General features: G+C 60.1%; 114 protein-coding genes, 1 tRNA gene and 5 pseudogenes (2 of these 120 only partly in view). 47 read left to right on the plus strand and 73 right to left on the minus strand.

The features are described from left to right. From mshL to dnaA, 20 genes are all read right to left on the minus strand, one after another. Positions 1-544: the 5' end (the start) of a pilus (MSHA type) biogenesis protein MshL gene (gene mshL / locus AFERRID_RS07290; RefSeq protein ID WP_319025267.1), read on the minus strand. 731 nt of this gene lie to the left of the window's left edge; only the first 544 of its 1,275 coding nucleotides appear in the window; its start codon is at positions 542-544; the stop codon falls past the left edge of the window. A gap of 19 nt (positions 545-563) precedes the next feature. Continuing rightward, positions 564-2,087, minus strand: coding sequence for a transposase (locus tag AFERRID_RS07295; RefSeq protein ID WP_226833168.1), 1,524 nt, complete (start codon positions 2,085-2,087; stop codon positions 564-566). Between the two features lie 56 nt (positions 2,088-2,143). Continuing rightward, positions 2,144-2,620 (minus strand): STN domain-containing protein, encoded by a 477-nt coding sequence (locus AFERRID_RS07300; protein ID WP_126604713.1) that lies wholly within the window; start codon positions 2,618-2,620, stop codon positions 2,144-2,146. After that, on the minus strand, positions 2,617-2,919 hold the full coding sequence (locus AFERRID_RS07305) for a hypothetical protein (RefSeq protein ID WP_113527356.1): 303 nt from the start codon (positions 2,917-2,919) through the stop codon (positions 2,617-2,619). Before AFERRID_RS07305 ends, AFERRID_RS07300 begins: the two co-directional genes overlap by 4 nt. Then, entirely contained in the window at positions 2,916-3,650 is a 735-nt protein-coding gene (gene gspM / locus AFERRID_RS07310; RefSeq protein ID WP_126604714.1) for a type II secretion system protein GspM, read from the minus strand. The genes AFERRID_RS07305 and gspM overlap by 4 nt, the downstream gene beginning before the upstream one ends. After that, a complete protein-coding gene (locus AFERRID_RS07315) occupies positions 3,647-4,291 on the minus strand; it encodes a PilN domain-containing protein (RefSeq protein ID WP_126604715.1) in 645 nt (214 codons plus the stop codon). The genes gspM and AFERRID_RS07315 overlap by 4 nt, the downstream gene beginning before the upstream one ends. Further along, complete coding sequence (locus tag AFERRID_RS07320) at positions 4,288-5,199, minus strand: type IV pilus biogenesis protein PilM (RefSeq protein WP_126604716.1); 912 nt, start codon at positions 5,197-5,199, stop codon at positions 4,288-4,290. The genes AFERRID_RS07315 and AFERRID_RS07320 overlap by 4 nt, the downstream gene beginning before the upstream one ends. A gap of 55 nt (positions 5,200-5,254) precedes the next feature. Continuing rightward, positions 5,255-5,902 (minus strand): hypothetical protein, encoded by a 648-nt coding sequence (locus AFERRID_RS07325; RefSeq protein WP_126604717.1) that lies wholly within the window; start codon positions 5,900-5,902, stop codon positions 5,255-5,257. A gap of 74 nt (positions 5,903-5,976) precedes the next feature. Beyond that, positions 5,977-6,561, minus strand: coding sequence for a PilW family protein (locus AFERRID_RS15285; RefSeq protein ID WP_197722487.1), 585 nt, complete (start codon positions 6,559-6,561; stop codon positions 5,977-5,979). Between the two features lie 3 nt (positions 6,562-6,564). Next, positions 6,565-7,032: a prepilin-type N-terminal cleavage/methylation domain-containing protein gene (locus AFERRID_RS07335; protein ID WP_126604718.1), complete on the minus strand. Its 468-nt coding sequence runs from the start codon at positions 7,030-7,032 to the stop codon at positions 6,565-6,567. Beyond that, on the minus strand, positions 7,029-7,472 hold the full coding sequence (locus AFERRID_RS07340; RefSeq protein WP_172959351.1) for a pilus assembly FimT family protein: 444 nt from the start codon (positions 7,470-7,472) through the stop codon (positions 7,029-7,031). Before AFERRID_RS07340 ends, AFERRID_RS07335 begins: the two co-directional genes overlap by 4 nt. An 84-nt stretch (positions 7,473-7,556) precedes the next feature. After that, positions 7,557-8,036: a type II secretion system protein gene (locus AFERRID_RS15965; RefSeq protein ID WP_126604720.1), complete on the minus strand. Its 480-nt coding sequence runs from the start codon at positions 8,034-8,036 to the stop codon at positions 7,557-7,559. A gap of 129 nt (positions 8,037-8,165) precedes the next feature. Beyond that, positions 8,166-9,389, minus strand: a complete 1,224-nt coding sequence (locus AFERRID_RS07350) for a type II secretion system F family protein (protein WP_113527347.1) — start codon at positions 9,387-9,389, stop codon at positions 8,166-8,168. Further along, on the minus strand, positions 9,389-11,092 hold the full coding sequence (locus AFERRID_RS07355; RefSeq protein WP_113527346.1) for a GspE/PulE family protein: 1,704 nt from the start codon (positions 11,090-11,092) through the stop codon (positions 9,389-9,391). Before AFERRID_RS07355 ends, AFERRID_RS07350 begins: the two co-directional genes overlap by 1 nt. 110 nt (positions 11,093-11,202) lie before the next feature. After that, entirely contained in the window at positions 11,203-14,718 is a 3,516-nt protein-coding gene (locus tag AFERRID_RS07360; RefSeq protein ID WP_126604721.1) for an FAD-dependent oxidoreductase, read from the minus strand. Between the two features lie 126 nt (positions 14,719-14,844). After that, on the minus strand, positions 14,845-17,538 hold the full coding sequence (locus AFERRID_RS07365; protein WP_226833019.1) for a bifunctional diguanylate cyclase/phosphodiesterase: 2,694 nt from the start codon (positions 17,536-17,538) through the stop codon (positions 14,845-14,847). Between the two features lie 35 nt (positions 17,539-17,573). Continuing rightward, a complete protein-coding gene (gene gyrB, locus AFERRID_RS07370) occupies positions 17,574-19,976 on the minus strand; it encodes a DNA topoisomerase (ATP-hydrolyzing) subunit B (RefSeq protein WP_126604722.1) in 2,403 nt (800 codons plus the stop codon). Further along, a complete protein-coding gene (gene recF / locus AFERRID_RS07375) occupies positions 19,973-21,034 on the minus strand; it encodes a DNA replication/repair protein RecF (protein WP_126604723.1) in 1,062 nt (353 codons plus the stop codon). Before recF ends, gyrB begins: the two co-directional genes overlap by 4 nt. 1 nt (position 21,035) lies before the next feature. Continuing rightward, on the minus strand, positions 21,036-22,133 hold the full coding sequence (gene dnaN, locus AFERRID_RS07380; protein WP_126604724.1) for a DNA polymerase III subunit beta: 1,098 nt from the start codon (positions 22,131-22,133) through the stop codon (positions 21,036-21,038). Positions 22,134-22,416: 283 nt separating this feature from the next. Continuing rightward, the gene (gene dnaA, locus AFERRID_RS07385; protein ID WP_126604725.1) at positions 22,417-23,775 is read right to left on the minus strand and encodes a chromosomal replication initiator protein DnaA; all 1,359 of its coding nucleotides are present in this window, start codon (positions 23,773-23,775) and stop codon (positions 22,417-22,419) included. 487 nt (positions 23,776-24,262) lie between these two features. On the opposite strand from dnaA, the gene AFERRID_RS07390 reads away from it, so the two are divergent. The 10 genes from AFERRID_RS07390 (at position 24,263) to AFERRID_RS07435 (ending at position 32,366) form a co-directional block, all read left to right on the plus strand. After that, the gene (locus tag AFERRID_RS07390; RefSeq protein WP_126604726.1) at positions 24,263-25,048 is read left to right on the plus strand and encodes an SDR family oxidoreductase; all 786 of its coding nucleotides are present in this window, start codon (positions 24,263-24,265) and stop codon (positions 25,046-25,048) included. A gap of 295 nt (positions 25,049-25,343) precedes the next feature. Beyond that, positions 25,344-26,186, plus strand: coding sequence for a bifunctional hydroxymethylpyrimidine kinase/phosphomethylpyrimidine kinase (thiD, locus tag AFERRID_RS07395; protein WP_126604727.1), 843 nt, complete (start codon positions 25,344-25,346; stop codon positions 26,184-26,186). Then, a complete protein-coding gene (thiE, locus tag AFERRID_RS07400) occupies positions 26,165-26,818 on the plus strand; it encodes a thiamine phosphate synthase (RefSeq protein WP_126604728.1) in 654 nt (217 codons plus the stop codon). Before thiD ends, thiE begins: the two co-directional genes overlap by 22 nt. A 2-nt stretch (positions 26,819-26,820) precedes the next feature. Continuing rightward, the gene (hemL, locus tag AFERRID_RS07405; RefSeq protein WP_126605690.1) at positions 26,821-28,113 is read left to right on the plus strand and encodes a glutamate-1-semialdehyde 2,1-aminomutase; all 1,293 of its coding nucleotides are present in this window, start codon (positions 26,821-26,823) and stop codon (positions 28,111-28,113) included. Beyond that, the gene (locus AFERRID_RS07410; RefSeq protein ID WP_113527336.1) at positions 28,110-28,505 is read left to right on the plus strand and encodes an HIT family protein; all 396 of its coding nucleotides are present in this window, start codon (positions 28,110-28,112) and stop codon (positions 28,503-28,505) included. Before hemL ends, AFERRID_RS07410 begins: the two co-directional genes overlap by 4 nt. 36 nt (positions 28,506-28,541) lie before the next feature. Then, positions 28,542-28,847 (plus strand): ComEA family DNA-binding protein, encoded by a 306-nt coding sequence (locus AFERRID_RS07415; RefSeq protein WP_225981873.1) that lies wholly within the window; start codon positions 28,542-28,544, stop codon positions 28,845-28,847. Between the two features lie 92 nt (positions 28,848-28,939). Continuing rightward, complete coding sequence (hemC, locus tag AFERRID_RS07420) at positions 28,940-29,860, plus strand: hydroxymethylbilane synthase (protein WP_126604729.1); 921 nt, start codon at positions 28,940-28,942, stop codon at positions 29,858-29,860. After that, positions 29,857-30,645 (plus strand): uroporphyrinogen-III synthase, encoded by a 789-nt coding sequence (locus AFERRID_RS07425; RefSeq protein WP_126604730.1) that lies wholly within the window; start codon positions 29,857-29,859, stop codon positions 30,643-30,645. Before hemC ends, AFERRID_RS07425 begins: the two co-directional genes overlap by 4 nt. Positions 30,646-30,712: 67 nt before the next feature. Then, positions 30,713-31,705 (plus strand): porphobilinogen synthase, encoded by a 993-nt coding sequence (gene hemB / locus AFERRID_RS07430; RefSeq protein ID WP_126604731.1) that lies wholly within the window; start codon positions 30,713-30,715, stop codon positions 31,703-31,705. A gap of 76 nt (positions 31,706-31,781) precedes the next feature. Continuing rightward, positions 31,782-32,366, plus strand: coding sequence for a TonB family protein (locus tag AFERRID_RS07435; protein WP_226835719.1), 585 nt, complete (start codon positions 31,782-31,784; stop codon positions 32,364-32,366). Between the two features lie 13 nt (positions 32,367-32,379). Here the strand turns inward: AFERRID_RS07435 and AFERRID_RS07440 are convergent, their stop codons facing one another. After that, positions 32,380-33,756, minus strand: a complete 1,377-nt coding sequence (locus AFERRID_RS07440) for an MFS transporter (RefSeq protein WP_126604733.1) — start codon at positions 33,754-33,756, stop codon at positions 32,380-32,382. Between the two features lie 197 nt (positions 33,757-33,953). Here AFERRID_RS07440 and AFERRID_RS16345 point away from each other — a divergent pair. The 3 genes and pseudogenes from AFERRID_RS16345 to rfbC all read left to right on the plus strand — a co-directional run. Then, positions 33,954-34,196, plus strand: a pseudogene (locus tag AFERRID_RS16345) (sugar phosphate nucleotidyltransferase); the annotation flags it as partial. Between the two features lie 74 nt (positions 34,197-34,270). Then, positions 34,271-34,837: a sugar nucleotidyltransferase gene (locus tag AFERRID_RS16350; protein ID WP_456263962.1), complete on the plus strand. Its 567-nt coding sequence runs from the start codon at positions 34,271-34,273 to the stop codon at positions 34,835-34,837. After that, positions 34,834-35,382, plus strand: coding sequence for a dTDP-4-dehydrorhamnose 3,5-epimerase (gene rfbC / locus AFERRID_RS07450; RefSeq protein WP_126604734.1), 549 nt, complete (start codon positions 34,834-34,836; stop codon positions 35,380-35,382). The genes AFERRID_RS16350 and rfbC overlap by 4 nt, the downstream gene beginning before the upstream one ends. 31 nt (positions 35,383-35,413) lie before the next feature. Here the strand turns inward: rfbC and AFERRID_RS07455 are convergent, their stop codons facing one another. The 17 genes from AFERRID_RS07455 to argH all read right to left on the minus strand — a co-directional run bounded on the left by AFERRID_RS07455 (position 35,414) and on the right by argH (position 50,779). After that, entirely contained in the window at positions 35,414-36,853 is a 1,440-nt protein-coding gene (locus AFERRID_RS07455) for a mannose-1-phosphate guanylyltransferase/mannose-6-phosphate isomerase (protein WP_126604735.1), read from the minus strand. After that, positions 36,850-37,881 (minus strand): GDP-mannose 4,6-dehydratase, encoded by a 1,032-nt coding sequence (gmd, locus tag AFERRID_RS07460; protein ID WP_126604736.1) that lies wholly within the window; start codon positions 37,879-37,881, stop codon positions 36,850-36,852. Before gmd ends, AFERRID_RS07455 begins: the two co-directional genes overlap by 4 nt. After that, on the minus strand, positions 37,878-38,762 hold the full coding sequence (locus tag AFERRID_RS07465) for a GDP-mannose 4,6-dehydratase (RefSeq protein ID WP_126604737.1): 885 nt from the start codon (positions 38,760-38,762) through the stop codon (positions 37,878-37,880). Before AFERRID_RS07465 ends, gmd begins: the two co-directional genes overlap by 4 nt. Before the next feature lie 189 nt (positions 38,763-38,951). Continuing rightward, positions 38,952-40,064, minus strand: a complete 1,113-nt coding sequence (hypD, locus tag AFERRID_RS07470) for a hydrogenase formation protein HypD (RefSeq protein WP_126604738.1) — start codon at positions 40,062-40,064, stop codon at positions 38,952-38,954. Further along, complete coding sequence (locus AFERRID_RS07475) at positions 40,061-40,306, minus strand: HypC/HybG/HupF family hydrogenase formation chaperone (RefSeq protein ID WP_113527324.1); 246 nt, start codon at positions 40,304-40,306, stop codon at positions 40,061-40,063. The genes hypD and AFERRID_RS07475 overlap by 4 nt, the downstream gene beginning before the upstream one ends. Positions 40,307-40,320: 14 nt before the next feature. Further along, entirely contained in the window at positions 40,321-41,124 is an 804-nt protein-coding gene (gene hypB / locus AFERRID_RS07480) for a hydrogenase nickel incorporation protein HypB (protein WP_126604739.1), read from the minus strand. Beyond that, entirely contained in the window at positions 41,121-41,462 is a 342-nt protein-coding gene (hypA, locus tag AFERRID_RS07485; protein WP_126604740.1) for a hydrogenase maturation nickel metallochaperone HypA, read from the minus strand. The genes hypB and hypA overlap by 4 nt, the downstream gene beginning before the upstream one ends. 68 nt (positions 41,463-41,530) lie before the next feature. After that, complete coding sequence (locus tag AFERRID_RS07490; protein WP_126604741.1) at positions 41,531-43,288, minus strand: nickel-dependent hydrogenase large subunit; 1,758 nt, start codon at positions 43,286-43,288, stop codon at positions 41,531-41,533. A 3-nt stretch (positions 43,289-43,291) separates the two neighbouring features. Beyond that, positions 43,292-44,653: a (Fe-S)-binding protein gene (locus tag AFERRID_RS07495; RefSeq protein WP_126604742.1), complete on the minus strand. Its 1,362-nt coding sequence runs from the start codon at positions 44,651-44,653 to the stop codon at positions 43,292-43,294. Next, on the minus strand, positions 44,650-45,315 hold the full coding sequence (locus AFERRID_RS07500) for a nitrate reductase (protein ID WP_126604743.1): 666 nt from the start codon (positions 45,313-45,315) through the stop codon (positions 44,650-44,652). Before AFERRID_RS07500 ends, AFERRID_RS07495 begins: the two co-directional genes overlap by 4 nt. Before the next feature lie 102 nt (positions 45,316-45,417). Beyond that, positions 45,418-46,509, minus strand: a complete 1,092-nt coding sequence (locus tag AFERRID_RS07505) for a hydrogenase small subunit (RefSeq protein ID WP_232027905.1) — start codon at positions 46,507-46,509, stop codon at positions 45,418-45,420. Further along, on the minus strand, positions 46,407-46,823 hold the full coding sequence (locus tag AFERRID_RS07510) for a hydrogenase expression/formation protein (RefSeq protein ID WP_126604744.1): 417 nt from the start codon (positions 46,821-46,823) through the stop codon (positions 46,407-46,409). Before AFERRID_RS07510 ends, AFERRID_RS07505 begins: the two co-directional genes overlap by 103 nt. Next, entirely contained in the window at positions 46,810-47,286 is a 477-nt protein-coding gene (locus AFERRID_RS07515; RefSeq protein ID WP_126604745.1) for a HyaD/HybD family hydrogenase maturation endopeptidase, read from the minus strand. Before AFERRID_RS07515 ends, AFERRID_RS07510 begins: the two co-directional genes overlap by 14 nt. Before the next feature lie 31 nt (positions 47,287-47,317). Continuing rightward, complete coding sequence (locus AFERRID_RS07520; protein ID WP_126604746.1) at positions 47,318-47,869, minus strand: YbhB/YbcL family Raf kinase inhibitor-like protein; 552 nt, start codon at positions 47,867-47,869, stop codon at positions 47,318-47,320. 83 nt (positions 47,870-47,952) lie between these two features. Continuing rightward, positions 47,953-49,212, minus strand: a complete 1,260-nt coding sequence (gene lysA, locus AFERRID_RS07525) for a diaminopimelate decarboxylase (protein ID WP_126604747.1) — start codon at positions 49,210-49,212, stop codon at positions 47,953-47,955. After that, complete coding sequence (gene lptM, locus AFERRID_RS07530) at positions 49,209-49,394, minus strand: LPS translocon maturation chaperone LptM (RefSeq protein ID WP_126604748.1); 186 nt, start codon at positions 49,392-49,394, stop codon at positions 49,209-49,211. Before lptM ends, lysA begins: the two co-directional genes overlap by 4 nt. Then, complete coding sequence (gene argH / locus AFERRID_RS07535; protein WP_126604749.1) at positions 49,391-50,779, minus strand: argininosuccinate lyase; 1,389 nt, start codon at positions 50,777-50,779, stop codon at positions 49,391-49,393. Before argH ends, lptM begins: the two co-directional genes overlap by 4 nt. Before the next feature lie 143 nt (positions 50,780-50,922). Here argH and AFERRID_RS07540 point away from each other — a divergent pair, with 143 nt between their 5' ends. Then, positions 50,923-51,249: a hypothetical protein gene (locus AFERRID_RS07540; protein WP_126604750.1), complete on the plus strand. Its 327-nt coding sequence runs from the start codon at positions 50,923-50,925 to the stop codon at positions 51,247-51,249. A 10-nt stretch (positions 51,250-51,259) separates the two neighbouring features. Here the strand turns inward: AFERRID_RS07540 and AFERRID_RS07545 are convergent, their stop codons facing one another. From AFERRID_RS07545 to AFERRID_RS15585, 3 genes and pseudogenes are all read right to left on the minus strand, one after another. Beyond that, a complete protein-coding gene (locus AFERRID_RS07545) occupies positions 51,260-52,522 on the minus strand; it encodes an ATP-binding protein (RefSeq protein WP_126604751.1) in 1,263 nt (420 codons plus the stop codon). Further along, positions 52,519-53,004 carry a winged helix-turn-helix domain-containing protein gene (locus AFERRID_RS07550; protein WP_232027914.1) on the minus strand — a complete coding sequence of 162 codons (486 nt, stop codon included), beginning with the start codon at positions 53,002-53,004 and terminating at the stop codon, positions 52,519-52,521. Before AFERRID_RS07550 ends, AFERRID_RS07545 begins: the two co-directional genes overlap by 4 nt. 50 nt (positions 53,005-53,054) lie before the next feature. Continuing rightward, positions 53,055-53,264, minus strand: a pseudogene (locus AFERRID_RS15585) (response regulator); the annotation flags it as partial. A 1,318-nt stretch (positions 53,265-54,582) separates the two neighbouring features. Between AFERRID_RS15585 and AFERRID_RS16205 the strand changes: the two are divergent. The 3 genes from AFERRID_RS16205 to AFERRID_RS07565 are packed head-to-tail and all read left to right on the plus strand — an operon-like array spanning position 54,583 to position 55,098. Next, the gene (locus tag AFERRID_RS16205; protein ID WP_404813258.1) at positions 54,583-54,708 is read left to right on the plus strand and encodes a hypothetical protein; all 126 of its coding nucleotides are present in this window, start codon (positions 54,583-54,585) and stop codon (positions 54,706-54,708) included. Beyond that, positions 54,662-54,820, plus strand: a complete 159-nt coding sequence (locus AFERRID_RS15295) for a type II toxin-antitoxin system RelE/ParE family toxin (RefSeq protein WP_197722429.1) — start codon at positions 54,662-54,664, stop codon at positions 54,818-54,820. The genes AFERRID_RS16205 and AFERRID_RS15295 overlap by 47 nt, the downstream gene beginning before the upstream one ends. Continuing rightward, positions 54,817-55,098, plus strand: a complete 282-nt coding sequence (locus AFERRID_RS07565) for a helix-turn-helix domain-containing protein (protein WP_113527307.1) — start codon at positions 54,817-54,819, stop codon at positions 55,096-55,098. The genes AFERRID_RS15295 and AFERRID_RS07565 overlap by 4 nt, the downstream gene beginning before the upstream one ends. Before the next feature lie 323 nt (positions 55,099-55,421). Here AFERRID_RS07565 and AFERRID_RS07570 read toward each other — a convergent pair whose 3' ends face one another. The 3 genes from AFERRID_RS07570 to AFERRID_RS07580 all read right to left on the minus strand — a co-directional run bounded on the left by AFERRID_RS07570 (position 55,422) and on the right by AFERRID_RS07580 (position 57,323). Further along, the gene (locus tag AFERRID_RS07570) at positions 55,422-55,934 is read right to left on the minus strand and encodes a GNAT family N-acetyltransferase (protein WP_126604752.1); all 513 of its coding nucleotides are present in this window, start codon (positions 55,932-55,934) and stop codon (positions 55,422-55,424) included. A gap of 13 nt (positions 55,935-55,947) precedes the next feature. After that, positions 55,948-56,673 carry a hypothetical protein gene (locus AFERRID_RS07575; protein ID WP_126604753.1) on the minus strand — a complete coding sequence of 242 codons (726 nt, stop codon included), beginning with the start codon at positions 56,671-56,673 and terminating at the stop codon, positions 55,948-55,950. Between the two features lie 236 nt (positions 56,674-56,909). Then, positions 56,910-57,323 carry a site-specific integrase gene (locus AFERRID_RS07580; protein ID WP_225981872.1) on the minus strand — a complete coding sequence of 138 codons (414 nt, stop codon included), beginning with the start codon at positions 57,321-57,323 and terminating at the stop codon, positions 56,910-56,912. Between the two features lie 159 nt (positions 57,324-57,482). Between AFERRID_RS07580 and AFERRID_RS07585 the strand changes: the two genes are divergently transcribed. After that, positions 57,483-58,328: a thioredoxin fold domain-containing protein gene (locus AFERRID_RS07585; RefSeq protein ID WP_126604755.1), complete on the plus strand. Its 846-nt coding sequence runs from the start codon at positions 57,483-57,485 to the stop codon at positions 58,326-58,328. Between the two features lie 265 nt (positions 58,329-58,593). Here AFERRID_RS07585 and AFERRID_RS07590 read toward each other — a convergent pair whose 3' ends face one another. Continuing rightward, the gene (locus AFERRID_RS07590; RefSeq protein ID WP_126604756.1) at positions 58,594-59,277 is read right to left on the minus strand and encodes a hypothetical protein; all 684 of its coding nucleotides are present in this window, start codon (positions 59,275-59,277) and stop codon (positions 58,594-58,596) included. Between the two features lie 673 nt (positions 59,278-59,950). Continuing rightward, positions 59,951-60,814: a hypothetical protein gene (locus AFERRID_RS07595; protein ID WP_126604757.1), complete on the minus strand. Its 864-nt coding sequence runs from the start codon at positions 60,812-60,814 to the stop codon at positions 59,951-59,953. Between the two features lie 231 nt (positions 60,815-61,045). Between AFERRID_RS07595 and AFERRID_RS07600 the strand changes: the two genes are divergently transcribed. The 6 genes and pseudogenes from AFERRID_RS07600 (at position 61,046) to rmuC (ending at position 69,389) form a co-directional block, all read left to right on the plus strand. Beyond that, positions 61,046-62,476, plus strand: a complete 1,431-nt coding sequence (locus AFERRID_RS07600; RefSeq protein WP_113527160.1) for a TolC family protein — start codon at positions 61,046-61,048, stop codon at positions 62,474-62,476. Further along, positions 62,473-63,603: an efflux RND transporter periplasmic adaptor subunit gene (locus tag AFERRID_RS07605; protein WP_126604758.1), complete on the plus strand. Its 1,131-nt coding sequence runs from the start codon at positions 62,473-62,475 to the stop codon at positions 63,601-63,603. Before AFERRID_RS07600 ends, AFERRID_RS07605 begins: the two co-directional genes overlap by 4 nt. Next, positions 63,600-66,709: pseudogene (locus AFERRID_RS07610) on the plus strand (efflux RND transporter permease subunit). The gene AFERRID_RS07605 and the pseudogene AFERRID_RS07610 overlap by 4 nt, the downstream one beginning before the upstream one ends. Positions 66,710-66,742: 33 nt before the next feature. Next, positions 66,743-67,255, plus strand: a complete 513-nt coding sequence (locus AFERRID_RS07615; protein ID WP_113527157.1) for a hypothetical protein — start codon at positions 66,743-66,745, stop codon at positions 67,253-67,255. Between the two features lie 111 nt (positions 67,256-67,366). Then, positions 67,367-67,822, plus strand: coding sequence for a large conductance mechanosensitive channel protein MscL (gene mscL / locus AFERRID_RS07620; protein ID WP_113527156.1), 456 nt, complete (start codon positions 67,367-67,369; stop codon positions 67,820-67,822). A gap of 28 nt (positions 67,823-67,850) precedes the next feature. Beyond that, positions 67,851-69,389, plus strand: a complete 1,539-nt coding sequence (gene rmuC, locus AFERRID_RS07625; RefSeq protein ID WP_126604759.1) for a DNA recombination protein RmuC — start codon at positions 67,851-67,853, stop codon at positions 69,387-69,389. Between the two features lie 22 nt (positions 69,390-69,411). Here rmuC and ispH read toward each other — a convergent pair whose 3' ends face one another. Together ispH and AFERRID_RS07635 are read right to left on the minus strand one after the other, a co-directional pair. Further along, the gene (gene ispH, locus AFERRID_RS07630) at positions 69,412-70,362 is read right to left on the minus strand and encodes a 4-hydroxy-3-methylbut-2-enyl diphosphate reductase (protein ID WP_113527154.1); all 951 of its coding nucleotides are present in this window, start codon (positions 70,360-70,362) and stop codon (positions 69,412-69,414) included. 88 nt (positions 70,363-70,450) lie between these two features. Further along, a complete protein-coding gene (locus AFERRID_RS07635) occupies positions 70,451-71,176 on the minus strand; it encodes a 16S rRNA (uracil(1498)-N(3))-methyltransferase (protein ID WP_113527153.1) in 726 nt (241 codons plus the stop codon). Positions 71,177-71,243: 67 nt separating this feature from the next. Here AFERRID_RS07635 and AFERRID_RS07640 point away from each other — a divergent pair, with 67 nt between their 5' ends. The 16 genes and pseudogenes from AFERRID_RS07640 (at position 71,244) to AFERRID_RS07715 (ending at position 86,844) form a co-directional block, all read left to right on the plus strand. Then, positions 71,244-71,681: a hypothetical protein gene (locus AFERRID_RS07640; RefSeq protein ID WP_113527152.1), complete on the plus strand. Its 438-nt coding sequence runs from the start codon at positions 71,244-71,246 to the stop codon at positions 71,679-71,681. Positions 71,682-71,703: 22 nt separating this feature from the next. Further along, the gene (locus AFERRID_RS07645) at positions 71,704-72,531 is read left to right on the plus strand and encodes an inositol monophosphatase family protein (protein ID WP_113527151.1); all 828 of its coding nucleotides are present in this window, start codon (positions 71,704-71,706) and stop codon (positions 72,529-72,531) included. Positions 72,532-72,589: 58 nt separating this feature from the next. Next, positions 72,590-73,534 (plus strand): class II fructose-bisphosphatase, encoded by a 945-nt coding sequence (glpX, locus tag AFERRID_RS07650; RefSeq protein WP_012537679.1) that lies wholly within the window; start codon positions 72,590-72,592, stop codon positions 73,532-73,534. 25 nt (positions 73,535-73,559) lie between these two features. Further along, positions 73,560-75,557: a transketolase gene (gene tkt / locus AFERRID_RS07655; RefSeq protein ID WP_113527149.1), complete on the plus strand. Its 1,998-nt coding sequence runs from the start codon at positions 73,560-73,562 to the stop codon at positions 75,555-75,557. 34 nt (positions 75,558-75,591) lie between these two features. Beyond that, complete coding sequence (gene gap / locus AFERRID_RS07660; RefSeq protein WP_126604760.1) at positions 75,592-76,608, plus strand: type I glyceraldehyde-3-phosphate dehydrogenase; 1,017 nt, start codon at positions 75,592-75,594, stop codon at positions 76,606-76,608. 16 nt (positions 76,609-76,624) lie between these two features. Next, a pseudogene (locus tag AFERRID_RS07665) lies at positions 76,625-77,829 on the plus strand (phosphoglycerate kinase). Then, positions 77,826-79,265 carry a pyruvate kinase gene (gene pyk / locus AFERRID_RS07670; RefSeq protein WP_126604761.1) on the plus strand — a complete coding sequence of 480 codons (1,440 nt, stop codon included), beginning with the start codon at positions 77,826-77,828 and terminating at the stop codon, positions 79,263-79,265. Before AFERRID_RS07665 ends, pyk begins: the two are co-directional and overlap by 4 nt. A gap of 107 nt (positions 79,266-79,372) precedes the next feature. Continuing rightward, entirely contained in the window at positions 79,373-80,443 is a 1,071-nt protein-coding gene (gene fba / locus AFERRID_RS07675) for a class II fructose-bisphosphate aldolase (RefSeq protein WP_113527145.1), read from the plus strand. A 64-nt stretch (positions 80,444-80,507) separates the two neighbouring features. Next, complete coding sequence (gene rpe / locus AFERRID_RS07680; protein ID WP_126604762.1) at positions 80,508-81,170, plus strand: ribulose-phosphate 3-epimerase; 663 nt, start codon at positions 80,508-80,510, stop codon at positions 81,168-81,170. Positions 81,171-81,173: 3 nt separating this feature from the next. Next, positions 81,174-81,857: a phosphoglycolate phosphatase gene (locus tag AFERRID_RS07685; RefSeq protein ID WP_126604763.1), complete on the plus strand. Its 684-nt coding sequence runs from the start codon at positions 81,174-81,176 to the stop codon at positions 81,855-81,857. A 110-nt stretch (positions 81,858-81,967) separates the two neighbouring features. Beyond that, positions 81,968-83,485 (plus strand): anthranilate synthase component I, encoded by a 1,518-nt coding sequence (gene trpE, locus AFERRID_RS07690; RefSeq protein WP_126604764.1) that lies wholly within the window; start codon positions 81,968-81,970, stop codon positions 83,483-83,485. Continuing rightward, complete coding sequence (locus AFERRID_RS07695) at positions 83,469-84,041, plus strand: anthranilate synthase component II (protein WP_113527141.1); 573 nt, start codon at positions 83,469-83,471, stop codon at positions 84,039-84,041. Before trpE ends, AFERRID_RS07695 begins: the two co-directional genes overlap by 17 nt. Further along, complete coding sequence (gene trpD, locus AFERRID_RS07700) at positions 84,038-85,054, plus strand: anthranilate phosphoribosyltransferase (protein WP_113527140.1); 1,017 nt, start codon at positions 84,038-84,040, stop codon at positions 85,052-85,054. Before AFERRID_RS07695 ends, trpD begins: the two co-directional genes overlap by 4 nt. A 3-nt stretch (positions 85,055-85,057) precedes the next feature. After that, positions 85,058-85,849: an indole-3-glycerol phosphate synthase TrpC gene (gene trpC, locus AFERRID_RS07705; RefSeq protein ID WP_113527139.1), complete on the plus strand. Its 792-nt coding sequence runs from the start codon at positions 85,058-85,060 to the stop codon at positions 85,847-85,849. A 70-nt stretch (positions 85,850-85,919) separates the two neighbouring features. Continuing rightward, a complete protein-coding gene (locus AFERRID_RS07710; protein WP_009567144.1) occupies positions 85,920-86,345 on the plus strand; it encodes an OsmC family protein in 426 nt (141 codons plus the stop codon). 10 nt (positions 86,346-86,355) lie between these two features. After that, on the plus strand, positions 86,356-86,844 hold the full coding sequence (locus AFERRID_RS07715) for an RrF2 family transcriptional regulator (RefSeq protein ID WP_113527138.1): 489 nt from the start codon (positions 86,356-86,358) through the stop codon (positions 86,842-86,844). Positions 86,845-86,848: 4 nt separating this feature from the next. Here AFERRID_RS07715 and coq7 read toward each other — a convergent pair whose 3' ends face one another. Then, complete coding sequence (coq7, locus tag AFERRID_RS07720) at positions 86,849-87,475, minus strand: 2-polyprenyl-3-methyl-6-methoxy-1,4-benzoquinone monooxygenase (RefSeq protein WP_126604765.1); 627 nt, start codon at positions 87,473-87,475, stop codon at positions 86,849-86,851. Positions 87,476-87,526: 51 nt separating this feature from the next. On the opposite strand from coq7, the gene AFERRID_RS07725 reads away from it, so the two are divergent. The 6 genes from AFERRID_RS07725 (at position 87,527) to AFERRID_RS07750 (ending at position 90,966) form a co-directional block, all read left to right on the plus strand. After that, positions 87,527-87,865, plus strand: coding sequence for a (2Fe-2S) ferredoxin domain-containing protein (locus AFERRID_RS07725; protein WP_225981871.1), 339 nt, complete (start codon positions 87,527-87,529; stop codon positions 87,863-87,865). Beyond that, on the plus strand, positions 87,865-88,593 hold the full coding sequence (locus tag AFERRID_RS07730; protein WP_126604766.1) for an alpha/beta hydrolase: 729 nt from the start codon (positions 87,865-87,867) through the stop codon (positions 88,591-88,593). The genes AFERRID_RS07725 and AFERRID_RS07730 overlap by 1 nt, the downstream gene beginning before the upstream one ends. Further along, the gene (locus AFERRID_RS07735; protein WP_126604767.1) at positions 88,574-89,503 is read left to right on the plus strand and encodes an ATP-binding cassette domain-containing protein; all 930 of its coding nucleotides are present in this window, start codon (positions 88,574-88,576) and stop codon (positions 89,501-89,503) included. The genes AFERRID_RS07730 and AFERRID_RS07735 overlap by 20 nt, the downstream gene beginning before the upstream one ends. After that, a complete protein-coding gene (locus AFERRID_RS07740; protein ID WP_126604768.1) occupies positions 89,503-90,279 on the plus strand; it encodes an ABC transporter permease in 777 nt (258 codons plus the stop codon). Before AFERRID_RS07735 ends, AFERRID_RS07740 begins: the two co-directional genes overlap by 1 nt. Positions 90,280-90,348: 69 nt before the next feature. Continuing rightward, positions 90,349-90,425 (plus strand) — tRNA-Met (locus AFERRID_RS07745). Between the two features lie 187 nt (positions 90,426-90,612). Next, positions 90,613-90,966: a YbjQ family protein gene (locus AFERRID_RS07750; RefSeq protein ID WP_126604769.1), complete on the plus strand. Its 354-nt coding sequence runs from the start codon at positions 90,613-90,615 to the stop codon at positions 90,964-90,966. A gap of 391 nt (positions 90,967-91,357) precedes the next feature. Here AFERRID_RS07750 and AFERRID_RS15165 read toward each other — a convergent pair whose 3' ends face one another. The 24 genes and pseudogenes from AFERRID_RS15165 to AFERRID_RS07870 form a co-directional block, all read right to left on the minus strand. After that, a complete protein-coding gene (locus AFERRID_RS15165) occupies positions 91,358-91,534 on the minus strand; it encodes a hypothetical protein (RefSeq protein ID WP_172959352.1) in 177 nt (58 codons plus the stop codon). 21 nt (positions 91,535-91,555) lie between these two features. Continuing rightward, positions 91,556-91,912: an HVO_A0114 family putative DNA-binding protein gene (locus AFERRID_RS07755; protein WP_126604770.1), complete on the minus strand. Its 357-nt coding sequence runs from the start codon at positions 91,910-91,912 to the stop codon at positions 91,556-91,558. Then, positions 91,894-92,181 (minus strand): toxin-antitoxin system TumE family protein, encoded by a 288-nt coding sequence (locus tag AFERRID_RS07760; protein ID WP_126604771.1) that lies wholly within the window; start codon positions 92,179-92,181, stop codon positions 91,894-91,896. The genes AFERRID_RS07755 and AFERRID_RS07760 overlap by 19 nt, the downstream gene beginning before the upstream one ends. A gap of 591 nt (positions 92,182-92,772) precedes the next feature. Beyond that, positions 92,773-93,654 carry a glutathione-dependent disulfide-bond oxidoreductase gene (gene yghU / locus AFERRID_RS07765; protein ID WP_054609019.1) on the minus strand — a complete coding sequence of 294 codons (882 nt, stop codon included), beginning with the start codon at positions 93,652-93,654 and terminating at the stop codon, positions 92,773-92,775. A 301-nt stretch (positions 93,655-93,955) separates the two neighbouring features. After that, positions 93,956-94,315 (minus strand): HigA family addiction module antitoxin, encoded by a 360-nt coding sequence (locus AFERRID_RS07770; protein WP_010642615.1) that lies wholly within the window; start codon positions 94,313-94,315, stop codon positions 93,956-93,958. 16 nt (positions 94,316-94,331) lie between these two features. Further along, positions 94,332-94,613, minus strand: a complete 282-nt coding sequence (locus AFERRID_RS07775; RefSeq protein ID WP_126604773.1) for a type II toxin-antitoxin system RelE/ParE family toxin — start codon at positions 94,611-94,613, stop codon at positions 94,332-94,334. A 638-nt stretch (positions 94,614-95,251) separates the two neighbouring features. Further along, the gene (locus AFERRID_RS07785) at positions 95,252-96,214 is read right to left on the minus strand and encodes a carbon-nitrogen hydrolase family protein (protein ID WP_172959354.1); all 963 of its coding nucleotides are present in this window, start codon (positions 96,212-96,214) and stop codon (positions 95,252-95,254) included. A 477-nt stretch (positions 96,215-96,691) separates the two neighbouring features. Then, positions 96,692-99,760, minus strand: coding sequence for a type I restriction endonuclease subunit R (locus tag AFERRID_RS07790; protein ID WP_126604776.1), 3,069 nt, complete (start codon positions 99,758-99,760; stop codon positions 96,692-96,694). Continuing rightward, the gene (locus tag AFERRID_RS07795) at positions 99,757-100,545 is read right to left on the minus strand and encodes a hypothetical protein (RefSeq protein WP_126604778.1); all 789 of its coding nucleotides are present in this window, start codon (positions 100,543-100,545) and stop codon (positions 99,757-99,759) included. Before AFERRID_RS07795 ends, AFERRID_RS07790 begins: the two co-directional genes overlap by 4 nt. A 3-nt stretch (positions 100,546-100,548) precedes the next feature. Further along, positions 100,549-101,862 (minus strand): restriction endonuclease subunit S, encoded by a 1,314-nt coding sequence (locus AFERRID_RS07800; protein WP_126604779.1) that lies wholly within the window; start codon positions 101,860-101,862, stop codon positions 100,549-100,551. Further along, positions 101,859-102,068: a DUF4926 domain-containing protein gene (locus AFERRID_RS07805; RefSeq protein WP_225981870.1), complete on the minus strand. Its 210-nt coding sequence runs from the start codon at positions 102,066-102,068 to the stop codon at positions 101,859-101,861. Before AFERRID_RS07805 ends, AFERRID_RS07800 begins: the two co-directional genes overlap by 4 nt. Before the next feature lie 58 nt (positions 102,069-102,126). After that, the gene (locus tag AFERRID_RS07810) at positions 102,127-102,381 is read right to left on the minus strand and encodes a hypothetical protein (protein WP_126604785.1); all 255 of its coding nucleotides are present in this window, start codon (positions 102,379-102,381) and stop codon (positions 102,127-102,129) included. Between the two features lie 92 nt (positions 102,382-102,473). Beyond that, positions 102,474-102,689, minus strand: coding sequence for a hypothetical protein (locus AFERRID_RS07815; RefSeq protein ID WP_126604787.1), 216 nt, complete (start codon positions 102,687-102,689; stop codon positions 102,474-102,476). 42 nt (positions 102,690-102,731) lie between these two features. Next, complete coding sequence (locus tag AFERRID_RS07820) at positions 102,732-103,070, minus strand: BrnA antitoxin family protein (protein WP_126604788.1); 339 nt, start codon at positions 103,068-103,070, stop codon at positions 102,732-102,734. Then, positions 103,027-103,302 carry a BrnT family toxin gene (locus AFERRID_RS07825; protein ID WP_126604790.1) on the minus strand — a complete coding sequence of 92 codons (276 nt, stop codon included), beginning with the start codon at positions 103,300-103,302 and terminating at the stop codon, positions 103,027-103,029. The genes AFERRID_RS07820 and AFERRID_RS07825 overlap by 44 nt, the downstream gene beginning before the upstream one ends. Positions 103,303-103,346: 44 nt before the next feature. Next, the gene (locus AFERRID_RS07830) at positions 103,347-104,924 is read right to left on the minus strand and encodes a class I SAM-dependent DNA methyltransferase (RefSeq protein WP_126604792.1); all 1,578 of its coding nucleotides are present in this window, start codon (positions 104,922-104,924) and stop codon (positions 103,347-103,349) included. A 318-nt stretch (positions 104,925-105,242) separates the two neighbouring features. Then, a complete protein-coding gene (locus AFERRID_RS07835) occupies positions 105,243-107,990 on the minus strand; it encodes a bifunctional YncE family protein/alkaline phosphatase family protein (protein WP_172959355.1) in 2,748 nt (915 codons plus the stop codon). Positions 107,991-108,124: 134 nt separating this feature from the next. Then, complete coding sequence (locus AFERRID_RS07840; RefSeq protein ID WP_225981869.1) at positions 108,125-108,331, minus strand: TonB-dependent receptor; 207 nt, start codon at positions 108,329-108,331, stop codon at positions 108,125-108,127. A 329-nt stretch (positions 108,332-108,660) separates the two neighbouring features. Beyond that, positions 108,661-108,966, minus strand: coding sequence for a helix-turn-helix domain-containing protein (locus AFERRID_RS07845; RefSeq protein WP_113527577.1), 306 nt, complete (start codon positions 108,964-108,966; stop codon positions 108,661-108,663). Then, complete coding sequence (locus AFERRID_RS07850) at positions 108,963-109,325, minus strand: type II toxin-antitoxin system RelE/ParE family toxin (RefSeq protein ID WP_113527578.1); 363 nt, start codon at positions 109,323-109,325, stop codon at positions 108,963-108,965. The genes AFERRID_RS07845 and AFERRID_RS07850 overlap by 4 nt, the downstream gene beginning before the upstream one ends. Before the next feature lie 8 nt (positions 109,326-109,333). Then, a pseudogene (locus tag AFERRID_RS07855) lies at positions 109,334-109,645 on the minus strand (hypothetical protein); the annotation flags it as partial. A 181-nt stretch (positions 109,646-109,826) separates the two neighbouring features. After that, positions 109,827-110,504, minus strand: a complete 678-nt coding sequence (locus tag AFERRID_RS07860) for an SIMPL domain-containing protein (protein WP_126604796.1) — start codon at positions 110,502-110,504, stop codon at positions 109,827-109,829. Between the two features lie 205 nt (positions 110,505-110,709). Next, positions 110,710-111,582, minus strand: a complete 873-nt coding sequence (locus tag AFERRID_RS07865) for a pirin family protein (RefSeq protein ID WP_126604797.1) — start codon at positions 111,580-111,582, stop codon at positions 110,710-110,712. Positions 111,583-111,585: 3 nt separating this feature from the next. Continuing rightward, positions 111,586-111,783, minus strand: coding sequence for a hypothetical protein (locus AFERRID_RS07870; RefSeq protein WP_113527582.1), 198 nt, complete (start codon positions 111,781-111,783; stop codon positions 111,586-111,588). A 323-nt stretch (positions 111,784-112,106) separates the two neighbouring features. On the opposite strand from AFERRID_RS07870, the gene AFERRID_RS07875 reads away from it, so the two are divergent. Further along, positions 112,107-112,897, plus strand: the 5' portion of a protein-coding gene (locus AFERRID_RS07875; RefSeq protein ID WP_126604799.1) for an ADP-ribosylglycohydrolase family protein. 307 nt of this gene lie beyond the right edge of the window; the window shows 791 of its 1,098 coding nt (coding positions 1-791); its start codon is at positions 112,107-112,109; its stop codon lies beyond the right edge, outside the window.

A 112,897-nucleotide genomic window follows, 5' to 3' on the forward strand; every position in this document is an offset into this window, starting at 1 on the left:
CCGTATTCATGATGGGCAACAGACCCGGCGCCAATTGGCCAATGTTGGCCGCTGTCCCGCTACTGGTAACCGTACCCTGGGTGGGAGCATAACCATTGGGATTGAAATTGCCGTTAGAGCTGCTGGGCGCGAGCTGGTTGATCTGGGCATTGCCGGTCACGGCACTCCAGTTGATTCCCGCCTGAAAGCCCTTGGAGAGCTGTACCTCCAGGATCTTTGCCTCCAGGATCACCTGCCGTTCCAGACCGTTGGTGAGGCGATGCAAAAATGCGCGCACCTCTCGTTGGCGGTCAGGCATGGCGCGCACCGCAATCACCCCGGATAAGGGATTGACGATGATCCGGCCGTTCTTGCCGATGATCATCTCCAGAGAGGGTCCCAGAGTTTTCCAGAAGTCGGAACTGCTATCGGTTTTTACCTCGGCCGAAGGTTTGGTCTGGCCGAAGGCCTGGCCTTGCCCGATCATGCCACCATTGCTGCTATTCCCGCTCAGTTCCGTACCCGCAACCGTCAGTTGCGATTTGGCACTGCGGGCGATATCCAGATAATCCTAAAAAAAGCAGTTAAGGTCCGGCAAGTGCCGGAAAAGTCCCCGGCGGTGACCATGGTGATCGCGTAATTTGCGCAACGATGTAGCTCACGAGGAGGTCCCAGGGCTGGTGTTCCAGGAACTGCTCCGCAGTCTCCCGAACTATCCGCAACCCTCTACGGATATTCTCAATTCCGCGCTCCACCTTTTTCTGCGCGGCATGCATGGGTGTCAGAAAAAGATGAATCTGTCCAGCGTGTTTGGTGCTGCGACCTATAGCGGAGAGCAGCAATGGACGACTGGTGATGGCTTCTCTCCGTGACCCCGGAAAAGCCAGTCGGGAATACCAGCTCCACCAGTTGTAGACCAGCCCCACGGCACGCGCGGAGAGCCGACAACGGGCCAGATCACGAGTGGTGTACCCGCCCCATCCCCACTGGTTCTTGAGTTCGTCAAAACCGTTCTCCGCATCGGCCCGGTCGCGGTACAACTGCGCGATACTCAGAATGCCTTCTTGGATATCCGTCACCAGTACGGCGTATTCGTAGACCTTGGTCTGGCGACGGTCCACGAAAGCAAATTCCAGCTGGCCTTGATGTTCCTGGGTGGCGATTAGATGGTCTTTGAGTAGGCGACGGAGAATGACTACCCGGCGGCTCTGCTGCCACCCGGCCAGTTGAATCGTGTCTTCGCGGCCTTCCCAGCCTTGTCCTGCATCCGCCCAGTCACGGCGGGTAAATTCCCGCTGTAACAGGCGCTTGACCCGGGGCGATTGACGCAATTTGAAGAGATAGGACTGCTGCCGCGCTTCCATCTCGCGGATAACCGCATCATTGCCAAAGCCACAGTCGCCACGGACCAGATAAGGACGCTGTTCGGCACTCAGGGTGTCCAGTACGCGGTTCAGCCCCGGTTGGGCATGGTTGGAGGCCGTGGTGTTGCCGGCTGTCACTTCTACATCCAGCAATAGCCGCAGATTACCGACCCAGTACGCATGATAGGCATGGGATGGACGCCCCGGTTTGTGCGGATTGTAGCCTACTTCAGCCCCTTGCTGATGCCCGAATAACGTTTTGATGGTGGTGTCGATATCAAGAATCCAAGGCGTGTCACAGGCTGCCTTTGCGCTTTTGAACAAGTGCTTGCGCATCCATTCGGTGCCTTCGCCTTCGGGGATTTTACCCAGCGCCCGGCGCAGGGCGTCTTCGCTGACGATCTTGCTCATCCCCAGAATCTGCGGACTGACACCATCACTGCGTAATCCAGTGACATGTGCATAGCGTCGGTGACCCGCCAGTATGGAGAGATCCCAAGTGCCCAATACATCGCGCTTCTTGGGTGCGTTGGGGCTGTTATAGATCAAGGGACATTCTTCTACCCAAGCATCAAACAAACCACTGACTTTCTGAAACTCGGCAAAGAACACCAACTGGCCAAAGGGAGTGGCTGCCGATTCCTTATCCCAGGATACCTGAACACGACCGCCCATCGTATCCACAATCATGCTCTGTATAGCCTCAGGAATGGGCTTTTGGGGCCGCTTAGTGCGTTCACCCATTGGGTGAGCCTCCAACACAGGGGAAAAATCAATCCTATCAGAGGAATCCTGCCAAATCAGCAGGGGTAACTGCCGAATTTAGGATAATTGACCTGATAGATGCGGGTTTCCGGTTCGGGAGGAAAAATCACGATCTGTCGGCCTTGCACCTCGTACTGATAGCCGTATGCCGCGCGAATCGCCCGCAGGGCATTTCCCAGGGTAACATGATGCAGGTTAAGGGTGAGACTACCAGCGACCTTAGGGGAAAGAATGACATTCTGGCCCGAGCTCATCCCCAGCCCCATGAATACCTCCCGGGCAGGCGCATTCTGAACCACCAGATCGAAGCGTTTCTGCAGGGGCGGGGATCGACGCGGGATCAGGCTGCCCACCGGTGGCAATAGCGCCTGTTGCACGGCGGCGGGCGGCGGACGTAACGCCGCCTTGGTCGGTTTTGGTAGCAGGGCGCTCGCGGGATTATCGGGTACCGTTTGGCAACCTGCCAGCCAGATGCAACCCATCAGTATTGCCCACTGTTTGCGCATAATCATTTCTCTTCACTCGGGTTGGTAGAACCGCCGATGACCAGCCGCAGCCTTTTGGATCCCTCTCCCAAAATCACCCAACCGGCGCCCACAGCGATAAGGCGATAGGGTCCGATCTGACTTCCCAAGGGGTACAGGCGGCCGTTGAGAATAGCTACGGGCACCTGCCCGCCGGTCAGCGTGCTATCCAGGACCAGGGAGGCGAGGGGCACGCCACTAGCCCCGGCCCGATAGTCATCGGGACGGGTCGGATTGGGCGTTATCTGTATCTGGGCGGCCAACAGCAGTCCAAAGAGCGCGCTCATGAACCGCCTCCCGCCGCCTTGGGCAGGCCACGCAGCGTCCCGAGGGCGCTCCGGATTTGACCCGCCGTCAACACCGCCCCTGGTCGGGGCGCGTCCCGGCCGCTCCAAGCGATAGCGTAGGTACGTACATCAATCCGCAGCTCGGCCTTTGGATACTGTATCACGGTGTAAGTCCACCGACCCCATTGTAAACGCCAGGGCCCTCGCTGCACACTTTGCAGATAGGCAAGCAGGCTGTGAAAATCACCCTGCAGGGTAAGGGAAACCCCGCTTTGATACAGACGCGGACCTGTTTTGGCGCTTTTATCCGACGGTAAAGGATATACCTGGGAAGGCGCCAGGGTGTGGAAGCGTACACACTGTACCCCCGGACGCTCCGTTAACAACGTGCGCAACCAACCATCCAGTTCATCCTGCCGGGGGTAGCGCTGACCGGCCTGGCGCAACTGCTCATCCAGGGTGGCGATGATCCGCTGCTGGGCATCCAGGCGCGACTGCGTCTGCAGGGGCGCATTGTGTAACAAGGCCTGGATTTCGCTTTCCACGGCGGTCGCATGACTTTGCTTCGTCTGCCATTGCTGTTTTTTGGCCTGCAGACGATTTTCCAGGGGTGCCAGCCACAACTGGTAAAACCCGATCAGCAGCACCACGAGCGCGGCGGCCAGTACCAGCACGCGTTCGCGCAGGCTGAGCGCGTCGAAGCGGGTGAACCAGTGCCGGAGGGCGTTCATGGCCACTCCGGCGAACGGGCGGTAGCGCTGATGCGAAAATCCAGCAGCGCAGCGGATGGGGCGCTGCTGTCGGGGGCCGTGATGCCACTGCTGGCGGTGATCCCGGCCAATGTCAGGCCAGCCAGTGCCGGCTGGGCATGAAGCCGTTCCACGTAGCGCGGTATGGTCGCCGCCCGCAGAGTGCGTCCTTCCAACACCAACCCGCTGGTGTCGCCACTCATGCGCGTCAGCCAGATGCCGGGAACGATGCCACGACCAAGGGCATTGAGCACCTCCGAGGGATTCTGGCTGGCTACATGCAGAGAAAGCAGTTGCAGGAGAAAACGCCGCTCGTCGATTTCCGCCTGCAGCGCCTGGTGCCGGGTTTCCCACGCAGACTGGGCGCCCGGACCATAGCGCGCGATAAGTTGATCCCGTTGGCTTTGCAGCGCGCTCAGCCGTTGCTCCTGAGTCGCCAGCAGTTGGGCCTGTTCCTGATTGGCCTGCTGCCAGTACAGGGCCAGTCCGCTGAGGGCCAGAAGCAGGACGCCGAGGAAAATCAGGCTGAAGCGCGCGGAGAAGGGTACTTGCCGCGATACGAAGCGATCACTGTAGAGATTGACGCGGGCCGGATCGGCCGCTGGCGGCAGTCGCAGGCTCATGGGGCAGGCAACTCCGCGGCAAAGGCCTGGGCCAGAAGGCAGCGGCTGTCCGCCGGAGAAAGTAATTCCTCGACATGCGCGCAGCGCCGCCCCAGCAACTCACCCAGCGTCTCCGGCAGCAACTTCGGCGCGCCGCAGAGATAGAGGACGGCGGGCGGCGGGCGGCGGAAACGATTTTCGTAAAAATCCATGGTGCGCTGCATCTCCAGAGCCAGATCCTCGCTGGCGGCGCGGAAACCTGCGGGATCATCATCGCCGGGAAAGTGCTCAGAACCCAGCGCCAGTGGCCGCCCAAAACGATAGCTGCCGCCCTGCACCATGGTCAGATGACAACTGCGGGTTTCCACCAACAACAGTCCGACGCCCCCCGCTGCTTCGGGCAGAAGCCAGCATAAGTCGCGCAATGCGAGATCGATAATGCCCACATAAAAGGGCTGCAGGCCGGCGCCGCGCAAGAGGTCTACCCGCTCCTGGACCACGCTTTCGCGCGCGGCGACAGCGAAAATCTGTTGGCCTTCGGTGTCGGGTACGGGTATGGCGGCGAGCACCGCCTCCGACACGGGGAAATCCAGCAAATCCGCGAGCTGCCAGCGCAGGGCGGCCAGCATCTCCCCCGCCGGCACCTTGGGCGCATCCACGACCTGCAGGTTATAGTCCTCCCGGAACAAGTACGTAGCCGCCGGACTGCCAGCCAGCCCCTGGCTCTGCACGCTGTGGCGTAAGGACTCCAGCAGCAGTTCCCGGTAGCGGCTCGATAACGGATCGATGTCCTGAGCCGTGATCAACTCCGCCTCGCCATTATGCACACGGACCAGGCAATAACCGTCCCGGCGCAACTCCAGCACCACCGGAGGGCGTTCCCGCCAGCGCCGCAGAACGTCCCGCAGGTCGGCATCCCAGAGTTTCATGTCGTTACGCCCATGGCGGGAGTATTAGCCGAAAACGGCAGAAATTGCCAGATGGTCATGGGTTTTCAAGCCAGTAGTTGAGAGTGGTGGATCCTCCACCCCCGCTGCCGGCGCAGGAATTCGCGAGGCACGTCGTCAGGCCGTTTTTGTCGCAGATTAGAAGCCCAAAAAAGTGGAAACATGAATTATCTATACAGTTATTTACGACATTGGGCGCTATGGAGCAAGTTGTTGCGCATTTTTTCAAGCTGTTATCACAGCTACCCAAAAATCCGCCGCAATGGTTAACGACGCAACTCGTCGCGCAGGCAGCGCAAGCATTTCCTTGTGTCGTAACACCGACGATGACATTTCTCATGGCGGATACCGGTAAATTACCGGGGCCAAGATCGCCCGCCGGGCAAATTCCCTGGCTGGTGATCTGGTAAGAGGTGGTGGAAGCCGTGCTGGCCGACGAACAAGCCACCGTTGCCGAACAGCCCCCCAGCCCCGGAATGCTGCCAATGCCCGGACGCGCCGGATTGGGGCTGAAACATTGGCTGGCGGCGCTGCCGGTGGCGGGCGCGATTTGGTATGTCCCCCATTCCGCCCCGCTTTGGGCCGCCCAGTAGGCGCGGGTGGAGGCGATCTGATAGGCCGTGTTCTGATTGCTCTGAGCGGTGATATAGGCCAAGGCCGCCAGCAGCAGGGCCAGCACCACCATGATGAATATCACCAGCACCAGGGCCGAGCCCTTTTCTGCGGGCGGTATGGTGGGGCGATTACCCCGTTTGGCCATCATTGGTTATTGACCACGGAATAGGCGGAACTGAGGACGGCGATGGCCCGGCTCAGACTGAGGTGGACATCCGCTGCGGGATCGCGGAGGGTCAGCGTCACCGACACGCCGCTGGCGGTGCTCGCGCTCGATCCTCCCGGAAGTGCGCTGAAAACGCCGCTGGCATTGACCGCCAGCACCTGCGCCGACGGCCAGTTCGGTGTGCTCTGGGTCAATTGCCCGTTGCTAAAGGCAAAGCCATAGCTACCGGAACAGGCGCTCGCAACGGCGGCACTGGCTGGCGCAACGCAGCGTGTGAAAGAGAGGCTCGCCCCGCCATTAGGGATGTTTAATGTCCCCGGCTGGGCATTATGCAACTCTCGCGTCATGACCGTCAGTGCCATCCCCCCCTGACTGGCCAGTTCGCCAGCGGCACGATTGGTCTGGTAGGTTTGCACCGAGCGCACGATGAGCGCCGTCGCGCCCACGGACAAAATGCCGAGGATGACGATGGCCACAATCAGCTCGATGAGGGTGAGGCCGCCCTGGGCAAACGCTGCGGCAATAACGGGGCCTGCGGATTGCGGCATTTTATCATTACCCATGGGCTAACCTCCCGCCTGCGTACCGTTACCGTTGCCGTTGCCGTTGCCGTTGCCAGGGATCGTGGCACTACCAAAATTATATTTCGTGCGCCACGCCCCCAGGGTGATATCCGCACCGCTGGGGCCGGTCACCCGAACGGTCAGGTATTCTGCCGTGGCCCCGCTTAATGTAGAAGCACTGCAGGCGACGACGACATCATCATCATTTTGGCTATATGCGGTATTGCACGAGTTAGTGCAATTGCAGTTAGAGAAAGGCTGTGCGTACGAGGCCGTCATGGCGGTTTCCAGTGTACCTTGGGCGATGGCCGTGGCCTGCGCCGTCGGCACCGGATTGGTGCCGAAGCGGCCGTACCAGACCACGGGGATGAGGAGTGCAGCCAAAAAGCCCAGCAGGACCATGGCGATCACCAGTTCGATGAGGGTAACGCCCTGATCTTCCGCCTTCGCCCCCAACGCCGCAGTACTCATGCGCACGATCCGGCATAGGCCAATCCGGTGGGAGAGATGCACACCACGCGGCTTTCACCGCCACCGTCGATGAGAGTGATGGGGCTGGTTTGGGTGGCACTGGCCACGCTGCCGGTAGCACTGGTAAAGATAAGGGTAGCGCTGCCCTGGGCGCTGGCCGGGATGGTGATGGGGTAGCCCTTGCCGCCAGGGGCCGGGAGGTTTTGCCCGGCACTGTTTTGCACCGTCACACTACTCCCCTGAACACTCAGGATAATGTTGCCACTGCCCAGCAAGGCTGACTGCCGCGCATATTGTGCCGCGGCAATGACATCTCCCTGCGCAGCATTGGCACTGTAGCCGCCTATCCCCATGAAGCGCGGCAAAATCAGCACCGCCAGGATACCGGCTATGATCAGGACGGCAATGACTTCAATGAGGGTGAAGCCGCGCTCGCTCATTTGCCTGTCCTTGTCCATATAACGGACAAGCCAGGGAACGGAGGCTCCCTGGCTTGCTACCCTCCTGTTGCCGGTGAACGGATATTAGGAGCAGTCGGAGGAGTTCGTCGCTACAGTAGGCGCCGATCCGGCCCCCACAGAACTGGTGGCCGCCGTATACACCACGTTGCAGCTAGCGGAGTTGCCGGCCGAGGTGGGCCAGAACGTCGCTGCCGCCGTGGTGGCACTCACACCGAAATTGGTGGTGTCCTGGAGCATGGTGGAGATGCTGGCACCTGTGGGATAGCCAAATGCCAAGGCCACCGTGCCATTAGTGCCAGCCCCAGGAACGGAAATGGTGCCGCTGGACCCCGTCTGGACAGGCGTGCTGACCAACGCCTTGCTGTAGGCAAGCGCCGCCGCGGCTTGCAGAGAACCGGAAACGCCCTGCAGCACGCTGCGCCGTGCATCGTTCTGCAGATTGACAAAACGCGGAATGGCAAAAGCGGCGAGAATGCCGAGAATGACGATAACCACGATGAGTTCGATCAGGGTGAAACCCTGTTCACTGGAATGCTTTTGCATGACGCCCCCTTGGAGTCTGCGACGTAACATTTTTGTTTACACCCTATAACAGAGTCTCATGGTATCACCCTCCGAAAATAGAGTCCATATGCCATGACCAGTTTTATTTGGGTGTTTTTAACGATCCGGCTACTGCTTGACCATTTTCACCATGTCCCACATCGGCAGGTAAATACCGGCGGCGAGAATGAACACCAGGCCGCCCATGATCACCACCATGATCGGTTCGATACGTGCAGCAAGGCTGTCCACCTTTTTTTCCACCTCACGCTCATAATAGTCCGCCACCTCGCCCATCATCTCGTCCAGCCCGCCCGTTTCCTCGCCGACCTTGAGCATTTGCAGGACCAGGGGCGGGAAAAGCCCGGTGGCGGTGGCGCTGCTGTGCAGACTTTCGCCACGTAGAATGGCTCTGGGGAGCGCATCCAGGCGACTCTCTATGAAGCGGTTGTGAACGGCGCCGACGACTAGTTCCATGCCCTTCAGGATCGGCACGCCGGCGCCGGAAACAAGCTGCAGGGTTCGGCCGAAGCGGGCCATGGCGTCTTCGAGGATCAGCGGGCCGAAAATAGGGGTGCGCAAAAGGAAACGATCCCAGAGCCAGCGACCGTGTGGTTGGCGGAGGAAGAAGCGAAAACCATAAGTGGCGGCGACGGCGACCATGAGGATCAGCCACCACCAGGCGACCGTGAAGTTGCTGAAGGCGATGAGCATACGGGTAAAAATGGGCAGAGTGATATGGGCATTGGCGAACAGCTTGGCAAAAGCGGGAATGACCATGATGTTGAGGATGACCATGGCGACACTCAAAGCGATGGCCACAAAAAGCGGGTAACGAAAAGCCTGGCGAACACGGGCGAGGGTAATGTCCTCCCGTTCAAGATAACCGGACAGTTGCAGCAATACCTTGTCGAGATTACCGGTGGTCTCACCGACTTCTACCAAGCGAAGATACAGGGGCTGGAAGACTTTGGGGTAAGCGGCCAAGGCGACGGAGAGCGGCTGACCGTCGCCGAGGGTACGCCGTACCTGGAGAAGTATTTCGCCGAGGCGGGTCTGTGGACCATGGCTGCTGATCAGGCCTTCTATAGCATTGAGTACCGGAATGCCCGCGTGCAATAGGGCGTAAAGCTGGCGGGAAAAAAGGGCGAGATCGGCGCGACTGATGGGACGTCTGTTGAGTCGACTCCACAACTGTTCGATACGCACACCTTCGCGCAACTCTTCCACGGTGATGGGGATGAGCTGGTTACTGCGCAAGGTCTGTGCGACCATCGCACCTTCTCCAGCATCCATGATGCCCTCGCGGAGCTGTCCGTGGTCATCGCGGGCACGATAGCGGAAACGCGCCATCAGTCCTCCTCCGCGTCGCTGGTCACCCGCACCATTTCTGCCAGGGTGGTAATGCCCTCCCAAACCAGGCGCATGGCCTCTTCACGCAATAAAGTAAACTGTTGTTGCTGGTTGGCGGCATCAAGAAGCGCTGCGCGACTATTGCCGAGAATGGCGGCGCGGAGTAATGGATCCATGCGGATCAGCTCGAAAACCGGTTGCCGACCGCGATATCCGGTGAAGTTGCAGGTATTGCAGCCCTTGCCGCAAAAGAAGGTGACAAAGTCGGGAGGCACGCCGAGCCGGGCGGCAAAAACCGCACGTTCTGCGGGGCTGACATCCTTGTCCTCGGTCTTGCAGGACGGGCAGATACGACGCACCAGGCGTTGCGCCATGACCCCGAGCACCGCCGACCCGATCAGAAAGGGTTCCACCTCGAGTTCCTGTAGTCGTGGAAAGGCGCCCACGGCGTCATTGGTATGGAGTGTAGCCAGTACCAGATGGCCGGTCAGGGCGGCGCGCGCGGCGATTTCTGCGGTTTCGTGGTCTCGGATCTCGCCCACCATGATGACATCCGGGTCCTGGCGCAGGATAGTGCGCAGCACCCGCGCAAAATCAAGCCCGATACGGGGATGCACCTGTACCTGGCTGATGCCCTGAAGACGATATTCCACGGGATCTTCCACGGTGAAAATCTTGCGCTCTACGGTATTGATCTCATTCAGTGCCGCGTATAGCGTCGTCGACTTACCCGATCCGGTGGGTCCGGTTACCAAAAACAACCCATGGGGACGGTGCATGATGTTCTGCAGGCTGACCTCGACGTTGCCGGGCATCCCGAGCTCATTAAAATGCAGCAGTGCCGTTTGCTGATCCAGCAGGCGCAAAACCACACTTTCCCCGTCCTGGACGGGCATGGTGGCCATGCGTACGTCATAGGCCTTGCCTTCCAGCGCGAGATGCATGCGTCCATCCTGAGGAAGGCGACGTTCAGCGATATCCAGATTCGTCATAACCTTGAGTTTGGAAACAATCAACGGCGTCAAGCGGCTGTCCAGACGCAGGTGCTCACGCAGGACCCCGTCCACGCGCAGGCGCACCCGCAAGCCTGATTCTTCCGGCTCAAAATGGATATCAGAGGCTTGCAGACGGGCGGCATCCGTAAAGACGGCATTGAGCAGGCGTACCACGGGCGCATCTTCGGCGCTGCTTTCCAGCAAGGGCGGTGGGGCTGAAGTATTTACCGTGTCACCCAGCGCGTCCCGCAGTTCAGCGCTTTTGCTGACCGCGCCGTACAACTGAGGTAGAACGCGCAGCAACTCCGTTTCGGAAATCAGCGCCAGCTTCACGGGTTTGCCCATGGCACGGGAAATGGCGTCCAAAGCCGGTAAATCGGTGGGGTCGGCCATACCCACCACGTAGCGCTCACCCTGGTCCCGCAGTGGTATGGCCCGATAGCGCCGCGCCAAAGATTCGGGAAGTCGCGACACCAACTGCGGATCCAATGCCTGCCGGGATAAATCGATGCGCTCCAGATGCAGTTGTCTGGCGAGAAAGTTCAACAGGTCTTCTTCGGTCACCAAGTGTTGGGCGATGAGTTCCTGCCCGAGCTTGCGTCCGCTTCCCCGCTGCTGGGTGAGCGCCATATCCAGTTGCGCGGCGGTGATGATGCCGTTCTGAACCAGAAGATCACCCAAACGAATTTTTTGTAAACGAGATGCCATAGTCGGATGGTCCTCCAAACACTATATTTGGCCAACATGATGGATCGGCCTTCGTCAAAACGGACGTCGTCGTTGCCATTTGCGCAACACCCGTGTCCGTCGGACGCATTCTATGAACCTTCGTTTCCCCCGCTCATGACATGATCCAGCCACTGGCTGGAAATCCTTTCCAGCAGGCGATTCTGACTCTGGCGGGCGGTGAGGTTGTCCAGATCCACCCAGGCCAGGGGCTGATCCTGCTGGGCGCAGGAAAATACCGCCTTGGTGCGCTGTCCCGTTTCCGGATCGATCTGCCATTGCAGACACTGGGCGCAGACGCCTTTGAGCATGCACTGCATGGGACTGCCCACCGTCGCCGTAGCCTCCAGATCGGCCCGGAAATAGGGCTGTAGCTCCCCCTGGAGGGCCTGCTGAAAGGCCTTGAGCAGGCCGGTGGAGCCCATGACCATCAGGCGATCCACGCTGTTCAGGGCGATCTCCGTCGCATAGGCCTTTTGCCCCGGCAACTCCCCGGCCCCATAGGCGCGCAGCAAGGCCACCATGTCACTGGCCTCGACACTGAGGTCCTGCTGGCGGTGGGCTTCGATCAACGGGCCGCTGCCCGTACACCAGATGATCTGATCTGCGGCTTCTTCCAGCTCCGCCTGGTTATCCAGTTCGCTGGCTTTGCCCAACGCCGCCACATAGAGCACGCGGTTGCCCGCCGCCCGCAAGGCCGGGCCGATATCCAGCATCACCGCCGCACCCCAGCGTCCGGCGACCACCAGAATCGTTTTACCCGTGGGGATGTCGGTGGGTGCGCCGGTCGGTCCCATGAGAATCAGGGGATCACCCGGCTGTAAACGTCCCACCAGACGCGGTCCGGTGCCCCACTGCAGGATCAGGAGGCGCACCGCGTCGCCTTCCACCCCCGCGCCGCTGACCGTCAGCACCGGTATCTGTAAGCGGGTGCCGTCCACGATCGGGCTGTGACTCTCATAGGTCTGCAAGCGGAAAAACTGTCCCGGCCGGAAATTGCGAGCCGCCAGCGGGGCTTCCACCCACATCTCGGTGACGGCGGGGTTGCTGCGATCCATGCGCAGTACCCGCATGCTCAACAGATGCTGCAACCGTTGCTGAAAGCCTTGCACATCCGGATCGACGGTGGTATCCAGTGTCCCCAGGCTCTGCATGACCTGAGGGTAGGTCGCCTTGGCCGAGGCGATGGCCTTGACCACGCTGCCATGAAACACCGGATGGGTGTCCCCGATAAAGCTGATCCGATGTCCTTGCGCATCACCGTAGGAAGTAAAGGGACCGGCCTCGGGGGCCTTGCAGTGCTCGGCCACCTGCACCGCTTGCAACGGCCCGTTGTCGTGGGCCACATGGGTCAGGAAGTGATCCCCATCCAGTTGGAAAGTCCCCGGATATTCCCTTTCATAGATGGTGTTGGGGACGGTGCCGGCGGCAATGAAGACGGCTCGCGCGGGAAGCCGCACCTCCTGATCGCTGGCCAGCCAGCGCCCTTCCACCTCGCGCATCCGGCGGAAGACCATGTGCGCGATATGTCCATAGCTATCCAGTTCTGCCCGGAGAGGATCGAGACCCTCACCATAATAGATCCCTTCTTCCATGGCCTTGATAAGTTCTTCATGGTTGCGGGTATAGGCGGGTGCCTGCTGCATCCCCTTCCGGTATGCCAGGGTGACGCCGCCCCAGGACTGGATCAGCGGCACGAAATTGGGCGATTCGTTCTCTGCTGCGGCGCGCTCGCGCTCGGCACGCACGGCGCGCCCGTGGGTCAGGAACTCGTCGAGAATCCCGGCATCCTCGGCGGAGAGTCCGGCGCGAAGTTTTTCTTCTCCGGAATGCGTCACCATCGCTTCGTAGCGCGCCAGCACCTTCTCTACCTGCCGCACATAATAGGCCTGTACCTCGGTGGCGGTATCCACCGCCGTGAGGCCACCGCCAATCACCACCGCCGGCAGGCGCACCTGCAGATTGGCGAGACTGGACCGCTTGCCCGCTCCGGTGAGCTGCAGGGCCATGAGGAAGTCGCTGGCCTGCCGCATACCCCGCGCCAGACTCTCGCCCATGGGCACCACCCGCGGCAGCCCCGCGCCGGTAGCGATGCAGACATGATCAAAACCCAGTTCCCAGGCGTTTTCGAGGGTGATGGTACCGCCCAGCCGCACGCCGCCGAAAATCTGGAAATTCGAGCGCCGTGCCAGGGTCAGGTAGATCAGCTTGAGAAAATTCTTGTCCCAGCGCACGGTAATGCCATATTCGGCCACGCCGCCAAACCCGAGCAGAATGCGTTCGTCGAGGTCCTCCTGGAGACGGCTCCAGTCGCGGATGGGCTGCTCCAACCACTGCCGGGGCAGGGGTTCGACTTTCAGACCATCGATACCGACCACCGCACAGCCTTCCTGCAGGAGATGATGGGCCATGGTGAAGCCTGCCGGGCCCATGCCCGCCACCAGTACCTTGCGCCCGTTGTAGGGCTGCGCCAGATATTGCACGGCGCGCAATGGGTTCCAGCGGGTCAGCAGATCGTAGAGCTCCACTCCCCAGGGAAGATTCAGCACATCCGTGAGGATCCGCGTTTCAATCTGCGGGATGTTCACCGGATCCTGCTTCTGGTAGACGCAGGCCTTCATACAGTCATTGCAGATGCGGTGTCCCGTGGCGGGAACCATGGGATTGTCCACCATCGCCATGGCCAGGGCGGCGATATGGAATCCGTCCCGCTTCAGCACCTGCATCTCGGAGATTTTTTCTTCCAGGGGACAGCCCGTCAGGGTGACGCCCAAGGGGTCCACCTTGAGACCTAGTTCGGGCACGCCCTTTTTCTCCGGAAAGCCCTTGGAACAAAAATCACCTTCGTGATCATGGCAGTATAAACAATAATGGACTTCATTTTGGACGCTGCGGGCGTCCATGCGCAGGTCGGTCAGATGAAAGCTGTCGCGGCGCCGCAGGGTGCCGTCCGGGGCCACGAAGGGCGCACCGGGAAGATCCTCCCGGCGTTTCAAGGGTACCAGTGCCTCGTGGTCCACTCGTTGGGGCAGGCGGAAACTGGACCAGCCCCGCACCGCCAGGGCGGCCTGCGGATCACTCAGGATGCGGGCACACCACCGGGTCAGACGGTCGATGGCCGCGGCATGAGCCGCTTCATCCCCGAGCCATGCTTCACCCAGGCGGGCGATGGCCCATTCGCGATCTTCCAGCGGCCAGCCGCGCTGCTGGATTTCGCTGTCCAGCCACTGATCCAGATCGGCAAAGGATTCCGGGAATTCACCCCGGTAACGGCGCGCGCGGCGCAACACGAAATGCTTTTTGAACTCCATGACGACATCATGGCTGCGGGTCCGGGCCTGCAACACCGCCACTTCCGGCTCCAGGTGGAAGAGTTGCGCGACAAATAATTCCAGGTGCGGCGCAAGCCGCAGCAAAAACTCGCTCTGGGCTTTATCCGCAGGCTGCGCTCCGGCGGCACGATATACCCGCAGGCCTTCCACCAGGGTCTGGTCTTTTTCCGCCAGGACACGAAGAAATTTCCCATCCAGCCGCGCGAGCCCTTCAGAAGTAAAAAGTTCTTTATATTCGAAGTTTAGTAAATTAAGCACTATAATCTCCCGAGTCATACCAGCGACTGCGCTGCGACAGTATTCATGAAACGGTCATATTCTGCTGGCAATATGGGATTCTGTCATCTTTTCAGGATGGCCGCATGGAAATATCATCCGCTGGCCCATATCCCTGCGCTTTGGTCAGGAGGCCGCCACGTTATCCCGCATGGCCCTCACCGCCCGCCCCAGATCCTCCTGAAATCGGTGGCTATACTCATGCAGTTGCCCGAGTAGCCGATGCAGTTCCTCGCGCGTTCCGCTTTGCCGTACCCGAAGGATTTCCTGCCCCAGGGCATGCACCGCTTCGTGCTCGGCCAGCAAGGCCTCTACTCCGGGCAGTTCCGGCGCGTGGGCGTGCAGCCAGGCGGTGATCGGACAGGCAGCCAGATCCGTATGCTCGTAACCCCCATGATTCATCGCGGACTCTTCTGCCATATGCACCCATCCCAGATGATGGTACAGAGCCAGCAGCGGCGTGTCCGCATCCCCCGTACCGAGGACAAACGTGTGCACAAAATTAGCAACGGCCTCCGCTTCCAGCGGCCTGGCGATGGCGTATCCCTGGAGATAGTCGACCTCCATCTCGCGCAGCAGGGCGATGTGTTCTTCGGTTTCCACCCCTTCCACCGTGATGATGACATTCATGCCCATCCCCAGGTTGATGAGACTCTCGACAAAGATCAGGTCCTGGGGCTTGTTCAACAGCTCGCGGACGAAACCCTGATCGATTTTGATCTCGTCAATGGGCAGGTTTTTGAGCCGAAGGAGCGAGGCATACGCGCTCCCCACGTCATCCAGCGCAATCTTCACGCCCGCACTGCGCAGGCGTTGCAGATGTCCCAGTGCGACCTCCTGTTCGAGGATTTCCCCGATCTCCAGCACCTCCAGTACCAGGGATTCCGGGAATATATACGGCTGGGCGGCCAGGATGTCGAAGACCGTATCGGCAAATCCGGTACTGTCGAGCTCTTCCGGGGTGACGTTGACGCTGAGAAAGATGTCCAGTCCGATTCTCCGCCATTGCGCGAGTTGCCGCAGTCCCGTCTGCAATACGAAATGCCCCAGCGCCTGACGCTCCCGCACACCCAGGGACGGGAGGAATTGATCGGGGGAAACCTCCCGGTCATTCCGGCGCCAGCGGGCCAGGGCCTCGAGGCCCGCCACGCGGCCTGTCGTCAGGGCCACCAGAGGCTGGTAACGTAGCGTCACCTCTCCGGCGACCAAAGCCTGCAGAAAATCCTGGCGCAACATTTCATCGCCCATGGTGATGGTGCCGAGATCCTGGTGATAGAGCTGCACCCACCCTTCGCGCCCCCGCTCAGGGCGCGCCTTGGCTGCATACATGGCCTGATCGGCGTGCCGCAGGAGGAGATCGGCGTCCGCCGCCCCGTCAAAAGGATAGATAGTCAGTCCCAGACTCGCCTGGAGGCTGATCTCTTTCCCCTGGATCAGGAAAGGTTGCGCCATCGCAGTCTGCAGACGGGCCAGGACCTGATCCAGTTGATCCACACCGCGCAGGCCTTCCAGTAATAGCACAAACTCATCGCCGCCCAGGCGCGCCACGGTATCCGTCCGCCGCACCGCACCTTGCAGGCGGCGGGCCATTTCTTTCAGCAGGTCATCTCCGGCGGCATGGCCATTCCGGTCGTTGACCAGCTTGAAGGCATCCAGGTCGAGAAAACCCACCGCCAAGAGCTGCTCCTGGCGGTCGGCACGGGCTAAAGCCTGGTCAAATACCAGCCGCAGGGCTTCGCGATTGGGCAGACCGGTCAGAATATCGTGGGTAGCCTGGGTGGCCAGGGTTTGCGCGAACGCCTCACGTTGCTCGCTCCATCGGCGATCCAGGAAAACGATTTGTCTATAAGCGGCCAGGCCTGACCCCAACATGATGATCAGAAAGAGCAGTGGAAATTCGACCTGCCGCCGCCACCAGGCGGCCAGCCACCAACTCCTGGGGATAGAAATGAAAGCAGTCAAAGGATAATGATTTAGACGTGTAAAGGCCCCAACCCGATAGGTCTGTCCCACCGTAACGAAGCCTGCATAATGTCCCTGCCGTGCCTGGGGGTTACTCTCCAGGGCGTGCCGCAGAGCTCCCGTGGGAGGCAGGTGGGATAGCATCCCGGCGAGATTACCCAAGGTTAGGGGCCAGCGCCCCTCGATATAAAAGTCATTCCGTATCAGGCCGACGGCGGTCCCGGGTCGCAGAGGCGACAGGCGCAGGAAGTCTTCGATGTCGCGAAAGCGCAATGGGGTAGCCACGACAAACAAGGGTTTTCCAGCCGGGGAAAATACCGTATGACTCAGACGAATGAACCAGTGACCTCGCAATGGCCCCTGGAGCGGGTGGTAGATCCGCATGCCATGTGTCTGTAAGGCTTTCTGAAAACCAGGCCAGATGGCCGGATCGTTACGAAAGTCCGGTAGCGGTTCCCCCGCCGGTACGGCTGTGGAGGCGATGACTTGTCCACTCAGCGCTATAAGATTCGCGCTGGCGACCCCCGAAGTGGCCTTCTGGTAATCCAGCAGGAGTGTCCGGGCGCGGCGGGGGTGATGCAGCGCATCCGCCCGCTGTAATTGCATCCCCAAAAACCGGAGCCCCGAAGCATGACCGTCCAGCAGCCGCTGTGTGGTTTGCGCGACCATGTCGGATTCCATCATCAACTGACTCAGGCTGTCCCGTTGATAACTATGCCAGGAAAACCAGGCGTACGTGCTGGAAAAGGCCAATATCCCCAGAAGCGCCCCCAAAAAAACCAGACGCATGGCCCACCGATGGGGAGGGACGGTGATGGGACGGGTGAGAAATGCAGGAATTTTTAGGGTGACTTTCAAAATCGATTGTCCCTGCAATTCAGCCCATCATCTCATCAGATATCGAGTCGGGATACAAAGCGCGCATTCTCCTCGATAAAGCGCCGGCGCGGCTCCACAGCGTCGCCCATGAGCATGGAAAAGACTTCGTCGGCGGCGATGGCGTCTTCCACATCCACCCGCACCAGACGGCGGTTTTCGGCATTCATGGTGGTTTCCCAGAGCTGTTCCGGATTCATTTCACCGAGCCCCTTGTAGCGCTGAATCTCGACGCCACGGCGGGCATCCGCCAGAAGCCAGTCCATGGCGGTGCGGAAACGGCTGACGGCAAGCCCTCGTTCGCCCCTTTCCATACGCGCACCCACGCCGATTTTGCCCTCGATCTGCCGCGCATAGTCCGCCAGATGCCGATATTCGCCACCGGCAAAAAAATCCTGATCGAAGAAACGCAGTTCCAGGCTGCCATGATGTTCGCGGCGCACCACCAGGCGCAGGGCCTCCGCTTCACCCACCCGCTCCACCGTGTAATGTTCGGCGGGCAGGGCATTCACTTCCAACGCCGCGCGGAGCTGCCGCGCGAAATCGTCCCAGGTGGCACTATCCGCCGACTGCGCAGCGATGGGTGGTAACGTGGCCAAGGCCCAGAGCAGCGTACCGGGATAGCGCCGTTCCAGGCGCTGCACCAGTGCCTCGATATTCTGGTATTGACGCATCATGCCGGCCAGTTGCTCGCCCGTTACCGGCTCGGCATCCGCCGCAGGACGGAATTGCGCGCCCTGCATGGCAATTTCACGCAGATAGGCGGCCAGTTCGGCGTCGTCCTTGAGGTAGCGTTCCTCCTTGCCCTTCTTGACCTTGTAAAGGGGCGGCTGGGCGATGTAAATGTGGCCGCGCGCCACCAGATCTGGCATCTGCCGGTAGAAAAAGGTCAGCAACAGGGTACGAATATGGCTGCCGTCCACGTCCGCGTCCGTCATGATGATGACCCGGTGATAACGCAGCTTGGCCACATCAAAATCCTCGACACCGATACCGGTACCCAGCGCGGTAATCAGGGTGCCAATTTCGTCGGACGAAAGCATCCGGTCGAAACGCGCCCGTTCCACGTTGAGGATTTTGCCCTTCAGGGGAAGGATGGCCTGATGCCGGCGATCCCGGCCCTGTTTGGCAGAGCCGCCTGCGGAATCGCCCTCCACCAGATAGATTTCGCACTGGGCCGGGTCTTTCTCCTGACAGTCGGCCAGCTTGCCGGGAAGGTTGGCGATGTCCAGCGCGCCCTTGCGGCGGGTCAGTTCCCGTGCCCGTCGGGCGGCTTCCCGCGCCCGCGCCGCTTCGACGATCTTGGCGGCGATGGCCTGCGCCTCTTTGGGGTGCTCATCCAGAAACATGGTCAGCGCCTCGGACATGGAGGACTCGACTATCGGCTTGACCTCGCTGGAAACCAGTTTTTCCTTGGTCTGTGAAGAAAATTTAGGGTCCGGTACCTTGACGGAAAGCACTGCTGTCAGTCCTTCACGTGCATCTTCGCCACTCACCGTAACCTTGGCCTTGGCGAGGATGCCTTCCCGTTCCATATACTGGTTCAAGGTACGGGTCAGGGCACCGCGAAAGCCCGCCAAATGGGTGCCGCCATCGGCCTGGGGGATATTGTTGGTGAAGCAGAGCACCGCCTCGTTATAGCCTTCGTTCCATTGCAGGGCCGCTTCGACGACAATGCCGTCGCGCTCGCCGGTGAGCGTGATCACACTGGGATGAATGGCGGTTTTGCTGCGGTTGAGATGCTCTACGAAAGCGCGGATACCGCCTTCATAATGAAAGATTTCTTCCCGGCTGGCGCGCTCATCCAGCAGGGTGATATGTACGCCGGAATTGAGAAAGGCCAATTCGCGCAAGCGCTTTGCGATGATCTCGAAGTGAAAATGGGTATCGGCAAAAACCTGGGGCGAGGGTTTGAAGCGGATGGTACTGCCGTGTTTGCGTGATGCATCGCCGCGGGCGATGGGTGCCTGGGGTTCGCCGTCGTGATACTCCTGGGTCCAGACATAGCCGTCGCGGAAGATACGCAATTGCAGCGTTTCCGAAAGGGCGTTGACCACCGAGACACCAACCCCGTGCAGGCCGCCGGAAACCTTGTAGGCGTTGTCATCGAACTTACCGCCTGCATGCAGCACGGTCATGATGACTTCGGCTGCGGACTTACCCTCCCCGGCGTGCATGTCCACCGGTATACCACGACCGTTATCGCTGACGCTGACAGATTCATCCTCATGGATGGTCACGATGATGGTGTCGCAATACCCGCCGAGCGCCTCGTCGATAGCGTTATCCACTACTTCGAAGACCATGTGGTGCAATCCGCTGCCGTCATCGGTATCGCCGATATACATGCCGGGGCGTTTGCGTACCGCTTCCAGACCTTTCAACACCTGGATACTGGAAGAATCGTATGTTTCCATCATGATGCCGTTTCCTTCTCAAGCTGGCCTGCTGCCAGACAAAAATGACTGCCGCCTACCGTCGCCGGAATCTGCCGGGCGGTGGTGACGGCAGCAAAGATCTGCACACCCAGCAGATCGAGTTCGTTGACCCACCAATCCCGTGCCGAAGCGTCCAACTCCGCCGCGAAATCGTCGATCAGTATGGTCGGCAGAGGCAACCCGGCCCGCTTCAGGATTTTCACCTGCGCCAGACGATAGGCCAGACCCAACACCCGCAACTGGCCCCGCGAAAGAATATCCGGTGCCGGTTTGCCGCGTATCCGAAATGCCAGATTGGCGCGATGCGGGCCGCTGTGGGTATAACCCGCCTCGCGATCCTGTTCGTGATCCCGCAGCAAGCAGTCGCCCAGCGCCATGCCTTCCTTCCAACCGCTGTGCAAATGCAGACTGAGCCCGGTCAATGATCCGGACCAGCGTTCCCAGAGAGTCACGACTTCGGGCTGCACCGCGGCGAGATGGGCCTGCCGCCGCTGCTGGATGTCTTCGCCGGCGACGATGACAGCGTCGTCCCAAGGTTGCCGACCATGATTATGATCGCTTTTCAGCCAGGCATTGCGTTGCAGCAACGCCCGCCGGTATTGGCGAAATACCGTGCCATAATACCGGTCTGCGTAATAAATGCCCCAGTCCAGCACGCGCCGGCGGTCCTCCGCTGTCCCCGAGACAAAGTGGCTGTTGTCATCGTGCAGGCTTTGCAGAGGCAAAATATCCAGCAGCTGCCAGGCAGAGCCGAGCGGCTCCCCATCATAGCGTATTTCTCGTTCGTCGCCACGTCGGCGCAGGGCGAGGAAATGATCGGGGAGGTGCGCGCTGACCAGATAGGCGTCGTCTCCCTCCCGCTGGACATGGCGGAACCCGTGTCGCCAGGTCTGCCCCGTACCGAGCAGGTGGATGGCTTCCAACACCGAGCTCTTGCCCGCGCCGTTGGCGCCGATCAGCCAGTTCCACTGGTGGTCCGCTTTCAGGTCCAAGGTTTCTATGCAACGCACGGACTGGATATGCAGCGCCTCCAGGGACATCTCAAAGACGGACGGGCATGATGATATACAGGGGATTATTGCCGTCTACCGGGGTAAAAACGGCGCTGCTGTCGCTGTCCTTGACCCGCATCCGCAAACTTTCCTGGGGGAATATCTGGGTCGTATCCGTCAGATAGCGGCTGTTGAAAGCGATGTCCAGGGCGTCGCCCTGATACTCGACGGGAATCTGGATTTCGCCTTCCTCCTGCTCCTCATTGCGGCTGCGCAGGGTCATCTGGTCGTTTTCCAGATGTAGATGGGTGGTCGGATTACGGTCGCTGACCAGGACGTCGCTCTGCTGCAAGGCACTTTTGAAGGCCTGGCGGTCCAGTATGGCGAAGCGGGGGTGTCCCTGGGGGATGACCCGGCGGTAATCGGGATATTTGGCGTCGATGAGCTTGCAGGCGAACTGTTGTGTACCATCATTGAGCAGAAAGCTGGCATCCGACATTTCCAGGACGATGTCGCCGTCATCGAGAATCCGCAGCAGTTCGAGGACGGCTTTGCGCGGCAGAATGGCCTGGTAGCTTCCGCTTTCCAGGCTGCTGGCAAAAGGCAGGGTCATCATGGCCAGACGATGGCCATCGGTGGCTACGAGACGCAGTTCCTGACCTTCCACCTCGACGAGGACGCCGTTCAGAAAAAGCCTTGCGTCGTTCTGTGCCATGGTGTTGGCGACGACGGCGAGCGCTTCGCGAAAGGTTTTGGCATTGCCGTTGCCCTTACAGAGACTGCTGTGGGTACTGAGGTACGGAAATTGATCGGATGGCAATATGTGCAGGGTAAAGCGGCTCTTGGCGGCCTTCAAGAGCAGCTTTTCGCCGTCTTTATGAAATTCTATGGGGGTGTGTTCGGGTAATGCCCGGCAGATGTCATAGAGTTTGCGAGCGGGGACGGCGCAGGTGCCCGGCGCCTCTACCGGGTGATCCAGGTCGGCAGAAAGCTGGACTTCGAGATCGGTAGCGACGAAGCGGCAGTGTTGGCCTGCGGCTTCGATAAGGACATGGGCCAGGATCGGTTGTACCGGGCGTCGGTCGGCAATATTGGCCATGTTGGCCAGGATGGGGAGAAGATCTTCGCGATCTATGGTGATTTTCATCGGGGGGTGCTCCTACAATGCCAGGGCTGAGAAGGGATCGATGGCGTCTTTTTATAAAAATAATTTATATTTTTTCTTTTAACTACTAATACTATTAATGGGCACATGGCCTGTGGAAAGGTGTGGTAACGCATCGTCCGGTATGAAGTTTCCGGTTTTGGCTGGCGGTCGACAAGCTGTGGGTAAGTGGGTATATCCAGGGATAAAAAATTGTGCCATTTTTCATACAGGGATAGCACAGGTGTTATGCAGCGGCTTATCCACAGCTTATGCGGGTATCGGATCATGCGCCAAGAATCCGCAACAGGTTTCGGTAATCTTCGTCCATCTGAGCATCTTCCAGACGGAGTTTGTCGATCTGGCGGCAGGCATGGAGGACGGTGGTGTGGTCGCGTCCACCAAAGGCCTCGCCGATTTCCGGCAGACTGTGGTTGGTGAGTTCCTTGGTGAGGCACATGGCTACCTGCCGGGGACGGGCAATGTTGCGGCTGCGCCGCTTGGACTGCATATCGGAGCCGCGAATGTGAAAATACTCGGCTACGACTTTCTGGATGTTGTCGAGGCTGACCATGCGTTTCTGTACGTCGATCAGGTCGCGCAGGGCCTCGCGGGCGGTATCCAGGTTGTAAGGCTTGTGGGTGAAGTTGACATGGGCGACGACCCTGCGCAGCGCGCCTTCCAGTTCGCGGACATGGGAGCGGATTTTCTCGGCGATGAAGAAGGCCACTTCCTCCGGTAAATCGACACCGCTTTCTTCCGCCTTGCAAAGAACGATGGCCATGCGGGTTTCCAGATCGTGGGGCTGGATGGCGACCGTCAGTCCCCAGCCGAAGCGCGATTGCAGGCGCTCTTCCAGCCGGTCCACCTCTTTGGGATAGCGGTCGCAGGTGATGATGATCTGCCGGCCGCCGTCAAAGAGGGCGTTGAAGGTGTGGAAAAACTCTTCCTGGGTGCGATCCTTGCCCGCAAAAAACTGGATGTCGTCGATGAGCAGCGCGTCCAGCTTGCGGTAGCGCTGCTTGAAGTCGTTGATGGTGTTATGTTGCAGGGAGCGCACCATGTCCATGATGAAGCCTTCTGAACTCACGTAGAGCACCTTGGCGTCGGTATTGCGCTGGAGGATGGCGTTGCCCACCGCTTGCATGAGATGGGTTTTGCCCAGTCCGACGCCGCCATAGATATACAGGGGGTTGTAGGATTTTCCCGGATTTTCTACGACTTGTCGGGCAGCCGCTACAGCGAGTTGATTGGATTTGCCCTCGACGTAGGACTGAAAGGAAAATCCGGGGTTGAGCCGGTTGCCGTTGCGCGGCTCGGTGGTGGAAGGGGCGGACGGCGTCGCCGGTCCCGCCGGGACCGGCGACAGCCCCTGGTCGGGGCTGAGTTCCAGGCGCAGCAGCATCCCTGGCGCAAGCTCGGCAAGCACCGCTTCCAGCAGGTCCATCAGCCTTTCCCGCACCCACTCCATGACGAAGGTATTGGGTGCGAACAGGCGCAATTCGTTACCATGCAGCTCGCCACGAAGAGGGCGCAGCCAGGTGTTGAACTGCTGGGCGGTGGTCTGTTCTTGCAACTGCACGCACAGCGCTGCCCATAGGGCATCTCCATTGTGCAGCGCGGATGGCGCTGGATGACTGCTCATGCGTAACCTGGTCAGAGGGTCTGAAGGTGAACGGTGCTTTGCCCCGGCGCTGCCAAGTGCAGTGGCACGCGGCAGCAGAGGGGACTCGCTTCCCGCAACGGGAAGGGCGTTTCACCATAATTCTCCGTCCGTGGAGTATATCCAGTTGCAGCGGTACATGCCAGCACGTCGCTATGGCCGACGGATTTTCGGCGGCGCGGCGGTTTCCTGGTAAATTAGAGACAGAATGCTCCTGAAAAATAATACGTACATTTATTTTTTGTATTGTAAAACATCTACATTAACATTTGTTTTATATTGACTTTTATTTATTAAAACGCGATTTATATCTGCAGTATGACAGTTATCATGTCCCTTGTGTTTTCAGGTGGGTATGACTTTTATGACATAGACAAATTACTGTTAAATAGAATATAGTGCTTTAATGAAAGGCGGTTGCGGGTGAACTGGTGTCCGATGCGGGCGGGGTGAGAGGCGGGCGTCGACGATGATGGGCGCGGTAGTGATCACCGGGGCGGGTAGCGGCATTGGCCGGGCGCTGGCGCTGGCCTATGCGGAGCCGGGGCGAGTGGTCCTGCTCCTCGGGCGTCGCCGGACGGCTTTGCAGGAAACGGCCGTTCAGGTGTGCGCGCGGGGTGCGCGGGCGGAGTTGCAAACGGTCGATGTCTGCGACGGCGCCGCCCTCGACCGGATTGCAGCGGATTTTGCCAGAGACTTCGGACCCGTCGCCGTGCTGATCGCCAACGCGGGCATCAGTCACGGCACGCTGACGGCGGAACCGGCGGATCGCACCGTTTTCGCTGAAATCGTGGCCACCAATCTGATCGGAGTAGAGACGACCTGCGGCGCCTTCCTGCCCTATCTGGCGCCACAGGCGCGGATTGTGGGCATCGCCAGCGTCGCCGGTTTTCGCGGACTGCCGGGTGCGGCGGCGTATTCAGCGTCCAAGGCGGGAGCGATAGCCTACCTGGAGAGCCTGCGCCTGGAACTGCGAGATCGCGGCATCCGCGTGTGCAGCATCGCCCCCGGCTATGTGGCCACGCCCATGACCGCGGAAAATCACTACCCGATGCCCTGGTTGATGCCGGTGGACCAGGCTGCGGCGAAAATGCGGCGAGCCATCGACCGGGGTCGGCCATGGTGCGTTCTGCCTTGGCAGATGGCGGTGCTGGGCACCCTCCTGCGGCATCTGCCCATAGCCATCTATGACCCGATTTTTGCCAGGGTAGCGGGAAAACAGCGGAGGACGGGCGATGACGCGGCGGAATCCTGACCCACGTGGCGGTTGGAGCCGCCTTCTGGATGAAGAAAGTTTTCCACAAAGACGTTAAAACAGCAGTTAAGGGGATTTGTTGGGAATCATGTTTCATTAGTTTTTATATATTACTGTTATGCATGCAAATTATTTTTTGAATGGCCATTTTTCCCGGCGTGGGGATATCCTTGTCATGACGGAATCACTGCTACGGGCAAAGTATCCACAAAGTTATCCACAGGTTTTTGTACCAGACTAGAGCCCCGTAATGGTTGTTGGTGCATGCCCCTTTGATTTGGAGGATTCAACCCTGATGGAATCCCGTCATCCGGAAGCGGTGGGTCCTTTGCCCGTCGTTCTAACTATTGCCGGCTCCGATCCCAGTGCGGGTGCGGGCTTGCAGGCCGACCTGCTGACCCTGGCCAGCCTGGGGGTGCATGGCTGCACGGCGGTCACCGCGCTGACCGTTCAGGATTCGGTGAATGTCCGCGGCTACACGCCGGTCGATCCGCGGGATACCATAGCCCAGGCCCGTGCCGTGCTGGAGGACATGTCCGTACAGGTCATCAAGATTGGGATGCTGGGCAGCGCGGCTATGGTGGCGGCGGTGAGCGCGCTGTTGGCGGACCATTCGCAGATTCCCGTGGTACTGGACCCAGTGCTGGCGGCCGGAGGCGGCGCCGCCCTGGCCGGGGCCGGATTGCGCGAAGCCCTGGTGGCACAATTGCTGCCCCGAGTGACCGCCATGACGCCCAATGGCCCGGAAGCGCTGGCCTTGTCGGGCGCCGACGATTTGCGGGCGGCGGGTGTTTGGCTCAACCGCTATGGAGCGGAGTGGGCGCTGATCAGCGGCGGGCACGGCGAGGAGCCGGAACTGGAGAACCTGCTGTTTCGGGGCGAGGTCTTGCGACGCACTTTCCGGCAGGCGCGCCTGCCCCACAGTTACCACGGTTCGGGATGTACCCTGGCGGCCGCGCTGGCGGCGGGTCTGGCACATGGTTTGACCATGGAGGACGCCGTGGCGCGGGCACTGGATTTTACCCATGCCTGTCTGGTCCATGCTTACCCGCTGGGGAAAGGGCAGTATTTTCCGGACCGGTTCTTTTGGGCGCGCAGGCATCGGGAGGGGGCCGGGTGGCCGGAGATAACCATTTGATTTCTGGGCTATATGCCATCACCGACGCGCATCTGATGCCGGAGCCGGTTTTCCTGGCGCGCGCCGAGGCGGCGCTGCGCGGGGGGGCGCGCATCCTGCAATACCGGGATAAGGGCGATGCCGTGACCGACGCGCGGCGACGGCGCATGCAGGCGGGCGCCTTGCGAGAACTATGTGCGCAGTACGACGCCCTGTTCGTCGTCAATGATGATCCCCGGCTGGCACAGGCTGTCGGCGCTCCCGCCCTGCATGTGGGGGCAGAAGATGCGCCCCCGGCGGCATTGCGTGCGCAATTCGGCCGCGCCATACTCATCGGGGTTTCCTGCTATGGATCGGTGCCGCAGGCGCAGGAGGCGGCGACGCGGGGGGCGGACTACGTGGCCTTCGGGTCCTTTTTCGCCTCTCCCAGCAAACCGCAGGCGCCGATGGTCAGTGTGGATGTCCTGACGGTGGCGCGCGCGATGATCGACCTGCCCATTGTCGCCATCGGCGGCATCACGGAGGCCAATGGGTCTGCCTTGATTGCGGCTGGTGCGGATGCCCTGGCGGTAATTTCCGGCGTTTTCGCCGCAGAGGATGTGGAAGGGGCGGCACGACGCCTTACCGCCCTGTTCAGTAACCGTAAGGAGTGATGATGACGCAGACTTCACACGCGCTGTTCCAGATGGCGCAACAGTGCATTCCGGGCGGGGTGAATTCACCGGTCCGGGCCTTTCGCGGTGTGGGCGGTGACCCGATTTTCATCGACCACGCCGAAGGACCCTTCGTCTGGGATGTGGAAGGCAAGCGCTATCTCGATTATGTGGGCTCCTGGGGACCGATGATTCACGGCCACGGCCATCCGGAGGTGCTGGCGGCGGTGCATGCGCAGGTGAACAAGGGGTTGAGCTTTGGTGCGCCCACCGCCATCGAGGTGGAGATGGCGGAACTGGTCTGCGCTCTGGTGCCGAGTATCGAATCGGTGCGCATGACGTCCAGTGGCACCGAGGCGGTGATGACCGCCATTCGTCTGGCGCGCGGTTACACCGGGCGCGACAGGATCATCAAATTCGAGGGCAATTATCACGGTCACAGCGACAGTCTGCTGGTAAAGGCCGGGTCCGGGGCGCTGACCCTGGGGCAGCCTTCCAGCGCCGGGGTTCCGCGCGAGGTCAGTCAGAATACCCTGGTGCTGCCGTATAACGACCTCCCGGCGGTGGAGGAAATGATGTCACAGTTCGGCTTCGATGTGGCCACCATCATTGTCGAGCCGGTGGCTGGCAATATGGGCTGCGTGCCGCCGGAGCCGGGCTTTCTGGAAGGGCTGCGCGCCGTTTGTGATCAATACGGGTGTATGCTGATCTTCGACGAGGTGATGACCGGATTCCGGGTGGCCGTGGGAGGCGCACAGGCGCTCTACGGGGTACGGCCCGACCTGACCACGCTGGGCAAGATCATCGGCGGCGGTCTGCCGGTGGGTGCCGTCGGCGGTCCACGGGAAGTGATGGAATATCTGGCACCCATCGGACCGGTATATCAGGCAGGGACACTATCTGGCAATCCGGTGGCCATGGCCGCCGGACTGGCGACCCTGCGGCTGCTGACGGTGCCGGGTTTCCATGAGCGCCTGGCGGCGCAGACGGCGGTGCTCTGCGACGGCCTGGCCGAGCGGGCGGAAGCCGCGGGCGTGCCGATGCAGATCAATTATGTGCCGGGCATGTTCGGCTGGTTCTTTGCGGAACAGCCGGTGCGCGGTTTTGATGCGGTGATGGCGGCCGACAGCCAACGCTACGCCCGCTTTTTCCACGGCCTGCTGGCGCGCGGGGTGTATCTCGCCCCCAGCGCCTATGAGGCGGGTTTCCTCTCGGCAGCCCATGGTGATACCGAGATCGCCGCCACCCTGGATGCCGCCGAGGCCGTTCTGGCCACTCTCAAGGAGGACGTATGAGCACCCTGTTCAGCCGCATCATCAACGGTGAAATCCCGGCGCAGAAAGTGCTGGAAGACGATCGTTATCTGGCCTTTCTCGATATCCGCCCGGTACGGCCGGGGCATACCCTGGTCATTCCCAAGGTGGAGCACGATTATATTTTTACGCTGGACGACGCAACCCTGGCGGGGCTTCTGCCCTTTGCCAAACGCGTCGTGCCGGCGCTGGAGCAGGTCACCGGCTGCAAGCGGGTCGGGATCATGGTGGCGGGGCTGGAAGTGCCCCATGCCCATGTGCATCTGATCCCGATGAACGCCATCCCGGACCTGAGTTTCGCTAACGCCAGAGATACCCCGGCGGCGGAGCTGGCGGCGATGGGGGATAGGATACGTGCGGCGTTGCGGGGTTAAGCGCGCAACGCATTTACACAGAGGGAGGGGGTACCGTTGCGACGGGGGAAAACGGCCCGGCAAGGGTTGTGGCTGGGCTTGGTGTCCTTGTGCATGATGGCCGCGGGCGCGTGGGCGCAGGCCGCCGGGACAGGCTGCCCGGTTGCCGTCGACATCAATCACGCCGATGCGGCCCGGCTGCGCTGCCTGCCGGGCATTGGCGAAAAACGGTCCGCCGCGATCATCGCTTTTCGGGAGGCGCATGGCCCCTTTCCCGGCCCCGCCTCCCTCGCTGCGGTGCTTGGTCCCAAGATGGCGCAGACGCTGCGCGCGAGGGTGGTGGTGACCCCGGTTTCGCGGTGAGCGCCGCCGTGCCGCCCTTGACAGAAAAAACCGCGCTGTTAAGGTGAATAACCCTTTCTTCTCCTGATCATCATCAGAGCCGCCGAGCCGATATGCCGCACTCCCTTCGCATTGGTACCCGTGCCAGCCCGCTGGCCGTCTGGCAGGCAGAGCACGTTCGCGCTGCCCTGTTGCGGCTTCACCCGGGGATGGCGGTCGAGATCATCACCATGACCACCAGCGGCGACGTTCTTCTGGAGGCACCCCTGCATGCGCTGGGCGGCAAGGGCCTCTTTGTCAAGGAAATCGAGGATGCCCTGCAGCAGCGGCGGGTGGATGTTGCCGTGCACTCCATGAAGGATGTGCCGGCGCTACAGCCGGATGGTCTGGAAATCGTCGCCATCATGGCCCGGGAGGATGTCCGGGATGCTTTCGTCAGCAATACCTTTCTGCATCCCGACGCCCTGCCGGTGGGTGCACGGGTGGGAAGCTCCAGCCTGCGGCGGCGGGCGCAATTACTGGAGCGCTACCCCCATTTGCGGGTCGATGACCTGCGCGGCAATGTCGCTACGCGCTTGCGTAGGCTGGACGAGGGGCATTATGACGCGATCATTCTCGCCGCTGCGGGCCTCAAGCGCCTTGGTTTGCCAGATCGCATCACCCATCTGCTGGACATCGACTGCTCTCTGCCGGCGGTGGGGCAAGGGGCCATAGGCATCGAGGCGCGCCGCGACGACGGGCGGACCCGGGAACTGCTGGCACCCCTGGCCGATGCCGATACCCAGAACTGCGTGCTGGCGGAACGCAGCATGAATCGGGTGCTGGGCGGGGATTGCCAGCTCCCGGTGGCGGCGCTCGCCCGATGGCAGGGCCCGCAGATGCTCCTGCGCGGGCTGGTCGCCACCCCCGACGGGCGCCGGGTACTGCATGCCGAGGCGAGGGGCAGCGACCCCGTCGCCCTCGGCATGGCCGTCGCTGCGGCCTTGGTCGCGCAAGGGGCGGCAGAGATTATCGAGGATGTCCGGAACCCATGAACAGCACCATCCTGCGAGGCAAGGGCATCGTGGTTACCCGGCCGCGCGCGCAGGCCGGCGAGATGCTGACCTTGTTGGAGGCGCAAGGCGCGCGCGCCATACTGTTTCCCGCCGTAGAGATCGAGGCGCCGGAGAACTGGCAGTCCCTGGATGACGCCTTGCATCGGCTTGTGGCCTATGACTGGGTGATTTTTTCCAGCCGTAATGCCGTCGCCTTCGCCCTCAGTCGCCTGCAGAGCCGCAACCTGTCCTGGCCGGTGGGGCCGCGCATTGCGGCGGTGGGACGGGAGACCGCCAAGGCGTTGCGTGAGTTTGGTCTGCAGGTCGACCTGGTCCCCCGGCGTTTCAGCTCCGAGGGTTTGCTGGAAAGTCCAGAACTGCTGGACGTGCGTGGGCAGCGCATCGCGCTGTTTGCCGGTGATCAGGGCCGGGAGTTGCTGGAGAAGACCCTGGATGAGCGGGGAGCCATCACCGACCAGGTGCTCTGCTACCGGCGCCGGTTGCCCGGCACCAACCCGACGCCGTTGCTGCATGCCTGGGCGCGTGGCGAGCTGGATGCAGTCACCGTGACCAGCCCGGAGATCTTCAATAATTTCTATCAGATGGTGGGGGGGCTGGGGCAACGCTGGTTGAAAAACACGCCCATCATCGCCATCAGCCCCCTCACCGCTGAGGCCGTCACCACGGTCGGTCTGCCCGCCCCATGGATCGCCCCGGAGGCCAGTACGGCTGGCATGCTGGCGGCGCTGACGGTGTGGGCGCAAGGCCTGGCGCCTGCCCCATGAACCCGCTCGATCCGCCGTCTCGCCGCGATTTGTGTTCGTATTCCAACTGCTCAAGGACTGTTCTCACATGAACCTGTTCAATCCGTCGTCCGGTCACCAGCCTCGCCGCCTGCGCCGCCATCCGGCCATGCGCCGGATGTTGCGTGAACACCATCTGCGCGCCGCCGATTTCATTCTGCCGGTTTTTCTGGTGGAAGGCGAAGGCGTTCGCACGGAAATCTCTTCCATGCCCGGCGTCTTTCGCCATAGCATCGACTCCGCGCTGCAACTCTGTGCGGAGGCGGTGGCGCGGGGGGTCTCCGGGGTGCTGCTGTTTGGCGTCCTGGAAGAGCACTGCAAGGATGCCACCGGCTCCGCCTCCTGGGACGCGGAGGGGTTGGTGCAACGGGCGATTCGCGCCATCCGCAGCGGATATCCGCAATTGCTGATCATTGCCGACGCCTGCTTTTGCGAATACACCGCCCATGGCCATTGCGGTGTGCTGGATGCGGGCGGTGACCGGGACGATTACGCCACCCTGGAAAACCTGCAGCGGCAGGCCATTTCTTATGCGGAAGCGGGGGTGGATGTCGTCGCCCCTTCGGGCATGGTGGACGGCATGGTGATGGCGATCCGCGAGGCGTTGGACGCAGCGCGGCATCCGCAGGTCAGCATTCTGTCCTATGCGGTCAAATACGCCAGCGCTTTTTATGGACCTTTCCGCGATGCAGCCGACAGCGCGCCCCAGTTCGGGGACCGCAAAGGCTATCAGATGGACCCCGCCAACCGGCGTGAGGCCTTTCGCGAAATGGCGCTGGACATCCAGGAGGGCTGCGACATGGTGATGGTGAAGCCTGCCATGGCGTATCTGGATATCATCCGTGACCTCCGCGAGCGCTGCGACCTGCCGGTGCTGGCGTATCAGGTGTCCGGTGAATACAGCATGCTGCAGGCCGCCGCACGGGCCGGCTGGCTGGATCTGCAGAGCAGTGTCCTGGAGTCCCTGCTCGGCATCAAAAGGGCCGGGAGCGACGCCATCATCACCTATTATGCCCTCGCTGCAGCCGATTGGTTGGGATGAAGCCATAGGATTCTTCGCGCCGCTATCGGACGTTCTGTTCCGGATACGTTGGTTTGGCGCCGCCGCACCTGGCGGTATGATGCGCGTCCTGCGTTTGCGGCCGGAAGACCTCGATACCCTGTTCCCCTGGGTCTTGCTCTCCGTGGCCATCAATATGCTGGTCTGGCTGTTGCTGCTGGGCGGGCTGGATGGGTTGCCGCCGCAAAAAACGCCCGTCAGTTCGCTGGTGGAAATTTCCCTGATGCCGAGCCTGCTCCATCCCCGAATGACCTCCCCCGCGAGGCCCGCGCCGCGCGGTCCGGACGGCGATCTTCCCGTCAGCCGGGAGCGTGCGCCGGCAACGGTACCAGCGGCAGCGCGGGCAATCGCACTGAATGCCTATCTGAAGGACTGGGAAGGCCGGATCATGGCGTTGGCCCAGAAACGTCTCCTCGGAGGAAGTCATCCCGACGTACCTCAGGGGCGTGTCGTCGTCGCCGTCACCATCGCCCCCGACGGGCGGCTGCTGGCGATCGAGATGCAGCAGGGATCGCGGAATGCCGCGCTGGTACATGCCGTCGATACGATCATCCGCCAGGCGGCCCCCTTTCCACCCCTGCCCGCCATCTGGCAATCCCCACCCACGCCGCTGCGTATCGTGCGCACCTGGAGCTTCGAATAGGCAACCCGCGTGCTCAGGGCGTTGCCACCGGCGCATCCACGCGTTCCAAATCTTCCAGGCTTTTCTGCCGCGATTCCACCCCATAGATGAGGGTGGTGAACATGCCGAGCAGGGACACCAGGGCCATGACCAGCAGCACCAGCGGTATGCCCCAGCTTTTCTCCAAAATCGGAAACAACAGCGCCGAAACGAAGGCCCCCAGGCGGGAAAGTCCCGTTGCCAGCCCCGCCGCGCTGGCACGCAATTCCGTCGGAAAAATTTCTACGGCCAGCGCGAAAACCGTCACTCCCGGACCGATGCCCACCCCCAAGGAATAGACCGCGGCACCCCCATAAATCCCGGCAACCCAGCCATTCCAGGAGCACAGCGCGAACAGCGCCAGGCCGAGAGACATCATGCCGAACCCGGCGCTTTGCAGGGGGATCCGGCCCCAGCGGTCGAGGCGGGAGAGAATATAGAGAATGCCCAGGGCGGAGATCACCAGAAAGACGGCGTTGATGGCGGCGGCCATTCCGTTACTGCTGGCGAGGCCGTTGCTGCGCAACACCAGGGGAAAATACAGGCCAATGCCCAGGCCCACCACATCCAGACAGAACCAGGGGAAGATGCTGAGCAGCAGCCGACGCAACCAGACTTTACGCAGCAGCACCCGCCACGACTGGCGATGCCCCTGAAAAGTCGCCAACTGTGCGCCGAGTTCGGCGGGTGTGCTCTCGGGGGACAGCCGGGCCAGGGCCGCGCGGGCCGCGTCGGTATGCCCGTTTCGCGCCAGCCAGCGCGGTGACTCCGGCAGGCCGCGCCGCAACCAGAGCAGGGCAAGTGCGGGGACCACTGCACTCCCCAGCATCCAGCGCCAGGAGTCATCGCCAGTAAACAACAGGACCCAGCCGACGCCGGTGGAGAGCAGGGCGCCGACATACCAGGCCAGATTTACCCGGGCGAAACGATTTCCCCGATTGGCGGACTGGCTGTATTCCGCAACGATGGTGGCCACCAGCGGATAGTCGAGGCCGATGGCCAGCCCGGTCAGAAAGCGGCCCAGAAAAAGCACGGGGACATCCGGGCTGAGGGCGCTGACCAGGGCCCCGATGACGTAGAGGAATATGTTTGGGAACAGCAGCTTGCGGCGGCCGAACCGGTCGGTGAAGACGCCGCCCGCCAAGCCTCCCAGCAAAGACCCGAGTAACGCCATGGCCATGAGCGGCCCGGTCTCGGTCGCGTGCAGATGCCAGGCGCTGTGCAGGGGAAGGAGCACCACCGCCATGATGCTGAGGTCGTAGCCGTCGAGCAGCATTCCCAACATGGCGGCGCCCAAGGCGTGGCCGCGTTGCCTGTCGGCAACAGGCACGGAGGGAACGTTTGCGGTGGGCAGGCCACGTTGTCTGTTCATGAAAATCCCCTGCCAGGCCGGTCGAACGGAGGGACTAGCTTATGCCGTCGGGGTGCCATCGCTCAAGCCATTATCGCACGGCACCCCTGGATATCTTGCCCCGGCGCCCCAGGATACATACAATCACTGCGGTATCGACAGAGTAACGACCATAAAATTTCCGCCCGTGGACCATTTCAACCAACCTGAGGCCCGCAATGCATCGTAAAGGGATCATCCTCGCCGGCGGTTCCGGTACCCGACTCTATCCGCTGACCCAGACCGTCAGCAAGCAGCTCATGCCGGTCTATGACAAGCCCCTCATCTACTATCCCCTGGCAACCCTCATGCTGGCGGGCATCCGGGAGATGCTCGTCATCTCCACTCCCGATGATTTGCCGCGTTTCCGGCAGTTGCTGGGAGATGGAAGCCAATGGGGCCTGTCCTTCGCGTATGCGGAGCAGGCACGCCCGGAAGGGCTGGCCCAGGCTTTGCTGATTGCCGAGGACTTCCTCGCGGGGGCCCCTCTGCGCTGGTGCTCGGCGACAATGTCTTCTACGGTCACGAACTCAGCGAAACGCTACAGGCCGCCAACGCCCGCAATACTGGCGCCACCATCTTCGCCTACCATGTCGCCAATCCGCGTGCCTATGGCGTCGTCGAGTTCGATGCCGACCACCAGGCCGTCGGTCTCGAAGAAAAACCGGACGTTCCGCGCTCGTGCTACGCGGTAACCGGGCTGTATTTTTATGACGGAAGTGGCAGTCGGATGGCCCGGGAAATCCAGCCCTCGGCGCGCGGCGAACTGGAGATCACCGACCTCAACCGCCTCTACCTGCAGGAAAAACGTCTACAGGTGGAGGTGCTTGGTCGCGGTACGGCCTGGCTCGACACGGGCACCCACGCGGATCTGCTCAACGCCGGCCAATTCATCCGCACCTTGGAAGAACGCCAGGGACTCAAAGTCGCCTGCCCCGAAGAAATCGCCTACCGCATGGGCTACATCGACGGCGAAGCCCTCAGCCGCCTCGCCGCTCCGTTGCAGAAAAGCGGCTACGGCGACTATCTTTTGCGGGTTCTCAGCGAAGGGTGTCGGCCATGAAAGTCGAAGCCCTCACCATCCCCGGGGTTCTCCTCATCACCCCCAAGGTTTTCGGTGACGTCCGGGGATTTTTCATGGAAAGCTGGAACCGGCGCGCCTTCGCTGCGGCCGGGCTGGACCTCGACTTCGTGCAGGACAACCACAGCCGTTCCCAGCAGGGCGTCCTGCGCGGGCTGCATTATCAGATTCATCAGCCCCAGGGCAAACTGGTGCGTGTCGTGAGCGGTGCGGTTTTCGACGTGGCGGTGGATCTACGCCGTTCCTCGCCGCATTTCGGACGATGGGCTGGCGCCACACTCTCTGCCGAAAATCAGCAGATGCTCTGGGTACCTCCTGGTTTCGCCCACGGCTTTTACGTGCTTAGCGAGTCGGCGGACTTTCTCTACAAAACCACGGAGTTTTATGCCCCGGAAGCGGAGCGCTGCGTGATCTGGAACGACCCGGATATCGCCATCGACTGGCCCCTGGTGGATGGGAAGCCACCCCTGCTGGCCACCAAGGATGCCGCCGCGCTGCCTTTATCGGAGAGCGAGACTTTTCCGTGACGCCCCTGACGTGCGCCGGGCAGTCACCAACTCAAGGCGCCCGCCCGTAGCGGTCGTCGAAGCGCACGATATCATCCTCGCCCAGATACTCGCCGCTCTGTACCTCGATCATGACCAGATCGATGACGCCGGGGTTGAGCAGACGATGGGGGGTGCCGGCGGGGATATAGGTGGACTCGTTGGTCTGGACCAGATGTTCCGCGCTGCCGTTAACGATCTTGGCGGTGCCCGAGACTACGATCCAGTGTTCACTGCGGTGGTGATGCATCTGCAAAGAGAGCGCCGCACCCGCTTTGACCAGAATGCGCTTGATCTTGAAGCGGGAGCCCTCCTCCAGCACCGTGTAAGTACCCCAGGGCCGGTGGACGGTGCGGTGCAGATTGCCGGCGTCGTGGCCGCGGTGCTTGAGTTCGGCGACGATCTTTTTCACCTCCTGATCGCGGTCCTTGCGGGCGACGAGGAGCGCGTCGGGTGTATCCACCACGATCAGATCCTCCACGCCCAGCAGGGCGGTCAGGCGGTCCGCGCTATGGACGATGCAGTGTTGCGCATCCTCCAGCACACTCTCCCCCAGCACCCGGTTACCGCTGCCATCCTCGGGGATCAGGGCGCCGAAGGACGTCCATGAGCCGATGTCGCTCCAGCCGAAATCGCCGGGCACTACCGCCACCCGGTCGGCGTGCTCCATGACGGCATAATCCACGGAGATATCCGTCACTTGCGCGAATGCCGGCGCCAATTCACGGAAATCCGCCTCGCAGCGCCCCTCGGCCCAGGCGGTGCGGGTATCCTCGCCGACCTGCGGCTGATGGCGCGCAAGGGCGGATAAAAACGCATCCGCGCGGAAGCAGAACATGCCGCTATTCCAAGTATAATCCCCCTGGGCCAGAAAAGCCGCCGCCGTAGCCGCATCGGGCTTTTCGACAAAGCGGCGCACGGCAAAACCCAGTATCTCACCACTCCGGGTCAGGGCTTCCCCACCTTCGATGTAACCATAACCGGTCTCCGGCCAGGTGGGAGTGACACCGAAGGTCACCAGATAGCCTTCTTCGGCCAGACGCTGCGCCCGGGCGACCGCGGCGGCAAAGGCGGCCTGATCCTGCACCAGATGATCGGCGGGGAGTACCAGCAGGGTGGCTTCCGGCCCGACCAGGGCTTCCGCCTGCAGGGCGGCGGCGGCGATGGCCGGCGCCGTGTTGCGGCCCACCGGCTCCAGCAGGAAAAATGCCTCCCGCTCCGCCGCTCCAGGCACCTGCGCATAGACGTCCCGGGTCTGGAAGTAATATTCCCGGTTGGTCACGGTGAGGAAACGGGTCACCCCCGGCAGGGCCAGCGCCCGCTGCAGGGTCTTTTGCAGCAGCGTCTCGCCATCGGGCAATGGCAGGAAGGGTTTGGGATGGCTCTGGCGCGACAGCGGCCAGAGCCGCGTGCCAGCGCCGCCGGAGAGGATGACGGGGATCAGGGGGTTCATTCCACCACCTCTCCCGCCACGCGCCGCAGATCCGCTTCGGCCATCATCCGCACCAGGGCATCGAAGCTGACCTCGCGCTTCCAGCCCAGCTTCTGCTGGGCCTTGCCGGGATCACCGATGAGGATGTCCACTTCGGCGGGACGGTAGAAGGCGGGGTTGACGCGGACGATGACCTTGCCGCTTTTGCGATCGACGCCCTGGGTCTTTTCCGCCTCGCCCCGCCACTCCAGATCGAATCCCGCATGGGCGGCGGCCTTCTCGACAAAGGTGCGCACCGTCCAGGTCTCGCCGGTGGCGATGACATAATCATCGGGCTGCTCCTGCTGCAGCATCAGCCACATGGCGCGCACATAGTCGCCCGCATAACCCCAGTCGCGTTTGCTGTCGAGATTGCCCAGCTCCAGCACGTCCTGTACACCCTGACGGATGCGCGCCAGCGCCAGGGTGATCTTGCGGGTGACGAACTCGGTGCCGCGCAAGGGGGATTCGTGGTTGAAGAGAATGCCGCTGGAGGCATGCAGGCCGAAGCTCTCGCGGTAGTTGATGGTGATCCAGTGGCCGTAGAGCTTGGCGACGCCGTAGGGGCTGCGGGGATGAAAGGGCGTGCGCTCGGACTGGAGCGGTTCCTGAATCTGCCCGAACATCTCGCTGGTGGAAGCCTGATAGAAACGCGCCTGGGGGTTGACGATGCGGATGGCCTCCAGCATTTTGACCACGGAGGTGCCGGTGACCTCGGCGGTCAGAATCGGCTGATCCCAGGAAGTGGCTACAAAGCTCTGGGCGCCGAGGTTATAGACTTCCGTCGCCTGGGATTTTTCCATGGCGCGGATCATGGAGGACAGATCGATGAGGTCGCCGTCCAGCAGGCGCACCTGATCGGCGATGCCCAGTTCGTGCAAGCGGCCGGTGGTATCGGTGCCGCGGCGGGCGATGAGGCCATAGACCGTATAGTCTTTTCCCAGCAACCATTGCGCCAGATAGGCGCCGTCCTGGCCAGTGATGCCGGTGATGAGGGCGTGCTTCGTCATTGCAATTGTTTCTCCCAGTCGTTGAGTAAATCCTGAAGGCTTTGCTCCATGGGTATCAGCGGTTGCCAACCGGTGTCCCGTTGTAAAGCAGCAAAGCTCGCGACCATGCGCCGCTGTTCCGCCGGACGCAGGCGGGTCGGGTCCTGCTCGACCGTGGCTTCGACACCGGCAAGGGTGAGCAATTGCCGGAGCAGGTCGCGGATACGGTATTCCCGTCCGGAGCAGACATTATAGATGCCGCCGTTCTGACCTTTTTCCAGCAAGAGGGTGTAGGCGCGTACCACGTCGCGCACATCCGTAAAATCACGGGTGACGTCGATATCACCCACCTGCAGGACCGGTGCGCGGCGCCCCATGCGGATCTCCATCACCTGCCGGGCGAAGTCGGCGATGGCGAAATGGGAACTCTGGCCGGGGCCGATATGGTTGAAGGGCCGCACCATGATGATCTCAAAGCCGGAAGTCTGGCTCCACTGGTAGCAGAGCGCCTCGGCGGCCACCTTGCTCACGGCATAGGGATTACGGGGACGCAGGGGATGATCCTCGCGCACCGGCAGATCGGCCTCCGGGACCCGCCCGTAGGTGTCGCCCGACCCGACAAAGAGCATGCGCCCCATAAATCCGGAGGACTGCAGCGCCTCCAGCAGATTCAGGGTGCCATAGAAATTGATGTCAAAGGTTTCGCGGGGGTTCTCGAAGGAGGCGGGCACAAAGCTCTGGGCCGCCAGATGCACGACGGCATCAGGCCGAATGGCGGCCACCGCGGCAGTCAGGGCGGCGTGGTCGCGCAGATCCAGCCCATTGGGCAATGGCACGCCGGGCAGGGCCGCCTGCACATACTGGCCGACGAAGCCGTTGGCGCCGGTAAGCAAGAGTTTCATGCGTCCATCATTCCTTATACATTCGGAGGTAGACCGGCTGATCAGCATGATACCTGGCGTTTGCGGGGCAGCGCGTGATACAGCAGACCACCAGAATAATGCCCGAATTCCCGGGAAAGATCGACTGCTTGCACCCGGTTGCGAGATCGCATCCTCTTTACCGGTGGATTCTCATGGAGCCAACGTCCTTTAATCCCGATGGCGACCATAGGTGTAGTGGGCGGCGCAGGCACCCTCTGAGGAGACCATGCAGGAACCCACCGGGCTTTCGGGCGTGCAGGCGGTGCCGAAGAGTCGGCAGTTCCGGGGCTCCTTGGCGCCGCGCAGAATGGCGCCACACTCGCAGCCCTTGTGGTCGGGCACCGCCCGGTAAGGGATGGGGAAACGGCGCTCGGTGTCAAAGTCGCCGTAGGCGGCGTTGATGCGCAGTGCGCTGCGGGGGATGCTGCCGAGGCCACGCCACTCGAAGGCGGGCCGGGGTTCCAGTACCTCGGCTATCAGCGCCTGGGCCTTGGGGTTGCCGTCGCGACTCACGGCGCGGGTGAATTCGTTCTCCACTTCCGCTTGTCCGGCATTGATCTGGCGGATCAGCATGAGGATGGACTGCATCACATCCAGGGGCTCGAAGCCCGCGATCACCACCGGCCGATGATACTCCTCCGCGACAAACTCATAGGGTCGGCTGCCGATCACGGTGCTGACATGGGACGGCCCGATGATGCCGTCCAGCCGCGCCCCCTCCGGCGCGGTCGAATCCAGGATGCCGCGGATGGCGGCAGGGGTCAGCACGTGGTTGCAGAATGCCGTGAAGTTTTTGACCCCCGTGGCCTTGGCCTGGCGGAGGACCGCGGCGGTGGGCGGGGTGGTCGTCTCGAACCCGATGGCGAAGAAGACCACCTCCCGATCCGGGTTCTCCCGCGCAATGCGCAGGGCATCTAGGCTGGAATAGACCATGCGGACATCGGCTCCGGCGGCGCGGGCCTGGAGCAGGCTCCGGCGTTCCGATGCTGGGACGCGCAGCACGTCGCCATAGGTGCAGAGGATGACGCCATGATCCAGCGCCAGGGCGATGGCGCTGTCGATGCGGCCGATGGGCAGGACGCAGACCGGGCATCCGGGTCCGTGGATCAGGTGGACATTGGCCGGCAGGAGGTCTGGGATGCCATGGCGGGCTATGGCATGGGTGTGGCCCCCGCAAAACTCCATCAGATGATAGTTTCGGCGGGAAGAAACCTCGGCGGCGATGGCGCGCGCCAGACTGCGGCCCAGGGTGGCGTCACGGAACTCGTCGACATATTTCACCGCTCGGTTCCTTCCCTGGCGTCCAGCCGGGTGGCCAGTTCCGCGAAAAGGGCCAGGGTCCGTTCGGCCTCCTCCGGGTCCAGCCGGGTCAAAGCATAGCCCACGTGGAGGATGACGTAATCGCCCTCCCGGACGCCGTCCACCAGGGCCAGGGAGATCTCCTTGCGCAGGCCGCCTATCCCGACCACCGCCATCTCGTTGTCCAGCAATCGTTCAACCCGCACGGGGACCGCCAGGCACATGATCTTGCTCCTTATTACCGTATGGCGGCCGACGCGAGCCCGGCGCCCCTTTCGATCCAGTCCAGCCACGCGGTCATGCCGTCGCCGCGGAGGGCGGAAACCTGCAGGATTGAGAGTTTGGGATTGATCCGTCGGGCATAGTCGATGCAGACGTCCACATCAAATTCCAGATAGGGGAGCAGGTCGACCTTGTTGAGGAGCATGAGGTCGGCGGCATGGAACATGTCCGGATATTTGAGGGGCTTGTCCTCCCCTTCGGTTACCGACAGCACCACCACCTTGTGGCTCTCCCCCAGATCAAACGCCGCCGGGCAGACCAGGTTCCCGACGTTTTCGATGAAAAGCACCCCGCCGGCGGCGGGCTGTAACTGTTCCAGTGCATGTCCCACCATGTGGGCGTCCAGGTGGCAGCCCTTGCCGGTGTTGATCTGCAGTGCGGTTACTCCGGTGGCACGGATGCGCTCAGCATCCCGGCCTGTTTGCTGATCTCCTTCGATCACCGCCACCGGCAGCCGGTGCTGCAGGGCCTCGACGGTGCGCACCAGCAGCGTGGTCTTGCCCGAGCCGGGGCTGGAGACCAGGTTCAGCGCAAAGATACCCCGCTCGGCCAGATAGCGGCGGTTGGCGTCAGCGTGGCGCTGATTCTTGGCCAGAATGTCCTGTTCGATCCGCACCATGCGCCGTCCGTCCATGCCAGGGGCATGAACGTGGGCCGGCTGGGACTCGTCTCCATGCCTATGCCGCCGGTTACCCTCGTAGTGATCGTGCCCCTCGGTCTTCACCTCGCTACCGCCGCAACCACATGTGGTACACATCATTCCACCTCCAATTGCTGGATACGCAATTCCTCTCCCGCGATGACCTGCAGCTGACGACTGCCGCATTGGGGGCAGGCATCGAAATATTGCCCGATGGCGACCTTTTCGCCACAGGGAAGACACCACGCCTGGGCAGGCACCGTCACGATTTCGAGATGGGATCCCTCGGCCAGGGTGCCACGCGTGACGACATCGAAATGGAAGCGCAACGCCTCCGGTTCCACGCTGGCCAGGGTGCCGATCTCCAGGCAAACCCGATGTACCCGGATAAAGCCCTGGATCCGGGATTGTTCCTCCAGGATCTGGAGAACACCTTCGCACAAGGAGAGTTCATGCATACCGGCACGGGCCTTCGGGGGCGGGAGGCCTCACCGGAGACATCAGATGTTCCCGTTCCGTCTGTTCTTCAGCATATCTTGACCTGCAACAGTTCCTCCCCTGTCGGGTCCACCAGATGGACGGCGCAGGCGATGCAGGGATCGAAGCTGTGAATGGTGCGGAGGATCTCCAGGGGTTGGGCGGGGTCGGGGAGTTTGGTGCCTTTGAGTGCCGCCTCGTAGGGGCCGTCCTGTCCGGCGGCATCCCGCGGGCCGGCATTCCAGGTGCTGGGCACCACCGCCTGGTAGTTGTCGATGAGGCCGTCCTTGATGACCACCCAGTGGGCCAGGGCGCCCCGCGGCGCCTCGGTGAAGCCCACGCCGCGCGCCTCGGCGGGCCAGGAGGAAGGTTCCCAGAGGGCCGGGTTGAAGGTTTCGAGTTTGCCGGCGCGGATGTTGGCCATGAGTTGGTCGTACCAGCCCTGCATGGCGTCGCCGATGATCTTGCTCTCCAGGGTGCGGGCGGCGGTCCGTCCCATGGTGGAAAAGAGGGCCTGAACGGGCAGGTCCAGCTTGCGCAGGCTGCTGTCCACCAGGGTGCGGGCCTCCTGGTTGCCGCTGGCATAGAGGACCAGCATGCGGGCCAGGGGGCCCACCTCCATCGCTTTGCCCTTCCAGCGCGGCGACTTGATCCACGAATAGCTGGCCGCGCTGTCCAGATGCGCGTAGGGCGGTTGGGGTCCGGTATAGTCCAGGTGGGTTTGTCCCGCAAACGGATGGAGGCCCTGGTCCTTGCCCACGGTGTAGGAATACCAGGAATGGGCCACAAACTCCTGGATCTGGTCCGGGGCGCGCAGTTCCAGAGGATGGACGGTGGAGAGATCCCGGTTGAGGAGGATGCCGCGGGGGATCATGAGGCCGTCCAGGTCGTTGATGCCCATGGAGGGGAACTCGCCGTAGGTCAGGAAGTTGCCCACCCCTTCGCCTTTGCGGAACCAGTCCTTGTAAAAGCCGGCGATGGCGAGGGTGTCGGGCAGGTAGACCTGATCCACGAAACGGCGGATCTCGCGGATGACGTTTTGCACGATCTCCAGGCCCGTCATGTTGACGGCGGTGGCTCCGACCCCCGCCGCCACACCGTTGTGCAATGCCGCCGGCGACACGCTGATGGCCGTGGGGGCGCCACCCACCACGAAGTTGGGATGGGGATTCTTGCCGCCGAAGACGGCATGGAGCTTGGCCACCTCCCGCTGCCAGGCCAGGGCGTCCAGGTAATGGGCCAACGCCATGAGGTTGGCCTCCGGCGGCAGCTTGTAGGCGGGGTTGCCCCAGTAGCCGTTGGCGAAGATGCCGAGCTGTCCGGAGGCCGCGAAACGGGTGAACTTGTCCTTCACCTCGGCGAAGTAGCCCGGCGAGGAGCGCGGGTAATCACTCAGGGACTGGGCCAGCGCGGCCGTTTTGGCGGGATCCGCCTGGAGGGCGGAGAGCACATCCACCCAGTCCAGGGCGTGCAGTTGATAGAAATGCATCACATGATCGTGGACGAACTGGGCGGCGATCATGAGATTACGGATTAACTGGGCGTTTTGCGGGATGGGGTAGTGGAGGGCGTCCTCCACCGCCCGCACCGAGGCGATGCCATGCACCAGGGTGCAGACCCCGCAGATGCGCTGGGCGAAGGCCCAGGCGTCGCGCGGATCGCGGCCCTGGAGGATGATTTCCAGGCCGCGCACCATGGTCCCGGAACTGGAGGCGCCGGTGATGACGCCATCCTGGACCTCGGCCTCGATGCGCAGATGGCCCTCGATGCGGGTAACGGGGTCGACGACGACGGTTTGCTTGGCCATGAATCACTCCTGCTCCGTGACGAGGTGATCGGCCACCAGTTCCAGCAGACTCTGCGCCGTCTTGTCCCAATGGAAATGGGCCTGGCCGTCGTCGAAGGTCTGGCGGCAGTTGGAACAGGTCGATACCAGCATCTCCGCCCCCGTGTCCTCCACCTGCTGCATCTTGATCTGGTAGGTCTTGTAACGCAGGGGGTCGGCCCGGTGGATGGTCACCACCCCACCGCCGCCCCCGCAGCACCAGTTGTAGGCGCCGTGCGCGTCCATCTCCCGCAACTCCATCCCCAAGGCGCGCAGCACCTCCCGCGGCGCCTCGGTGACGCCGCCGCGGCGCACGATCTGGCAGGGATCGTGGAAGGTCGCCGAATTCTGCACCGGTTGCAGTTGCAGCTTGCCCTGGCGGATGCCTTCCGCCAGATACTCGGCGATCTGCAGCACCCGGAAGGGCAGAGGCTTGCCGTAGAGGTTGGCGCCCTGCCAGCGCAGGGCCTGATAGGCATGGCCGCATTCCGGCAGGATGAGGGTCCTGGCGCCCACCGCGATGGCGGCCTCGATGAGCTTGAGGCTCGCCTCCCGCTGACCCTGCCGGTCGCCGGCGAACATGCTGAAATTGGTGGCCTCGTAACCATCGCTGCGAAAAGTCCAGGATGCGCCCATCCGCTTCATGATCCTGGCCAGGGCGACGATGGACTGGGGATACTTCATGACCTCGATGGAGGAGATGGTCATGAGGACGTCCGCCCGTTCCCGATCCAGGGGAATCTCGACGCCGTGCTCGTCCTCCAGCCAGGCGATGCGGTCCTTGAGGACCGCCGGGGTGGCACCCAGGGGGCTACCTTCCCGTTTCGCGCGCTCCACGGTCGCCCAGAGTTCATGGGGCACCAGCCCGGCGGCGGCCATGCCATGCCGGGCCAGGCCTACGAGGCTGGCGATATCGATGCCCATGGGGCAGACCATGGTGCAGCGCCCGCATTGGGTGCAACTGTCGTAAATCAGATCCTGCCAGTCTTCCAGTTCCTGCACGGTGACGCGGCGCTTGAGGTTGAAGAGGCGGAAAAAGGGCGCAAAAGGCCCTGTCTCGCGCTTGTAGGCCTGTTTGAAGGGCTCCAGCTTCCAGATGGGAGTGTACCGGGGGTCGCCGGTCTGCACATAGTACTGGCAAACCTCGGCGCACTGGCCGCAATGTACGCAGGACTCCATGTAGAGGGCGGCGGTGGCGCCGAAATCCTTGACGAAGCCGCGCATGGCCCGGTCGAGCCGCTCGGCGTCGGCCATCTCCCCTTGTTTGTCGTAACGCTGCTCGGGTTTCTGGACGCTCAGACGAGGCTGGTTCAACTCCAGAGGGAACTGCGTATCCGTGTCGGTCATATCCGTGCCCCCCGGCGGCTGTAGATCGTCCCGGTGACGCCGCGGGAGAAGACAAAGAGCACGGTATGGGCGAGCTTGCTGAAGGGCAGCCACGCCAGCAGGAGTTCCGCGCTCAGCATGTGCAGGGCCAGCAGGTCCTCGTAACGACCACCCAGATGGTAATAGGCCATGAGCCCCGTGAGCAGCGGCGTAAAGACCAGCAGCCAACTGAAGTAGTCGTCGAAATTGGAGATCTGGCGCAGCACCGGGTGGGTGGCGCGATGGGCGAGGAGGGCGAGGAGGCTGATCAGGGCGACACCGGCGGCGAAGGTAATCACCCCCGTCGGCAAACCCGGCCAGGACAGGCCCGTGATGTCACGGATGAGGAGGATGTGGGGCACCAGCCCCAGGATCACCACCGCCAAGCCGATGTGGAAGACATAGCTCACCGCCTCCCAGTGCAGGATGCGGGGCCGGAACTCCCGGCGCGGCCACATGCGGGTGAAAATCGTCTTGACGCCCCCCAGCCAGGCGTGGCGCATCCGCGGTTCCGAAAGATCGCGGTTCCGGCGCAGGGCGAGTACCCCGACGAGCCGCCAGAAGATGCCGAAAACCAGGATGATCAGCGCCGCCTCCAGGGCGGGGCCTCGGGCGAAATCCAGCAGGTCTGTCTCAGTGCTCATGGGAATCCTCCCTTGGGGGCGGGCTGCTCCCCTCTTTGGCGCTTTTCGCGGCGACCGCGTGCTGACGGGAGCGGGCGAGCGCCGCCGCTCCCGCCCCGACCACTACCCCCCTAGCGCCGCACCACCCAAAACCTCTCCGCGCGGCCAGTGGCCGGTGGCTGCGGGCAGAGGCCGGTAAAATCCGCCCTTGTCCCAGAAGTCCGGCTCGGAGCAGCCCAGGCAGCCGTGGCCGGACTGGATGGGGAAGCTGGTCCCCTGGTTCCATTTCAGGGTGGCGCAGGCGTTGTAGGTCACCGGCCCTTTGCAGCCCAGTTCGTAGAGACACCAGCCGTTGCGTGCCCCTTGGTCGTCGAAGGTGTGCGCGAAACGGCCCTCGTCATAGAAAGGCCGACGGTAGCAGCGGTCGTGGATGGTATTGCCGTAGAACGTCAGCGGCCGCCCCTGGCGGTCCAGGGCGGGCATCCCGAAGCTCAGGTAATAGACGACGACCCCGGTCATGACCTCGGGAATGGGCGGACAGCCCGAGACGTTGATGATGGGGCGGTTGCGGATGACCTCGGAAACCGGTACCGCGCCGGTGGGATTGGGCGCCGCGTAGGGCACGCCGCCGAAGGCGGCGCAGGTCCCCACGGCGATGATGGCCGCCGCCCCCTGGGCGGCATGGCGCAGGTCGTCGACGGCGCTCTGCCCCGCGGCCACGCAGTAGGCGCCGCCCGCTCCCATGGGTACGGCCCCGTCCACGATGAGGATGTACTTGCCCCAGGCCTTGCGCATGGCCTCCTTCCGGGCCGCCTCGGCCGCCTCCCCGGCGGCTGCCTGAAGGGTATCGTTGAAGGCCAGGGAGATGTTGTTGAACATGAGGTGTTCGATGGTGGGCGAGAAGGAGCGCGTCATGGATTCCAGGCAGCCGGTGCATTCCTGATAGGAAAGGTAGATCACCGTGGGGCGGGGGGTGATCGCCAGTTTTTCCGCCATGGCCGCGGCGGCGGCAGGGGGCAGCGCCAGCAGGGAGGCGGTGGCGGCGCAGAACTTCAGGAAGGCGCGGCGGCTCAGGCCGTTTTGCCGGAATGCGTCGAGGATGGTCTCGTCCATCAACGTCCTCCCGATTCGGGAACCGCGATGCGTTGCCGCAAGCGCTGCAGCCCAATGGCGATGTCTGTGGTATCGGCCGGAACGATCTCCGGCACGTGGCATACCTCCAGCGACTCCGTCAGCAGGATCCCGTCCTCGCTGGAATGGCGCACCCACCACACTCCCGGCACCCCGGTCTCCTCGATGCGGGAGCTTCCCAAGGCCAGCAGTTCCATGCGGACCTCTCCTGTCCCCAGGGTCTCCCGGAGCAGATCCCGGTCGGCCGGGGAGAGGGGCAGGGAGCCGAGGTCGATGCAGTGCCGCCGCCCCGAGAGAAGCAAGGCGTCCAGGGCCGTCGCGACCTCCTGCAGCAAGGCCGGCGCGTTGGCGGCGGGGCTGGGGGCAGGACGGATGGGAATGGTATCAAGAATCTTCACGTCCCCATTCCTCTAAGAGCGCTCGGGCGCGACGCCCCGCTTCGGGCAGGGACCGGGCCAGCGGCGGACTCAGGGCGTCGCCCCAGGCGATCGTCCGGGGCTGAACGCCGAGCAAGGCCCGTCGGGCCGGAAGACAACCAAGCAGACGCGCCATGTCCAGCAATTCGGCCAGGCCGGCTTCATGCACGCTGCCGGCCTGGGGACGGGTCAGGAGCCGGTCCATCTCTGCTCCCTGGAAGAGGGTTACCTGCCCGGCTTCCTGTCCCGATTCCACGGCATCCGCCACCAGCAAAGCATCCACCCCCTCCAGTTCAACCAGCAGCGACGCGCCGATCGTGCCCCCATCCAGAACGGTGACGCCGGTCATGGGCGCCTGCCCGGCGAGGTAGCGGACGATGTGCACACCCACGCCATCGTCCCCTTGCAGGACATTTCCCAGCCCCAGAACCAGTATGCTTCCCATCGTTTCCCCGTAGTGGACGGAGCAAAATCGTTCAAACGTGCTTGTCCGTATCCAGCGCGAAATGGCCCGAAAACTCCGCGTAGTCAAGGATGTGACCGAGCGGATGGAATTCACGGGCGCGGGGGTCCGCGGCGGGGGGTGGTCCGAGTTGGTCGCTGTCCTGACCTCCCTTGCGCAGCCTTCCCTTCACCGATTCCCAGTTGGCGCCTTCGGCGAGCCCGAGGGTGGGCAGGTCGGTCGCTATCAGGATAAAGTCGTAGTGTCGGAGCTGGTGGTCGGCACCTGCCTCCGGCGGGCGGTAGGCCATGGTTCCGAAGTCATTGCGCCCCAGCCTGGCGCCATCGGGCAACGGGCCATCTTCGTGGATGCCTTCAGCGGCAGGCGGCAGGTCGTAGATCAGCCATTGGACCTTGCGCCCCGGTTCCGCCTCACGATGTTCCATGAGCAGGATCAGGCTCTTGGTGTCGGCTGGCAGATGCTGCCAGAAAATGGGCGGGGTGCGCCCGTCGCCGGTTTGGGTGAAACGTCTGGCGATCCAGTCGTCGGGATCGATGCCGGTGCTGAATACCTTCATCTCTGCCATGGTGGCCTCCTCAGAAATATCCCATTACCACCTAAGAGTAGCAGATAGTCGGCGGTGACGACGGAGCCGTTGCCTGGTGACCCTTATAAGGGAGACTTTTGGGAGGTCGGGTTTTCTTCCAGCGACAACTGATCGGCCAGGGTCTCGCGGCGGCGAATGAGACGGTGCTGGTGGCCGCTGATGAGCACTTCAGGAGGCCGGGGGCGGCTATTGTAGTTGCTGCTCATGGCGAAACCGTAAGCCCCGGCGCTCATGACGGCGAGCAGGTCACCGGCTTTGGCCGCTAGCGGACGATCCTTGGCGAGGAAGTCGCCACTTTCACAGACCGGGCCGACGACATCCATGGCTGGTCCTGTTTCGGCACTTTGGTGCAGGGGCAGGATGTCGTGCCAGGCACCATACAGCGCGGGGCGCAACAGGTCATTCATGGCCGCATCCACCACGCAGAATGGCTTGCTGTCGTTGTCCTTGAGGTATTCCACCTTGGTCAGCAGCACGCCCGCGTTGCCCGCCAGCGCGCGGCCCAGTTCCACTACTCGCCGTACCGCTACGCCGTGCAGAGCCTGATCCAGCGTCCAGGCGTAATCGGCGGGGCTGGGCGGGATTTCGTCGTGGTAGCGAATGCCCACACCGCCGCCCAGATCCAGATGCTGGAGGGCGATCCCATGGGCCGCCAGTTCGTCATACAGCGTACGCACCCGCACTGCGGCCTCGCCCAGGGGCGTCAGGTCCAGCAACTGGGAGCCGATGTGGCAGGCAATCCCTTTCAGCTCCAGCGCCGGGTGCTGCGCGGCCTGCAGGTAGAGGTGGCGGGCCTGATCCATGGGGATGCCGAACTTGCTCTCTTTCAGCCCCGTGGCGATGTAGCGATGGGTGCCGGGGTCCACGTCGGGGTTGACCCGCAGGGCGACGGGCGCACGTTTGCCCATGTCGGCAGCAATGTCCGCAATGCGCCAGAGTTCGGCGGCGGACTCGACATTGAGGCAAAAGATACCGGCACCGAGGGCGGCGCGGATTTCGACGCTGGACTTGCCGACACCGGAAAAAACGATGGTGCCGGCATCGCCGCCCGCCCGCAGCACCCGCTCCAGCTCACCACCAGAGACGATATCGAAGCCCGCGCCCATCTCCGCAAAAATCCGCAGGATACCGAGATTGCTGTTGGCCTTGACCGCATAACAGACCCGGGTGTTGCTACCGAGGGCGGCGCTGAAGGAGTGATAGCGTTCGCGCAACGCCGCTTCGGAATAGACGTAGCAGGGCGTGCCATAATGCTCCGCTATTTCCTGCAAGGGGAGGTCTTCGCCATACAGGGCGTGGTTGCGGTAGTGGAAGGTATTCATGGTGCAGCAGGACTCTGGACAGGCGCCGTGGGCCCCGCGGATGTGGGGCTCTGGCCGGGGGCCGTCGGTGCGGCGGGGGTAACGCTGGGGGCGGGCGGCAGGGTCAGGGCCGTTTTACGGCCGCAACCGCCCAGGGCGAGGCCTAGCAGCAGGAGGAGAAAGATGGCGCGAATGCGGTTCACAGGGCCTCCCGCTGCAGGCGCTCTCGGGCGCGCTGGATGGCGGCCTGCACCTGCCGGGGTGCCGTACCACCCAAGTGGTCCCGCGCCGCCAGGGAGCCTTCCAGCACCAGCACCGCATAGACCTCCCGGTCGATGAGCGGCGACAGGGCCTGCAAATCCGCCAGCGGCAGAGCCTCCAGGCCGATGTTGCGTTCCTGGGCCAGGCGCACGGCACGGCCCACCACGGCGTGGGCATCACGGAAAGGCAGCCCCTTGCGCACCAGATAATCGGCCAGGTCGGTGGCGGTGGCAAAGCCGCGTTCCGCCTGCGCGCGCATGACGTCGGGACGGGTCTGCAGACCCGGCAGCATCCGCCCCATGATCTCCACGCTGGCGCGCATCTGGTCAAGGGCGTCGAAAAGGGTTTCCTTGTCTTCCTGATTGTCGCGGTTATAGGCGAGGGGCTGCCCCTTCATGAGGACGAGGATGGCGACAAGATCGCCAATCACCCGCCCACTTTTGCCGCGAATGATTTCCGCGACATCCGGGTTTTTCTTTTGCGGCATGATGCTGGAGCCGGTACAGAAGCCGTCGGGCAGGTCGATGAAGCCGAAGGGGGCCGACATCCACAGGATCAGTTCTTCCGATAGCCGCGAGAGGTGGACGGCGAGGATGGCCAGGTCCGATAACGCTTCCATCACAAAGTCGCGGTCGGAGACCGCATCGAGGCTGTTTTCGGCGACGGCCTCAAAGCCGAGCTGACGCGCCACGTCCCAGCGGTCGATGGGAAAGGTCGTCCCCGCCAGCGCCGCCGCGCCCAGGGGCAGCACATTCACCCGCCGTCGTGCATCGAGCAGACGCTGGGTATCGCGGTGGAACATCTCCACGTAGGCCATACAGTGGTGACCAAAGCTGATCGGTTGGGCCACCTGCATGTGGGTCAGACCCGGGAGGATGGTCTCCACCTCCCGCTCGGCGAGGTCGATGAAGACGTGTTGCAGGTGCTGCAGCTCCCGGACGAGGTCATCCAGGCAGCCGCGAGTATAAAGGCGCAGGTCGGTGGCCACCTGATCGTTGCGGGACCGGCCGGTGTGGAGCTTCTTGCCGACATCGCCGATGATTTCGGTGAGGCGCGATTCGACGTGCATGTGGATGTCTTCCAGGGCATCGACAAAGGGCAGCCGGTCTTCGACGATCTCCTGCCGCACCTGCGCCAGCCCGGTGACGATGGCCTCCACCTCCGCTTCCGTCAGCACGCCCACCCGGCCCAGCATGCGGGCATGGGCCATGGAACCACGGATGTCCTCCGCATACAGACGACGGTCCACCTGGATGGATGCCGTAAAGGCCTCGACCAGATGGTCGGTACCTGCCGCGAAGCGCCCACCCCACATTTTTTTGCTCATGCCCACACCTCCTGTCCTGCCCGCGACTATAGCGAAAAGGGGGTATCGTTCGCCAGTATTCCCGGTCGGGGCGGCGGCCCTTTGGCATTCCTCCCCGGCTCTTGCTAAAGTCTTCATGGAGCCGACACGTGGGAGTGCAATGCATGGACGAAGCGGAAAAGACGCATGGCTGGCGCTGGCTGGTCGTGCTGTTGTTGGTGCTGGTCGTCGCGGTGGTGCTGTTCTTCTGGTGGCAAAATCAGCAGACCGTGGCGCCGGTGCAGACGACGGCGGCTACGCAGACCGTAGGACCCGCCATATCGACGCAATCCGTGGCCAATTTTCCGGTGGGTGGGGCGGTTTCGCAGGAGGGCACACTGGAAGGCCCACTCAACGGCAGGTGTGGCAATATCGCATGGCACGATCTCAGCCCCTCCGAGGTGGCGCACCTCCGAAAACTTTGCCCGCCGGCGGCGCCCAAACACCCCTGATGCGCCGCCCTCAGGGCGCCGACGGCAGGACTATGCGCGCCTCCAGGCCACCGCCGGGCGCGTTGACCAGAACGAAGCGTCCATGGTGATAGGCCAGGATCCGCTCGACGATGGCCAGTCCAAGTCCTACCCCACCGCCCTTACCGGCTTGCGCAAAAGGGGCGCGCACCGCTTCCAGCTCCGCCTCCGCAATGCCCGGCCCGTGATCGCGGACGCGGATCAGCACGCCGTCTGCGGTGGGTTCGGCGCTGACGTCTATGGGGGCGCTACCATGAGACTGTGCATTGTCGACGAGGTTCTGCAGGGCACGGGCCAGGCCCACTTCCTGTATGGGTATTTTCGGCAGTGCGACTGCAGGGGGGTGCCACACCACGCCAGCCGGTTGGCGTAGAATGAACGCCTTGAGCCAGAGACCCAGGTCGGTCGCCACCAGCGGTTCCTGTTCGCCGCTACGCGCGTAATCGAGAAACTGGTGGATGACCTTGTCCATCTCCTGAATGTTCGCGATGATTTCGCTGCGGGCCTCCTCCTCGGCCGGCAGGAATTCGGCGCTCAGGCGCATCCGGGTGAGCGGTGTGCGTAGATCATGAGAGACCCCCACCAGCACCATTTCCCGCTCTTTCCAGAGACGATGCAAATCGCGCAGGGTCTGGTTGAAACGTTCGGCCAGGCGCCGCAGATCGGCCGGACCCGCCTCGGGCAGATCCGCCGGGGTATCACCGCCGCGCAAACGTGCCACCCCCTGCATGAGCCGGGTAAGGGGCCGGGTGACCTGGCGTACCGCCAGATACGCCCCCAGCCAGGAGAGCAGCAAAATCGCCGCCAGCTTGAACCAGGGCAACGGCAGCCCCGGTGGATGGGGCATGGGCATGGCCAGCGCCAGGGTTGCATCGGGCCGGGTTTGCAACCAGAGCATCCGGCGTTGGCCGTCCACGCGTAGTTGCGCCTGCGGCCAGCCCATGTGGTGCAGCAGTTGCAGGGCGTTGGCCAGTACCGGCAGACGGGGATTGTGGCCGCGCACCGCACCGGCAGGAACGATGCGGAGACCCTGGTGCAGCAGCACGGACTCCGTCTCCTGACGCTGGGCGGGGGTGAGAGCTTCGCTCAGGGTCAGAATTTGCGCCCAGTTCTGCGCCAGACGCTCGGCCTGCGGGTTGGCCTGATAGATATTGAAAAACCAGTACACCGCAAGCTGACTCAGCAGCAGTAGCCCGGCGATGATGAGAAACATCCGGGTAAACAGCGTATCCGGCCAGGGGCGCGATTTGTTCATCCGGGTAAAGTGCCTTCTTCCCTGGGTGTGGCATCTCCGCCATCGGGTACCAACACATACCCCCGCCCCCAGACGGTCTGAATATAGTGTGGTTCGCCGGGATCGTCTTCAACAAGGCGTCGCAAGCGCGAGATAAACACATCGATACCCCGTGAACCCGGTGTGGCGTCGTCGTTGCCATGGGTCATGGCCAGCAGGCGGTCCCGCGAGAGCGGCTGCCAGGGATGACTGGCCAGCGCGTGCAGAATGGAAAACTCGCTGTCGGTAAGGGAGATTTTCTCGTCATTCCGCCAGAGACTGCGACTGTCGAGGGCGAGGCGGAAAGGGCCGAAAATGATGGCGCCGGGGGTTGGGTCGCTGCTGCGCTGATCCTGACTGCGGCGCAGCACGGCGCGGATGCGTGCAACCAGTTCCTGGGGCTCAAAGGGCTTGGAGAGATAGTCATCGGCGCCCACATCGAGGCCCTGTACCCGGTCGGCCAAGTCCCCCGGGCAGTCAGCATGATGATGGGCAAATGTGGTTCCTGCACCCGCAGACGCTGACAGATGCTGAAGCCGTCTTCGCCGGGCATAAGGACATCCAGCAGGAGCAGGTCATGGTATTCCCGCTCCAACTGGCGATCCATCTGCACGCCGGAGGCGGCGGCGTGGACGACAAAACCCTGCCCTTCCAGGTAGCGCACCAGCATCGTGCGCAGTCGGGGGTCGTCATCGACCAGCAGGATTTTGCCGCCTTCCGTCATTTACTTGCTCCAGGGTCCCCGCCTGCCCCCTATTTCCTTATACAGCGCGGTAGCTTTCTGCCACTGCACAGGCGTCAATATTTTATGGAGATAATTCACCTGCTGAATGCCATGTTCGAGCATCGTGGCATGATCCTTGAGGACCGCTTCCCGCAAGGGGACGATGGCGCTACCCGATTCACCGTTCAGAAGCGCATCACGCAGCGCGGCGTTGTGAACCTGCATATTCTGACGCCAGGTGGGCATTTCCTTTAGCTGTTGGGCACGCCAGTTTTTCAGATCCGTTTCCTGCGCGGGGGTCAGCTTGAGGTCCACCGCATGCCGCCAGACGATGGGCATCAGCATGGGCACGGGCGCATTCCGCATCCAACCACCCTTGCGCATGGGGCCATGCCGCCACCCCCCGGACAAGGATGGCCTTGCATCATGCCCGGTCCCATGGGGCCACCATTCATGACCGGCGGAGTCTCTGTAACTGCTGCAAAGGCAGGCACTGCCGCCAGCGCCGTCATTCCGACCATCAATCCGGATACTATCTGCTTGAATTTTAACATTACTCTGCTCCTCATCGTTCAGGGGGAAAGAACGCCCTTTCCGTGGAAAACAAGTTAGCGCGCCACCCCGACGGATGCCAGCGGCAAAGTGTCAAGAATTATGAATGGGGGTGATTGCTTGTCGCTATGGACGCGCATGGTGGTCCACTCCTGAGGAATAGCAACCCTATATGGGATTGCGCGGTACTTCCAATGCAAAACGAACTGAGCCACTTGTTCAGTGACAAAAAAGTTTCATCCTGAAAACTCCGTAACTCATTGATTTTTTGTTCTCTGGATTTAACATAAAAATTAATGTTTCATCCTGGATCATTATGTCAAAAATTACAAACGACTTTCCCAGACAAAAAGTATGATCCTGGCGTCTCACAGGTTCTCTGCCCCCGGTATGCTCTTTATCTCCAGTGGCAGGTATGCAGCGGGAGCGGTCGTCCAGCGGACTGATCATCATGTTCTGGAAACTCGTCACCATGGCTGTAAACCGTAGCAGTTTTTTGAGAATAATTTTAGATAATTACAACTGTTTGATATACCGTGCAACAATCGCCGTCATCTGAAGGCTCGCGAAAACGGCCATTTGTGCGGATCACTGACAGGACATTTGGCTATGGGAGAGGCGTACAGGGTTGTATGGTGATATAATTTTTTATATATTTGGCCGGTGGCACACCCAAAAACCTATCATATTCCAGGCATCTCCTCTGGAAGATCTCCGCACCTTTCCCCTATCGGCCAAGCGCAAAGCAGGACACCAGTTGGATTGGGTGCAGAAAGGTCAAGAGCCGGACGACTGGAAGCCGATGCATAGCGTGGGTCAAGGCATTCGGAAAATTCGGATACGGGATGCAACAGGTGGCCTACCGAATCATGTATGTGGCGAAATTCGCTGATGCCGTTTATGTGCTGCACTATTTTCAAAAGAAGACCCAGAAAACCCGCAAGGCAGATATGGATCTTGCCGGACAGCGGTACCGGGATTTATTGAAGGAAATGAAATCGTGAGCAAAGAACGATTTGCGAGTGTATGTGATGCGATTGAGGATGTTCGTGAACAAGCAGGGAATATGAAGCTACGTTCTCAGCTGATGATGTTACTCAAGAGCCATATTGCCCGTACCGGGATGAGCCAGGCCCGGGCGGCGCAGCTTTTTGGAGTAACACAGCCGCGCGTTTCCGATTTGGTGCGCGGCAAGATTGACCTGTTTAGTCTGGACATGTTGGTGAATATGGCGACAGCAGCAGAGCTACACATAGAGCTGCCGGTGCTGGATGCAGCCTGATGCTAACGGAGTCTATAGGCATCATAAAGGCCATTTTTACAGTAAGATATTAATGATGCATTCTGTCTGGTAAATCCGCAGGGAGATCATCCAATGTTATCCGGCATACCCTCTTGTTAGGCCCCACACAGTTGAGCACCTACTCACTCCGCCCAGCGAACCCCAGTGACCTTGAACTCACCTACGAGATCACACGAGACGCGATGCGGGAATACGTGATTCAGACCTGGGGCGCTTGGAACGAAGACGAGCAGCGAGAGAGGCATCTTCAGAACTACACGCCATCAACATATCGCATCGTTACGTTTGAGCTGGGCGAAGGGTTAGGCGTCAATTCTGCAGACGCAGCGCACTTCTTGAAGCTGCCGACCACCGCACTCGAGTTCCTGCGGAGGTAGGGTGTCTGCCACGAACCCGATAGCCTTGTAGAAGCGGATGGCTGGCTCGTTTTCCGCAAACACCCACAGGCTACACGTGCTGTAGCCCTGCTGAGACAAGAGCTCTCGCGCCCGTAGCCACAACTGACGCCCAACACCTTTGAACCAACTGTTCGGTGCCACGTAGATGGCCCACAGTTCCGCTTGAGAGGATGGTGCATCCTTGTCTCGGCAAGCACCGAACGACACCCAGCCAAGAATCGCCCCGCCATCCTTAGCGACGAGGAGCTCCGTTTGCCCAGATTCGACAATGTTCTTCCACATGGCCTCCCGCTTCTCGACTGACAAGGAGGCGAGATAGTCCGCAGGAAGGATTCGCGAGTAGGCCGAGCGCCATGCATCGACGTGAATCTCGGCAACAGCGCGGGCATCTTCAGGGACGGCGTGGACTACTTGCATGACGGCTAACGCCCTAGCTCAGCCGCGGCTCTGCCGCAGGCGGAGACGTCGGCTGGAGCGCCTTGTTAGCCTCTGGTCGTGCGATGAGGCTTGCGAGATGGCCCAACATCAACGCGGCTCTCACGCGACCCGAAAGCTGTGAGACGAATATTCCTCGCGCCACTTCTTTCGTGAGGCTGCTCTCAAGGTCTTTAACGATCTCAGCCTTCTCTTTGTCTTGGTGGTACTCAACCCCATTTAGCCAGCGTTTCAATGTTTCATCTTCAAACAATGGGACTCCACCAACAGTTACCTGAAAATAGGGCTGATAGTCTCCACGCTCGTAAGTGGAGCGCAGGAACTTTAGATGCTGGGCAATAGCGGTGCCCTTGGCCTGTCTTCCAATGGTGGCCGTCGCCTTCTCAAAGGATACCGGCTCTCTCGATAAGAATATCGGACGAGCAAGATGGAGAAGCTCGCAAACATCTCCATACGAAAACTCGGACAGAGTAAACGACAAGCCTGCTTCAGCGGTCCATGTGATGTTTTTTATTCTCGGAAACTCACCTTTAAGTAGGCGCGCTTCCTTGAGGCGATCGCAGTTTGTCAGATAGTGCTCAAGAAGTTGTACATCTGTTTCAGAGAAAGACAGCGTTACTTCCTCGCGAGTTGCGCCATCTTCGGATGTCGCCTTGAGAGTCCGCGTGATCATCTTTGAGGCTAACGCAAATTCGATGGCACTATCGGTGCAGTGTAACAAGGGGGTATGCCGTATAACATTGGATGATCTCCCTGCGGATTTACCAGACAGAATGCGTCTTTGTGTCCTATGTGGTGCCACCAATTATAACCATATGAGATTGTATTTATTAACCTTCTCCTAAAGCCGCAACATGAGACAAAACAATGAAATTCCGCTACTCTTACCCCATTAAGTATGCGGCATACTCTAGCCGATTCCAAGACATAAGTCTGTACCGGCCCTTCTGGTAATATTCACCCCAGTATCTTCGCCAGGTCCTCCGCTCTTAAGTGAGTATAGCGTTTCAGCATCTGCAAGGTCTTGTGCCCTGTGATGGCCGCCACCTGCATGGGATTCAATCCCTTCTCGAAGAAACGACTGGTGGCCTCGTGGCGGAGGTCGTGAAAGCGTAGGTCCTCGATACCTGCTCGGTGGCAGGCGCGAGCAAAGGCTTGTGTGATGCTATCTGCCCTGACACCCCACACCTCACCATCCATACGGCGGGGTAGGGCATCCAGTACGGCCAAGGCGCGACTGGACAGCGGTACTCGGCGCGGATCGCCAGTTTTGGAATCAGGGCCAGCAGGCTTGTCGTTCTGCATCAAAGGCCGGATATAAGACTGCAACCCGACCTCACCATGCCAGACATCAAAAAAATCCTCTTGCACACATGGAGACATCCATATAGGATTTGGGGCCAGCGCTTGCCTAATGTTTTAATATTCAGTATGTTACAAGAGGCAAATAGACGGTTCGCGCACCGGCCGGAATTGCAGTTCAAACTTGAATTCGCCCTCTAGCGACTATCACCATTCAAGAGGATAAGCATGTCGACGAAAAGAACGATACGATTCACAAAATTTAGCTTATACATTTCATTACTGCTGCCGGTCATGGCTCAGGCCGGTATTTTTGGCCTGCTCGGTGACGTCGAGAATGCGGCGCAAAGCACCGGGATACGTATGCCAAGCTCTCTGTCCAATCTCAGCCAGCTGGCTCAGGAAGTCCATGATGGTGGCTACAGCGCCTTGCCCGGAATGCCCAGTGCCAGCACGGCGGCAGCCTGTCCGCCGGGTTATACCTGCACGAAGAGCAATGCACCAACGTATCCGTCTACACAAAACATTGCTGCAGAACTTGCTCAGGTGACCTATATCCAGGAGGGCAACAGCGGGCCAGTGATCTACGATTTCCAGGATCCGCTCTGTCCCTACTGCCACAAACTCTTTGTAGAAGAGACAACCTTGATAAGGGAGGGGCGCTTGATCGTACGTTACGTGCCCGTGGCTTTTCTGAGTAGCCAAAGCACACGGATCGCAGCGGATATACTGCAATCGCCTAATCCCCCGGGTGTCTTGAATGCCTATGAGAGCGTAGCGTTCAGCAGCAACAATGCTGGCCTGCGAGCGTATATGGAAAGTCCGACAGGAGCAGCGCAACAAGATCTGGACACCAATAAGAGAGTCATGGAGTATCTCGGGTTCAATGGTGTCCCTGCCTTGGTCTTTCAGTTGAGTGATGGTCATTATGAGCATATCGACGGATTGATATCCACCCAACAAATGGAACGTTTATTGCCAGAGATGGCAAGCCCGGTTTCCGTCACTACTATACAAGGATCCACTGCGGTGACCGCCTCGGCCATATCCTCTAAAACGCCCTCAATTCTATGACGGAAGTGATTCGTGCATGGCTGCGTGCGTTAAGGCGGCGCAGTCAGCGCGCACGAATGTCTCGGTGGCGTTTTGGACCGATAGTGAACCGTTAGCTTCCTCCAGTAAAACTGGCTCATTCCCACCCATCGCAAAGGTTTCGCGTTATGACATGAGGCCGGAGCCGTATGCGGTAATTCCGCTCGTACGGATCTGTGCGGGGGGGGGGGGGTGGGTAACTACTGTCTCTACCGCGACCATACTTCCTGCAGCACGTACTCTGCGCTCATTTTGCAGTGAGATAATTTATAGTTTCCGTCTCATTAACGGTATAGCTAACCCCATCCTGATAACAGTATTGAATTATATTTATTTCGTGAACGCGACCATTTTCGGGATTAAAATATATTTTTACATCGGCTTTCTTCACGGGAGTTCTCGCCTCGACCTGAGGCAATGAAACGCCTGAAACATCCGATTGGAAAATAGAATAATTTTGCCTATCAACGACACCAGAAAGACCTTCTAGCGTTTCGCGATGATAGCTTATCCCACTGATTTGACGAACGCCGGACATATATGTGAAGAAGTTTTCTGATTTTCCCATTGGTTCCGCAATAGGAGATCTCAACTTTTCTGCCAATCGTCCATTCATATAGGAATAATCAGTACGACCCATTTGGACATTTTTTATGGTAACAGGTGGTATCCCCGGCACAGTGACCGTGAAGACCCCTGTTGATTTCCTATCAATCGGATCAGTAAGTACAGAGCCTCGAGTCACAGAATCACCCTGACTACTGGTGATGACAAAGGTCGCTTTTTCTGGAACATTGGATAAATTTGTCATGCTCTGAGAAATCAGGCCTTCATATTCTTGGAGCGACGTCACTGCATACGTCGATGTCGGCGCCGCAAATATCACTGTGGAAGCTATAAACAACACAAATACCTTATAGTTAAATCGCACATGTCCCTCCATTTTTCTTTTGTGGTTTCCCGCTCAGAAAAGTATGATTGCTTTGTAATGTGAAGCATAGTCTTCTAATGACCTATTTGGTACAACGAGCCGGCGGCTTCTGGTTGTCATCAAAAGCAAACCAATTTGTCTACTAAGATTGGCTGTTTGCTCCCTAGTAAGACGAGCCATACACTGATATTTCACCATAGGCTCCATACCCCCTGCAAACCTGATGTATCGTTACGCGACAAAATTTATAGCGGCAGGACAGCCATGAAAGCTCCATTCGATGCAAATGGTTATGTTTTCCGCTGCCACAATCTTCTGATACACCCTGTCAAGTTTTTTGTTTCCATACCCATCAGTATATAGTCGGCGACGCTAATGATCCACAGTCGAAACGGCGAGCGATGGAACGTCTGGGTTCAGTCTGTTACTGCCGTTCGCTCCGCAAGGTACTATGGCACCCCGTCGCCTGTAGACAAGGCCTGTCGCAAGAGGCCAAAGACGGTTGCCGCCGCGCGCTTCGGGCACACACTCCCCGCAACTGCTCTCACGCCGTCCATAGCTAGGGCCGACCCTGTCCTACAAGCATACTCAGCCGTCTGTGGATCAGGGGACTAGGATGATACTATTTTGTCCGTTGACAGCGCATGCGTGCTCTGCTCGCGGACAAACCGGATTAATAACCATAGGCAAGCCCGACACTCATACCGAGCAGATTGGTCGATGATGGGGGCTCCTTACCAATATACTCCGTGGCACCTTGATAAAACGTTACAATGCCCGTCCCAGTGTAGGTAAAGTGGGTGAAATTCAAGCCACCATAAACATGCCATCCACCAGAAATTTTATAGTCTGCATGAATCCCTACGGTTTCTTCTCCACTGGTGCCAAACCCAGAGGACCATTGGGATGTTTTGATACCTCCGCCAACAAGAGCAAGTACACGCATGTCAGCACCGAGGACCAACCTGGCTGTCGGTGCGTACTGATACATGAGACCGGCGCCAACAAACTCAGAATGGTAACGCTCATGAGTACCGGGAAGCTGTCTGTTCCACAATTGAAATCCACCCGCTACATATGGTGTAAGCATCATGTTATTACTAATAGAAAAACCTTTACCCAATTTTCCCAGGAAGTTCTGCGTGGTCGCCTGATCCGTTGTATCAGCGCGCCTAGCTGAGTTCGGTATGCCAGGGTTGTACGTGAACCCTTTATAAGCTATCCCGGCCGAAGAATAATTGTAATTAAGCGATAAATACAGATTTTTTGTAAGGTTGTCATTCATCCCAGAGAGATTTACCGAGAATCCTGGCAACCACCCTGATTCCGTATCATCCATTGGAGCGCTGAGGACACCGGTTGTGGCAAAGTGTTCTTGATAATTCATCAATGTACCCGTCGCCGCGAGACCTATTTCATTGTTGGCCGCAACGATTGGATTCTGGCTGGCATTCCAGGCGCTGTCGGCCATGGCAGAGGCGGAAAACAGGGCCAAACTTGCTGCGGTCAGGGTTGCGATAGCTTTCTTGTTGATCATGCGGACATCCTTTTATTTTATCCCTTAAGATAGTGTTCACGAGCTGAATCAGCCTGTAACTGATTGCAAAAACAACACACGTCGCAGAGTCAGTAAAGACTTATATAGAACATGATCCGTCTTCCGCAAGGCCAGTCCTTAACATTTCGCAACAATTTCCTCGGTGCCCACATCTTCCTTATGATCCCGCTTTCCGGGAGAATGGCGGCTCCACTGCCGAGGAGCCTGAGCGTGCCCCCCAAAGCGCTATTGCTGGCTGTTTGTACCGTTTTCTGTGTGGCTCAGGGCGCGCTGGCGCAAGCCAGCGTCGGAGCGTGGCTGGCGGACCCTCTGGATACCGAAAGTGGTATGAGCGCCAGCCCCGCGCAGGCGTGGACAGCACCTCGCAGACTCCCCGGAGTCCCCAAGCCCCAAACCCTCCCTGCGGCAGAGCAGGGCCAGGTCTGGACGCTGCCGCAACTCACCGCATATGCCCTCGCCCACAATCCGCAGACCGCCGCCGCCTGGGACGGTTTGCGCGCCCAGGCGGCAGGCCTGGGAATGGCGGAAAGCGCCTGGCTGCCCAGCCTCACCCTCAATACCAATTTCAGTCGTCGGCAGGCGGTTTCCACCATCGGCTTCACGGTGCCGGCACGCAACAGCGCCAACCCCAATCTGACCCTGAGTTACACCCTGTGGGACTTTGGCCTGCGCGTCGCCAAGGTGGATGCTGCCCGCGCCCAGGAATGGGTGGCGGGCTTCACTCAGAACCAGAGCATCCAGGGCGTTGCCTTCAGCGTCGCGCAGGCCTATTACCAGCTTCTCGGCAATCAATCCCTGTTGCTGGCCGATGAAAAGACCGTTGCGGAAAACCGGAAAAACCTGGAGGCCGCCGAAGTCCTGCATCGTGCCGGACAAGCCACCATCGGCGCCCTCTATCAGGCCCGTGCCGCCATGGCGCAGGCGCAGTCTACCCTCGCCGCGCAACGCCAGACCGTGCGCAGCAGCGAAGGATTGCTGGCCAGCACCCTGAACCTCGGTCCGCAGACCATGCTGAGGATAGCGCCCCTCAAACTCGGGCAGAAACCGCCCCAACTCCACAGCGCCGCTGAGACGTTGATGCACGCAGCCCTCACCGCCAATCCCGCGTTGCAGCAGGCGCGGGCCCAGGTTGCCGTAACCCAGGCCAACGTCCGCAGCGCCGAGGCCAGCGGTCTGCCCAGTCTGGGGGTCAGCAGTTCCTACGGCTACGCCTTTCAGAACGGCTATCTGCCCGGCGACACCTGGACCGTGGGTTTTACCCTGACCGTACCCCTCTTCACCGGTTTCAACACCCATTATCAGATACGCCAGACGCAGGCCCTGAGGGACCAGGCCCAATCCAACCTCGCGGCCAGCCGCAGCAGCACCGAAGCTACAGTCTGGCAGGATTTTCACAACTTCCAGGGCGCGGTTGCGGCCTACCCCGGCGCACAGAGCGGTCTGGAAAATGCCAGGAAGGCGCTGGAGGTGGTGCAGGCCCAGTATCGCGTCGGCCAGGCTACCATTCAGGATGTCCTCCTCGCCGAATCCACCCTGGCGCAGGCGCGCTACACCCTGATTCAGAATCTGGTTAACAGTTATGTGGCCCTGGCGCAACTCAGTCAGGCCGTCGGCATGCCTTTGGGAGAGAATACACCGTGACCCGTTCCCCCGTTGTCCTTCTGCTGACGCTGGCGACCCTCTCCCTGATGCTGAGCGGTTGCCAGACCAAGGCCAAACATGAGGCCCCGCCCCTGCAGGTCGGCCTGGTCAGCGTCAGCACCCGTCCCATGACCCATTATGAAGGTTTTCTGGGCACGGTGACGCCCCTGCAGACGGCGACCATCGTGCCGCAGACTTCCGGCATCCTGCAGAGCGTGCGGTTTACCGAGGGGAGCATGGTAGACAAGGGACAAACCCTGTTCACCATCGACCCGGCGCAGATGCAGGCAGCACTTGCCCAGGCCCAGGCCAAGCTGGTGGCGGATCAGGCCACTGCGCGCTATAACCGCAATATCGTGGAGCAGGACCGTCCACTGGCGGAAAAGGATTTCATCACCGTCCAGAGCTTCGATCAGGCGGTTTCCCAGGCGCAAGCGGCAACGGCGCAGGTGCAGGCGGATCAGGCCGCCCTGGAGCAGGCCCGCCTCAATCTCTCCTACACCCGCATCACCGCCCCCATCAGCGGCCGTATCGGCCTGGCCCAGGTCAAGGCAGGCAACCTGGTTGTCGCCAACCAGACGCAATTGGCGATCATCAACCAGGTTGCACCGATCACCGTGAATTTCAGCGTTCCCCAAAGCCTGCTCTCGGCGGCGCGGCTGGCCCAACAGCAGGCCATTCCGCTGCCGATCGAGGATGAGAAGGGTGGTACGGTGCTCGCTCAGGGCAAGCTCACCTTCATCGACAACAGCGTGAGCGCGGGAACCGCCACCATCAGCCTGCAGGCCACCGTACCCAATACCAACCTCGGCCTCTGGCCCGGACAGTACGTGCAGGTGCAGATGCCGATCCAGCAGTTGGCGCAGGCCACCGTGCTGCCGGTAGGCGCGATCCAGCAGGGCAGTACCGGGCCCTTTGTCTATACGGTGAAAGATGGCACGGCCATGGACAAGCCGGTGCAGGTGCTCTGGGAGTCGGGCACGGATGCGGTGGTGCAGGGGATAGACGCGGGTATTCGGGTGATTTATCCCCTCCCCGCCCGGCTCTATCCGGGGGTTAAGGTGGCGCTGAGCGGCGCGGGTGGGCCTGCCGTCCAACCCCCAGGGGCGCCGGGGAAAAGACCATGAATTTCTCCGCCCTGTTCATTCGTCGCCCGGTGATGACGGTCATACTGGTCCTCGGGCTGGTGCTCTATGGCATTTTTTCCTTTACGAACATGCCGGTGGCCCTGTTGCCCAGCGTGGACTTTCCGACGGTCCTGGTCGCGGCGAGTCTGCCGGGAGCAAGCCCGCAGACCATGGCCAGCGCCGTGGCGACACCGCTGGAAAAGCAGTTTTCCTCCATTCCCGGCCTTTCCTCCATGAGCTCGGTGAACAATCAGGGCTCGACGCGGGTCATTCTGCAGTTCGACCTCAGCCAGAACATCGATGTCGCCACCCAGAATGTGGAAAACGCGGTCACCCAGGCCTCTCACCTGCTGCCGCCGGGCATGCCCAGCCTGCCCTTCGTCAAGCAGCTCAATCCGTCGGCGGCGCCCATCGAGTTCATTGCCCTCGCTGCGCCCAATATGCCCATCTACCAGCTCAACCAGTATGCGGTGGACAAGGTGGTGCCCGCCATTTCCGGTATTCCCGGCGTCGCCCAGGTGCAGATCTTCGGGGAGCAGAATTACGCGGTGCGCATTCACGCCAACCCCTTCGCCATGCAGGCGCACGGAATATCGCTGCAGGCCCTTACCCAGGCCATTTCCAGTCATAACGTCAACCTGCCCCAGGGCACGGTGCTGGGTGCGGTGCGCAATTATGCGGTGAACGTGCATGGACAACTCCACGACGCTCAAGCCTTTGCGGGCATGCCCATTACTTTCGCCAATGGTGCGGTGGTGCCGCTGGCCGATATCGCCGAGGTCCGCAACGGGGTGGACAATGACCAGATCGCCAGCTGGATCGGTGGCCAGCGTGCCCTCATTCTCGCCGTGGTTCGCCAGCCCGACGCGGATACCGTGGCTATCTCCGACGCCATCCAGAAGCGCCTGCCGTTGCTGAGCGCCAGTCTGCCCGGCGGTGCCCACATGACCGTGGTGTACAACAAGGCAGACTATATCCGTGCGGCGGTGGAAGAGGTCGAGGTCACCCTGTTGCTCGCCTCCATACTGGTGGCCGGGGTGCTCTGGCTCTTCCTGCGCCGCGGCAGCCCGACCCTGATCGGCGCACTGGCAATCCCCGCCTCCATCCTCGGCACCTTCGCCATCATCTATGAGTTGGGGTACACCCTGAATACGCTGACGCTCCTCGCCCTGACCCTGTCGGTGGGCTTTGTGGTGGATGATGCGGTGGTCATGCTGGAGAACATCGCCCGTCACGAGGAAAATGGTGAAGAGCCCTATCAGGCAGCGCTCGTGGGCAGCCGGGAAATCGGCTTTACGGTGATCTCCATGACCCTGTCGCTGGCGGTGGTCTTTCTACCCTTTCTGGTCATGGGCGGCATCATCGGTCGTTTGTTTCGCGAATTCGGTGTCACCATCGCCGTGGTCATCCTGCTCTCCGGGCTGATCTCCCTGACCCTGACACCCATGCTCTGCGCCCGCTATCTGCGGGTGAAACACCAGGGACAGAGCCGCTTCGAGCGCGGTTTCATCCGGCTGCGTGACTGGTATGGACGCAGCCTGCGGGCGATGCTTGGACACCGCGGTTGGATATATGGCGGTGCCTTGCTGAGTCTGCTGGCCATGATCGGGCTTTTCATCATCCTCCCAAGGGCTTCATCCCCACCGAAGACAGCGGCATGATCATGGGCAACCTGGAGTATCCCCAGGGTATTTCCTTTGCCCAACTGGAGAAGACCCAGCAGGCCATCGCTGCTGCCGTCGGCCACAACGCGGCGGTGCAGGCGGTGATGTCCAGCGCCGGGCAGGGCGCCGGTGCCTTCGGTTCCGGCAACAGCGGGCGGCTGATCATCCGTCTCAAGCCGTTGGGCGAGCGGCCGTCGGGAACCCAGGTCATTGCCGAATTGCGCCAGACCGTCAGCCATTTCGCCGGGGTGCAGGCGAGTTTCCAGTTGCCGCCCGCTATCCAGATGGGGCCGGTCTCCTCCCAGTCCAATTATCAATATATTCTGCAGAGCGAAGACCAGGACAGCCTGAACGCGGCGGCGCCCAAACTGGTAACGGCCCTGCGCAAGGTACCCGGACTACAGGCCGTCAACAGTGACCTGCAGTTGGCCAATCCAGAGATCGAGGTACACATCCTGCATCAGCGGGCGCAGGCGCTGGGCGTTACCCCGGAAATCATCGAACAGGCGCTGAACTTTGCCTTCGGCGGCACCCAGGTGGGCACTATCTATGCCTCGACCAACCAATATGAGGTCATTCTCGACCTCGCGCGGCAGTTTCAGACGAATCTCGGCGCGCTTGCCGCCATCACCGTGCCGGGCAGCGCCGGGCTGGTGCCGCTGGCCGCACTGGCGCACTTCGCCTATGGCGTCGGCCCCCTGAGCATCAGCCACTACAACGGCCTGCCCAGTGTGACCATCTCCTTTAACCTGGCGCCCGGTGTTTCCCTGGGAAACGCCACCCAGGCGGTGCAGGACACGGCGGCAAAAATATTGCCTGCGGATGTGCAGGGGGAATTCGGAGGATCCGCGGCGGCATTCTCCCAGTCCACGGGCAGTCTGCCCATGCTGCTGCTGGCGACGGTGGCGCTGATCTACGCCATTCTGGCCATTCTCTATGAAGATTTCATCCATCCCCTGACCATCCTCACCGCCCTGCCCTTGGCTGGCTTTGGTGCCTTGCTGGCCCTCTGGATCTTTCATCAGGAACTGGATCTGTTCAGCTTCGTCGGCATCATCATGCTGGTGGGGTTGGTGAAAAAGAACGGCATCATCATGGTGGACTTTGCTATCCACCGCCGCCGCGAGGGCGCCACGGCGGTGGACGCCATGGTCGATGCCTGTATCACCCGCTTTCGTCCCATCATGATGACCAACCTTGCGGCGGTGCTGGGCATTCTGCCCATCGCCATCGGCATTGGCGCGGGCGCCGAGTCCCGGGTGCCCCTGGGCGTGGCGGTGGCGGGCGGTATCATCGTGTCGCAGTTCCTCACGCTCTACGTGACGCCGGCGTTCTACGTCCTCTTTGAGGGATGGAAAGGGCGCTGGAAGGGCCGCATGGCGGTTTCGGAAGCGAAGGCGGAGGGTGTCGGTTCTGCAATTTCGCCAAATTGTGATATATAGCGGACAAAGACCAATACCCGGGAGGCCCGGAAGATGCCCGCAAAAATTCTTTTTCTCCTGCTCGTGCTTGCCCTGTCAGGCTGCGCGTCCCTGCCACCACCTTCGTCAACCGCCACGGCCAGCGCCGCCGCGCAGGGCGCCGCGACGGCCGACCGTGATGCCGAAGCGGCACAGCAACGCCTTGCCGCCGTCGCCGCTCAGCGCGCCGGGGCCGAACAGCAATTCTGCCCGAACTGGCGGCAGGCGCTCGGCCAGGCGCGCCGCAACGCCATGGGTTGCGCGCGAATGCCGCTCGGTGAACAGGCCACCTGCTGGCAGGCGGTATCTCAATGGACGCAGGAAGAGAGCCGCTATTTCCATGCCCTGGCCCCCCTTTTCCAGGGGGGCGCCTACGCCACGCCGGCGGCGCAGGCGGCACGTTTTTTTGACCTGGCTCAGGGTTGGGCCATTACCTGTCAGGATGGCCAGAAAGCCTGCTCCGCCGCATCCGGCCACCAGCAGATGGACGACTATAAAAATGTCGTAAACCGCTTTTGCAGCCGCTGAGGATTTAGGTGTTGCTGGTTTTCATCCCCGGATGAACTAAATTATGCTGGTGCACCAGGGTACTGGAATCGATATGTTATCAGCAGCCGGTTATCACGCAGGGAGGTCCTCATGCTCAAAAAATTCGTCCAGGATTTCAAAACATTTCTGCAGCGCGGTAATGTCATCGATCTCGCCGTAGCTTTTGTGATCGGCTCGGCATTTTCCGCCATCGTTACTTCGCTGGTCAGCAACGTGATCATGCCGCCTATCGGCATGCTGCTCGACAAGGTCGATTTTTCCAACCTCTATATCGTATTGAAGCAAGGCACCGTTCCCGGCCCTTACCTGACCCTGGAAGCCGCCAAAAAGGCGGGCGCCGTAACCGTGAACTACGGCCTCTTCATTACCTCGCTGATCAGCTTTTTCATTATCGCCCTGGTGATATTTTCCATCGTGCGGGCGATCAACAAGCTCTACCCCAAACCCGCCCCGGCCGTGACCACCAAAACCTGCCCCTTCTGTGCCTCCGCCATTCCTTTGGCCGCGGTACGCTGTCCCAACTGCACCTCGCCACTGGAGTCCTGAAAATGCTCCCCACACTCGGGACCCGCCATTGATCTGGGAAAACCTGTTATACCTCATTATCGGCGTCGTGCTCGGTCTGGTGGTCGCCGGGCTGGTGGCGCGCAGCATGATCCAGCGTCAGCAGGATATCAGCGCGGCACTCCGGGAAGGACAGCAGGCCAGCGCAGCCCAGACGGAGAGCCTGCAGCACGAAATAAATGCCCTGCGGCAACAGGCCCGGGAACAGCAGGAAGTCCTCCGCCACGAGAGCGAGAGCAGGGCCGCCGCAGAAGCGGAAAGCGGTCGTATCCCGGCGCTCGAAAATGCCCTGGTGGCGGAACGCGGCAATACCGCGCGCCTGCAGACGGAAAACAGCGTCATTCGTGGCCAACTGGCAGAACTGGGTGAGCGGCTGGAACAGGAGCGTCTACGTGGTACAGAGAAGCTGGCGCTGCTGGAAGATGCCCGTCAACGTCTCGGCGACGCCTTCCAGTCCCTGTCCGCGGAGGCCCTGCGCCGCAACAACCAGTCCTTCCTGGAACTGGCGCGGGAAAATCTGGAGCGTTTCCAGGAAAGCGCGAAAACCGACTGGGAGGGCCGACAAAAGGCTGTAGGGCAACTGGTGGAGCCTATCCGTGAGTCCCTGGAGAAGGTGGGCACCCGCATCGATGCCATGGAGAAGACCCGCATCGATGCTTACGGCGCTCTCAATGAGCAGATCCGTGGTCTCGTCCAGGACCACCTGCCGCGCCTGCATCAGGAAACCGCGGCGCTGGTGAAGGCCCTGCGCCAGCCCGCGGCCCGGGGGCGCTGGGGCGAAATGCAGCTCAAGCGGGTCGTGGAGATGGCCGGGATGCTGGCTTACTGCGACTTTACGGAGCAGGAGGGAGTCAATACCGATTCTGGTCAGCAGCGTCCCGATCTGCTGGTGCGCCTGCCCGGGGGCAAACGCATCGTCGTCGATGCCAAGGCGCCACTGAGTGCTTATCTGGAGGCCATGGAAACCGATGATGAGCAGAAACGCGCACATTTCCTGCACAAGCATGCCAGCGAACTACGCACCCACATGACCCAGCTCAGCAAAAAATCCTACTGGGAACAGTTCCAGCCGACTCCGGAGTTCGTGGTCCTGTTCGTGCCCGGTGAGGTGTTCTTCAGTGCTGCCCTCCAGGAAGACCCGTCGCTTATCGAATACGGCGTCGAGCAGAAGGTGATCGTGGCCAGCCCCACCACCCTCATCGCTCTGCTGCGGGCGGTGGCCTATGGCTGGCGGCAGGAATCGCTGGCCGAAAATGCCCGTGCCATCAGCGATCTCGGCAAAGAGCTTTACGATCGTATCAGCATTTTGGCAGGGCACTGGGCGCGGGTGGGCAAGGGGCTGGGGCAGGCGGTGGAGGCCTACAACAGCGCGACGGGGTCGCTGGAAAGCCGGGTACTGGTCTCCGCGCGCAAGTTCCGCGACCTCAAGGCTACGCCCGAGGCAAAAGAGCTACCCGGCATGGACCCCGTGGAGCGGATCCCGCGCCTCCTTCAGGCGGAAGAATTCATCGGACCGGATACCACAGCCCCGCTCGCGGACCAGCACTAGCCGCAGGCGGAGCGCAGCAAGGTCAGGCGCCTTCCCGCCGCGTCTGCGCCTGTATCAGCGCCAGAGGCAGGCTGAAAGTCACCTTTTCCTCTACGCCGGGCATTTCTTGGGGCACTCGGGCGCCCCAGCCCCGGAGGGTGTCCATAATCTCCTGAACCAGGCTTTCCGGTGCCGAAGCCCCGGCACTGATACCAATCTTCCCCACACCTTCGAACCATTCGCGGCGCAACTGCTGAGCGTCCTCGATGAGATGGGTCCGCGTCCCCAGCCGCGTCCCCAGTTCTGCCAGGCGGCTGGAATTGGAACTGTTCGGCGCGCCCACCACCAGCAGGATATCGACATCAGGGGCCAGCGACTTCACCGCATCCTGGCGGTTCTGGGTGGCATAACAGATATCATCTTTTTTCGGACCTTCGATGAGGGGAAAACGTGAGCGCAAGGCGGCGATCACTTCTGCAGTGTCATCCATGCTCAAAGTGGTCTGAGTGATGTAGGCAAGCTTGTCCGGGTTGCGGGGCGCCAGGGTGGCCACATCGGAGACATTGGAAACCAGATACATCATGCCCTCCTCGACCTGACCCATGGTGCCTTCCACCTCCGGGTGTCCGGCGTGACCGATGAGTACCATTTCCATACCGTCCCGGCTGTATTTCTTAACTTCCATATGCACCTTGGTCACCAGCGGGCAGGTGGCGTCGAAGACGCTCAGACCCCGCGCCGCCGCGTGCTCACGGACGGCAATGGGCACGCCATGGGCGCTGAAAATGACCGTAGCCGCGTCCGGCACCTCATCCAGCTCTTCGACGAAGATGGCGCCACGGGCGCGCAGGTCTTCGACGACGTGACGGTTGTGAACGACCTCGTGACGCACATAGATAGGCGCACCGAAAAGCTCCAGGGCGCGATCGACGATCTGAATCGCCCGGTTGACCCCCGCGCAGAAACCACGCGGATTGGCTAACAAAATATCCATGCTGAGATTCCCGAAGTTGAACAGGGGGAATGGTCCGTCCTGCCGCCCGCCCTGTCAACCACCGCAAGTTGGCTATTCCGGTGGTGACTCAGAGATCGCCCCACAGCGCCTGGGTGACGGCGATAGCGGCAATGGCGGCAGTCTCCGCGCGCAGGATGCGCGGCCCCATGCGCAACGAGCGAAAGCCATGGGCCTGCGCGGCGGCCACCTCTTCTGCCGCCAGCCCACCCTCGGGGCCACTGAGCAGGGTGATCTCCGGCCCCGGATGGCCAAGATCGGTAAACCGCTGCGCGGCGTCGGGGTCGAGTACGAAGGCGGCCCCCCGCACACCGGCCCATGCGGTTTCCAGCGCAACCGGCGGAGCGAGTTCGGGAATCGTCGTGCTGCCGCTTTGCTCGCAGGCCGCAATGACGATATCCCGCCAGCGCGCCAGACGTTTCTCTCCGCGTGCTTCACTCAGTTGCACCACTCCGTGGCGGCAGGCCACCGGCTGAATCCGTCGCACCCCCAGTTCCACCGCCTTCTGTAGGCTCCAGTCCCAGCGCTCGCCGCGCGTCAGCGGCAAAAACACCTGAATGGCCAGCGGCGAACCGGTCGACCGCGGATGCCGCCCACTGATCGCCAACTGCGCTTGCGCCCCCGAAATCCCGGTCAGGGACGCCCGATACATCCAGCCATCGCCATTGAACAGGGTCAGCTCCTGGCCATGGCGGGCGCGCAACACCTTGAGCAGATGATGGCTGGCCCCCGCCGGCAGCAAAAAGGGGCCGCTTTCGGGCAGGTCGGAATCGGCGTATAAATGAATGCGCGGCATAGGTTACGATATCGGGCAGGAGAACACAGGTGGGATTATATCATCGTGGCGCTGGCGCGGGTGGCGCATGATCAATGACTCCGATTGCCGTCGCCCACCGGTCTGGCAGACGCGGCCCGGGCTGGTCCCGGCCTGGATATACAATCAGGCCCTCATTCTGCAGCACGCCGCCACCGGCCCCGTCTTCATTCCCCTGCGTTACGTCTCGGTCATGGCCATCCTGCTGGAACGCGAGTGGGTGTTCTGTGACTACCTCGGCGGCCGTGTTGCCGTTAGTGTCTGGCATCACTTCGACCACCAGTCCAGGGAAAACCTGCACGACGGCGTGACCTGCCAGATGGATCTTTTCAGCCCGGCAGGGGAGGAAATCCTGCGTCGCCTGCCCATGGAGTTTCATCAGGCCCTGAATAACGCGATCAAAAAGTCCGCAGAAAAAAGACGCCACCCTGCCCGGGTGATCGCGCTGGATATTCTAACGCGCCGGAGCCCGGGGCCGGATATCTAAGACGGATACGGGAGGCACGACCATGATACCGGAAATCGACCAGCAATGGGTCGGCAAACTGCTGCGCACCAGTGCCGAACGCTTCGTGCTGCCTCGTTTCCACGCCGTCAGCGCCAGCCGCAAACCCGATGGCAGTATCGTCACCAGTGCCGATATCGATAGCCAGAACTTTTTGCAGGACATGCTCACGGCCCGTTATCCCGATATCCCCCTGCTGGGAGAAGAAATGAGTGCAACGGAACAAACCCGCCTGTTGCACGAGGCTGACGCCCTTTGGTGCCTGGATCCGCTGGATGGCAGCAGCAATTTTGCCGCCGGCGTCCCGATCTTCGGTATCTCCCTGGCGTTACTGCAAGGCGGGCACTCGGTGCTCGGTTGGGTGTACGACCCGGTGCGCGCCGAGCTCTTCTCCGCAGCAAAGGGGAGTGGCGCGCGGGTGGACGGCGTACCTATGGCGGTTCGGCAGGCGCCGGCGCTCGGGCAATGCGTCGGCGTCCTGGACTACAAAAGGCTCGATCGCGCTCTCGCCCTGCGCCTGATCGACGAGCGGCCTTTCCACAGCCAACGCAACTTCGGCGCTTCCGTCCTCGAATGGTGCTGGCTCGCTGCCGGACGTTATCATTTTTACCTGCACGGCGCGCAACAACTCTGGGATCGCGCCGCAGGCGCCCTGATACTGCACGAGGCGGGCGGCAGGGCCACGCAATTCAACGGCGGCAGCCTCAGCGAAAATGATCTGCAGACGCGCTCCGTGCTCGCCACCCTCGATCCGCGGCTGCACCAGAGTTGGTCGCGGTGGCTGGAAGCGGTCGGTGAAACGCCTGCCGAGTTCCCAAATGCAGCCCTTTGATTTATGCTAAAACAATTCATCTCTCCCAACGAACCCGTCACTGAAGGAAAAGAATCGCATGGCCTCCATAGGTAATCTCGCACTGTCCCTGCTTCCCGTCACTGAATCCGCGGCCCGTGCCGCGAGCGGCTGGATCGGCCGCGGTGAAAAAGAACTCGGCGACGGCGCCGCAGTGGACGCCATGCGTATCGCCATTGCCCAGGTCCCCATGCGTGGGGTGGTGGTCATCGGTGAGGGCGAAAAGGACGAAGCGCCCATGCTCTACAATGGTGAGGTGGTAGGCTCGGGTGCCGGTCCAGAGGTAGAGATTGCCGTTGATCCTGTCGAAGGTACCACCTTTCTGGCCCAGGGCATGCCCGGCTCCATCTGCGTGCTGGCAGCGGCTCCCAAAGGCAGCATGTTCCAGCCCGGTCCGGCCTTCTATATGGACAAGCTGATCGTCCCGGCCCCGGCCCGCGGCAAAATCGATCCCGCTGCACCCATGAAGGACAAGCTCCACGACCTGGCCCGCGCCGTCGGCAAGGACGTCCGTGAATTGCGCATCTTCCTGCTCAAGAAGCCGCGTCACGAGGCCATGATCCGCGAAATTCAGGCCGCTGGCGCCACCGTGCGCCTGCAGACAGACGGCGACGTCAGCGGTGGCATCATGGCCGCCCTCGGCACCAAGGTGGATGCCATGATGGGTATCGGTGGCACTCCGGAAGGCGTCATTTCCGCCTGCGCCGCCCGCGCCATGGGCGCCGACATGTTTGGATGCCTCGCGCCGCAGAAACCTGGCGAAGCAGAAGCCATCGCCGCCGCCGGCCTCAAGGCCGGGCAGTGGCTGGGGCGTGATGAACTGGTGTCCAGCGATGACGTGCTCTTCGTGGCCACCGGCCTGACCTCCGGCGACATCCTCGATGGCGTGACCCGCTCCCACTACTTTGTGGAAAGTGAGAGCCTGGTTATTTCTGGTCACGACGGCATTCTGCGCCGGGTCCGCACCCACCAGCGCATCGACTGATTTCTATATTATTGAGGAGTATGTTATGACTGTGACCCGTACAGATCTGGCGAACGCCATCCGCGTTCTCACCATGGACGCCGTGGAAAAGGCAAAATCCGGTCATCCCGGCATGCCCATGGGCATGGCGGACATCGCCGAAGTGCTGTGGAACGACTTTCTGGTCCACAACCCCGCCGATACCCATTGGGCCAACCGCGACCGCTTCATTCTGTCCAATGGACACGGTTCCCTCCTGCAGTACGCGCTCCTCCATCTCACCGGCTACGATGTCTCCATGGAAGACCTCAAAAACTTCCGTCAGTGGCACAGCAAGACCCCTGGTCATCCGGAGTACCGCGACACTCCAGGCATTGAAACCACCACTGGCCCCCTGGGTCAGGGCCTTGCCAACGGTGTCGGAATGGCGCTGGCGGAGCATATGCTGGCCAGTCACTTCAACCGCCCCGATCACGAAATCATCCATCACTACACGTATGTATTCCTCGGTGATGGCTGCCTCATGGAAGGCGTTTCTCATGAGGTCTGTTCCCTGGCGGGTGTCTGGGGACTGGGCAAGCTCATCTGTTTCTACGATGACAACAATATCTCCATTGACGGTCATGTGGGTGACTGGTTCGCCGACAACACCCCGGCGCGTTTCGAGGCTTACGGCTGGCATGTGATCCGTCACGTCGACGGACACGACCCCGAAGCCATCAAAAGGGCCATCGTGGATGCCCGCAAGCAGACCGGCAAGCCCACCCTGATCTGTTGCAAAACCGTCATCGGCCATGGCTCCCCCAACAAGGCCGGCAGCCATGACTGTCATGGCGCGCCTCTGGGCGCCGAAGAAGTCTGCCTGACCCGGGAAAACCTGGGCTGGTCTGCGGAGCCGTTCCAGATTCCCGAGGCCGTTTACCGCGCCTATGATGCCCGGGCCAAAGGGGAGGCCGCGGAGGCCGCCTGGAAGGCCCGTTTCGCCAAATACCGGGAACTCTATCCCGAAGAGGCGGCAGAGCTCGAGCGGCGCCTGGCCGGTACCCCCGCCAGCGATTTCGACGCGGCGGCGGCGGCGCTCATCGCCGATTTCCGTAAGACGGCGCCCAAAATCGCTACCCGCGTGGCATCCGGTCAGTGCATTCAGGCCCTTGCACCGAAGTTGCCCGAATTTATCGGTGGTTCCGCCGATCTCACGCCTTCCAACAACACGCGCTGGAAGGAAGCCATCGACATCGGCCCGCATCGCCTGATGGGCAACTACATCCACTACGGCGTGCGGGAATTCGGCATGTCCGCCATCATGAACGGCATCGCTCTCTACGGCGGTTTCCTGCCCTTCGGCGGCACCTTCCTGATTTTCTCCGACTATAGCCGCAATGCGATCCGGATGTCGGCGCTGATGGGTATTCGCGTGATCTATGTGATGACCCATGACTCCATCGGTCTCGGCGAAGACGGCCCCACCCACCAGCCCATCGAGCAGGTCAACAGCCTGCGTCTGATCCCCAACCTCCATGTCTGGCGCCCGGCGGATGCCGTGGAAACCACCATCGCCTGGGAATCCTCGGTCAAACTGGAACGGACGCCATCCCTGCTGGCCCTCAGCCGGCAGAATCTCCCGGCGCTGCCCCATACCGACGAGACCGTGGCCAATGCCCGGCGCGGCGGCTATGTGCTCAAGGAGGCCGAAAACGGCAAGGCCGAGGGTATCCTGATCGCCACCGGCTCCGAAGTGGAGCTGGCGCTGGCGGCCCAGGCCAAGCTGGCGGAGCAGGGGCATCACGTGCGCGTGGTTTCCATGCCGTGCATGAATATCTTTGCGGCGCAGGACGCGGCGTATCAGGAGAGTGTCCTGCCAGGCAGCATCACCAAGCGTGTGGCCATCGAAGCGGGCACCACGGGGCTCTGGTACCGGTATGTGGGTCTGCACGGCGCGGTCATCGGCATCGACCACTTTGGCGCCTCGGCCCCGGCCTCGGTCCTGTTCGAGAAATTCGGCTTCACGGCGGATAACGTCGTCGCGCGCTTCCAGGCACTGTAAATCATTCATTCTAAAACGTTGAGGAGTTCACATTATGGCACTGCGTATTGGTATTAACGGCTATGGGCGTATCGGACGGAACATCCTGCGGGCCGTCTATGAGGCGAACCGCACCGGCGAAGTTCAGATTGTCGCGGTCAATGACCTCGGCAGCCCCGAAACCAACGCCCACCTGACACAGTATGATTCCGTGCATGGCAAATTCCCTTTCTCGGTGAACGTGGACGACGGCGACATGCTGATCGGCGACGACCGGGTCAAGGTGCTGGCCGAGCGCGATCCTTCCAAACTGCCCTGGGGCGATCTGGGCGTGGACGTGGTCCTGGAGTGCACCGGCTTCTTTGCCTCCCGCGAAAAGGCGGCCCTGCACCTCAAGGGCGGCGCCAGGAAAGTGCTGATTTCCGCACCGGCAAAAGATGCGGTCGACCTCACCGTCGTCTACGGCGTCAACCACCAGTTGCTCGACCCCGCCAAGCACCACATCGTCTCCAACGGTTCCTGCACCACCAACTGCCTCGCACCCCTGGCCAAGACCCTCAATGATCTCGCCGGCATCGAGGCGGGAACCATGAACACCATCCACTCCATGACCAATGATCAGCGCATCATCGATGTCTATCACGAAGACCTGCGCCGCGCCCGCGCTGCCGGCATGAGCATGATCCCCACCAGCACTGGTGCCGCCAAGGCCATCGGCCTGGTACTGCCGGAACTGGCAGGCAAGCTGGACGGCTTCGCCATTCGCGTGCCCACGCAGAACGTCTCCCTCGTTGACCTCACCTGTATCGTCAACAAGGAAGTCTCCATCGACGAAATCCACGCCGCCATGAAAGCAGCCAGCCAAGGCGCACTCAAGGGTGTCTACGGCTACAACGACAAGCCTCTGGTCTCCATCGACTTCAACCACAATCCGCACTCCTCCACCTATGAGGCCTCACTGACCAAGGTCAAGGGCAAGCTGGTCAAGGTCTGCTCCTGGTACGACAACGAGTGGGGTTTCTCCAACCGTATGGTGGATACCGCCCTCGCCATGATGGGTCAGGCCCGCTGAGGAGGAATCCGTGACCATAAATGTCCTGCGTATGATGGATGTGCCATTAAAGGGCAAGCGGGTGCTGATTCGTGAGGACCTCAACGTCCCCATGAATGATGCGGGGGCTATTACCGATGACACCCGCATCCGCGCCAGCCTGCCCACCATTCGCGCCGCGCTGGCCGGCGGCGCGCGTGTGATGCTGATGTCCCATCTCGGGCGTCCCAAGGAAGGCGTTTTCGACGAAAAGGCCAGCCTCGCTCCGGTCGCCGCCCACCTCAGCCAGTTGCTGGGCCGCGATGTGCCGTTGGTACGGGACTGGCTGGAAGCCGGTAAAGACCGCCTTGCGCAGCTTCGGGACGGCGATGTCGTCGTGCTGGAAAACGTGCGCTTCAATACTGGCGAAAGCAAGGACGACGAGGTGCTGTCCAAAAAGATGGCTGCGCTCTGTGACGTGTTTGTGATGGATGCCTTCGGTACCGCCCATCGCGCCCAGGCCAGCACCCATGGGGTCGGCAGGTTCGCTCCCGTCGCCTGCGCCGGTCCGCTGCTGGTCAATGAGCTGGACGCACTGGGCAAGGCCCTGCAGAACCCCCGGCGTCCTCTGGTCGCCATTGTCGCCGGGTCCAAGGTGTCCACCAAGCTGACCATCCTAAAGTCCCTGGCGGACAAGGTGGATCAACTGGTGGTGGGTGGCGGCATCGCCAACACCTTCATCCTCGCCGCAGGTCATTCCGTCGGCAAATCCCTCTGTGAAGCGGATCTGGTGCCTGATGCTCAGGCCATCATCGCCGCAGCCAGGGCCAAGGGCGGCGATGTCCCGCTGCCCAGCGACGTGGTGGTCGCCAAGGCATTTTCGGCGACGGCCCCGGCGCGAACCTGCAGGGTGGATGATATCGCTGCCGATGACATGGTGCTCGATATCGGTCCCGACACCGCCAAAACGCTGGGCGATATCCTGCGCAAGGCGGGCACCATCGTCTGGAATGGCCCGGTGGGCGTATTTGAGTTTGACGCTTTCGCCCATGGCACTGAGGCCATCGCCCGGGCAGTGGCGGAAAGCAGCGCCTTTTCCATTGCCGGGGGGGGGACACCATTGCGGCGATCAACAAATTCCATATCGAAGATAAGGTCTCCTATATCAGTACGGGTGGGGGCGCCTTCCTGGAATTTCTCGAAGGCAAGACTCTGCCTGCCGTAGCCATGCTGGAAGAACGTGCACGAGGTACACACACTTGATACGCCGGACGAAGATCGTCGCAACCCTGGGTCCCGCCAGTTCTGATGTGCGGGTCATCGATCGCCTGATCGAGGCGGGTGTTGATGTCGTTCGCCTCAACTTCTCCCATGGCGCGGCAGAGGATCACGTCAAGCGTGCGGAGATGGTCCGGGAAAGGGCGCGCGCTCATGGCCGGGCCATCGGGGTGCTGGCCGATCTGCAGGGGCCCAAAATCCGCATCGGCAAATTTGCCGAAGGCAAGATCCATATCCGGGAAGGCGAGCCTTTTATTCTCGATACCACGTGCACCATTGGCGATCAGACGCGGGTTGGCGTGACCTACCCGCAACTGATCAATGATGTGGACCGGGGGGCAACCCTGCTGCTCAATGACGGCATGATCGTGCTCTGGGTGGAAAAGGTGCAGGGCTCCGAAATTCACACCCGGGTGGTGCAGGGTGGTGAACTCTCCAACAGCAAGGGCATCAACCGGGCGGGTGGTGGCCTGACGGCGCCGGCGCTGACCGATAAGGACCGGGCGGACATCATCACCGCTGCGCGCCTCGAGGCGGACTATCTGGCGGTTTCTTTTCCGCGCAGCGCCGCCGACATGGAGGAAGCCCGTCGTCTCTTCCGCGAGGCGGGTGGTCACGGCGCCTTGGTTGCCAAAATCGAGCGGGCCGAGGCGGTAGAGGCCATCGAAGAGATTATGGCGGTGTCCGAGGCGGTCATGGTGGCGCGGGGCGACCTCGGCGTTGAGATCGGCGATGCGGCGGTGCCTCCGGTGCAGAAGCGGATTATCGCCTTGGCGCAGAAGTACAACTGTCTGACGATCACGGCGACGCAGATGATGGAGTCCATGATTCACCAGCCGATTCCTACCCGCGCCGAAGTTTCCGATGTGGCCAATGCGGTCCTCGACGGTACGGATGCGGTGATGCTGTCCGCCGAAACGGCAAGCGGAGCCTTCCCGGTAGAGGCGGTCGCCGCCATGGACCGTACCTGTCGCGCAGCCGAGCGCCAGGCACCGGCCACCGGTACCGTGCAGATCATCGACCGGCCACTGGAACGCATGGACGAAACCATCGCAGCGGCAGCCATTCTGGCCACCATGCGCTCGCCCATCGTGGCCATCGCGGCTTTTACCGAGAGTGGTTCCACGGCGCTGTGGCTGTCCCGCGCCAATCCCCGGGTGCCCATCTACGCGCTGACCCCCCAGGTCTATACCCGGCGCAAGGTGACTTTGTATCGCGGTGTCCACCCGGTCAATTTCCCCCAGAGTCGCCATGATGACCCCCTGCAGGTGATGCATGCGGCCGAGGATGAACTGCGGCGGCGCGGCGTCGTTCGCGACGGAGATTTGATCCTCATCACCATCGGTGAGCCCATGGGCGCTCCGGGTGGCACCAATACCCTCAAGCTGGTGCGGGTCGGCGATGTCACGCACCGCGCCTGAGTCTGGCCACTCCCGACCGTTACGGGGCCCGGCTTGCGGTTTGGGGGGCTCCTCTATACGATTGCTCAAGACCCAATCCATTTTTATTCACATTTAGGAGAAGTATTATGGCCCTGGTTTCATTGCGTCAGTTGTTGGATCATGCCGCGGAACACAGCTACGGCATCCCCGCCTTTAACGTCAACAACCTGGAGCAGGTGCGCGCGATCATGGAAGCGGCGGCTGCCGCCGACGCGCCGGTCATCCTTCAGGCGTCCGCCGGTGCCCGCAAGTATGCTGGCGAACCCTTTCTGCGCCATCTGATTCTGGCCGCCATCGAAGAGTATCCCGACATCCCCGTCGTCCTGCATCAGGATCACGGCGCGAGCCCGGCGGTTTGCATCCAGGCCATCCGCTCCGGCTTCTCCAGCGTGATGATGGACGGTTCCCTGCTGGAGGACGCCAAGACCCCCGCCAGCTATGATTACAATGCCACTGTGACCGGCAGGGTCGTGGAGATGTCTCACGCCGTCGGTGTGACCGTCGAGGGCGAACTGGGCTGCCTCGGCTCCCTGGAAACCGGCATGGCGGGCGAAGAGGACGGTGTCGGTGCCGAGGGCTGTCTGAGCCATGACCAGATGCTGACCGATCCCGAAGAAGCGGCCCGATTCGTGAAAGCCACCAAAGTGGACGCCCTGGCGATCGCCATCGGCACCAGCCACGGCGCTTACAAGTTCACCCGGCCGCCGACCGGCAAGGTCCTGCGTATCGACCGGATCAAGGAAATTCACGCCCGTATCCCGGATACCCATCTGGTCATGCACGGCTCCAGCTCGGTGCCGCAGGACTGGTTGAAGATCATCCACGAATTCGGTGGCGACATCGGCGAAACCTACGGTGTGCCGGTAGAGGAAATTCAGGAAGGCATCAAGTACGGTGTGCGCAAGGTCAACATCGATACCGATCTGCGCTTGGCGGCAACCGGTGCGGTGCGTCAGAGTCTGGCCAAAAATCCCAAGAACTTTGATCCTCGCAAGTTCCTGACTGCCTCCATCGATGCCATGCGCGATATCTGCCGGTTGCGTTATGAGGCCTTCGGTAGCGCCGGGCAGGCCAGCAAGATCAAGGCCATCCCGCTGGATACCATGTTCAGGCGCTACAGCAAGGGTGAACTCGACCCCCGCGTCACCGGCGTCTAAATAACGCTACCTATCGGTCGACTGGCGAGGGCGCATGGCGCTCTCGCCTTGTTTTGGAGGCAAAATGACTCAGTTCAAGATTTCCCCGTCCATCCTTTCGGCGGATTTTGCCCGTCTGGGTGAAGAAGTGCGCGCCGTCGATGCGGCGGGTGCCGACTATATCCATATCGACGTCATGGACAACCATTTCGTCCCCAATCTGACCATCGGTCCGCTGGTGGCGGCCGCCATCAAGCCCCACACCCAAAAGCCGCTGGATGTCCACCTCATGATCTCACCGGTGGATAGCATCATTCCCGATTTCGCCAAGGCCGGCGCCGATATCATTACCGTGCATCCCGAAGCGACGATCCATCTGGACCGTACCATTCAGTTGATCCACGGCCTGGGTTGTAAGGCTGGCGTTTCCCTCAATCCTTCCACGCCCCTCGATGTGCTGGACTATGTCCTGGAGAGTCTTGACCTGGTGCTGGTGATGAGCGTCAACCCCGGTTTCGGCGGGCAGAGCTTCATCGAGTACACCCTGCGCAAGATCGAGGCGATCCGCAAGCGCATCGAGGCGACCGGCAAGGCTATCGAACTGGAAGTGGATGGTGGCGTCAAGGTGGACAATGTGCGGCGGGTCGCCGATGCCGGCGCCGATGTCTTCGTGGCGGGCAGCGCCATTTATAACACCCCCGACTACGCTGCGACCATCGCCGCTTTCCGCAAAGCCCTGGCGGGCTGAATCATGGTAACGCTGAATACCGGTACGCCGTTTACCGCGCGCGTCGTCCTGCTCGATCTGGATGGCACGCTGATAGACACCGCGCCGGACCTGGCCGGTGCGGCCAACCATGTGCTACAAAAACTCGGGCGTGCGCCCGCCGAAATGCCGGTCATTCGTGGCTTCATCGGTAACGGTGTCCGTGAACTGATGCGTCGCGCGTTAGCGATCTATAGCGATCCCAGCGAAGCGGAACTGGATGCGGCCATGGTCGATTTCAGCAAGTACTACGGGGAGCATCTGCTGGATCATAGCGTGATCTACCCGGGCGTGCGCAGAACGCTGGAGACCTTGCAGGCTCAGGGCCGGGAACTGGTATGTATCACCAACAAGACCGCGGCCTTCACCGTGCCGCTGCTCCAGCGACTGGACCTCTACAATTTTTTCGGACTGGTCCTGTCCGGCGACAGCCTGCCACGGAAAAAGCCCGACCCGTTGCCCCTGACCCACACGGCTGAACACTTTCATCAGCCGGTGGAAAACTGCCTGCTGGTCGGCGATTCACGTAACGACACCGAGGCGGCACGCGCGGCGGGCATGCCCATTGCCTGCGTGACCTACGGTTATAACGGCGACGAGTCCGTTCATTGCCTGGAGCCCGACGCGGTACTGGACAACATGAGCGAATTATTGGATATTCTGGCGTAGCGTTGCGAGGGATCAGAGGTACCATGCGGAAAACACTGCGGTGGGAGAGACGATGGCGTTGCTGCTGAAAGGCAGTGGCTTCCTTATCTATCGCTCTAACGAGGTGATCCGTGATTCCAAAAGCAACCTTTGAGGCCTTGGCGCGCCAAGGCTACAACCGTATACCCCTTTCCCGTGAGGTCATCGCCGACCTCGATACTCCCTTATCGGCCTATCTCAAGCTGGTCGACGGTCCCTATGCCTACCTGCTGGAATCTGTGCAGGGCGGCGAGAAATGGGGCCGTTATTCCATCATCGGTCTTCCGGCACAGCAGATATTGCGAGTCACCCAGGGGGTTGTCACTGTTCATGTGGACGGCGTCGAGACCGAGCGGGCTACCCCGGCGGACCCGTTGGAATGGATCAGCGCCTTCCGCAGACGCTTCCATGTAGCACCACTGGAAAATGCCGATGAGCGTTTCAGCGGCGGCTTGGTAGGCTATTTTGGCTACGATATCGTCCGCAGCATCGAACCCCGCCTCGCCCGCAGCACGCCTTTGCCCGACCCGCTGGGGTTGCCGGAAATACAGTTGCTGGTGGCCGACGAACTGCTGATCTTCGATAACCTGCGCGGGACCCTCCGCCTGTTGGTGCATGCCGACCCCGCCCAACCCGAGGCCTGGGAGCGTGGCACCGCCCGCCTGCGGGCGCTACAACAGCGGTTGCGCGAGTCGGTACCGCCGTCCCCACCGCCAGTGAGCACCCGACACGTGCGCGAGGAAGATTTCACTGCCAGCTTCAGTCGTGAGGGCTATATGGCGGCAGTGCGCACCATCAAGGCATATATCGGCGCCGGGGACGTGATGCAAGTGGTGCCCTCCCAACGCCTGTCCACACCGCTGGCCGCGCACCCCCTGGATCTCTATCGCGCCCTGCGTGGCATCAACCCTTCCCCCTACATGTTTTATGTGGACTTGGGGGATACCCATCTGGTGGGCTCGTCGCCGGAGATACTGGTGCGCGTCGAAGAGGATCAGGTCACGGTGCGCCCTATTGCCGGCACCCGTCCGCGCGGCAAGAGCCGCGCCGAAGATGAGGCGCTGGAGCAGGAACTCCTCGCCGACCCCAAAGAGCGCGCCGAACACCTCATGCTCATCGACCTGGCGCGCAACGATGTGGGGCGTATCGCCGACACCGGTTCGGTGCAGCTAACCGATTCGTTTGGTATCGAACGCTACTCCCATGTCATGCACATTGTCTCCCAGGTCACGGGACGATTGCGCCCGGAGCTGGACGCCATGGATGCTTTACGAGCGACCTTCCCGGCAGGCACGGTGTCCGGTGCGCCCAAGATTCGCGCCATGGAAATCATCCGTGAGGTGGAGCCGGTAGCGCGCGGCGTCTATGCCGGAGCGGTGGGCTACTGGGGCTGGAATGGCAATATGGACACCTGCATTGCCATTCGCACCGCCGTCATCAAGGATGGCATGCTGCATATCCAGGCGGGCGGCGGCATTGTCGCCGACTCGGAGCCCGCGGCGGAGTGGGAAGAAACCATGAACAAACGCCGCGCCATGTTCCGCGCCGTAGCACTGGCCGAAAACGGCCTCGACCCCGAAGGGAGGGCAGATCATGCTACTCATGATTGATAACTACGACAGCTTCACCTACAACCTGGTGCAATACTTCGGCGAACTGGGGGCGGAAGTGCGGGTCGAGCGCAATGATGCCATCGACGTGGCGGCTGTTGAACAACTAGCTCCCAGCCGCATCTGCATCTCCCCTGGACCCTGCACACCCAACGAAGCAGGCATTTCGCTGGACGTCATCCATCATTTCGCCGGGAAAATCCCGCTGCTCGGCGTTTGTCTCGGGCATCAGGCCATCGGTCAGGCGTTCGGCGGCAAAGTCATCCGTGCCGACAAAGTGATGCATGGCAAGACCTCACCAATTTTCCATAACGGCAAAGGAGTCTTCCGCGACTTACCCGACCCCTTTGTCGCCACCCGTTATCACTCCCTGATCGTCGAGCGCGACTCACTGCCCGAGGCGCTGGAGGTGACGGCCTGGACCGCAGAAGGAGAAATCATGGGCTTGCGCCACCGTACCCTGGATGTGGAGGGTGTACAGTTTCACCCAGAGTCCATTCTTAGCGAGCACGGCAAGACCTTGCTGCAACACTTTCTGCAAGGGGGCGCACGATGATCGTCCGGGACATACTCGAACAAATCGTGGCGGGGCAGGACTTGTCGCGCAAAGAGGCGGAAACAGTCTTCGCCTCTATCATGGCCGGCGCATGGACCCCCGCCCAGATCGGCGCTCTGCTCATGGGACTCCGCATGAAGGGGCAGCGGGTCGAGGAACTGGTGGGCGCCACCCAGGCCTTGCGCGCCTGTATGACGCGGGTGGAGGTCTCCACCGATCACCTGCTCGATACCTGCGGTACCGGAGGTGACGCACTGAGCACCTTCAACATATCGACGGTGTCTGCCGTGGTGGCGGCGGCCGGCGGGGCGCGGGTGGCCAAACACGGTAACCGTTCCATGGTCAGCCGCAGCGGCAGCGCTGACGTGCTGGAAGCCGCGGGTTTGCCCATGGACATGAGCCCCGCAGAAGTCGCCGACAGTATCGAGCGCATCGGTATTGGTTTTCTATTCGCGCCGGCGCACCACGGTGCCATGCGTTACGCCGTTGGTCCGCGCAAGGAGCTCGCTATCCGTTCGCTGTTCAATCTCATGGGGCCACTGAGCAACCCGGCGGGGGCGCCGCACCAGGTACTCGGCGTTTATGCCGAGCGCTGGCTGATTCCCATGGCAGAAGCCGCCCGGGAACTGGGATCACGCCATGTGCTGGTGGTACATGGGCACGATGGCGTGGATGAGATCAGCCTGTCCGGGCCATCAGACATAGCCGAGTTAAAAGACGGGACGATCAGTCGCAGCCGGGTTCAGCCGGAGGACTTCGGGTTGTCACGAGCACCGCTGGCGACCCTGCAAATCGACAGCGTGGCGGCGGCCCTGGCGGCGGCGGAAGAGGTATTGCAGGATCGCCCCGGACCGCGTCGCGACGTCGTTCTGCTCAATGCCGGGGCCGCCCTCTATGCGGCAGACGTGGTCCCCGATATGGCGGTGGGCGTGGTGGTCGCCCGGGCTGTGCTCAAATCCGGCGCCGCCTGGGATAAGTGGCAGGCATTGCTGGGCAGGACTTCACAGGGATAAGACATGACCGACATACTTCAGGAAATCATTGCCCATAAGCGGGAGGAACTGGTGGAGCGCCAAACCCGCCTGGGCCTTGCGGAGTTGCAGGCGGCAGTGGCCCTGACGGCACCGCCGCGCAACTTCGTCGGCGCCATTCGGGCCAGAATGGCCCAGGGACAGCCCGCAGTGATCGCCGAAATCAAAAAGGCATCGCCCTCGGCGGGGGTAATCCGCGAAGACTTCAACCCGGTGACCATTGCCCAAGACTACGCCGCCCATGGTGCAGCCTGCTTGTCGGTGCTGACCGATGAACACTATTTTCAGGGCGCCGACCTCTATCTCGCCGCCGCCCGTGAGGCCTGCCCACTGCCCGTGCTGCGCAAGGATTTCTGCATCGATCCCTATCAGGTCTGGGAGGCACGGGCCATTGGGGCCGACGCCATCCTGCTCATCGTTGCGGCCCTGAGCGATGCGGAGCTGCAGAGTCTGGAGACAACGGCGCAGAGCCTGGGCCTGGCGGTGCTGGTGGAGGTGCATGATGCAGCCGAGTTACAGCGCGCGTTAAAATTGCGGACCCCACTGATCGGCATCAATAACCGGGACCTGCGGCGTTTTGTCACCGAGATTGAAACCACGCTGAAACTGCTCCCGGAGATTCCCCGAGAGCGGATCGTCGTCACCGAAAGCGGCATCCGCAGCCGGGAGGAGGTAGCCACCCTGCGCGCGGCGGGAGTCGGTGCCTTTCTCGTTGGCGAGGCATTTATGCGCACTGCCCAGCCGGGAGACGCCCTGCAACACCTGTTTTTTGACTAAACGCAGTTTACACGGCTAGTTGATTGTCATTAAATGGGAATCGGTGGTGTCCGGGAATAGGGAGCGAAGAGTGGAAGCACGCGTACAATGGATGGGTCCTGGGCAGATGAGCTTCGTTGCCGACGCCGACAGTGGCCATGCCTTGGTCATGGATGGCGCCGCCGAGATCGGCGGACGTAATCTCGGCCCGCGCCCCATGGAGCTCCTGCTGATGGGTCTGGGCGGATGCTCCAGTATCGATGTGGTGATGATCCTTCAGAAGTCCCGGCAGGATATCCGCAGCTGTGTGGTGGAGTTGGCGGCCCAGCGGGCGGAGCAGGACCCGAAGGTGTTCACCGGGATTCATCTGCATTTTGTGGTATCCGGCAAGGCGCTTGATCCCAAGCGGGTAAGCCACGCCATCGGCCTATCCGCAGAAAAATATTGCTCGGCCAGCATCATGTTGGGCAAAACTGCGGCGATCACCCACGACTATGAGATTCGAGAAGAATGCTGAGGATGCCTCCATGCTACTGAGTAAAACCAGCGAATACGCCTTACAGGCCCTGATCTACCTCGCGGCACAGCCATCCGGGCAGCCGGTGCTGAGTCGGGACATATCCGATTACCTACACGTCCCGGCCCAGTATCTGGCGAAGATCCTGCAGGATCTGGCCAAGCGCGGGGTGCTCGATTCCTTCAAGGGCCGCGGCGGCGGCTTTGTCCTGCGCCCCGGAGCAGGACAGATGAACATCCTCGACATCATCGAGATCGTGGAAGGGCAGGCGTTTGGTCAGGGCTGCGTACTCGGCCTCAAGGCGTGCGCGGATGAAACCGCCTGCCCCGTGCATACCCAGTGGAAGCCGCTCAAGGCCGAGGTGATCGACCTGCTCGGCAGACAGACCATCGCCAGCATGGCGGAGGCCGTAATGGCCGGTCGTTACCGCATCCACTTGGCGGGTGGGGACCACTTGCATATCCGCCCGGCGCCGACATCCGGCAGTGATTTTTCCTGAGCCGTCAGACCCACAGCGCCCCCCGCGTCAGAACCTTGGAAAAAACCCCCATCGCCAGGCGGATGGGCATGGGGAGTTTTTCCGCGCCCAGTTCTTCCGCTTTTGCGGCATGCCCGACTTCGTCATCGCGCATCTGCGCCACGATGGCGCGACTGCGGCCATCGTCGGCAGGGAGTTCATCCAGATGGCTGTTGAGATGTTCTTCCACCTGATTTTCTACCGCAACGACCAGGCCAAGATTGCTGGCGCGGCCACGCCGGGCGGCGAGAAAACCCATGCTCCAGCCCGCGCCGTACCAGAGCGGAGCGAGCAGACTCGGGCGGCTGTCCAACTCCCTCAGGCGGGCTTCACACCAGCGCAGATGGTCTTCTTCCTCGGTGCGCGCGCGCTGTAGTTGCTCCTGTAATTCAGGGTCATCGGTGCCGGTTGCCTGGCCGGTATAGAGTGCCTGCGCCATGATCTCACCCGCATGGTTGACCCGCATCATGCGCCCGGCCCGCTGTCGCTCCCAGGGGCGCAGGAGGGTATCGGGAATATCCCTGGCCGGATAGGGTCGATCACTGCCCACCTGCTGTCCGGTCAGGGTACGCAAGGCGTTATCGATATTGGCAATGACTTGATCGCTGAACATGACACCTCCGCACGCTGTCAGTAAGGGTTAATTAGGGTATGATGTCCTTCTATGGATAGAGGGTCAACGCTTATGGAAGGTGCTTTTTATCAACGGCATCTGTTCGTTTGCCTGAATCAGCGCGAGAACGGTGAGCGTGCCTGCAATAACAGCGGCATTGCCGAAGAGGTGTTTCATGTGGCTAAGCAGCACGCCAAAGCGCTCGGCATTCACGGTAAAAAACAGGTACGCGTCAACCGCTGCGGCTGTCTGGGGCGCTGTGATGAGGGCCCGGTTGCCGTAGTCTACCCAGACGCCGTCTGGTACACCTACGTGGATGCCGACGATATTCGCGAGATCGTCGAGTCTCACCTGCGCGACGGCATACCCGTCGAACGGTTGCGGATCTGATGCTGCCTATCGACCGGAGTCACCTCTATGACGGCGGCGAACTGGCCAGCCTGGAATGTGTAGGCCAGCGGGTCATCATTCCGGGTCCGGCGGGTCCGCTGGAAGGCATTACCGATTGCCCCGACAAAGAGACGCGCGGCGCGGTGGCGGTCATTCTCCATCCGCACCCCCTTTATGGCGGCACACTCCACAACAAGGTAGTGCATTATCTGAGCAGGACCTGCAATCAATTGGGTATCCCCTCGCTACGTTTCAATTTTCGCGGAGTCGGCGAGAGCGGCGGCGTCTATGATGATGGTCGTGGTGAAACCGAGGATTGCCTGGCGGTGCTCGACTGGGTGCAGGAGCGCCGCCCCGGTTTCGACATCTGGCTGGCCGGATTTTCCTTCGGAGCCTATGTGGCCTACCGCAGCGTGCATCGCCATCCGCGCATCCGCCGTCTGCTGACCGTCGCCCCGCCCGTCAATCTTTTTGATTTCACGGTGCTGCCGGCACCTTCCTGCCCGTGGACCCTGATTCAGGGCGAACTGGACGAACTGGTGCCCGCCACGAGCGTAGAAAACTGGGTTGATACACTGCCCGTCCAGCCCAGGCAAATTTTGCTTCCCGCGGACCACTTCTTTCATGGTCAGCTCAATGCGCTGCGAGCGGCACTGTTGGCGTCCCTCAGTGAAGAAGCAAGCGAGATGGGAGTCAGCAGCCCCTGTCGTGAAGCCAGCTTTTCTTGAACTACGGGCGCTGCATAAGCGCTATGGCGGGCGCGAGGTGCTGCGCGGGGTAGACCTCGCCGTCGCCGCCGGAGAATGCTTCGCCCTGGTCGGCCCCAACGGGGCGGGTAAAAGCACTACGGTACGGGCGATCCAGGGGCTGACGCCCACCGATGGCGGAGAGGTTCGCATCGATGGCCGGACGCTCGCGGAAATGGGGCGCACGGCGCGGACAGGCATGGGGGTGGTGCCCCAGACCGACAACTTGGACCCCGATTTTACCGTTCAGGAAAACCTCTGGACCTACGGCCGCTACTTCGGCCTGCCGAAAGCGCTGATTCGCCAGCGCAGCGCCGAGTTACTGGAGTTCATGGCCCTCAGCGGCTACGCCGCGCAACCGATCCACTCTTTGTCAGGCGGCATGCAACGCCGCCTGACCATTGCCCGCGCCCTGATCAACGCCCCCAAGTTGTTGCTGCTGGACGAGCCCACCACCGGACTCGACCCCCAGGCCCGCCATCTCATCTGGCAGCGTCTGCGCGAATTGCGGCGACAGGGCACCACCCTGCTCCTGACCACGCATTATATGGATGAAGCGGAACGTCTGGCGGATCGGGTCGGGATCATCGACCATGGCCGGATTCTGGCGGAAGACAGTCCACGCGGGCTGATCGCCACCCATATCCCCGGGGGCGTCGTCGAATTGCGCCGGGTGGACGGTGAGCCGCCGGACCCGCAGGATCTGCATCGCCAGTGGGTGAGCCTCAGTGAGCGCGTGGGCGACACCCTGATCTGCTACGGGTCGGATCTAAGTCCGCTGCTGGCGCACTTTGGCGATGATCCGGCCTATCGCTGGATACAGCGTCCCGCCAGTCTGGAGGATGTGTTCCTGCGCCTGACGGGACGCGATCTGCGGGAGGAAACCGAATAATGCCGATACGCGACGCCTTGCCAGGGGCTGGGGCGCTGGCTGTCCTGCAGCGCAACTTCGGTGTCTGGCGCAAGTTGCTGGTGCCGAGCCTGCTTGGCAACTTCGGCGACCCGCTTCTTTACCTGCTGGCGCTGGGTTACGGTCTGGGGCACTTCGTCGGGCGGATGGACGGAATGCCCTATATCACCTTCATCGCCTCCGGCATCGTCGCCAGCAGCGTGATGAACACCGCCAGCTTCGAGGGCCTATATTCGGCCTTTACCCGGATGAGCGCCCAGCACACTTACGCAGCGATGCTGGCCACTCCCTTGCGGGTCAGCGACATCCTCGCCGGTGAGGTGGCCTGGTGCGCCGTCAAAGGCCTGATCAGTGCCGTGGCCATTATCATCGTCGCCAGCCTTTTTGGCGCCATACAGGGCCCCTGGGTGATCCTGGCGCTGCCGGTCATTTTGCTCGCGGGGCTGAGCTTCGGCGGGGTGGCGCTGGTCATCACGGCACTGGCACGCAGTTATGATTTCTTCATGTATTATTTCACTCTGGCGGTGACGCCGATGTTTCTCTTTTGCGGCGTTTTCTACCCCATCCAATCGCTGCCGCCCTTCGCTCAGGACATTGCCGGGGTGCTGCCGCTGACCCATGCGGTGGCCCTGCTGCGACCGCTGCTGACCGGGCATCTGCCCCATGAGGTGCTGTACCACACGGGCGTGCTGCTGCTGTACACCCTGGTGGCCTATGTGCTTGGGTGGCGTCTGCTCAGTCGCCGGTTGCTGCGCTGACGATGAATGGGCGAATTGCCGCGTCGCTCTTGACAGGCACGCAGGTTAGGGCTTTAATTTGCGCCTCACGGCGCTTTAGCTCAGCTGGTTAGAGCAGCGGAATCATAATCCGCGTGTCCGGGGTTCGAGTCCCTGAAGCGCCACCAAATAAATCAACCACTTGGCTTAAATTGCTAGGTGGTTTTTTGCGTCCAAGCTTAACTTCGCCAATGGCAGGCCAGACCCCTTGCAAAGATGTCTCTGGCATCCATCAGAGGCAAAGACATTGCCGCCGTTGTAAGGGATATGGAAGCCCTACAGAACCATTTTCACAGGGAATCTTGAGGCGTTAAAATGACCAACGTAGCCAACCCCGTCCTCATCCTCACCATCAACGACTGCCCCGGCATGCGCGTGGTCCGGGTCATTGGGCCGGTCTACGGCACGGGTGTCCGATCCCGCAACATCATCGGTAATCTTCTCGGTGGTGTCCGTGCCATCTTTGGCGGCAAGCAGGCGGGGTATCTCAAGATGATTGCCCAGACCCGCGATGATGCGCTGGAACAACTGGCCGAGCATGCTCGATCCTTGGGGGCCAATGCGATTCTTGGCATGCGCTTCGATTCCGGTGAGTTTGACGCTGGGCAGGGGCAGGCCATGAATGAGGTCACGGCTTATGGAACGGCGGTGGTGGTGGAACCTCAGTAACCGGCCATTTCCCGATGTCTATAGAGCTTTTTTCAATTATCTCACTGATATAACGTCTGGCTACGTCGACCAGAAATAACTGTATGGGTGTTGCAAGCGTAAACAGACATTCCCACTGGGAACAGGAACGAGTAGTACCGGCCAAGAGCTGTCGGTCGAGGCTGCTTGTTGAAGGGCAGGTACAGACTGATACTACTCGTTCGCAACTTGGAGGTGAATGGCCGCTCCCGCTGCGATCCTGTCATTATGTGGTGCATATTGATTGCTCAACGTGCAAGATCGCCCCGCAGGCGGCTCAGCCAGACACCCTGACCAGCGGCGATTTAACGCAAGCGCGGTACGCGCCACACTCCGATTTACCCGCAAAAACCACCGCCTTGCAGACGGCTCGTTACTGTGTAATACCTTTGATGAGATCCTTTACCTTCGTTTCCGCATCAGCTAACGATGTATGATCGCTGAGGAATCCATAGGGACCAAAAATTTCCCAATGAATCCGCCCATCCTTTTCAATGACCTCTTGGATTTGATAAGGATCGGTTGTCTGTACAATCTTGCGCCGTGTCATATTCCTTTCTCCAGCACCGCGTTATCCCGCCTTGCGCAAGTGCATATCCAGATGAATGTCGGTGAACGGGCAGCACACCCCGCCGTTGGCCGTGCGTTCTATCAGTCCGAGTTCGGCGAGTACCCGCACGTCATCGTGTACGCGACGCACATCCCGGCCTACCCGCCGGGCCAGCTCCCGGATGGACACTTCCCCTGCACTCATGATCTGGCGCACCAGAGACCATCGCAGCGCAGTCAGTCGGCCCAGGAACACATCCGGCGATTCAAAGTTCAGGGTTTCCCCCTGGTAGGTTTCAGCCTGCGCGGCTTTACCGGCAGCGCGTAGGGCTGCTTTCCAGTCCGGTTGTACGGTAATGGTCAGTGTTCGCATTTCCATTGTTCCACCTCCGCGATGAAATCCTCCATCAACTGTTCCACACTGGTGAACGTATATTCATTTTCCTCGCCGGTGACGTGACGATGGTCGCCCTTGCCGGGCTCGTTGTCATAGCCGATGACCCTTGTGCCGTTGACCACGTAGACCAGCCGGTACTTGAAGCAGTGCCCACATGGCAGCACAGGCTTCGGTACGCGCCACACCACCATCTCCATGAGATCGCCATTCGGCGCAACATCCTTGAAGCTGGTGATCAGGGTAGCTTTCATGGAGGCTATCATGTAATCCCGTGGTAATGATGTCAATAATGACAACACGCATGATCATGGTTCCAGGCCGTTGCGGTACATATGGAATGCACGGAAGATAGCTATCTTCCGCTGCTGCCGCGACCTGATCCATTGGTCACGCCTTGGGTGAAACGACACCCCTCGTTTGACCGCTTTATGGCCGCCGTTTAGCCACTTACAAGGATGGCCTTGCTCGCGGCGGCAGGTGGGTAAAGTACAAGAAAAAAGGCTATATGCAAAATCTGGTTGGAAACCTATGTCCTCGGTGTCCAAAACCCTGACAATACTTGCTGCGCCATGGGTTGGAAGATGAATGTCTGTGAGGAGTGTGTGCGGAAGCTTTCTGGTTGGAGGGAGATGGTGTACAGTTTATGAAACTTTTACCTAGACTCTCTCCGGTTAGATATCTCCTGTAGAGTTTTTTACCGAAGGGCTGGTCCAGACTGGAAGCGGACATTCATTATCCATGATCACAATTGCAGAATTTAGTTTTTTTCATGACAGAAGAAACTCGTCACTAACCCCCCAAAGGAACGAGGTTTGCTTCAGTATGAATGGCCACGCCTTTGATTATGGCTTGGCATTTACGAGCTTATCTTGCGTGCGTAGATCAAAGTCACTCGCATCATGGCGTTCATGCAACTGGCTGGAAAGTTCGCCAACGATACGGTTGACTTTGATCCCGCGTTGTACCTCAGGGCGGGCGTAGATGTTGTCTGTCCAGCGCCGAACATTCGGGTAGTCCTTCACCGAAAGAAACTCCGCAGCATCGTACAGCCAGCCTTTAACCAAACCACCATACCAAGGCCAGATGGCCATATCAGCAATCGTATATTCGCTACCTACTATATATTCATTTTCCGAGAGCCGTTTATCGAGCACATCAAGTTGTCGCTTGGCTTCCATAGCAAAACGATTGATTGCATATTCAATCTTTTCTGGGGCATAGGCGTAGAAATGACCGAATCCGCCACCCAGGTAAGGGGCGCTCCCCATCTGCCAGAATAGCCATGATAGGCACTCGGCGCGCCTACTTGGATCGGTAGGCAGGAACGCCGCAAATTTCTGTGCTAAATACAGCATGATCGCACCAGACTCAAAAACCCGAATAGGCTGTGAACCGCTGTGATCCACGAGAGCTGGGATCTTGGAGTTCGGATTCACTGCTACAAAACCACTTCCAAATTGATCCCCGTCACGGATACTGATTAGCCACGCGTCGTATTCTGCACCGATATGACCCTGTGCTAACAACTCTTCTAGCAGGATTGTTACTTTTTGGCCATTGGGCGTCGCCAGAGAGTACAGTTGCAATGGGTGATGACCGACGGGGAGTTTTTTATCGTGGGTTGGTCCTGAAACGGGACGGTTGAGAAGCGTGAAGGCACTAGCTGCTTCAGTCTTGTTCCAGACCCAAATCTTAGGGGGCACGTAGTCCGTTGAATTGGTCATGAATGATTCTCCTTGGATTGAACCAGGTTACAATTTAACCATACTCGGTCATCACAACAATCGGTTCAATGCAACCCATGCCCATCAAACTGACAGGTTGCCGCATCTCGCCTTTGACGTGCTCAAATTTGGCAACCATTCTTCTCTACTCAATCCCTTGTGTAAATTGAATTCAAGTTTCCAGAACATGATGATCAGTCCGCTGGACGACCGCTTACGCTGCAATATAGCCTTTCAGCCCACCTGCCACAGAGTGTGGCAAACTCAACCTGCCGGAGTCGTTACCAGCGGATTCTGGTCGTTACGCCGCATGAACGTCGTATCGTTGAATCTTATTGAGAACTGCCTGCATGGCGTGGCGCGTCACGGCGAGATCGTAATCGGTTTGCAGGCCCACCCAGAAACCGTCGCTCATCCCGAAAAACCGGGACAGCCGCAGCCCGGTATCCGGGGTAACGGCCCGCTTTCCCATCACGATCTCCCCGATACGGCGCTGCGGGACGCCGATTTCCTTGGCTAGACGGTACTGGGTGATGCCCATCGGCTTCAGAAAGTCTTCCAGCAAGATCTCGCCGGGGTGAATGGGGGCAGACCGACCTTCGCGCAGATTCGCCACATCGGAAAAATCCATCTTTTCGATCTCGTCCACACGAATGCTCACGATATACCTCCATCCATCAGTGATAATCCACGATCTCCACGTCCCAGGCGTTGCTGTCGCGCCATACGAAGCAAATCCGCCACTGGTCATTGATGCGCATGCTCCATTGGCCGCTCCGATCGCCGGAGAGCTTCTCCAGGCGGTTGCCTGGTGGTACAGCCAGATCTTCGATCCGGCCGGCGCGATGCAACTGTGCCAGTTTCCGCTGCGCCATCCGCAATAATTCCGCTCCAAAGCGGCGCACTTTCAGGCCAGCGAAGACTGCGGCGGTTTGCTTGTCCGCAAAGCTCATGATCATCGGTGAATGCTAACGCGATCCGATAGTAGCGTCAAATAACGGTGTCTGTTAGTCCCGCACTTCTCAGTTTCCATACTGGATCGCAGGAAACAACGCCGTCTGATGGCTCGCCCAGACTGATTGCAGACATTTGCCCTTTAACGTTGAAGCTGGGCCGCGAGTAGCGGCTTGCCGACGTGAGTCGGCTCAAGCGACTGGTTGGACGAAGCCTCACTTTTGAAAGTAGTTCTCTGGCCAAAGCCTTTCTGGAAGATACCTTCGGATCATGTCCGCTTGCGATTGATATCCCCTCGCCTCAAGTTCTCGCACGAAATGTGGCCACGGTGGAATGTTGCTCATGTAATGAGTCACCCGCTCCCGTGTACATGCCGCCTCCAACACCGGTGTAAAGACCTCCACCCACGCCCGTGTAAAGGCCACCTCCGACACCCGTGTAGGCGCCACCGCCAACTCCCGTATACATCCCACCACCTACTCCGGTATAGGCGCCGCCGCCAACCCCGGTGTATTGATTCCGGGGCCATACATTCACTGTCATGTCGTGTCCTTTCCTAGGCTTGAGGGCCTAACGCTCGCCATAACCGGCGGGCAAAAGCAGAGCGAAGCGGCGCTTTTGCCCGTCCGCGTTGATGGCGTTGTTAGGGTGCGACACTTTTCGCACTCCTACTAACCGACAAAGCACGCTCTTTTCTCCGAATATTAGTTGCATAGCTTTTCTCACCCCATTTCTGGGTCAGCGGCCAGATAAAAGCGTACCAAGGCACGGGAATGCCCCATATTTTCCCATATCGCCTTGGCTTGTTTTTTCGTTCGACACTATGTCCAAGATGAACATCGGCCAGGATAATGCCTTCCTCGTCGCCAAGCTCTGCTTTTACCGCGCCATCGTAATCAACGATCGACGACAACCCTGGAAAACTGCTTTTCAAATACGGCAGGTTTCCGGGAAGATCGGTTTCCAAAGGGCCGACTCTATTTGCCATGACTACAGGCACCCCAAGGGTTTTTGCAAATATCGCCCGGCCATTAATCAGCATGTCCTCGAACCTCTTGACGTCTCCCGGAATAAACGGTTTTGGTCTACCTGCAGCAGCGGGTGATAACGCTAGATCGACATTTTCGCCATGAAGAAAACACATCTGGTCGTAAAGAAGATTCTCGTAGCAGATACCCACGCCAATTCGGCCAATCTCTGTTTCAATAACGTGGGGATCAGAACCGGCCTTGTAAAAATAGGCCTCTATCGAGGCCGGTGGGTTTTTGCGCACTCTACCAATGAGCTTACCTTCAGGGCTGGCTAGCACGAATGAGTTATAAAAATCCTCACCTTCGGCCTCCAAGAAACTAAAGCCAAGGTAAATTCTAAAGCGTTTGGCGGTGCTTAATAGCCATTTAACTGAATGGCCATCAATGGTTTCTGCCGAGTTCCATATTTCCTCTGTTGCCATGTATCCGCTGGGCATCAATTCAGGCATCAGAACAAGTGTAGCGCCCTGTTCTGCTGCACTTGCGACCATGGCCTCAGCATGCGCCAAGTTATGGGCTACTTCTCCGGGGCGGCAATTCATTTGCACTGCGGCGATTCGAATTTTTGTTGGCATAGCAGAATCCATGGCTCTCTTTCACCCTAACGTGAATTCAACTGCACCGGGTTTGCAGCATAACACCCGACATTGCCGTATAACATTTCCGGATCTCCTCGGCTACAACCGTCCTACTTTTTTGATTCTACACCAATCCGCCCGAATTTGAACGACCGCATCCGCTGCATTCCTGTCGTTCGTAGCAGCAGGGCGAATGGCGGCGGCGGGTCGAATGATGTCATTCTGCTGCAGAGTGACCACTTCCAGTCTTAACTCGTTATTGGTGCTTTCGGAATGTGCATGGAAGTAAAAAATATTACGTTATTTACGCATGCCCCACAAAGCCAGAAGAGGCACGGGCATACGATTGGCCGCTTGAAACGGGACTGTCTACTATTGCCAAATATTCCAGGCTGACTTTACGAGTTCCTGTAGATAATCCAGCATTAAAATGGCGCGATGGGCAGTATCGGGGGTGAGTTCGCCTTTTGCCGATTACCCCACCAACCCCTCAGCCTGCTCAATAACCATATTCACCGCCCCTTCCTGCATATCAGGCGGATAGCCGTGTTTCCGTAAGACTCGTTTCACCATGCGCCGCAGATGCGCCCGCGCCTGTTCGCGGATGGACCAGTCGATGCGGGTGTTCTGGCGCACGGTATCGGCCACTTCCTTGGCGATGATTTTCAGGGCCTCGTCGCCCATGGCCTGCACGGCGGAATCGTTGGTCGCCAGGGCATCGTAAAAGGCCGCTTCGTCCTTGCTGAGGCCCAGCGCCGCATGACGCTGATCCAGCGCCTGCAAGGCTTTGGCCAGTTCGATGAGTTCCTGCATGACCTCGACGGTATCCACTGAGCGGTTGTGGTACTTGCGCAGGGCTTCTTCCAGCTTTTCCGAGAAGGCTTTACTCTGGATCAGGTTGCCCTTGCCTTCCTTGCGTACCGTGTCTTGCAGCAGACGGCGCAGCATTTCCAGCGCCAGATTCTTTTCGGGCATGGCCTCGATCTGGTGGATGAATGTATCGGACAGCAGGGATATTTCGCTTTTGGGCAGGCCCGCCACCGCATACAGGTCCACCACGCCTTCCGGGGCGATGGACTGGTCGATGAGTTGGCGGATGGCATATTCCTGTTCTTCCACCAGGGATTCGGCTTCGCTGGTCTTGTCCAGGGTGGCGCGGACACTCAGGAAGAAAACGATCTCGGTCCGGCAGCGTTCCACGATGTCGTCACCGGCGGCCAGGGTCGCCGCTTTCTTGAGGCCGGAGGTGGCGTTGCGAAAACGGCGCTTGAGGCCGTCTTCCGTGAGTTCCTGGGACAGAATGAATTCAGTGGCCTTGCGCAGGGTGGCCACCTTTTCGGACCCGTCGCCGGTCAGATAATCCTGATAGTCCAACCCATGGAAAATACTGCGGCAAATATCCAGCTTTTCCAGCAGCACCTTGATGGCTTCCTGCACGGTTTCCGCCGGATTGCCCTTGCCGCCGGAACGGGTGTAGGTGGCGATGGCGTTTTTCAGGTCCTGGGCGATGCCGATGTAGTCCACCACCAGTCCGCCGGACTTGTTGGTGAATACCCGGTTGACGCGCGCGATGGCCTGCATGAGCGTGTGCCCGCGCATGGGCTTGTCCACGTACAGCGTATTCAGGGCCGGGGCGTCGAAGCCGGTCAGCCACATATCGCGCACGATGACCATTTCCAGCGGGTCTTCGGGGTCTTTCAGGCGGTCGGCAATGGCTTCATTGCCCGCCTTGCTGCGGATGTGCGGCTTCCATTCGATGGGATCGCTGGCGGAACCGGTCATGACCACCTTGATACCGCCTTGCGCGTCATCCTCATTGTGCCAGTCGGGGCGCAGGGCGATGATGGCATCATAGAGTTCCACGGCAATGCGGCGGCTCATGGCGACGATCATGGCCTTGCCGGACAGGATGCTTTTCCGCTTTTCCCAGTGCTCCAGCAGATCGGCGGCAATCTGTTCCACCCGCTTCGGCGCACCCACTAGGGCTTCCAGTTGCGCCCAGCGGGTTTTCAGGCGTTCGCGGTTTTCCTGCTCGTCGTCTTCGGTGATTTCCTCAAAGGTGCTGTCGATGACCGGGCGCTGGTCTTCCGGCAGATTGAGGCGCACCAGTCGGCTTTCGTAATAAATTGGGACGGTTGCCCCATCTTCCACAGCCCGTTGGATGTCGTAGATGTCGATGTAATCCCCAAAGACGACCCGCGTATCCCGGTCATCCAGTTCCAGCGGGGTGCCCGTAAAGGCCACAAAGGTGGCGTTGGGCAAGGCCGCCCGCAGGTTGGCGGCGTACCCATCCAGAATCTCGTACTGGCTGCGCTGGGCCTCGTCCACCATGACGATGATGTTCTTTCGGTCGGACAGCACGGGATGTGCCGTCAAGGCATCGTTACGGTCTTTCTGGAACTTCTGGATGGTGCTGAAGAGGACGCCACCGGAAGCCCTTTGCAGCAGTTCCCGCAGATCACTGACGCTGTCGGCCTGTTGCGGGTCTTGCCGCAAGAGTTGCTTGCCCGCCGCAAAGGTATCGAACAACTGGGTGTCCAGGTTCGTGCGGTCGGTGAGCATGAGAATCGTGGGGTTTTCCAGGGCGGGATGTTGAATCAGCATTCCGGCGAAAAAGAGCATGGTGAGGCTCTTGCCGGACCCCTGGGTATGCCAGACCACACCACCCCGGCGGTCGCCGCCCATGCCTGCCGCTGCAAGGGTCGTCAGCAGGGCCTTTTGGGCGGCATGGAACTGATGATAGGCGGCGATCTTCTTGCTGAGCGTGCGGCCATCGTCGCTGAAGGCGATGAAATAGCGGATCAAGTCCAGAAAGCGGCTGGGTTCAAAAACCCCGTGAATCAGAAAGCGTAGCGGGTCATCCCCGCCTTGCATGAGTTCCTGCCCGTCGATGGTTTTCCACGGCAGGAAGCGTTCATAGGGGGCACCCAGACAGCCCACGGCGGCCTTGAGGCCATCGCTGATGGCCAGCACGGCGTTGTAGGCCATGAGGTTCGGGATATCGGCCTGATAGGTCTGTAGCTGATTCCATGCCTTGCGGATGGTGGCGTTGGCGTCCACCATGTTTTTGAGTTCAAAGAGGCCCAGCGGCAGGCCATTCAGGAAGACCACCAAGTCAGCCCGGCGATTCACCCGGTCATGGATGACGGTATATTGGTTCACGACCAAAAAATCGTTCTTTTCGGGATGGTCGTAGTCGAGCAGGCGGACGATGCTGCCGCGTTCTTCGCCGTCCACCATAAAGGCCACCCTGACCCCTTCCACGAGCATCTGCTGAAAGAGGCTGTTCTCGGTCATGAGTCCACCCACGGCGATGGCCTGCACCTGGCGCAGGGCTTCCTCGCGGATGTCCTTGGGGGCTTCTGGATTCAGACGATGGATGGCGGTGCTCAGGCGTTCCAGTAACAGGGGGTTTTCATAATCTGCCCGTTCGGGATGGTCGCTGTCAGGGCCGATGTCGGGGCCAAAGGCGTAGGTGTAGCCCATTTCTTTGAATAGGGCGATGGCGTGGTGTTCGATGGTGGATTCGTTGAGGGGGGTCATGTGGACTGCCCATTTTCCGGTGGCGAAGAAAGATTGAGGAACTCGGCGGAATAATTAGCGTCTTCAGGCGGAAGCGGCCATATTGGCTTAGACGGGTCCAGTCCGAGCCTAAACTCAACAGGTGGGGTGAGAGGGCGATTGAGCCGCCACTGATTCTTGCCGTCGCCGGCCAATGAAGGGTCCCGATAGCCTTTTGCAACTATGGAATGGAAAGTTTCCTTAGAAAACATACTTCCATATTCACAAATAATAAAATATGCATCGTTGACAACTTGGCTTGGTTCCATTCCAAAAAACAAACCACCATTTTCATCTAGCATATTCAGCGGCGGAATGTGTGATACAAATTTATTTTCCTCATTGGGTGGAAGGACATGTGTGACCATAAAATCTTTGGTGATTCGCCGATTATGTATATCGTTGATATGAAAACGCATGTTTATGGCCGGTCCAAGGCCCTTGTTACATACAAGAAACTCAATGTGAGGAGGGATTCCCGGGCCATGATTTGAACTTGGCGCCCCCATAGTTATGGCTTTGTTGAAATCTATAACATTGCTATCCTGCGTGATTGGAAAGCATAGTGGACGCAGTCGCTCTTTATGCTGTCTTTCGCTTTGCTGTATCAGGGCGTCGTTCTTTTTGGAAAGTGCTCTGTTTTGCTTGACAATTTCCTGATTATAGTTCGCCAGCCTTTTTGTCTGGTAAGCCATCCATGCTGTAACACAAACCAAACAAAATGTTACGAAAGCTGAGATGAACATAAGTATAGATGATAACGACATAGGCTACCCGGCACCATCATCTAGGCCAGGGACACGAATTTCACCAGATATGAGTTTAGGTAAAATGGCGTCGCGAAGACCGGATGTTTTAATAGCACATTCATATAAGGAATCGGTGGAATGTTTCATAAAATCGTGGATAGAACTAAAAACGTCTATTATTACTTTTGGCGGAATGACAGAAGGTATAGCTGCAAAATCGTCATAAGAGAGAGATTGTCGAACACTACCACTTGAAAAATTGGCAATCCACTGTTTGGTGGTTGCTAGGCGTAGGTATAATTTTATAAATTGTTGGTACCCTTCGACAGGACGGAAAACAACATAGACTGGGCTTGCCGCACCAAGAAAATGTGATTCAAGCATGCCTATTGATCCAATATTTATGCGAGAAGGGTTATAGGCAAAATCATACCACTCGACGGCCAGATAATTCTTTATGTCTTTGCTGTATACCCGTTTGGTGAAGTAATCGTCCGATATAGCAAGACGACCTTCGGTGACCGCTGACAGAACTTTGGCATCGCGGTTACCGATCCGTGCCGATCGCCGTGAACAAATATTGCCTAGCGAGCCGTCAACCCACCCTTCAGGAATTTCCCCCAATTCCGAGTCCACCAGCCGATTCGGGAACAGGTCCAGAATTTCCGGCGTGAGCTTCAGCCGTTTGCAGATGCTTTCTGGCGATTCCCCGGCCATCTTGGCGCGTACCGGATCGAAGTCCACGAACCACGACTGGAAGATGGCCTGCGCCATGGCCTCCAAGGTTTTCGCCGTCTTGCGGTTGTTCTCGATCTTGTCGTCAAGGGTGCCCAGAATGTTGGCGATGCGAGACATTTCAGATTTGTCATCAAACACGTATATCGGCATTTCTCTTAGAGAACCTAAGGGGACATACTGCTGTGTCGTGCCTCTGGAAATTTCCCTAAGATAATTTTGCGCGAAATCTGTACGAAGGTAATAGTAAAGCCATTTTCCGTCAGCTTCACTACGTGATTTGAAAAGACCAACATTCTTTATTGCAAAATGTGGTTCATTTTTAACTAAAGCAACCTCACCGATTGTGCCAATCATCGAAATCAACACATCCCATTGATTAACCTTGCTTCGCTTTACTATTTCATAATAATCATCCTCAGCTACTTGATAGCAAGCATTTATTTCTATCTGCCCTGACTTTAGGTGTTTCGATGTTACAAGGGGAAACCCTATATCTACGGGTTTGGGTGAATCATGGGTACCATCACGAACGGAAAGGCAGTAATCCTTCGCTTTAACACATTTAAGTTCAGGACTATTCTTTGACAGATTACTCACGCCACCCTCACATGCGGTACATCCCTTGCCGAGACGGGGCGGATTTCATCCTCTGCCAAGGTCAGCACCCCTAATGGATCACCGGCCAGAGTAGTAAACTCAACCTCAAAGGCTTTGCCGCCCTCATCGATGAACACCACGGACCCTACATCACCTTTCACCAGATCCTCATTGGGTCGGTTTTTCAGCAGGATGACGATGTCCAATCCCTGAATCAAGACATTGCCTGACGAAATATTGCTGGATGGGCTTTCATCCAGGTGCCTATGATTTACCCAAGGCATCAATAGCATTCTGTAATGTAAGACTTGCGCGGTCGTAGATGTCCAGTAAACCCTCATCCTCTTTAAACATCGCCAAGTGGTCTGTATGACGCATTACCTTCAAGTATTGCAGCCGTTCTCTTAGAGCCTCGATGGTCATATTTGTTGTATCTTCAAGAGCTTCCATGCAATCAATCAATTCCGCCCTGTTGGCGATGGTGTTTTCTTTGCAGCATTCCGGTAGTGATTCATTCATAGCGGCATCCTCAGCGGTCAAGTGAAAGCTACAGTTCTAACCCAATTATCTATTCATTTTTACACATCTCATCTTCCAGCCTGCGTCGTGGCTCAATCCTCAGATTCTGCACCCAGTTGAAGATACACCACAGACTCACCCTCGACATCCACGGCGATGATTTTGCCTTCCATCAGGGCGTTCAATTCCTTGGACGTTATGCGGATGAGTTCACCGCTACCCCATCGCTGCCCAAATACCGTATCCCCATCCAGAGGGTCCATGACCTCGTTGACAATCGCTACCCCACGGGTACGGTCCACGCTCATGATACCCCCTTAAATGACCTCACGGTCAGATCACTAGCCGCTTTAGTCCGTATGGTGCAATTCTTCCCGAACCACTTTGCGCACGGCATCCAGCAGGGATTCCCGTTCCATGGATTCCCGCAAAGTGCGGTTAATCAAAGTTTGATAACCACGACGCCCCGCCTTTCGGCGAAAGTAGTCGAGAACATCTGGGTCAATCAGCATGTTGACCTGTTTTTTACGTAAATGCTCACGAAAAGCGGCTTGGCCTTGTTCGCTATTTATGGATTCACCGCCCTTCAGCCAGCGGCCTTCCAGGTGATCCAGTTCTTTGCCGGTTAATTCCTCTGCGTCGTCTTCATCTAGCCAGGCGTTCGCGGTAGGTTTCGATTTCACGGTCATTACATTTCCTCATTGAAATAATCCGCCGGGTATCCCCTCTTTGAGTGTACACCACGGCAACCATTCGATTTTTCAGGAATCCGATACAAACGGTACGCGCTTCGCCATAGTCCTTGCGCGTATCGGGAAACTCAAAGGTGACATCGGCAAACACTTCTACACAATCTGCAAAGTCCAGTTCCCGGTGAGCGAGGGTGGTCTGCCGTTTTTCTTCATCCCAATCCAGCTTCATATTGATTATTATGTTGATGTCCTGTTTCGTCAAGGTGAGAAGGTTTAGATGTCGTACCCCAACAATCCGAGATTCTTCCGCATTTCCTCTTCCAGCCGCCGCCCTTCCGCCAACTGTTCCGATAGGTCTTTGGTCAGCCGTGCCATCTTTTCTTCAAAGGGTTCACCGTCGTCATCCATGGCCGCTGCCCCCACATAGCGGCCCGGCGTCAGGACGTGGCCATTCTTGCGGATGTTATCCAGGCTGGCCGCCTTGCAGAATCCGGGAATATCCGCGTATTCCCCGTCCCCATCACCCCGCCAGTTATGGTAAGTATCGGCAATCTTCTGAATGTCCGCATCGCTCAGTTCCCGATGGGTGCGGTCGGCCATGAAACCCATGTTGCGGGCGTCGATAAACAGCACTTCGCCGCTGCGTTCAAACAGTTCCTTGCCCGCCATGCCGCGTCCGTCATCGCGGTTCTTCGCCAGAAACCACAGGCAGACGGGAATCTGGGTGCTGTAGAAGAGCTGACCGGGCAGGGCCACCATGCAGTCCACCAGATCGGCCTCGATGAGGTTCTTGCGGATTTCGCCCTCGCCGCTGGTATTGGATGACATGGAACCGTTCGCCAGCACAAAGCCTGCAATGCCGTAAGGCGCCAGGTGGTGGACCATGTGCTGCACCCAGGCGAAGTTGGCGTTGCCGGTAGGCGGTATCCCATACTGCCAGCGTTTGTCATCCCGCAGCAGGTCGCCGCCCCAATCGGATATGTTGAAGGGCGGGTTGGCAAGGATGTAGTCCGCCCGCAGATCGGGATGCAGGTCTTTATGGAAGGTGTCCGCCGCTTCCGGTCCCAGGTCGGCCTCAATGCCGCGAATGGCGAGATTCATGAGGGCCAGCTTCCAGGTGTTGGGGTTGGATTCTTCCCCATAGACGCTGATGTCGCCCACCTTGCCGCCATGGGCTTCGATAAACTTTTCCGACTGGACAAACATGCCGCCGGACCCGCAACAAGGGTCATAGATGCGTCCCTTGTACGGGGCCAGCATGGTGACCAGGGTTCTGACCACCGATGCCGGGGTGTAGAACTCGCCACCGCGTTTACCTTCCGCACTGGCGAATCGACCCAGAAAATACTCGTAGACGCGGCCCAGGGTATCGCGGGCCTGATGTTCCGCCGTACCCAGCCCAATGGTGCCGATGAGGTCCACCAGTTCCCCCAGGCGGCGCTGATCCAGGGTGGGACGGGCGTAGCCCTTGGGCAGGATGTTTTTCAGATGGGGGTTTTCCCGCTCGATCTCGGTCATGGCATCGTCGATGCGCTGGCCGATGTCGGGCTGCTTGGCGGCGGCCTGCACCCTGTCCCAACGGCCCGACAAGGGTACCCAGAACACGCCTTCCGCCGTGTATTCGTCGCGGTCTTCGGCTGCGTAAGTCCCCGCCTCTTCCCGGATGATTTCCGCATGCCTTTGGGCAAAGCGGTCCGAAATGTACTTCAGGAAGATGAGGCCCAGCACCACATGCTTGTAGTCGGCGGCGTCCAGATGGCCACGCAACTTGTCGGCGGTGGCCCAGAGCTTGGATTCGAGGCTTTGATGACTGGTGTCTTCGGTCTTCTTCTTGGCTGGTCCGCGCGGCATGGTGTCCCCTTTTGATTCTTTGGGTGGTTATAGCACAGAACCCCCTCATCGTCAGGATTGGGAAGCGCCAAAAGGGGTACCAATAACACCACGAGGAGCGTCATGGCAGGATCCCATGACGAGCATCACGATCAGTGAACCCAGCAGCATGGCCCGCTTCGCGGGACATAGGGCAGCGCCGCGGTCACGGTGGGTTTCAATCACTTTCCCTCCCCAGCGGAAAGTTTGCCCTTGGTCACTGCCGGACTGTGATCCGGAGTCTGCCCCCAAGGGGGGATTTCCGGAAATGTCCCGCTGACAGAGCGTTACTGTTCAGCGTCATTCTTTCTCACCGGCCTGATAGGCATTTACTGGCGCATCTTTTTGCGCGGAATAGGCCTTGAGGTAGGTCATGACCCGCGCGTAGGATTTGACCCCCTTGCTGGCGATCCATTCCTGTTTCATCTGTTCGGGACCAGGAACCTTGAGCAGCGTGGTAGGCGTATAAGTGTCGGCCTTGCTCGGGGCGGGCAGACCCGCGCCGTTTTTGGTCTGATGCTTTTTGTACCAAGCCATTTCGTCGGCGATCAGGTAATGTCCGGTGGCGCCCGCCTCGCGACGCAGCAACGTGTAGTGATCGCATTTCCCCGCATTGAAGGTGACCGGCACCTGCATGGGCAGCACCTTGGTGGGCGCGAAGTCCGGATGGTCCGTCCACATCCCCGAGAAGACGCTGGCGTTTTGATCCCACTGGGACATGGGCGGCAGACCGAAGATGGCCTCGGTGGTCTTGAGGATGTTCACCTGGGAATAGAGATTGGTTTCGAGATAGCCTTTTTTCACCCAAGGGCCCACGGCGAGGGCGAAGGTACGATGGGCATTGATGTGGTCGGCGCCGGATTGTGCATCGTCCTCGGTCAAAAACACCACCATATGCTTCCACTCCGGGGTGGTGGACAGGTAATGAATGAACTTGGCCGTGGCATAGTCATTATTGGCCACATAGTAATCCGGCGTGTAGTAGCAGGACTGGCGTCCGGCCGTGTGATCATCCGGCAACCAGATATAGATGAAGTGCGGGAATTTTGAACCGGGATGGGCCTTGAGCCAGTTCACCGCCATCTTTTCCCGATAGGTGTCGAGGATCATCCGGTCCCAGCCGGGAAAGCCCGTCGCCAGATGCCTTTTCATGGCCGTGGAAATGTTACCCGCTTCAGAACGTGATACAAACTCCCCGAAGTCTTCAAAAGACACCCTATGATCCAGCAGGTCGTTGAAGAGAAAGAGGCGCTGGGGATAACTGATCCAGGGATTGGACCACTTGCCCAATGCCGAGAGGTTCTCATAGATGGCATAGGGATTGTCGACACCCAGGGGCACTCCACCCGTACCCGTCGCCCCGCCGGGAACCAGAGACTGGGTCCAGCCGGGATTGGCCACGAGTCCGCGCCCGGAGTAGTACTCCGGCCAGGTGCGTTGCACGAAATCCGAGTCCGAGGCGGCGGTGGTCCACTGATGGCCTTGGGCGGTCACCTCACCGTCGGCCATGAAATTCACGAAGAGTGTGTTGCGGTGGGCGAGGTGATAGAGGTTCGGCAGCTCTTGGGGTCCGTAGAGATCCAGATGCGGGTCGGCCCAGGCGCCTGCCGCCTGGTCATCGCCAAAATCCTCATCGAAGGTTTTGTTCTCGCGCAGGATGAAAACGACGTACTGGATATGCTGGCGCAGGAAGGCATCCGTTTTCACATCCTCTGCGTGACGTGTCTCCTGCTGCGCGGGAGTAAAGCCGTCGTTGTGCAAGCTTTCCTGCGTCCATGCGGGAAGATGGGACATGAGATGCTGAAGGCGGACCCTTTGCACCACGCCATCCATCATGTTCCCGACCCACTGGTGCTCCACATTGGGACCAGAGCCGAGCCCCTTGGCGGCGACGATGTACAGCGCATGATGCGCATGCGTGATGGCGGTGGGGTACCAGCCCGTGGGGATCAGTCCCAGGTTCTTACCGGTCTGATCGTTGTAGACGGCAACATCGTTGTTGCCGGCATTGGCCACAAAGAGTTTGCCCTCCGTAATGGTCAAACCGTCCGGATAACTGCCCGGCGGCGCATCAGGATAGGGGCTGTCGTTGATGAAGCCCTTTACCCGCAGATCGGGGCTATCGATCTCGGCTACCCGATCGATGTTGGCCAGTGCCACGAAGACATCGGGCGAATGGGGTACCGCCGCCAGCGCCGTGGGGTGCACACCTGCGGCCCTATGCTTAGGGCCGGTGGGCGGGCCAACCCGCACCGTGCCGAGCATCCGCATGGTGGCCGGATCCACCACCGCAACGGCATTGCCGCCCCAGAGGCTGACCACCAGCCTTTTCCCCGCATCGGCCAAGGTAACCGCAAAGGGATATGGACCCACATTGCGATACCGGGTATGTCCGGTCTGGATATTGATGCGGGCGAGGCTGTTGGACAGCAGGCCGGTTACGTACAGATGCCGGTTCCGTGGTCCCACGGCGATGGCGTCCGGATAAAAGAGTCGCGGCTTACCGATATGGTGTCCCTGGTATGCATAGGGATACTGATTTTTAGGGAAAGGCTGCCAGGCTAGGGGATAGCGGCGCAGCAATTTTGCTTTCCCACCCTGAACGCTGAATACCGCGACATCGCTGCTCTCGCCGCCTGCGGTATAGAGCACGTGGTCAGGTCCCACCGCCATGCCCTGGAAAAAGCTTTGATGGCCAATGACATCGCTATGCAGGTCGGTGACGTCCGTGGGCATCGGCGCGGCTTTCTGGGGGGCTTTTTTATAGGCCGCAATTTCCGCCACCCGATGCAGGGTGTGCTGATCATAGAGGGTGATGGTCTGCGCCCGGGTGGCTCCGTTCGCCATGGCCGCGATATGATCGCCCAAGGGCACGACCGCGGTCACAAAATTGGGGGCGCCATTGACCAGACCCACAGGGCTGACGATCCGCCCCGTGGGCAACACATGGGTCACCGAGCCCTGATTCGCCGCTTGAATATGAATCGGGCCGTTGATGTCGCGCGTGTTGGAAACCCCCACATCGGCAAAAGCCGGCACCGAAAACATCAACGCAGATCCAACAGCACATGCTACGATGGAATTCCATTTTTTCACGGCAGTATATCCTAGTCATTTATCGAGGGCGGGGCGGAGAGATGCACCACCACGTCAACCGCGTTCATATTATCACCTCATCCATACTAAAACTTCACCGTCACGCTGCCGAACACGAAGCGCGGCATGCCTTCCAGGACGGACAGGTAGGTATTGCCGTAATAATCGGTATTGCTGAAACCCTTAGGAAAATACCGGCGATTCAGCAAGTTGTCGATATTCAGCGCCAGTTTCACATTTTTCACATAATCGGCGTGGACCGGTATCGTGTCCTCTACACCCAGGTTCAGCATGCCCGGGGGTGATATGCACCTTGCCGACAAGAATAACGTAACAATGTGACACTATAATGAAACTAACATGACATTCTCATGACATTTCAATTCTTCTCATAAAAAATCCCGCTGGAGCAGGGTGAATAGAGAACGGAAAAGGCAGCACCACTACCTGACCGGCTGCAAGTAGGCCCATGCCTCATCCTCTTCCGGTTTCAACCAGTCTTCAGCCAGCGCGGATTCTGAAAGCAGCGCTTCTTCATCGCTGCCCCAATACCGTATCCCCATCCATGGGGTCCATGACCGCATGGACTATGGCCACCCTACGGTCTCGATCAATGCTCATATCACACCACCACAATATTCCCGGTCCCTGCATGTTCCGGTCCGATGACGATCTGAATATCCCGGCCCAGCCGGGCCAGGCATTCCAGCATTTTGGCTTCACTGATTCCCCGGAATTGCCCCCGCAGCATCAGGGACAGCTTGGGTTGTGGGATACCCAGCAGTTCCGCTGCCTGCGATTGCGTAAATCCTTTGCTCTGGATCATGTCCGCAATACGGGATGCCAGTTGTGCCTTCAAAAGCATTTCCTCTGCATCCGGCGCACCGATGTCCGCATAGACATTGCCACTACTCATCTCGATGTTCATTCGATCACCCCCTTGGCGTGTCGCTCTGCCCATTTCAACCGTTCATGTATCTTGTCCATATCGGGTTTGGGTGTGCGGATGCCCTGCGTCGCTTTCTTCTGAAAGCTGTGCAGAACGTAAATTTTCTCTTGAAAGCGCACCGTATACACCGCTCGAAACGTGTCCCCCTTGAAATCTTCGACGATCTCAACCAGATCCGCCGAGCCAAAGCCTTTTAACGGTTTGGCTTGGGCATGTTTGCCGCCGATTTGCGCCAGATGCAGCGCATACCCAAAGGTATCCCGCACATCCTCGGGCATATCCATGAGATCTTTTTTGGCGGAGGCCACCCAGAATAAAGGACGTTGCGATTGAACCATGAGGTAGCTTATATCTTATTGGGTATAAATCGCAAATCCGTTTTCCTCATGGTGCCGATGAGGTCCACCAGTTCCCCCAGGCCGCGCTGATCCAGCGTGGGACGGGCGTAGCCCTTGGGCAGGATGTTTTTCAGATGGCGATTTTCCCGCTCGATCTCGGTCATGGCATCGTCGATGCGCTTGCCGATGTCCGGCTGTTTGGCGGCGGCCTGTACCCTGTCCCAGCGGCCCGATAAGGGTACCCAGAACACGCCTTCCGCCGTGTATTCGTCGCGGTCTTCGGCTGCGTAGGTACCCGCCTCTTCCCGGATGATTTCCGCATGCCTTTGGGCAAATTACTCGCCAAATGTAACCTTTAGGTTCATTTATACATATGGATCTATAGCGATAATGGTTTTGATGTTTGAGGCTATTGCATTAATTTCGCCGTTTGGAGTGAAGCGAGAATAGCTCGGGACAGGACACCTGATTTATTGCGGGACGTAACACCATTCCCATGCCTCACTTCTCGCAATAAGCATTTCCTCCAACCACCACCCTGCCCCTTTCCGTCCCGCCCCGGCCGACTACGGGTCCAGGGACGACCTTGGTGGCTAACGCCATGACTGGCATTGGCCGCGCCAGTGGGACGACATTCGTATTGATGAATACCTGCCCCAGACGCGCGCTATGGTAGCCCAGCGCCGCGCAATTCTGCTGTGCTTGTTTCCGGTACTGGCGCAGTCCCCGCAGCTCGGCAGTTCGCAGCGCCTTGCGTACGGCGGCGGAAGGCGCTGCATATTGCATCCCGACCAAGTGTAACCGGGATTGCAGCGTGCCCAGCAAGGGGAGCAACGCCGCCGGATCCGTGCTTTGCACGGCCAGATCTTCCCGTACCAGCCAGCGCGCACCGGTCTGCCCTGTCGCCTGCGTCTGGTACCCGGCGCTATGCCAGGTAATCCCAGGCACCGATTGCAGCCGGGCCTTTGCCCAGGACACGTCCTGATTGACCATGGCGGCCAACTTCGCCGGGCTTCTCCCCGATGCCTCCGCCTGCAGGTCGGCATGCAATACCGTCTTGGGCACCCGATAATGTGTTGTCACATGGAAATTCACGCTGGTGGGGGTCGGCGTCGGTACCTTCGCCACCGCCATGCCCGGCAACCCCAAAAGCAGCCAAAGGATATGCGTGCGCCTCATGCTGCCTCCGCCGCCTTCCGGTCCCGCGCAAATTGCGCTTGCAACACGGAAATGTCTGTCGGGTGGTTCAGGATCATGCCCATTTCTCGATTCCCCTCAAGTGACGAAAGACTTACGGCATTGTGAAGTATGAAGTAGGGCAATGTCATTGGGGCATCTCTAACTAGACAAATTTGAGATTGCCAAAGCGTGAATCTAATGCGCATTAGACTAACCGGCCTTCCTTCATATCTTCAAAGGCCTGGTATATTTCCTCCCGAGTATTCATGACAAATGGTCCATACTGGACAATTGGCTCATGCAACGGACGGCCCGCAATCAGCAGTAAGCGTGCACTCGTAAGAGCCTTGATATCCACACCGTCGGTTTCCGGGCTATTCTCAAGTATGGCCATGCGCTGGACAGGCACAGGGGTGCCGACGATTTCCAGGGTTCCGCGATATGCATAAAGAAAGGCGTTATCATCGGCAGGCAGTTGCTGCTTGAAATGTGTGCCTTCCGGCAATTGCAGGTCCAGGTAAAGCGGATTTGTGCGCTCCCGCGTTACTGCGCCAGTGACTCCATGACTCTCTCCGGCAATGACCGTGACGGCGACCCCTTCCTGTGTCACAAAGCGCGGCAAATCTGCGGCAGAGAAATCGCGATACCACGGCGGTGCCATCTTGTCCTGGTTCGGCAGGTTGAGCCAGAGCTGAAATCCCTCCATGACGCCTTTTTCCTGTTCCGGAATTTCCGAGTGAATCACGCCCCGCCCTGCGGTCATCCATTGCACGCCCCCGCTTTCGAGCAACCCTTCGTGTCCCGCACTGTCACGATGACGCATTTTGCCCGTTATCATGTAGGTGATGGTCTCGAAGCCGCGGTGCGGGTGATCGGGAAACCCGGCAATGTAGTCACCTGGATTGTCGCTACCGAAAGCGTCGAGCATCAGAAAGGGATCCAGCCGGTGCTGCAGGGATTGGTTTAAAACCCGGGTTAATTGAACGCCCGCGCCGTCAGAGGTGGCCTGTCCCGCCACAATACGCTCGATCGTCCTTGAGCGACGGACGGATTCCGATGGCAAGCCGATGTTCTCCATGGGTTATATCCTCCACTCTTGGGTCATTTCGACCACATGCCGCCCCTGACAACAGGCGATGGGCAGTTCGTTGTCACTGGGGTCAGGGCTGCCATCCCCTTTTCGGGGTGCGCGTTCGGCAATGGAACCGGCCATGGTGTCGATATGCCCCCCAAACCTTTGACATAGTATAGCATCAGCATTTTGCTCAATTTTGCTCATGATGGTCTCCCCTTGTTGGCCAATGTTGCTCAAGAGTAAAGACGGTTTGTATATATTGTAAAGTAGGTACCATCAGGTAACTACCAACAGGCGGTCCTGGAAAGGAGGGTGTCCTGAAATTGGTGTAAACGGCGTTTTCATTTGGCGTTGCCGCTGACCAACCCTATAAAGGGCCTGCTGGCGGCCTGGAGACGGTCCACTCTGTCGTAGGTTGCTATAATGGGAGGGGGTAAACTGGTTTGATACTTTCCGTGTGCCGGTTCCATCGACCACTTTCCCGGAACACGGGGTGCCCATGGTGGTATGGGCGAGGGAGGTGAAGTATGCAACGCGTAGCTGGTGCTGTGATGGGTGCCCTGATTGGTGATGCGCTGGCTGTCGGGTGTCATTGGTACTACGACCTTGCCGAAATGCGGCGGGAATGTGGCCCCTGGATTACCGACTATCTGACGCCGCGCCCCGGTCGTTATCACAGCGGCCTGCTTGCGGGGGATATCTCGCAAACCGGACTGCTGCTGGTCATGCTGATGGAGTCGCTGGTGCACTGTGCGGGTTATGAGGAGGACGATTTCACCCGTCGGCTGGATACGGAACTGTTCCCGCAGTTGGATGGCACGCCCATGCAGGGACCGGGAGGCTATACCAATCAATCCATTCGGGAGGCCTGGCGTAAGCGCGTGCCGGAGCGTCGTCCATGGGGAGAATGCGCCGGGGATGCGGACACGACGGAGGGAGCCGAACGCGCCATGGCCATCGCTGCCTTTTATGCGCTGCAGCCGAAAAAAATGGCGGAGGCCGTATGTAGCAACATCATCCTGACCCAGCATGATCCGGCCATCGTCGCCATGAGCGTCGCCTTCAACGCCGTTTTGGCCCAGTTGGTCTCTGGCGCTTCGTTGACGCCGCAGATTGGCGCCACGCTCATGGCGCAGGTGCGCAGCGGAGCCCTGCCCTTCCACATGGTTACCCAAGGCCACTTGCAGCCACCGCCGCAAGGTGGCGAAAGGATGCAGGTCGGTCAGTTCATGTCGCCCGACGCCCTGCTCACGGCCGGATACGCCGCGCTCGCCGCAGCGGATCCTGACATCGCCATTGAACCCGCCTGGAAGGTGAG

The sequence above is a fragment of the Acidithiobacillus ferridurans genome (genome assembly GCF_003966655.1).
GTDB lineage: Bacteria > Pseudomonadota > Gammaproteobacteria > Acidithiobacillales > Acidithiobacillaceae > Acidithiobacillus > Acidithiobacillus ferridurans.

What these genes read in the sequence shown, in the direction of transcription:
- AFERRID_RS07775 (WP_126604773.1), bottom strand. Translation starts at nt 94,613, where the DNA reads ATGATCATGAGCTTTGCGGACAAGCAAACCGCCGCAGTCTTCGCTGGC.
- AFERRID_RS07740 (WP_126604768.1), top strand. Translation starts at nt 89,503, where the DNA reads ATGCCGATACGCGACGCCTTGCCAGGGGCTGGGGCGCTGGCTGTCCTG.
- AFERRID_RS07295 (WP_226833168.1), bottom strand. Translation starts at nt 2,087, where the DNA reads ATGGGTGAACGCACTAAGCGGCCCCAAAAGCCCATTCCTGAGGCTATA.
- AFERRID_RS15165 (WP_172959352.1), bottom strand. Translation starts at nt 91,534, where the DNA reads ATGACACGGCGCAAGATTGTACAGACAACCGATCCTTATCAAATCCAA.
- dnaA (WP_126604725.1), bottom strand. Translation starts at nt 23,775, where the DNA reads ATGAGCAGTCATCCAGCGCCATCCGCGCTGCACAATGGAGATGCCCTA.
- AFERRID_RS07595 (WP_126604757.1), bottom strand. Translation starts at nt 60,814, where the DNA reads ATGATCAACAAGAAAGCTATCGCAACCCTGACCGCAGCAAGTTTGGCC.
- AFERRID_RS07810 (WP_126604785.1), bottom strand. Translation starts at nt 102,381, where the DNA reads ATGAATGAATCACTACCGGAATGCTGCAAAGAAAACACCATCGCCAAC.
- trpC (WP_113527139.1), top strand. Translation starts at nt 85,058, where the DNA reads ATGACCGACATACTTCAGGAAATCATTGCCCATAAGCGGGAGGAACTG.
- gspM (WP_126604714.1), bottom strand. Translation starts at nt 3,650, where the DNA reads ATGAACGCCCTCCGGCACTGGTTCACCCGCTTCGACGCGCTCAGCCTG.
- AFERRID_RS07515 (WP_126604745.1), bottom strand. Translation starts at nt 47,286, where the DNA reads ATGGGAAGCATACTGGTTCTGGGGCTGGGAAATGTCCTGCAAGGGGAC.
- gyrB (WP_126604722.1), bottom strand. Translation starts at nt 19,976, where the DNA reads ATGATGGAAACATACGATTCTTCCAGTATCCAGGTGTTGAAAGGTCTG.
- rfbC (WP_126604734.1), top strand. Translation starts at nt 34,834, where the DNA reads ATGAAAGTCGAAGCCCTCACCATCCCCGGGGTTCTCCTCATCACCCCC.
- AFERRID_RS07340 (WP_172959351.1), bottom strand. Translation starts at nt 7,472, where the DNA reads ATGAGCGAGCGCGGCTTCACCCTCATTGAAGTCATTGCCGTCCTGATC.
- AFERRID_RS07540 (WP_126604750.1), top strand. Translation starts at nt 50,923, where the DNA reads ATGGACGAAGCGGAAAAGACGCATGGCTGGCGCTGGCTGGTCGTGCTG.
- AFERRID_RS07820 (WP_126604788.1), bottom strand. Translation starts at nt 103,070, where the DNA reads ATGACCGTGAAATCGAAACCTACCGCGAACGCCTGGCTAGATGAAGAC.
- AFERRID_RS07825 (WP_126604790.1), bottom strand. Translation starts at nt 103,302, where the DNA reads ATGAAGCTGGATTGGGATGAAGAAAAACGGCAGACCACCCTCGCTCAC.
- AFERRID_RS07835 (WP_172959355.1), bottom strand. Translation starts at nt 107,990, where the DNA reads ATGTTTTCGGTGCCGGCTTTTGCCGATGTGGGGGTTTCCAACACGCGC.
- ispH (WP_113527154.1), bottom strand. Translation starts at nt 70,362, where the DNA reads ATGGATATTTTGTTAGCCAATCCGCGTGGTTTCTGCGCGGGGGTCAAC.
- AFERRID_RS07490 (WP_126604741.1), bottom strand. Translation starts at nt 43,288, where the DNA reads ATGGCCAAGCAAACCGTCGTCGTCGACCCCGTTACCCGCATCGAGGGC.
- AFERRID_RS15295 (WP_197722429.1), top strand. Translation starts at nt 54,662, where the DNA reads ATGCAACAGGTGGCCTACCGAATCATGTATGTGGCGAAATTCGCTGAT.
- rpe (WP_126604762.1), top strand. Translation starts at nt 80,508, where the DNA reads ATGACTCAGTTCAAGATTTCCCCGTCCATCCTTTCGGCGGATTTTGCC.
- AFERRID_RS07840 (WP_225981869.1), bottom strand. Translation starts at nt 108,331, where the DNA reads ATGCTGAACCTGGGTGTAGAGGACACGATACCGGTCCACGCCGATTAT.
- AFERRID_RS07455 (WP_126604735.1), bottom strand. Translation starts at nt 36,853, where the DNA reads ATGAACCCCCTGATCCCCGTCATCCTCTCCGGCGGCGCTGGCACGCGG.
- AFERRID_RS07635 (WP_113527153.1), bottom strand. Translation starts at nt 71,176, where the DNA reads ATGCCGCGCATTCATTTATACGCCGATTCCGACCTGCCCGAAAGCGGC.
- AFERRID_RS07520 (WP_126604746.1), bottom strand. Translation starts at nt 47,869, where the DNA reads ATGGCAGAGATGAAGGTATTCAGCACCGGCATCGATCCCGACGACTGG.
- AFERRID_RS07790 (WP_126604776.1), bottom strand. Translation starts at nt 99,760, where the DNA reads ATGACCCCCCTCAACGAATCCACCATCGAACACCACGCCATCGCCCTA.
- fba (WP_113527145.1), top strand. Translation starts at nt 79,373, where the DNA reads ATGGCCCTGGTTTCATTGCGTCAGTTGTTGGATCATGCCGCGGAACAC.
- AFERRID_RS07615 (WP_113527157.1), top strand. Translation starts at nt 66,743, where the DNA reads ATGCCCGCAAAAATTCTTTTTCTCCTGCTCGTGCTTGCCCTGTCAGGC.
- dnaN (WP_126604724.1), bottom strand. Translation starts at nt 22,133, where the DNA reads ATGAAAATCACCATAGATCGCGAAGATCTTCTCCCCATCCTGGCCAAC.
- trpD (WP_113527140.1), top strand. Translation starts at nt 84,038, where the DNA reads ATGATCGTCCGGGACATACTCGAACAAATCGTGGCGGGGCAGGACTTG.
- gmd (WP_126604736.1), bottom strand. Translation starts at nt 37,881, where the DNA reads ATGACGAAGCACGCCCTCATCACCGGCATCACTGGCCAGGACGGCGCC.
- AFERRID_RS07785 (WP_172959354.1), bottom strand. Translation starts at nt 96,214, where the DNA reads ATGCCAACAAAAATTCGAATCGCCGCAGTGCAAATGAATTGCCGCCCC.
- AFERRID_RS15965 (WP_126604720.1), bottom strand. Translation starts at nt 8,036, where the DNA reads ATGCAAAAGCATTCCAGTGAACAGGGTTTCACCCTGATCGAACTCATC.
- AFERRID_RS07465 (WP_126604737.1), bottom strand. Translation starts at nt 38,762, where the DNA reads ATGAAACTCTTGCTTACCGGCGCCAACGGCTTCGTCGGCCAGTATGTG.
- AFERRID_RS07390 (WP_126604726.1), top strand. Translation starts at nt 24,263, where the DNA reads ATGATGGGCGCGGTAGTGATCACCGGGGCGGGTAGCGGCATTGGCCGG.
- coq7 (WP_126604765.1), bottom strand. Translation starts at nt 87,475, where the DNA reads ATGTTCAGCGATCAAGTCATTGCCAATATCGATAACGCCTTGCGTACC.
- AFERRID_RS07750 (WP_126604769.1), top strand. Translation starts at nt 90,613, where the DNA reads ATGACCAACGTAGCCAACCCCGTCCTCATCCTCACCATCAACGACTGC.
- AFERRID_RS07760 (WP_126604771.1), bottom strand. Translation starts at nt 92,181, where the DNA reads ATGAAAGCTACCCTGATCACCAGCTTCAAGGATGTTGCGCCGAATGGC.
- hypA (WP_126604740.1), bottom strand. Translation starts at nt 41,462, where the DNA reads ATGCATGAACTCTCCTTGTGCGAAGGTGTTCTCCAGATCCTGGAGGAA.
- AFERRID_RS07645 (WP_113527151.1), top strand. Translation starts at nt 71,704, where the DNA reads ATGATACCGGAAATCGACCAGCAATGGGTCGGCAAACTGCTGCGCACC.
- AFERRID_RS07860 (WP_126604796.1), bottom strand. Translation starts at nt 110,504, where the DNA reads ATGAGGCGCACGCATATCCTTTGGCTGCTTTTGGGGTTGCCGGGCATG.
- AFERRID_RS07325 (WP_126604717.1), bottom strand. Translation starts at nt 5,902, where the DNA reads ATGGTGGTGCTGGCCCTGCTGCTGGCGGCCTTGGCCTATATCACCGCT.
- AFERRID_RS07755 (WP_126604770.1), bottom strand. Translation starts at nt 91,912, where the DNA reads ATGGAAATGCGAACACTGACCATTACCGTACAACCGGACTGGAAAGCA.
- AFERRID_RS07475 (WP_113527324.1), bottom strand. Translation starts at nt 40,306, where the DNA reads ATGTGCCTGGCGGTCCCCGTGCGGGTTGAACGATTGCTGGACAACGAG.
- AFERRID_RS07870 (WP_113527582.1), bottom strand. Translation starts at nt 111,783, where the DNA reads ATGAGCAAAATTGAGCAAAATGCTGATGCTATACTATGTCAAAGGTTT.
- AFERRID_RS07640 (WP_113527152.1), top strand. Translation starts at nt 71,244, where the DNA reads ATGATCAATGACTCCGATTGCCGTCGCCCACCGGTCTGGCAGACGCGG.
- hemC (WP_126604729.1), top strand. Translation starts at nt 28,940, where the DNA reads ATGCCGCACTCCCTTCGCATTGGTACCCGTGCCAGCCCGCTGGCCGTC.
- glpX (WP_012537679.1), top strand. Translation starts at nt 72,590, where the DNA reads ATGGCCTCCATAGGTAATCTCGCACTGTCCCTGCTTCCCGTCACTGAA.
- recF (WP_126604723.1), bottom strand. Translation starts at nt 21,034, where the DNA reads ATGTCCCTGGAGGCGCTGCATATCCAGTCCGTGCGTTGCATAGAAACC.
- AFERRID_RS07335 (WP_126604718.1), bottom strand. Translation starts at nt 7,032, where the DNA reads ATGAGTACTGCGGCGTTGGGGGCGAAGGCGGAAGATCAGGGCGTTACC.
- AFERRID_RS07570 (WP_126604752.1), bottom strand. Translation starts at nt 55,934, where the DNA reads ATGCAAGTAGTCCACGCCGTCCCTGAAGATGCCCGCGCTGTTGCCGAG.
- AFERRID_RS07725 (WP_225981871.1), top strand. Translation starts at nt 87,527, where the DNA reads ATGGATAGAGGGTCAACGCTTATGGAAGGTGCTTTTTATCAACGGCAT.
- AFERRID_RS07505 (WP_232027905.1), bottom strand. Translation starts at nt 46,509, where the DNA reads ATGCCACGTGCCGGAGATCGTTCCGGCCGATACCACAGACATCGCCAT.
- thiD (WP_126604727.1), top strand. Translation starts at nt 25,344, where the DNA reads ATGGAATCCCGTCATCCGGAAGCGGTGGGTCCTTTGCCCGTCGTTCTA.
- yghU (WP_054609019.1), bottom strand. Translation starts at nt 93,654, where the DNA reads ATGACCAATTCAACGGACTACGTGCCCCCTAAGATTTGGGTCTGGAAC.
- AFERRID_RS07410 (WP_113527336.1), top strand. Translation starts at nt 28,110, where the DNA reads ATGAGCACCCTGTTCAGCCGCATCATCAACGGTGAAATCCCGGCGCAG.
- AFERRID_RS07440 (WP_126604733.1), bottom strand. Translation starts at nt 33,756, where the DNA reads ATGAACAGACAACGTGGCCTGCCCACCGCAAACGTTCCCTCCGTGCCT.
- AFERRID_RS07500 (WP_126604743.1), bottom strand. Translation starts at nt 45,315, where the DNA reads ATGAGCACTGAGACAGACCTGCTGGATTTCGCCCGAGGCCCCGCCCTG.
- lysA (WP_126604747.1), bottom strand. Translation starts at nt 49,212, where the DNA reads ATGAATACCTTCCACTACCGCAACCACGCCCTGTATGGCGAAGACCTC.
- AFERRID_RS07795 (WP_126604778.1), bottom strand. Translation starts at nt 100,545, where the DNA reads ATGTCGTTATCATCTATACTTATGTTCATCTCAGCTTTCGTAACATTT.
- AFERRID_RS07850 (WP_113527578.1), bottom strand. Translation starts at nt 109,325, where the DNA reads ATGGTTCAATCGCAACGTCCTTTATTCTGGGTGGCCTCCGCCAAAAAA.
- AFERRID_RS07495 (WP_126604742.1), bottom strand. Translation starts at nt 44,653, where the DNA reads ATGACCGACACGGATACGCAGTTCCCTCTGGAGTTGAACCAGCCTCGT.
- mscL (WP_113527156.1), top strand. Translation starts at nt 67,367, where the DNA reads ATGCTCAAAAAATTCGTCCAGGATTTCAAAACATTTCTGCAGCGCGGT.
- AFERRID_RS07350 (WP_113527347.1), bottom strand. Translation starts at nt 9,389, where the DNA reads ATGGCGCGTTTCCGCTATCGTGCCCGCGATGACCACGGACAGCTCCGC.
- AFERRID_RS07730 (WP_126604766.1), top strand. Translation starts at nt 87,865, where the DNA reads ATGCTGCCTATCGACCGGAGTCACCTCTATGACGGCGGCGAACTGGCC.
- AFERRID_RS07355 (WP_113527346.1), bottom strand. Translation starts at nt 11,092, where the DNA reads ATGGCATCTCGTTTACAAAAAATTCGTTTGGGTGATCTTCTGGTTCAG.
- AFERRID_RS07545 (WP_126604751.1), bottom strand. Translation starts at nt 52,522, where the DNA reads ATGAACAAATCGCGCCCCTGGCCGGATACGCTGTTTACCCGGATGTTT.
- AFERRID_RS07360 (WP_126604721.1), bottom strand. Translation starts at nt 14,718, where the DNA reads ATGACTCGGGAGATTATAGTGCTTAATTTACTAAACTTCGAATATAAA.
- tkt (WP_113527149.1), top strand. Translation starts at nt 73,560, where the DNA reads ATGACTGTGACCCGTACAGATCTGGCGAACGCCATCCGCGTTCTCACC.
- AFERRID_RS07300 (WP_126604713.1), bottom strand. Translation starts at nt 2,620, where the DNA reads ATGATTATGCGCAAACAGTGGGCAATACTGATGGGTTGCATCTGGCTG.
- hemB (WP_126604731.1), top strand. Translation starts at nt 30,713, where the DNA reads ATGAACCTGTTCAATCCGTCGTCCGGTCACCAGCCTCGCCGCCTGCGC.
- AFERRID_RS07585 (WP_126604755.1), top strand. Translation starts at nt 57,483, where the DNA reads ATGTCGACGAAAAGAACGATACGATTCACAAAATTTAGCTTATACATT.
- gap (WP_126604760.1), top strand. Translation starts at nt 75,592, where the DNA reads ATGGCACTGCGTATTGGTATTAACGGCTATGGGCGTATCGGACGGAAC.
- AFERRID_RS07815 (WP_126604787.1), bottom strand. Translation starts at nt 102,689, where the DNA reads ATGAGCGTGGACCGTACCCGTGGGGTAGCGATTGTCAACGAGGTCATG.
- AFERRID_RS07320 (WP_126604716.1), bottom strand. Translation starts at nt 5,199, where the DNA reads ATGAAACTCTGGGATGCCGACCTGCGGGACGTTCTGCGGCGCTGGCGG.
- AFERRID_RS07695 (WP_113527141.1), top strand. Translation starts at nt 83,469, where the DNA reads ATGCTACTCATGATTGATAACTACGACAGCTTCACCTACAACCTGGTG.
- hypB (WP_126604739.1), bottom strand. Translation starts at nt 41,124, where the DNA reads ATGATGTGTACCACATGTGGTTGCGGCGGTAGCGAGGTGAAGACCGAG.
- AFERRID_RS07865 (WP_126604797.1), bottom strand. Translation starts at nt 111,582, where the DNA reads ATGGAGAACATCGGCTTGCCATCGGAATCCGTCCGTCGCTCAAGGACG.
- hemL (WP_126605690.1), top strand. Translation starts at nt 26,821, where the DNA reads ATGACGCAGACTTCACACGCGCTGTTCCAGATGGCGCAACAGTGCATT.
- AFERRID_RS07845 (WP_113527577.1), bottom strand. Translation starts at nt 108,966, where the DNA reads ATGAACATCGAGATGAGTAGTGGCAATGTCTATGCGGACATCGGTGCG.
- AFERRID_RS07715 (WP_113527138.1), top strand. Translation starts at nt 86,356, where the DNA reads ATGCTACTGAGTAAAACCAGCGAATACGCCTTACAGGCCCTGATCTAC.
- argH (WP_126604749.1), bottom strand. Translation starts at nt 50,779, where the DNA reads ATGAGCAAAAAAATGTGGGGTGGGCGCTTCGCGGCAGGTACCGACCAT.
- AFERRID_RS07425 (WP_126604730.1), top strand. Translation starts at nt 29,857, where the DNA reads ATGAACAGCACCATCCTGCGAGGCAAGGGCATCGTGGTTACCCGGCCG.
- AFERRID_RS07315 (WP_126604715.1), bottom strand. Translation starts at nt 4,291, where the DNA reads ATGAGCCTGCGACTGCCGCCAGCGGCCGATCCGGCCCGCGTCAATCTC.
- AFERRID_RS07305 (WP_113527356.1), bottom strand. Translation starts at nt 2,919, where the DNA reads ATGAGCGCGCTCTTTGGACTGCTGTTGGCCGCCCAGATACAGATAACG.
- AFERRID_RS07830 (WP_126604792.1), bottom strand. Translation starts at nt 104,924, where the DNA reads ATGCCGCGCGGACCAGCCAAGAAGAAGACCGAAGACACCAGTCATCAA.
- AFERRID_RS07435 (WP_226835719.1), top strand. Translation starts at nt 31,782, where the DNA reads ATGATGCGCGTCCTGCGTTTGCGGCCGGAAGACCTCGATACCCTGTTC.
- AFERRID_RS15285 (WP_197722487.1), bottom strand. Translation starts at nt 6,561, where the DNA reads ATGGGTAATGATAAAATGCCGCAATCCGCAGGCCCCGTTATTGCCGCA.
- AFERRID_RS07685 (WP_126604763.1), top strand. Translation starts at nt 81,174, where the DNA reads ATGGTAACGCTGAATACCGGTACGCCGTTTACCGCGCGCGTCGTCCTG.